Origin of the sequence: Alcanivorax sp. S6407 (assembly GCF_023016115.1) — a bacterium.
Taxonomy (GTDB): Bacteria; Pseudomonadota; Gammaproteobacteria; order Pseudomonadales; family Alcanivoracaceae; genus Alcanivorax.
The window spans coordinates 1-115,343 of record NZ_JALKBH010000007.1 but is presented as its reverse complement, the minus strand read 5'-3'; the positions used below and the strand labels follow the sequence as shown (position 1 = coordinate 115,343).

Here is a 115,343-nt window from a genome sequence, read left to right as displayed (position 1 = left end):
GCATTATGGTTTTCGGCCTGCGGACCACTGTGCCATGATAGCCAAAACAGAAATCAGGCAATCTTCCTTTAATGACGCGTCTTCTTTATTTGCCGCTGTGCGGCCTCCTACTCCTGCAGGGATGCAGCACCCGGCCTGCCGACCCCGCGCCCGACAGCCCGGCTGCCGCCCCGGCAGAGACAGCACCGCTGGCACCTCCTCAATACGATAGTGCCTCACTGGCAGACTTGCTGGTGGCAGAGGTCTCTGCGCAGCGCCAGGCCTACGGCGTCACTCTCGGCTACTACACCGCCGTGGGTAAAGATACCGGCGACCCTCAGGTCCTCAGCCAGGCCGCTCGACTGGCCCACTACCTGGAAGATCACCACCAGGCCCTGTTGCTGAGCCAGCAATGGCTGGAACAGGACCCCGACAACGAAGAAGCCCTGCAACTGGCCATCCTTTCCGAAATCCGTCTGGGCAACACCGAAGCCAGCACCCGCTATCTGGACACCCTGCTGGGCACCCATGGCGAACAGGCCCTGGGCCGGCTGGTGGTCCAGGCTCGCGGACTGGATGAGGAAGGCAACCTGCAACTGGTAAAATCCCTGGCCCAACTCACCGACCAATACCCTGAACAGGCCCCTCTGTGGTATGCCCGCGCCCTGTGGCAGGAGCGGGAAGGCAATCTGGAGGCAGCACTGGCGGCCGACGAGCAGGCCCTCAAGCGCATGCCTCGCCATGAAGACGCCCTGCTCCTCAAGGCTCAGCTACTCTACAAGATGGGCGAAAAGGACAAGGCACTGCGACACCTGAAGAAACAGGTGCGCAAATACCCGGACGCGCGCCGTACCCGACTGGCCTATGTGCGCATGCTGCTGGCCAGCGGCGAAGTGAAGCAGGCCGAAAAACAGCTCACCATCATGGCCGAGCGCAACCCGGATGACCTGGACCTGAAATTCTCCCTGGCCCTGCTGGCCCTGGAAGCCGGCGCCACGGACACCGCCCGTGAGCAACTGCAACAGTTGCTCGCCATCAACTACCGCCCGGATGACGTCCACCTTTACCTTGCCCAGGGCGAAGAGCAGCAAAATAATCTGAACGCAGCCATTGACCACTACCTCAAGGTCGGTGGCCCCCAATCCATTCGCGCCCGGGTACAGGCCGCGCGGCTGATGATGCGCGAGGGGCAGACAGAGCAGGCCCACGCCCTGCTTGCCAACCTGAAACTGCAGCATCCGGAAATGGCCACCAGCCTCACCCTCAGCGAGGCAGAAATGCTCAACAGCCTTGGCCACAGTGATCAGGCCCTGGCCCTGCTCAGCCGCTCTCTGGAGAGTGAGCCCGACAATACCGAACTGCGCTACAGCCGCGCCATGCTGTCCGAAAGAGCCGGCGACCTGGCGCAGCTGGAAACCGATCTGCGCCACATTCTGTCGCTCAACCCGGACGATTCCCAGGCCCTCAACGCCCTCGGCTACACCCTGGCCGACCGCACCACCCGGCTGGATGAGGCCTATGACTACGTCTCCCGGGCGATCGCCCTTAATCCGGAGGACCCGGCCATCCTCGACTCCATGGGCTGGGTACTTTATCGACAGGGCAAGCTCAAGGAAGCACGTAACTACCTGCGCCGCGCCTATGAAAAGTTCCCCGATCCAGAGGTCGCGGCCCATTACGGTGAAGTCCTCTGGGTACTGGGCGCCCAGAACCAGGCCCGGGAAATCTGGCGCGACGCCCTCAACAGCAACCCGGACGCACCCCACGTGCGCGAAACCATGGAAAGACTGGGAGCCCGTCTGTGAAAGCCCTTGTTCCCCTGATCGCCCTCACCCTGATCCTGGGTGGCTGTCAGAGCCGGCCCACCAGCACCGACAGCTACACCCATCCCGGCCAGATCCAGTACTGGCAAATGGACGGAAAACTGGGATATCGCACCGTCAATGATGGCGGCAGCGCCACCTTCGAATGGCAACAGCAGCCCACCCGCGGCGACATCCGCTTTTCCGGTCCACTGGGATTCGGCAGTGCCGAACTGCGTTGGGACACCGGCCGCGCCGAGCTGATCACCGCCAAGCAGCAATACCAGGCCCGCAGCCCCGGCGAGCTGGCCTGGCACCTGACCGGCTTCTGGCTGCCCATTTCGGCCCTGCAGTACTGGGCCCGCGGCCTGCCCTGGCCCGGCGCCCCCGGAGAAGCCAGCTATGACGACAATGAGCAGCTACTCACCCTGGAACAACTGGGCTGGCAACTGGAGTTCGACCGCTATGAACCCGTGGCCGGCGTAAACCTGCCTCACCGGGTCAAAGCCCGGCAGAATGGCAACCGCTTCACCCTGCTGATCAAGCAATGGGCTCCCGGCAAACCATGACACTGATCCTGCCAGCCCCGGCCAAGCTCAACCTGTTCCTGCACATCACCGGGCGTCGGGATGACGGCTACCACTGCCTGCAGACCCTGTTTGCCCTGCTGGATCACGGCGACACCCTGACCTTCGAGCCAGCAGAAACCCTGCAACTGCACTGCGACAACCCGGACGTACCCTGCGACGACAGCAACCTGATCCTGCGCGCAGCCACCATTCTGCAGCAACACACAGGCAGCCAGCAGGGCGCCCGCATCTCGCTGACCAAGCGGCTCCCCATGGGCGGAGGCGTGGGCGGCGGGTCGTCCGATGCAGCCACCGCACTACTGGGACTGAACCAGCTATGGGGCCTTGAACTATCGCTGGACACCCTGGCCAGACTGGGCCTGAGCCTGGGGGCTGACGTGCCGGTGTTTGTACACGGAAAATCCGCCTGGGCAGAGGGTGTCGGCGAGCAAATCACCCCCGTTTCACTACCGAATGCACACTTTTTAGTCATTCATCCCGAAATTCATGTATCAACTGCTCGAATTTTCGGCGACCGGGAATTGACAAGGGATACCCCCATCAGTAAATTACCGGCCTCGCTTGAGGCGGTGCTGACCCGCGACTTTCACAACGACTGTGAAGCGGTAGCAAAACGGCATTTTCCGGAGATCGGAAAAACGCTGGACTGGCTCAGGCAGCATACGGGTAACGCCCGTATGACCGGTACAGGCGCTTGTTGCTTTGCAAGACTGACCGGATCGCAACAGGGGCAGCAGTTGCTGCAACAGTTGCCACAACACTGGACAGGTTTCGTCGCTCGAAGCAGAAACACTTCCCCTCTTCATGAGGCACTGGCAAGGTTTCGAGAGACACAGAATTCAGGCGAATCTGCACAAACCGGAAACACACACCGGTAAAAAGTGCAGACCTGAAAAAGAGTGTTGGGGTATAGCCAAGTTGGTAAGGCAGCGGGTTTTGATCCCGTTATTCCCAGGTTCGAGTCCTGGTACCCCAGCCATATTTCTTCACCGGCCCCACCCCTTCCCCGGGGCCGGCATAATACACGACAGGTCATCACGAAGAGAGGCGCCAGTGTCCAAGCTCGTCGTTTTCACCGGTAATGCTACCCCCGAACTGGCCCGCGCGATGGTCAACCACCTGAATCTGCCCATCGGCAACGCTGATGTCGCGACTTTCAGCGATGGCGAAGTGGCCGTTGAGATTCAGGAAAATGTCCGTGGCAAGGATGTGTTCATCGTCCAGTCCACCTGCAACCCCACCAATAACAACATCATGGAACTGCTGGTCATGGCCGACGCCCTGCGTCGCTCCTCCGCTGGCCGTATCACTGCCGTGATGCCGTACTTCGGCTATGCCCGCCAGGATCGCCGCGTGCGCTCCGCCCGGGTGCCGATTACCGCCAAGGTGGTGGCCGACATGATCACCACCGTAGGCATTGACCGCGTGGTAACCGTGGACCTGCACGCAGACCAGATCCAGGGCTTCTTCGACATTCCCGTGGACAACGTCTACGCCACCCCGCTGATCGTAGCGGACATCGAACGCCAGAAGCATGACGACCTGATGGTGGTTTCCCCGGACGTGGGCGGTGTGGTTCGTGCCCGGGCCCTGGCCAAGCAGCTCAATGATGCCGACCTGGCGATCATCGACAAGCGTCGCCCCAAAGCCAACGTTTCCCAGGTGATGCATATCATCGGCGAAGTGAAAGGCCGCACCTGCATCCTGGTGGACGACATGGTCGATACCGCCGGCACCCTGTGCAAGGCCGCCGACGCCCTGAAAGAGCACGGTGCAGCCAAGGTGTTTGCCTACATCACCCACCCGGTGCTGTCTGGCCCCGCCATTGACAATATCGCTGGCAGCTCGCTGGATCAGCTGGTAGTCACCGACACCATCCCGCTGTCCGAAGCCGGCCGCGCCTGCGACAAGATCCGCGTATTGAGCCTGGCCCCGATGCTGGCCGAGACCATCCGCCGGGTGAACAACGAAGAGTCCCTGAGCGCCATGTTCGACCGGCTGGAGCTGGTTTAACAGGCCGCAGCACGCTTCACGCAACAACACGGAGCAGGTTTCCTTGATCTGCTACCCTGGAGGCCGCGCACCAGACCTGGGCGCGGCCTCTTGCGTTTCAAACCTGACCCCACTTGTCGCGTTGTTGCGTGGTGCGTGTTGCGTGTTGCCGCCCGAAGGGCCATAATCGCGCCCCCGCGGAATCCTCCACGGGATTATTTAACCTCTCTGGCCGACCTGGTCGCGGGAAGCTTGAGAGCATACTGGAGACATATCATGTCCAATGAATTCCTGCTGAATGCAGAAAGCCGCAGCGATACAGGGAAAGGTGCGAGCCGCCGCCTGCGTCGTCTGCAAGATCGTGTACCTGGCATCGTTTATGGTGGCGAAGCCGAGCCGCAGATGATCAGTGTTGAGCTGCGTGAACTGAAGAAGGCCCTGGAAAACGAAGCCTTCTACAGCCACATCCTGACCCTCAAGATCGACGGCAAGGAAGTACAGGCGGTTCTGCGTGACCTGCAGCGTAACCCGGCCAAGGGCTTCCCCACCCACGCTGACTTCCTGCGTGTGGACAAGACCCACAAGATCACTATGAACGTACCGCTGCACTTCATCAACGAAGCCGCCTCCGTGGGCGTGAAGCAGCAGGGTGGCGAGATCCAGCACAACATTTCCGAAGTGGAAGTGAGCTGTCTGCCCCAGGATCTGCCTGAGTTCATCGAAGTGGACATGACCGCTGTTGAACTGAACGCCATCGTTCACCTGTCTGACCTGAAACTGCCGAAAGGCGTGGAACTGACTCAGCTGGCGCTGGGCGACGACCACGACCAGCCGGTTGCTGCGATTCACGCGCCGAAAGTTCGTGCTTCCGAGTCTGACGACGAAGCCGGCGAAGAAACCGCCAGCGAAGAATAAGACGCACTGTGGCGGAACCTGTTCGACTGATCGTGGGCCTGGGCAACCCGGGCCGCGAATACGAAGACACCCGCCACAACGCCGGCGTCTGGTATGTGGATGCCCTGGCCCGTCGCCAGGGCATCTTCCTTACCGAAGACAAGAAATATTTCGGCCTCACCGGCACCTTCACCTTTGAAGGCGAAACCATCCGCCTGCTGGTACCGACCACCTTCATGAACCGCAGTGGTCAGGCCACCGCCGCCCTGGCGAACTTCTTCAAGATTCCCGTTTCGCAGATTCTCGTCGCCCATGACGAACTGGACCTGCCCCCCGGCACCGCCCGCTTCAAGCTCGGTGGAGGGCACGGCGGCCACAATGGTCTGCGCGATATCATCAGCAAGCATGGCAACAGTCGCGATTTTTACCGCCTTCGCCTCGGCATCGGCCACCCAGGCTCCGCCGCCCTGGTCACCCCGCACGTGCTCAACAAGCCCTCAAAAGCGGATCGTGACCTGATCGACCGCGCCATCGACGAAGCGGTCTACTACACCCCGGATCTGCTGCGTGGCGATCTCAACACCGCCATGAACAAGCTGAACGGGTTTAAAGCGTAAGAGCCGCAGCACGCAACACGCTTCACGCAACAACACGAAGCCTGGCCTCTGCCAGTTTCGAATGCTTGCGTTCCGCGCTGCTGCTCAATCCGGCATCTCTAAAGCGCGTTTCTGGAATCCTTACCTCGCTTAGGCTCGGATCGCTTGCAGGCAAGCTCCTACAGCGGCTTCGTAGCTTGTAGCTGATCATCAACGATCCCCCGCATAGCGCGCCATCACCCACTGCCCGGCCGGACGCTCGCGGAGCTTCTGTAGCTGTACCTGCAGTGCTGGCGGGTGGCTGTTTTCATCGATGATGTCCCACGGGGTGCCTGCCGGGCTGAGCAGCGGCGCCAGCAGGCTTGCCGCGGCCACATCGGCCAGTGTCAGCTGATCGCCTACCAGATAATCGCCCTTACCCTTGGCAAGTATCTGCTCAAGCAATTGCAGCCCCTCTTCCAGCCGCTGCTCGGAACGCATCACCGCTTTCGGCTCGATACGGTAGAGGCGGCGTACGCCTTCCCGGGTCAGCGGCGTGAGCACAGACTGCACCACACCCGGCAGGCCATAGGGGTTAAGCATGGCCTGCATGACTTCCGGGCGATCGATAATCTGCCCGTACAGCCAACGACGTACATCCACGCCCAGCCGGTCGAACTGCTGCTCCAACTCGATCACCCGGGCACGCTGATCCGGCGCCGCCGGCAGCAGCGAGCGCTGCGGGTAATACTTTTCCAGGTAGTAGGCAATCTTGGTGGAGTCCCCCACCGTGCGGCGGTCATCCCGAAGTATCGGCAAGGTATCAATACGAGCCATCAAACGAGTACGCAGGCGGTGCGGGCCCGGCAACAGGTTCCTTATCTGGTAATCCAGCCCCTTGTGATCCAGCTGCCAGCGGGTTTTCTCGCAATAATGCGAGATCGGAAACTGGTAAAGAATGCGATCAGTCATGGTGTTGTCATACCTGCCGGGATTTTCTGGCAGTCTAGCCCAGCCCAGGCTCCACGCATCGGCAACAGCGCCTGGCCACTGCGTCCCGCCAGCAACCGCCCTTTCCGCCCTGTGGTGGTCGCTTTTTCAGCCCGCCTTGAGTAGCATTGCGCCCTCGAATTATGGAGGTCTGTCATGGGTTTCAAATGCGGTATCGTCGGTCTGCCCAATGTGGGTAAATCCACCCTGTTCAACGCGCTCACCAAGGCGGGGATTGATGCCGAGAACTTCCCGTTCTGCACCATTGAACCCAACACTGGCGTGGTGCCAGTGCCGGACCCCCGCCTGAACAAGCTGGAAGCCATCGTTAACCCGGAACGGGTACTCCCGGCCACCATGGAATTCGTGGATATTGCCGGCCTGGTCGCCGGTGCCTCCAAGGGCGAGGGCCTGGGCAACAAGTTCCTGGCCAACATCCGCGAAACCGATGCTATTGCCCATGTGGTGCGCTGCTTCGATGACGAAAACGTGATCCACGTGGCCGGCAAGGTCTCCCCGCTGGACGATATCGCGGTGATCAACACCGAGCTGGCGCTGGCCGATCTGGATACCGTAGAAAAAGCCCACCTGCGCGCCACCAAGGCCGCCAAGGGTCAGGACAAGGATGCCAAGGGCCTGCTGCCGGTGCTGGACAAGCTGCTGCCCGCCCTCAACGAAGGCGAACCGGCCCGCTCCGTAGAACTGAGCGATGATGAGCGCAAGGCGGTCAAGAGCCTCAACCTGCTCACCCTCAAGCCCACCATGTACATTGCCAACGTGGACGAGGGCGGCTTCGAGGACAACGCCCTGCTGGACGCGGTCCGCGATCTGGCCGAAAAGGAAAACTCCTCCGTGGTGCCGATCTGCGCCAAGATCGAATCCGAAATTGCCGAACTGGACGATGAAGAGAAAGCCGACTTCCTGGCCGATCTGGGCATGGAAGAGCCGGGCCTGAACCGGGTGATCCGTGCCGGCTTTGGCCTGCTCGGCCTGCAGACCTACTTCACCGCCGGCAAGAAGGAAGTCCGTGCCTGGACCGTAAAGGTGGGTGCCACCGCCCCCCAGGCGGCCGGCGTGATCCATACGGATTTTGAAAAGGGCTTCATCCGCGCCGAAGTCACTGCCTACGACGACTACATCGAACACAATGGCGAGTCCGGCGCCAAGGATGCCGGCAAATGGCGTCTGGAAGGCAAGGAATACATCGTCAAGGACGGCGACGTGGTGCATTTCCGCTTTAATGTTTAAGCGCCGCTTCACGCAACACGCCTCATGCAACACGCAAAAAAAGGCCGCACCCTACCGGGTGCGGCCTTTTTGTTTTCGCTATTAATTATTCATTATTAACTATTAACTGGTTCTTCAGTCCGTGCCACCCGCATTCACCGGTTCAAAGTCTTCATCCTTCAACTCCGGCAACTTTTCATCGCAGCCCTGAATCCCCTGCTTCTTCAGGTTGGTGCAGACCCGATCCAGCTTGTTGTCCACCGCATGCATATGGTCCAGCAAAAGGTGGATGGCTTCAGCCACCGGGTCGGGCATGTCGTTACTCACCCCGTAGGCCTCAAAACCGATCTTGTCAGCCATTTCCTGACGGGCCTTCTCCTTCTCGGTCACCGGCTTGTTGATCACCCGGCCCGGGATGCCCACCACCGTGGCCCCTTCCGGCACCTCCTTGGTGACCACCGAGTTGGAGCCGATCTTGGCGTTCTTGCGCACGATAAACGGGCCCAGCACCTTGGCGCCGGCGCCCACCACCACACCATCTTCCAGCGTGGGGTGACGCTTGCCCTTGTTCCAGCTGGTACCGCCCAGCGTGACACCGTGATACAGGGTCACGTCATCACCGATCTCGGCCGTTTCCCCAATCACCACCCCCATGCCGTGGTCGATAAAGAAACGGCGGCCAATCTGCGCCCCGGGGTGAATCTCGATACCGGTCAACCAGCGGGAAAAGGTGGAGATGAAGCGCGCCAGCTGCTTGAAGTTTCGCCGCCACAGACCATGGGCCAGCCGGTGGAACAACACCGCATGCAGGCCCGGATAGTTGAGCAGCACTTCCAGGGTATTACGGGCCGCCGGATCCCGGTGGAATACCGACGCGACGTCCTCGCGAACTCGATCAAACATAGCTACCTCTTCACGGACCGAAGCCCATATGGATGCAGACACTTCGCCCAGGTCAGGGCTTGTCGTCACCCTTCATCTTTCTTTCCAGCGCCACCAGCACACCACGCAAAATGCTCATTTCCATTTTGTCCGGTCGGGCACGCATAAACAAACGGCGCATGCGGGTCATCACCTGGCCTGGCTGCTCCGGATTCAGAAAGCCACTCTGTTCCATGACCGTTTCCAGATGATCCAGGAAACCGGACACCGCTTCATTGGTGGCCAGCGGTTCATCCCAGAACATTTCCGGCAGCGGCATGGCCTCACGACGGGAACGGGATTCCTGCAGGTCAAACTCCTCACCGAGAAGCGCCATACGCAGCTCATAGCTGATCAGCTGCACCGCGGAGGCCACATTCAGCACCCCGTACTCCGGGTTGGTAGGCACACTGACATGCAGGTTACAGCGACGCAGCTCGTCATTGGTAAGCCCCCGGTCTTCACGGCCGAACAGCACCGCGATGCGGGTTTCCTCCGGTTCGTGGGACAGCTGGGCCGCCAGCTGGCGGGGCGTCAGGCAGGGCCAGGGAATACGGCGCTGACGGGCACTGGTGCCAATCACCAGAGTGGCGCCTTCCAGCGCCTCATCCACGCTCTGGCATACCTGGGCGGCCTCCAGCACATCCCCGGCACCCGATGCCCGGGCTGTCGCTTCCACGCTGGGGTAAGACTGCGGCTGCACCAGACGCAGGTCCGACAACCCCATGGTCTTCATGGCCCGGGCGGCAGCCCCGATATTGCCGGGATGGGTGGTTTCCACCATCACGATACGCACATTTTCCAGCATCAGCGTTCCTGTACAGAGGTCTGGTCGTAAAAGATGGCAATGTTATCATGAGCGCTGCCCAGAACGCCCGAGCTCTGCTACAATCCGCGCCCCGGTCAGGGTCTCACCCTGTCTACCGGCGTTCTTTGACAGCCCTAATGACTTTTTTGAGGACAGACGCATGCATGCGCCGCAAGTGAATATCGCCCTGCGAGCCGCCCGTTCCGCGGGTAACCTGATTCGACGCGCTGCGGAAAGCAGTGATCCGGTGTCTGTCACCAAGAAGGGCATGAACGACTTCGTCACCGAAGTGGATCGTGCGGCTGAAAAGCGCATCATCGAAACCATCCTCAAAGCCTACCCGGACCACGGCATCCTCGCCGAAGAATCCGGCATCATCGAAGGCAAGGGTGAAGGCGCTGACTACCTTTGGGTCATCGATCCGCTGGATGGCACCACCAACTTCATCCATGGCTTCCCGCAGTTCTGTGTTTCCATCGCCCTCAAGTACAAGGGCAAGGTGGAGCATGCGGTCATCTATGATCCGAATCGCGATGAAGAATTCACTGCCAGCCGCGGCCGCGGCGCCGCCCTCAATGGCCGTCGCATCCGCTGCACCAACCGCCCCGGTCTGGAAGGCTGCCTGATCGGCACCGGCTTCCCGTTCCGCAAGGATCAGGCCCCGTTCATGGACGCCTATCTGGGCATGTTCGCCGACATCGCTGCCAGCACTGCCGGTCTGCGCCGTCCCGGCTCCGCCGCCCTGGACCTGGCCTGGCTGGCCGCCGGCCGCCTCGACGGCTTCTTCGAATTCGGCCTGGCCGAATGGGACATGGCCGCTGGCGCCCTGCTGATCACCGAAGCCGGTGGTCTGGTCGGCGATCTGAGCGGTGGCCACAAATTCCTGGAAAGCGGCGGCGTCGTCGCCGGCAGCCCGAAAGTCTTCAAGGGCCTGCTGCAAAAGATCAAACCGCACCTCACCGACGGTCTGCGACGGTAGGATCCGCTTCAAGCAACACGCAGCACGCAACAACGCGGCTCATGCCCGGTGCCAACCGACACCCCCTGAGCCGCGTCCCCATCGCCTCGCCTCGCATCGCATCGCATCGCCCGCAAAGTGTGACGCTGAATCGCGGCTCCCCTCCTTCTTTTTCCACTCCGACTCCAGCCCGCGTTGTTGCGTGCTGCGTGATGCGTGTCGCGTTAAATCCTTAGACCCCAAACCGATTTTTGCAATTCGGCATGGACATCTGAGCCTCCTTTGCTAGCGTGAAAGACAGACGCTTTCGCAAGGAGACCCGGAATGACCGCAGTGAAGCTTTCTGAGCAGGCCCTTTTTCGTGAGCAATGCTACATCGGTGGGCAGTGGTGTGATGCCGATGATGGCAGCACCATTGAGGTAGATAATCCCGCCACCGAAACCGTGCTGGGCAAGGTCCCTCGCATGGGGGAGGCAGAAACCAACAAGGCCATCGCCGCTGCCGATGCGGCTTTTCCCGCCTGGCGGGACAAGACCGCCGCCGAACGCGCCAACCTGCTGGAAGCCTGGCATGACTTGATGATGCAGCATCAGGACGACCTGGGCCGGCTGATGACCCTGGAACAGGGCAAGCCACTGGCCGAAGCCAGGGGTGAAATCGCCTACGCCGCCTCCTTCCTGAAATGGTTTGCCGAAGAAGCCCGGCGCGCCTACGGCGACACCATTCCCGGCGCCAAGCCCGGCCAGCACATCGTAGTGATCAAGCAACCGATTGGTGTCACTGCCGCCATTACTCCCTGGAACTTCCCCTCTTCCATGATTACCCGCAAGGCCGGCGCGGCCCTTGCCGCCGGCTGCACCATGGTAGTCAAACCCGCCAGTGCGACCCCCTACTCTGCTCTGGCACTTGCCGAACTGGCAGAGCGGGCAGGCATTCCCGCTGGCGTATTCAATGTGATTACCGGCAGCGCCGGCGCCATTTCCACCGCCCTGACGGACTCCACCATTGTCCGCAAGCTCAGCTTTACCGGCTCCACCGAGGTGGGCAGCAAGCTGATGGCACAGTGTGCCAAGCACATTCAGAAGGTCTCACTGGAACTGGGCGGCAATGCCCCCTTCATCGTGTTTGACGATGCCGATCTGGACAAGGCCGTGGAAGGCGCCATGGCCAGCAAGTTTCGCAACACCGGCCAGACCTGCGTGTGCGTGAACCGTTTCCTGGTACAGGACAGCGTGCACGACGCGTTCGTAGAAAAACTCAAGAACGCCATCGAAGCCATGAAGATTGGTGACGGTCTTGAGGATGGCGTTACCCAGGCCGCCCTGATCAACCGTGGCGCCGCCGACAAGGTCATGGAGCACATTGAAGATGCGCTGGGCAAAGGCGCCAAAGTGGTCACCGGCGGTCAACGCCATGAAAAGGGTGGCAGCTTCGTGCAGCCCACCCTGATCACCGGTGTTACCCAGGATGCCCAGCTTTGCCTGGAAGAAACCTTCGGACCACTGGCTGCGGTGATCACCTTCAAGGATGAGGACGAAGCCGTTCGCATCGCCAACGATACGCCGTACGGGCTGGCCGCCTACTTCTACAGTAACAACATTCATCGCTGCTGGCGTGTCGCCGAGGCACTGGAAAGCGGCATGGTCGGCGTTAACGAAGGCATCATCTCCAACGCCGCCGCGCCGTTCGGTGGGGTCAAGGAATCCGGCCTCGGCCGGGAAGGTTCCCACCAGGGCATGGATGAGTACCTGGAAGAAAAATACCTCTGCATGGGGAATTAAAGCTACAAGCCGCAAGCTACAACGCGAAGAATGGTCAGTTAACACTGAAAGGCATTAGACCCGCGCTTTCCCCCATGAATCGCTGGCTCAGGACTAAGCAGATTGCTCATACCTGTCCCGTGTTGCCGCTTGTAGCTTGAGGCTTGTAGCTTCAGAAGGAGTTGCGGATGACCGAAACGCTGAAGATTGCACTACTCCCCGGAGACGGCATCGGCCCGGAAGTCATGACCGTTGCCGCGGAGATTCTTGCGGAACTGGTATCACGGTTTCAGTTACCGGTGGAGCTGCAATCCTTCCCCTGGCCTTCCCATGACTGGCATCAGCAACACGGCGAGATGATGCCAGCCGATGGCGTGGACCTGTTGCGTGGCTTTGACGCCATCCTGCTCGGCGCCCTGGGCGATCCCGGTCCCATAGATGATCCGCAGCGCTATGTGCTGTCCGACAGCATCTCGCTCGCCCCGCTTCTGGCCCTGCGCAAGGAACTCAACCTGTGGGCCTGCGAGCGTCCCGCGCGCTGGTTACCCGGTGCACCACAGTATCTTGCCGACTCCCGTGCCAATGACGTGGACATGCTGGTAATTCGCGAAAACAGCGAAGGGGAATACAGCAACCAGGGGGGCCGACTACGCGCTGGCACTCCCAGCGAAGTGGCCACCCAGGTGGAAGTGTTCACCGCCGGCGCCACCGAGCGGCTGATTCGCCATGCCTTTGAACGGGCCCGTCAGCGCGCCGCCCAGCGGCATAGCCCGCGTCAGTTCAAGGGCGACAAACACGCCCAGGTCTGTCTGATCACCAAGCGCAATGCGCAGCCCTTCTGGGGCGACCTGTACACCGAAACCTTTGCGCGCATTGCCCGGGAATATCCCGATGTGGATACCCACCACGAGCTGGTGGATGCCGCCTGCATGAAGTTCGTGCAGTGCCCCTGGCGCTTCGATGTGGTGGTCGCCAGCAACCTGCATGGCGACATTCTTACCGACCTTGCTGCAGTACTGTGTGGTGGCCCCGGGCTGGCTCCCTCGGCCAATCTGAATCCCGCCGACGAACGCATCCCGGCCCTGTTCGAGCCGGTGCATGGCAGCGCCCCGGACATTGCCGGCCGTAACATGGCCGACCCCAGAGCCACCCTGATGAGTCTTGCCATGTTGCTCGATCATCTGGCCCCGAAACACCCGGCCATCGGCAATGCGGCACAACATCTGCATGACCTGATTGCAGAAGATATGAAACACGCTTTCTCGGGAACAAGAGAAACCGGGCAACGACTGAGTCAACGACTGGCGGCGGGATAAACCCGACGCCAAAGCGCGACAGAAAGGAGGCGCCATGAGTCATCTGTCCCCCCTGCTGGTACAGTCCAGCGGCATTTGTGCGGAGCGCGGCGAAGGAAGCTGGCTCTACGACAAGGACGGCAACCGCTGGCTGGACTTCACGTCCGGCATTGGCGTCACGGCCACCGGCCACTGCCACCCGAAGGTGGTGGCGGCTGCCCAGGAACAGGTCGCCAAACTGGTCCATGCCCAGTACGCCACCGTCACTCACCCCAACATGCTGGCCCTTACTGATCGTCTCTATGCGCACCTGCCCCAGGGACTGGATGCCGTTGCCTTTTCCAACTCTGGCAGTGAATCCGTGGAAGCCGCCGTGCGCCTGGCACGCCAGGCCACCGGCCGCACCAACCTGATTGCCTTCCGGGGCGGCTTTCATGGCCGCACTTTGGCGGCCGCCTCACTGACCACCTCCACCAGCAAGGTCCGCACCGGCTGGCAGCCACTCATGGCCGGGGTCAGCATTGCCCCCTTCCCCCATGCCTATCGCTATAACCAGGACATGGATGAATGCGTCGCCGCCTGCCTGCATGAGCTCGATCATATCTTTGCCACCGAGTGCAATCCGGCGGACACCGCCGCCATGATCATCGAGCCGGTACAGGGTGAATATGGCTACTACCCGGCCACCGAAGCCTTCATGAAAGGATTGCGGGAACGTTGTGACAAGCACGGCATCCTGCTGATCGCCGATGAGATCCAGGCTGGCTATGGACGCACCGGCAAGTTCTGGAGCCATGAACACTATGGCGTAAAACCGGACATGATCATTACCGCCAAGGGGCTGGCCAGCGGCTACCCGCTGTCGGCCATTGCCGCCAGCAAGGAGCTGATGAACCACGGTTATCCCGGTTCTCAGGGCGGCACCTACGGCGCCAATGCAGTGGCCTGCGCAGCGGCACTGGCAACCCTGGATGTCATCGAGGAAGAACAACTGGTGGCCCGTGCCGAAAAACTCGGCGGTGAACTGCGCAGCCACCTGGAAGGCCTGCAGAAGGAATACGACGGCATTGACGAAATCCGCGGTGCCGGCCTGATGCTCGGCGTGGAAATGGTCAGCGCGCCGCACAAGCCCGACGGCGATCGCGCCGCGCGCATTCTCAAACACTGCGAGCAGAATGGCATGCTGATGCTGCGCTGCGGAAGCCAGGGACAAGTGGTGCGATGGCTACCGCCACTGACCGTCACCGAAGCGGAAATCGAAAAAGCCGTAGGCCTGTTCGAAGCCGCACTGAAAGAAACCTGAAAAGCAGCAACAAGCTCCAGGCTGCAAGCTACAACGCGACTCAGTATCTTGCAGTTGAAAGCGGTTTCCGCCGCACCCACAGCACAATCGCGGGCGCAGAGTCTGAAAAGGATCAGGCCTATCGCGCGTTGAAGCTTGTAGCTTGCCGCTTGTAGCTAAAGAAGGAGTTTTAATGACACAACCCACCATCACCGTCCTGCTCGCCGAAGACGAACCCAGCCTGCCCGGGCTGGATTCCCTTGCCGGTCAGGCCGAGGTGCGTGAGGCACGTACCCGTGCCGAGCTGGAAGCGGCGCTGCCGGTCAGCGAGGTTCTGGTGGTAACGGATTTTCGTACCGAGATGTTGGCAGAGGTCTGGCCGGAGAACTGTCCGGTGCGCTGGGTACACGCTACCAGTGCCGGTGTGGATGCCCTGATGATTGATCCGATTCGCCACAGCGACATCGTGGTCACCAATGCCCGCGGCATCTTTGATCGCGGCATTGCCGAATACGTGCTCGGCGCCCTGCTGATGTTTGCCAAGGACACCCTCACCAACCTTTCCCTGATGAAGGAACACCGCTGGCAGCACCGGGAGACCGCGCTGCTGCGAGGCACCCGTGCCGTAGTGGTCGGTGCCGGGTCCATTGGCCGTGAAGTCGCCACCCTGCTCGGCGCCCTGGGCGTCAGCGTGGTGGGTACCGCTCGCAATGCACGGGACGATGCCGCCTTTGACAAAGTGCATGCCCAGCAGGATCTCCCCGCTCTGCTGGCTGATGCGGACCACGTGATTATTACCGCCCCACTGACCCCGGATACGGAAGGCCTGTTCGATGCCGACCAGTTCCTGCGCATGAAACCCGGCGCGGTACTGGTCAATGTGGGGCGGGGCCCCATCGTCGACACTGCGGCACTGCTGGCTGCCTTACAGAGTGGTCGGCTGGGCGGCGCTGCCCTGGATGTGTTTGAAGAAGAACCCCTGCGTGCCGATCATCCGCTGTGGGATGAACCCAACGTGATGATCTCTGCCCATATGGCCGGCGACTTCATCGGCTGGCGGGCAGCACTGGGTCAACAATTTGTCGATAACTTTCAACGCTGGCAAACGGGCGAAGCCCTCAACAATCCCGTCAGCAAGGAACATGGCTATGTAAGTAATGCCTGAAGCCAGACGCAGGCTGCCTGCGCATGGCCCACGGCATGAGCGTCAAACCAGGAGGTACGCCGATGAGCAAGGAACTACTGACCATGAGTGCCCAGGCACTCAAAGCCGCTTACCAGACCGGCGCATTATCGCCGGTGGAAGTCTGCTCCAGCCTGCTGGACCATATTGAGCAGCACGATGATGCACTCAATGCCTGGTGTCTGATTGATCGGGAAACCACCCTCAACTGGGCCAGGGAATCCGAGCAACGCTATCAGGACGGCACCTCAGAAGGATTGCTGGATGGCGTGCCGGTGGCGGTCAAGGATGTGTTCCTCACGCCCATGTGGCCCACGGTGAAGGGTTCAAAAACCATCGACCCGGAATCCACCCTGAACAAGCGATCCCCTGCCGTGGCCGCCCTGGAACGGCACGGCTATGTTCCGCTTGGCAAGACCACCACCCCCGAGTTCGGCTGGAAAGGGATAACTGATAGCCCCCTGTGCGGCCCCACCAACAACCCCTGGGATCCGAGCAAAACCGCCGGTGGCAGCAGTGGCGGCAGTTCAGCCGCCGTCGCAGCAGGCATGGCACCGCTGGCGCTGGGTACCGATGCCGGAGGCTCTATCCGTATCCCTGCCGGCTTCTGTGGCATCGTCGGCCACAAGCCCACCTTCAGCGAGGTGCCCCACTGGCCGGCCAGTCCGTTTGGCACCCTCGCCCATGCGGGCCCGATGACGCGCACCGTGGCCGATGCAGCGCTGATGATGAACGTGATGACCGAGGCAGATCCACGTGACAGCCTTGCCGCCCCACGCCGTCACATTGATTACGTGCGCGAACTGCACCAGCCCATGAAAGGGCTGAAGATCGCCATGAGCCCCAACCTGGGTTATGTGGACGTGGACGGGGAAATCGACAAGGCCTTCAAGGAAGCCGCCAAAGTCTTCGAGGCATTGGGCGCCATTGTCACCGAAGCCGACCCGGGCTTCAGCAATCCATTGGCCGCTTTCAGCCATCTGTTCTACAGCGGTGCAGCCAATGCCATGCGCGACCTGGGCGACCGTCAACGCAGTCTGATGGACCCGGCCCTGGTGGAAGTCGCCAGCAAGGCAGAAAAGTTGAGTATGCTGGATTATCTCGGTGCCATGAACGAGCGCATGGCAGTGAGTGAACGCATGGCGGTGTTCCATACCAAATACGATCTGCTGATCACTCCTACCTTGCCCATCGAAGCCTTCGACACCAACCGTGAAGTGCCGGTGGACTGGCCCAGCACCCGCTGGCCCACATGGACGCCATTTACCTACCCCTTCAACATGACAGGCCAGCCAGCGCTGTCCGTGCCCATGGGGCTGAACAGCAACGGTCTGCCCATGGGGCTGCAGATTGTCGGTGCCCGCTTCGATGACGCCCGGGTACTCGCCGCCGGCCACGCCTTCGAACAGGCACAACCGTTCGTGCACCTGCCGCCGATGCTGCAGGAATAACCCCTCTCTGTAGGAGCGTCGCTGGCGGCGCGATTCCGGCGATGGTTATCGCGCCACAAGCAACGCTCTTGCGGATAAGGTTTTTCAGGAAAGGAGAACATGATGGGCAATATCAATCTGGACACGGATTTCTACGAAAGCGAAGACCCGATCTGGAACCCGGCGTTGCTCACCATTCCGGTGCCCGGCATTCGCCGCATGGTCAATCTGGCAGCGGACATGGACGACGTGATTCACCTGTCTATCGGCCAGCCAGACTTCAAGCCTCCCAGCCATGTCATCCAGGCCGGGGTAGACGCACTGAACGCAGGCCAGACCGGCTACACCATGGACGCCGGGCTGCCGGAATTGCTGGAAGCGCTGGCAGACTATTACAGCAAACGCTATGGCCGGCCGCTGTCACCGGAAAACCTGATGATTACCACCGGTGCCACCGAGGCCATCTACCTGGCTCTGACGGCCACCTCAGCTCCTGGACGCGAGTTTATCGTCCCCGACCCTTCTTTCATGTTGTATGGGCCGCTGATTCGCATGAACGGCGGCACCGTCAAACACATCGCCACCCGGGCGGAAAATGATCATCAGCTGGACCCGCAGGAAGTGATTGATGCCATGGGGCCCAACACCTTTGCCGTGGTGCTCAACTCACCCAGCAATCCCACCGGCACCATCTATCCGCGGGAAACCATTGAAGCCATCGTGGAAGAAGCGGCGTATCGCGGCATACACGTGATCAGCGACGAGGTGTATGACCACCTGATCTATGACGGCCGGGAGTATCCCAGTGTACTGTCCTGCTGCTCGGATCTGGATCATGTGATGGTGATCAGCAGTTTTTCCAAAACCTTTTCCATGGCGGGCATGCGCGTGGGCTGGCTGATCGGCAGCCAGGGCGCCATCAAGAAACTGCGCCGCTACCATATGTTCACCACCACCGTGGCCAATACACCCTGCCAGTGGGCGGGGGTAGCCGCCCTGCGCGGCAGCAACCAGTTTATCGACAGCATGGTGGAGGAATACCAGCAACGCCGGGACCGACTGGTGGAACTGGTAGAACAGACCCCGCACCTGACTGGCTACCGCCCGGAAGGCGCCTTCTATTTGTTCCCGTCACTGCCGGAAGGCGTAGACGGCGCCAACGTAGCCCTGAAAATGCTCCGCGAAACCGGCGTCTGCACCATCTCCGGCGACACCTTCGGCGAAGCCGGCAAAAGCGCCTTACGCATCAGCTATTCCACCTCCCTGGATCAGATAGAGGAGGCCTTCGAACGCATCATCCCATGGATGAAGAAACAAAACTTTTCGTGAAGCTGCAAGCCTCAAGCTACAAGCTAGAACACGGACAAGTGAATCACGAGTTTCTAGCGCCTTGCCCGCGCACAACTTCAACAATCAATCGCGGGCACGGTCTTTTCCCTCCAAAAGGGCTTTCTCGCGTTGTAGCTTGCAGCTTGCCCCTCCATCGCCTGCAGGCAGGCTCCTACGGCAACACCAAAACAAAAAAAGCCGCGAAAGAGTCGCGGCTTTTTTTGTTTTCGCTGTTAACTATTCACTGTTAACTGTTAACTGCTCTTAAGGCATTTCATCAATTTCTTCCGGCTCCGGAATGATGAAGTCTTCCTTGCTCACGTTCATCATGAACAGGATGTTGCTGACCACATAGATAGAAGAGTAAGTACCTACCGCGATACCCACCAGCAACGCCTCCGAGAAAGCGCGCATGACTTCACCGCCAAAGAAGTACAACGCCACCAATACCAGCAAGGTGGTCAAGGAAGTATTGATGGTCCGGCTGAAAGTAGCATTCACTGCACTGTTGATGATCTGGGTCGGATCATTCTGACGGGAGTTCCGGAAGTCTTCCCGGATCCGGTCGGCAACTACAATGGAATCGTTCAGTGAGTAACCGATCAATGCCAGCACCGCCGCCAGCACCGTCAGGTCGAACGGCCACTGCACCAGCGAAAAGATACCCAGCACGATGATCACATCGTGAAACAAGGCCACCACGGTAGCGACACCAAACTTGTTGGAGAACCGGAACCAGACGTAGATCATCATCAGGCCCAGCGCCAGCAACATGGCCGTACCGGATTCATCGCGCAGTTCATCCCCCACCTGGGGGCCCACATACTCGACCTTGAGCAGCTCCAGTTCCGGGTTATGTCCCTGCAGGGCAGCAAACACATTGTGACCGACTTCATCGGCATCCACACCGTCTTCCGGCGCCACGCGGATATTCACTTCCTTGGGAGAACCGTAGTGCTGCACCACCGCATCACCGTAACCGGCCGCCGCCAGATCACTGCGGGTCTGTGACAGTTCAACATCCGTCGGGCTTTTTACCACCACGGTGGTACCACCAGTGAAATCCAGCCCGAGATTCAGACCACGGGTCACCAGCAACACTACCGAGGCGATAACCAGTATCAGGGAGACGACGCCCAGCGGTTTGCGGGCGCCCATAAAATTGATGTTCATGGTTGCTTTACTCATCGCATCACCGCCTTAAATACTCAGTTTCGCCGGTGCACGGGCGCCACGCCCGTAAACCATTTCCGCCATGGAACGGGTGCCCACAATGGAGGTAAACATGGAGGTCAAAATGCCAATAAACAGGGTGACGGCGAAGCCTTGTACAGAGCCGGTACCGGCAGCGAACAGAATCACCGCCACAATCAGGGTAGTGATGTTGGCATCGAGAATGGTGGTGAAGGCTCGCGCATAGCCTTCTTCAATGGCCTGACGCGGATTGAGACCGCGACGCAGGTCTTCCTTGATACGCTCGAAGATCAGCACGTTGGCATCCACCGCCATACCCACGGTCAGTACGATGCCGGCGATACCTGGCAGGGTCATGGTGGCACCGGGAATCAGGGACATGATGCCAACGATGATGATCAGATTACCCAGCAGCGCCACGTTGGCGATGATGCCGAACAACTTGTACCAGGCGATCATGAAGATCAACACCAGCGTCAGGCCCAACGCCATGGACTTGAGGCCGGCTTCAATGTTTTCAGCCCCCAGGCTCGGCCCCACGGTGCGTTCTTCCACGATACTTACCGGTGCCGCCAGAGAACCCGCGCGCAGCAACAGTGCCAGTTCGGACGCTTCTGCCGGATTATCCAGACCGGTGATCCGGAAACGGCTGCCCAGGGTGTCCTGAATGGTGGCCACGTTGATCACGAACTTGTCGGTGGAGCTGGTGATCTTGTCCACCAACTTGCCATCCTCGCCCTCGACCTTCTTCACGTCGGTCTTGGTTTCGATGAACAGCACGCCCATGGGGTTACCCACGTTCTTGCCGGTAATGCGCTGCATGCGGCGGGCACCATCGGAATCCAGGGTCACGTTCACTTCCGGGGAGCCAGACTGCTGATCAAACCCCATACGTGCATCAATCACCTGATCACCGGTGGCGATCTTGGATTTGTTCAGCGCAACGATACGACCTTCCTGCCCCTTGAACGGGAAGAACTCCAGACCAGGAGGCGCCATCCCGGTGCGCAGGCGCGCCTGCGATACGCTGTTGTCCACCAGACGGAATTCCAGGGTGGCGGTCCGACCCAGAATACGTCGAGCCTGGGAGGCATCCTGAATGCCCGGCAGCTGCACCACAATGCGATCCGCACCCTGACGCTGCACCACGGCCTCTGCCACACCCAGTTCGTTCACACGCTTGTTCAGGGCAGTACGGTTCTGGTCTACCGCATAGTCCTGCATTTCCTTGAGCGCACTGTCATTGAGGACCAGTACGGTTTCCGGGGCATCACCGGCAGGCTTCATGCTGAATTTATCCAGCGCCTGACGCAGCGGCGCACGAGCGGCATCGGCCGCCACCTGATCGGCAAAGGTCACCGTCAGGGTGGTGCCATTCACATCCACGCTGCGATAACGCACGCCGGCATCACGCAGGGTCAGCTTGGCGTTGCCAGCCCAGGCTTCCATGCGGCTGGTCACCACGGCATCCATATCCACCTGCAGCAGGAAGTGCACCCCGCCACGCAAGTCCAGGCCCAGGTTCATGGGGCTGGCGCCAATTGAGCGTAGCCAATCCGGCGTCGTTGCCGCCAGGTTAAGGGCAACCACATAGTTGTCACCCAGCTCTACGGCGGCCAGATCACGGGCACGCAACTGCGCCTCTGTGTCCCCCAATCGCACCAACAGGGAAGTGCCGACAGATTCGCCGGGGCCGTGACTGAGTCCGGCCTCATCCAGAGCCGCCAGCACTCTCTGACGGGCAACGTCAGAGACTTCGCCACCGGCATCAGCATGGCTGATCTGGATGGCGGGGGCGTCCGGGTACAGGTTGGGCAGGGCATAGAGACCGCAAACAACAAGTGCGGTCAAAAGCAGGAAAAATTTCCAGCGTGGATAGCGGGTCATAGCTCTTTCCGGTGTTTATTCCGGTTTTGTCCGGTGTAATGAAAAAGCCCCGTGCAGGACGGGGCTTGTCTTGTCTTAAATGGACTTGATGGTGCCTTTGGGCAGGGTGGCCTGGATGCTCTGCTTCTGCAGTTTGATTTCCAGGTTGGCGCTGATTTCCACAACCACAAACTCATCGGTTACCTTGGCGATCTTGCCGAGGATGCCACCGCTGGTGACCACCTCGTCGCCCTTGCTCAGGCTTTCCACCAGATTCTTGTGTTCCTTGGCGCGCTTCTGCTGCGGGCGAATCAGGAAGAAGTAGAACACTACCATCATCACCACCAGCATGATCAGCTCGACACCACCCGGGCCGGCGGGCGCGGCGGGCGCAGCAAAGGCCGGTGAAACCATGGCGGTCGCCAGCAGAGCCAGCAGGGAACGCATTGCGATTTTCATTGATTGCTCCAGTAAACAGTCATAACGCCGGGGTTTGCTCACCCCGAGCGGCATAGAAGTCGTCCACAAAGGCGGACAATGTACCCCCTTCAATGGCCCCCCGCAATCCAGCCATCAGACGCTGGTAATAGCGCAAGTTATGGATGGTGTTGAGTTGGGAGCCAAGCATTTCGTTGCAGCGATCCAGGTGATGCAGATAGCTGCGTGAGAAATGCTGGCAGGTATAGCAGTCACAACCGGCCTCAAGCGGAGACAGGTCATGGCGATGTTTGGCATTGCGGATCTTGATCACCCCTTCAGAGGTAAACAGATGGCCGTTGCGCGCATTGCGGGTAGGCATCACGCAGTCGAACATGTCCACGCCACGGCGTACCGCCTCAACAATATCCTCAGGCTTGCCCACCCCCATCAGGTAACGGGGGCGGTCCTGGGGCATGTGCGGGGTCAGATTGCCAAGTGTACGCAGCATTTCTTCCTGGGGTTCACCGACACTGAGGCCGCCCACCGCATAGCCATCGAAGCCGATGTCTACCAGTCCGGCCAGTGATTCACGACGCAGGTTGTCGTACATCCCGCCCTGGACGATGCCGAAACAGGCGGCGTCATTACCCTCATGGGCGTCTTTGGAACGCTTTGCCCATCGCAGGGATAGTTCCATGGAGTCACGAGCCTGCTGCTCGGTGGCCGGAAACGGCGTGCACTCATCAAAGATCATGCAGATATCACTGCCCAGGGAACGCTGCACCCACATGGCACGCTCCGGAGTCAGCTCTACCTTGTCGCCATTGATGGGGTTCTTGAACACCACCCCCTGCTCGGAGATCTTGCGCATCTCGCCCAGGCTAAACACCTGAAAGCCACCGGAATCGGTGAGAATCGGCTTGTCCCACTGCATGAAGCCATGCAGGGAACCGTGGGCCTCGATCACCTCGGTACCCGGCCGCAGCATCAGGTGGAAAGTATTACCCAGACAGATCTCCGCGCCGGTATCGGCCAGATCCTTGGGCAACATGCCCTTCACGGTGCCATAGGTCCCCACCGGCATGAACGCCGGGGTCTGAATCGTGCCCCGCGGGAAAGTAATCTGCCCCCGCCGCGCCGCGCCATCGGTGGTGTTGAGCTGAAAAGTCATTCGGGACATGGATTAGAGCTCGCTTGCACGCGGCACGCTTCACGCAGCACGCCAAAAAACTTGAACAAAAGGATCATTTGCCAGCACCACCCGCGTGTTGCGTGTTGCGTGTTGCGTGCTGCGTTCCCTCAATAAACATGGCATCGCCGTAACTGAAGAAACGGTACTCTGCCTCGATGGCCGCCTGGTAGGCAGCCATGACTCTTTCTTGCCCGGCAAAGGCGCTGATCAGCATCAGCAGCGTGGACTTGGGCAGGTGGAAATTGGTCAACAGACACTCCACCAGCCGGAACTGATAACCGGGATAGATGAAGATATCGGTTTCGCCCTGCCCGGCCTGCAGGCTGCCGGACTGGCTGGCCGCTTCCAGCGCGCGCAGGGCGGTGGTGCCCACCGCCACAATACGGCCACCACGGGCATGGGCCTGGGCCACCTGCTCCACCAGGCTGTCCGGAATCTGGTAACGCTCGCTGTGCATGTGGTGGTCTTCCACCTTGTCCACACGCACCGGCTGAAAGGTCCCTGCTCCTACATGGAGGGTGACGTAACCAATATCAACCCCGTGCTGTTCCAGCGCCGCCAGCATCTCGTCATCAAAGTGCAAGCCGGCGGTGGGCGCCGCCACCGCGCCTGGCTCGCGGGCATAGACCGTCTGGTAACGCTCCATGTCTCCGGCTTCATCCGGGCGGTCGATGTAAGGGGGCAGCGGCACATGGCCGATCTGCTCCAGCGCGCCCAACAGGGTGTCACATCCCTGAAACTGCAGAATAAACAGAGCATCCCGGCGGCCAGTGACCTGGGCACGCACACCCTGATCAAATTGCAGCCAGCTGCCCGGTTTGGGCGATTTGGAGGCACGCACGTGGGCCAGTGCCTCGCGGTCATCCACCACCCGCTCGATCAGCACCTCGACCTTGCCGCCGCTGTCCTTCTGGCCAAACAGGCGGGCCGGGATCACCCGGGTGTCGTTGAAGATCAGCAGATCCCCGGGGCGCACATGACCCAACAGATCCGGAAATTGCTGGTGTTGCAGGCTGTCACGGGTCAGCGCCAGCAGGCGCGCATCTCGGCGCTGGGCAGGAGGATGGCGGGCAATCAGCCCATCCGGGAGTTCAAAATCAAAGTCGTCGACGTTCACGTACTGTACCGGCACGGAAGTTCAAGGGAGGGCAAGGATACCCGGTATTGGAAAGGGAAAAAACACCCTTCAAGGCTTCTACGGAGTCCCCGTAGGAGCTCCTCTCGAGGAGCGAATCCGAGCCCTGGCGAGGAAATGCAACGACGCCAGGCTCCAGCTCGATCTGGAGAAACCCGACGGCCCTTTCTCGCTAACGCGTGATTCGTCCCTCAAGAGGAACTCCTACAGCGGCTTTGCGAGAAGGGCAGGGGAGGAATCAGCGCTTCTTTGCCTGTTTCGGCAACTGCACAGTAGCGGTGCCAGACAGGCGATCATGCAGGGTCTGGTGAGGCGCTATCAGCACCACCAGATAACCGGCGCCAAACAGCCCCCATGACAGACACGCGGCCAGAAAGCGGGCCAGGGTTTGCCACAACTTCACGGGGCCGCCACGGTAGTCACGCACCTGCAAACGCCAGGCTCGCATGCCCAGAGTCTGGCCGCCACGCATCCAGAACCAGGCATAGAACAACCAGGTTTCCACCATCAGGATCGGGAAAAGCAGCCCCTGCAGGTAAGACGGCGCCGCCCGGTCCACGCCATTGATGGATTCCATCGGCAACCCGAGGCTTGGGTATACCAATACAAAGATACCGGCAGTGACAAACCACAGCGCCAGCACCAGAAAGCCGTCATATACCAACGCCATCAGGCGCTTGAGCAAACCGGCCGGGGGAGCATAATCAGTCATGGATCACTCCGTCGGACATCCGACATAAAAAAGCCCGCATAAGCGGGCTTTTTTATTGTTTGGTACAGAGGCCGGACTCAAATAGAGCCCCAACCATCTGATTTTGAAAACAATAAAAAAGCATGAAAGGGTGTTGGCCACACTGTTGGCCCCACTGAAAATCGCCTAAAAATGGGACCCGAACCCTTCGCGGGCGGCAGTATAACGCAGGCTCACAAAGCAAGTCATTGAACATAGTCCTAGGGCCTCCAAAGACGTCCGCGCACATCCAAGGATACCGCCCTATTTGGTCAACATCCCGATCAGAAGCGCAGCCAGCCCAGCTCCCATCAGCATTGAACCAGGATCCACACCGCTTTCACCCGCCTTGGTTGCGTTGGCCCTGAGAGGCGCAATAACCGGCACGCCATTAACATTGAGTTGCTTGACCGCGTTATTGAGCCTTTGTGTCAGCTCAGCCCCATCAATCTCCAAAGCCTGTGCAGCAAGATAGAGCTGATCCACTGAAAATGACGACTTGCCACTTTCAAGACGGCTGTAACTCGCCTGAGAGACGCCCATCTTTCTGGCCATCTCACCTTGCTCAATCCCCTTCATCTTCCTGAGGTTAGCCAATACAACGCCCAGGACAGCTGAAAATGTCGTTTGATCAGAAGGCATAACGACCTCAATCAAAAGATTGCACCCGTAACAATTTAGGTTTAACGTATACAGGAATCGAAATTAACTGCTGTATTCAGGATTAAATTATGACTCAAATACCAATCTTTGGCGACCTCTTGCTCCGGCAAAAAGGGCCAGTCCTTCACCTTGGCGTTCAGCTACAGAACGGCATTGCCCATATCCAACCGGGCGGAGCAATCCGCATCACCTCCAAGGAGGACTTTTCGATGGGCCAGCCCTATCGCATCATTCGAAAAGAGAATGTAGAGCGTGAAGGGCTGATGGACAGAGTTCTTGAACTGATAGAACAGAACAGCTCCTATCGGCTCCTCACCAACAACTGCGAGCACATTGCCAATTACATCCTGCATGGCAGTAAAACTAGCCATCAGCTCCAGGCATGGGCTTTTGGTGCCGGAGCCGGAGCACTCTTTACCAGAAATCAAAACCCTTGGATCAAGCTACTGGGTGTGGCGGTCACAGGTACTGCCGCTGTGTGCCTCTATAACGCATCAAGAGACTACGCGGCATAAACAGAGCCCTCCGAATGAGGGCTCCATATCTCCATCCACTCTCGTGAAGCAGTTCAGCCTACCTGAACCAGCAATCCTACAGCCCCCTCATAAACCTTAATTTCAAGCCTGAGGGTGTAACGCCATTAACGGGTATCCAAGGTCTCTTCTTGATTCTTATCACTTATCACAAACCAAGCATGGCTAGAAAGGTGTCAAGAATGACTTAACCCATGGCACACGGATGAGGTTAAGACTTTTTTACCAAGGCTTTAACGGTATGATCTGGATTACTTACACCAAACCCCACACATGGATAGTGGATGCTACAGGGCATTAACGGACAGCTATGGAAAAAGCGTCGCCTAACAGTATTTAGCACCTTTCCGGCGCATTTTCTTCCGAGGCTATCCCCCCGCCTGTCCGTCTAAACAACAAACATAATAGCAGGAAACTTCATGTCCCACTGGCTACGCCCCTTTTCCAGGCCTCCCTTGCACTGGCAAGCCAACGCCGAGACTCAAACCGGCCCAAATAAAGCCGGCAACGAAGACAGCGTCAGCATCGGCCCGGGAGTCGCCATACTTTGCGATGGTGTCGGTGGCCATGGCAATGGCGATATTGCTTCTCGATTGGCCTGTGATTTCCTGCTCGAAGCACTCTCGGGAAACCAGGATACTGCTCTTGAGGCACATCCCCTGAAACAACACCTGCGCCGCTGTCATCAGCACCTGCTGAATTACATGGAAGAGCACCCGCGCACCAACAGCATGGCCACCACCGTGGTGCTGGCCCTTCAGCAAGGCAATCACTGCTGGCTGGCTTGGGTGGGCGATAGCCGAGCCTACCTGCTACGCAAAGGCAAACTGGCCCAGCTCAGTCACGACCATAGCTTCGTCAACGAAAAAGTCGCCCAAGGAGTCCTCAGCCAGGAAGATGCAGAACAGCACCCCATGGCGCACCTGATTACCTCTTCCCTAGGCGGAACGCCCAATAGCCCGCGTCATATTGGTATCCAGCAAATACCCCTGCGCCGCAAGGATCGTCTTATACTGTGCAGCGACGGGGTATACGCTTATATGTCACCAGAACAATTCCAGCAGGCTGCAGCAAAGTCTGCACAAGCACTGGTGCAACAGGCCATCGACAACAACACCGCAGACAACGCCTCTGCCATCTGCATCAATTTTGAATAACGGGGATTCACATGCTGTATCTGGGTATCGACCTTGGCACCACCTTCTCGCTGGCTGCCTACATCAACGCCGCAAATCAAGTCGCCCTGGTACCCGACCGTTTTGACACCAACAGCTTCCGCACCCCTTCCGTGGTGCACATTGGCAGCCACGGCGGTTATGTCGGCGATGCCGTAGAAGCACTGTTACAGGAAGACCCCGCCACCCCCCATGTCCGCTTCGTCAAACTGGCCATGGGGGAAAACCAGCACTTCCCCGACCATCAGCAACGCGCCTGGCGGCCCGAAGCCATTTCCGCACTGGTACTGAAAAAGCTACTCGATGACACCCGCAGCTTTCTGCCAGACGATATCGGCGGAGCCGTGGTTACCGTGCCCGCCAACTTCAGTGACAAACAACGCCAGGCCACCAAACAAGCCGCCCTGCTAGCTGGCATCCCGCGGGTTACCCTGATTGAAGAGCCCATCGCCGCTGCCACCTTCTATGGCGTCAACGACATCAGCGGCGACCAGACCCTGTTCGTATTCGATCTCGGCGGCGGCACCTTCGATGCCACCCTGCTGCAGGCCGATGACAACGGCCTGTTCGTCCTCGGCACCGATGGCCAACATGACCTTGGCGGCAAAACCGTCGACGAAGCCATCATGCAACAGATCGCCGACGAGTATGAGCGCCTGCACGATGCCGACCCACGCGAAGACCCCACCGCCCTGGTACAAATGCGCCAGTTCGCCACCGAAGCCAAACTGGAACTATGCCGCCCCGGCGTCACACAGGTGCGTAAAACCCTGCTACTCAATCGTCGCAGCGTCGACTTCCTGCTCACCCTGCCCCAATTTAACCGCCTGGTAGACAAGCTCGTCGATCAGGCCCTGGCCGTCTGCGAACGTTGCCTGCAAGGTGCCAGTATGGGCTGGGAACTGGTTGACCATATCCTTCTCACCGGTGGCTCCAGCCTGCTGCCACTGGTACGGGAAAAACTGGCCGAGCGCACCGGCCGCCCCAAAGATGGCCTGCTCCTCAAACAGCCCCACCAGGCTGTCGCCTACGGTGCCGCCCTGATCGCCAACCAGCTTTTCGCCAACGATAGCCAGCAGAAAAAGCTCCAGCGCGCCACCGCCTGGCAACTTGGCATTCGCGTAGCCGGGCGCGATGGCCAGCCTGTAGTACAAGTCATGATCGACAAAAACCAGCCCGTGCCGGCCAGCAAAACCGTCACCTTCCACACTAACCGCGAAGGCCAGCCGCGCATGGTCATCGAAGTGGTGCAACAAAAAGGCCCCAACGACAACGAAAAAAGCCTCGGCTACTTCCTCTTCGCCCTCCCCGACAACGCCCCCGTCCGCTATGCGGTAGAAATCACCCTCGCCTACGACATGGAAGGCCTGGTCACCGCCACCGCCCGCAACCCGCAAACCGGCCAGCAGCTAAAACAGGTCATGGATGAAAACGGTGCCGCACTGGATGACGAACTGGTGAGGCAGAAAGAGTGGATTGATCATACGCCAGTGAATAGCTGAGACGAATGATCAGGCAAAAAAGCCCAGGATTGACACGAACGACATCTGGCGTACAATTTGAGGACATGAATGGGTTTCAGAAAGGCAAAATCACAAGCCATCGCCTGCCTGGGCAGCGGAGCCATAATCCATGAGCAACGCGGTGATATTGATATCAAGAACCTGCTTGCTACCGGCGAAATCAGCCCGGCAGACGTCGCCGCCATCATCGGCAGAGCAAGAGGATCAGAGTACACCTGCTCCCCGCATCACCAGGTGCCAGAGGTCGATGTGCACATCATAACCTGCCGCCACGCCAGGCAAGACTGGTACATCAAGTGGTACTTCCTGGAACCCGATTGCATCTTTATCAGCGTGCATCACTGAGGTGACACCATGAAAATTTTCAAGGTTGGCGATACCCAAAAAGCCATTTGCAGCCATTGCCAATCACTGCAAACCGCCACGTATCAGCTTCGTGATGTGCCCTTCAGCGATGGCAGCGGCATCGTCAAGAATGTACTGGTTGGCGTCTGCAACCAATGCGATCAGGTTGCCCTGCTGCCCCATCAATCCACCCCGGCAGTACGCCGCGAGCTAGATACAGCACGCAAACCGGTAGAAAGCCGGATTCCTGCACACATGCTGGATATTCTGAGTTTGGCAAGCTACGAGCTGGGTGGGTCAACCGACTTCATCCCGACACTGATGAAATACTACATACACCGCCTGGCAGCAGATCAAAACGCCGCAGGAAAAATCACATCCCTGTTGGGCAGTGATCTTGCCAAAGGCAAGGCAGACAAGCGCCTGTCACTCAAAGGCCGTAAAATCAGTGAAGAAGTCGAGTTGCTAAAAGTCAGAGCGCATATCAGCAACACCACCGACCTGATCAAAGGCGTTATTCTCAAAATCAACGACGACATACTGGTCAAGAAGCGAGCCCAACCCACCAACGCACTGAAAAGTTTCGTGGCATCCATCGGCTGATAATGCCGACGCACAGGAATGAGCCGTTGGGGTCATATGAGCCGTTGGGGTCTGAGCCGTTGGGGTCAGATCTTTCCCTGTGACATTTAGGTCAGAGGGACGAATCCGATATAGGCACGGGGAAAGACCTGACCCTAAAGCCCCCGTGTGACCCTAAAGCCCCCGTGCCGTCAACACCTGCGGCGATTGAACCTGTGTTAAGATTTTAAGATGTTGATTACGCACCACTTAATTTCCAACGACTTAAATTTTAACTACGCCACACACCGGGATCGTTGACCCATGAACCGACAGCAACAAAAGGGCCTGACAAGGCTGATCCAAATAACACGACTTTTATGGCTGGCGATGGCCGTGGCTCTGCTGAGCAGCTGTGGCAGCCTGCACTGTGATCTTCCGGGTGGCTGCTGGGGCAAGAATGACGATATCCATGAGCCCTTGTATCTGAAAGCAGGTGAGCAGCGGCAAGTGATCCGCCAGGGCGCTTCTTTTATTCCAACCGGCTCCATAATTTGGGGAGTCATGGCAGACAAACCCGGCGTAGTCGAGGTGATCTATCCGGATGATCGGCATGTGGAGCTGAAGGCCCTACAGCCGGGAACGGTCCAGCTGTATATTATTAATCGCCTCACCTATAGGGGCGTTCAGTATGTCGAAGATCTGAGGCCCGGCGAGCGCGAATACCTGCAACGTCAGTCCCCCATTCAAGTGGTGGTGCGTTGATGAAAACGTGGTCTTTAGCAGGATTAGTCATTGTGGGTATCGTGTTTGCAGTCAGTGCCTGTGTACAGCCGGCGGGTGGGGCTTGCCAATACCTGACCGTGGAAAGTCTGACACAAGTGCGCGCGGTCAACGAAGAGGCCGTCACCGTGTTTGCGCCTGAGCTGAACCAAGAACTGCAGCTGGCACCGTCCCGCTTGCAGGCCATCAGCATGGGAGACGAAGTGTCGGTCAGAATACAGCAGCTACAGCGTGGCAGCTGCACACCGCTGGTGTATGAAGTAATGAACGGAGAATCATAATGGGTGCCCGTCCATAAACGGTATGCCTGAGCCGTTGGGGGCAGATCGTTCCCTGTAACATTCAGTGTCAGAGGCACGTATCGGATATGGGCACGGGGAAAGACCTGACCCTCAACCCTTACTCTTCATCGTCCGCATCGCCATCTTCCACTTTCTGGTCCGCCTGCTCTTCACCCGGGCGAAATCGTAGAATACCCCGCCCATCACGAAAGCATATTTCCACCTCATTCAACCGCTCCAGAAGATTCTCAAACAAATTGCCTGCCAAATTCGGCCACAGCTTGCCAATTGCCCAAAAGCAAACCATCAATGCAGACGCTACGACAATCACGCCAAAAAAAATCCTGAATAAAATGACTCAGCATTGTCTCTAATAAATCAGGCCACTTACTATCCATGTTTCATCCTGAATGAATTACTCTTGTTTATTTCTTGGGGCAAGTCATTCACCGAGCCCTCTCAGCGGTCCTGGACCAATCGGAAGCCGATTGTGAGGGTGCGATCCGATGCGGAATTCCTGCCACGGTTGCCCGAAACCAGGTAGCCCCGTAAATTGCTCCAGGAGCCGCCACGCACCACACGCCTCCCACAATCTCCCCCGCTCGTCCACGCACTACCATTACTCGGTGCGCCACTATAGCTATCGTGCCAACAGTCCTGCACCCACTCCCACACATTACCGTGCATATCGTACAAGCCAAATCGGTTTGGTGAATAACTCTTTACAGGCGAGGGCCCCTTATATCTGTTACCACACGGTCCTCCATCGCCACGGCCATAGCGTGCCTTGACACAACCAATGCTATCCCCCCAACTGTAGTCACTGGTGGAGCCCGCCCGCGCCGCATATTCCCATTCCGCTTCACTCGGCAAACGGAATGTTTTCCCGGTCTTCTGGTTCAGCCAACCGATATATTTCTGAACATCATTCCAGCTCACATTGAGCACCGGGAGGTTGCCTTTGCCCCAGCCTGCATCCCCACCACTGGAGCACACCCCCGCATCAATACACGGCTGGTACTGATTCCACGTCACCTCATGTTCCTGCATGAAAAACGATGACACGCTCACGCTGTGGACAGGAGTATGATTAGAGTGCGCCAATCCCATACGGAAAGTACCAGAGGGAATCTTCACCATAGCCGCAGTAATTGAGGCCGCAATTGAGGCCGCGGCCATGCTTGCTCTGGCTAAATCAGCAGCCTCTCTCAGTCCTTTTTCCGCTTCAACATAACGGCTCAACGCAGAATTCCACTGCCGTCCTGCCAGCGCCTTATCCCCAGCCACCAGCGCCTGACTCGCTTTTGCCGTTGTCGCAGCGTCGGGATCATGTTCTTTCACTTTTTCGTAGCTTGCCTTGGCCGCCTGCGCTTTCTTCTGCGCCGCCCGCGCCTGGTTAATACTGGCGATTACTTTACTCTCAGCACTACGCGCACTGTCATACCCCGCCTTGGCCTCAGCAAAGCCCTTCCCTGCCGCCACCCACTGCTTGGCCTTCAGCGCCGCCTGTGCAGCCACAAGTTGTTCACCTGATTTATTGGCCGTAGCGTTGGCATCCAGCGGATACCCTTTACGTTGCTTCTCATAACTGGCTTTGGCACTGAGAGCATTTTTCTCGGCCTGAGCCAGATTGGCTACGGAATTGGTTAGCTCTTTATAGGTAGTAATCTGCCCTTGCAGCCCTTCCATTGCCCCTGTTACTGCCACCAACTCAGCTGCCGCCTTCAACGCATCACGGTGCTGTTGCTCTTCCTTTTTCAGAGCTTCGATTTCTGTCACCTGGGTGAGCTTTTTGCTATCGGCGAGTTTCTGCCAGGCGGCTTGTGCCTGCTTGAGTGACTGGTTCACCTTGGCCATATCATCGTTGGCGGCAATCAACGCGGTGTAACCGGCTTTCAGTTCAGTGAGTTTGGGCTCGGCATCGCGCAACAGGCCATCCGCTTCATTGGCGCGGGCTTGCTGGTACTGGGCTTCTACCTTTTCAGATACCGGCCATACCTTGCTGCCTTGTTTGCCTTGCCACTGTTTACGTAAGGCTCCGACTTTTGGTGATAGATCGGAGACGTTTTCACCAGCATAGAAGTCATCGACCAATGCCTGGTAGCCATCACGGGCCTGCTCCAGCACAGCAACAGCCTGAGCACTCTGCTTCTCATCACGCAGGTGCAAATCGGCCTGGCTTTCCAGCCCTTCCAGCTCGCCATAGCGGGTGGAATCCACCAGATAGCGTTTAGCCAGATCCATCCAGGCTTGCAGGCGCTGTTCTTCCTTGCTGTTTTTATCGCGCTCGGCGTCGCTGATGTCGCGGTCCAAATCACGCACCGCATTATCAAAGCGGCGTTTGAGGGTTTTGATTTCGCCTTGCAGTTTGGCGGCATCCGCTTTTTGCTGGGCGATCAGCTCTTTGTCCAAAGGCTTCAGGGCATCCAGCCAGCCTTGCTGGGCGGCGACGCCGATGCCTCCTACCAGCAGTAATACCATGGCAGCAATAGCCAGTTTGTTGGGGCCGGTAGAAAGGTGCGGATTGGCCGCTTTGGGGGCTTTGGGTATTTTCGGGGCCTTGCCCGTCTTGCCACTGAGCAACGCCGCCTTCATTTCCCCGGCATTGGCAAAGCGCTGCTCCGGGTTTACCGCCAGCGCCTTGTCGATGGTGTTGTTCAGCCCTTTGCCGATCTCCTTGCGCAAGGTAATGGCGGATTCAAAGCGCCCTGCAGGGATTTGCCCGGTAAGCATTTCGTAGAGCATCACGCCCACGGCATAGATATCGGCGCGGGCATCCAATTCGCGCCCCTGAAGTTGTTCCGGGGCCATGTAGTAGGCGGTGCCCATGGCGGCACCAGTCTGGGTACGCTGGCTGGCGCTCTGCACGCGGGCGATGCCGAAATCCATGAGTTTTACCCGGCCTTTTTCATCCAGCCAGATGTTTTCCGGCTTGATGTCACGGTGCACGGTGAATTCGTGGGCGTAGCTGAGGGCATCGCAAAGTTCGCTGGCGATGCGTTTGACCTCGTCTACCGGGGTGGGCTGGTTAACGGCGTTNAGATCCTGCCCTTCCAGCAGCTCCATGGTGAGGAAGAATAGATCCCCTTCGCTCTGCACGTCGAACACGTTGACGATATTGGGATGGCTGAGTTGCTGGCTGATTTTGGCTTCCGAGAGGAAGCGTTCGCGGGCGCTGTCGTTTTTCAGCAGGCTTGGCAGCAGCAGCTTTAGCGCGATTTCCCGGTCGGTGTTTTTGTCATGGGCGCGGTACACCGCCCCCATGCCGCCCTGGCCGATGAGTTCCTTGATTTCGTAGCGGTTGGCGAGGATCTGGCCGGGTTGCAGTTCCACCTGAGCGGCATCTTGCGGGGCCATACCGGGGAGGTCGGCGAGTTTGGTTTGGGAAAGGGGGGCTCTGGCGCTCTGCGGCTGATTGGGCTGCTGGCTAGGCTCTTGTGGGAGGCTGCTTGCAGGCGAAGGGGCTTGAGGATCAGCAGAATCACCTCCGGCTGCCAGTACCGCTTCAATCTCATCCAGCTTTTTGGCCATGGTGGCGAATTTGACTTTCAGGGCATCCGTCGGCGCGCTGGCCTGTTTCTCGGCAATACTCTGTTTTTTGGCGGCAATGGCTTGCGCGATTTCAGCTTCACTGGCGTTATCGGCCAGCCCCAATGCATTGAGCGCGGTCTGCTTTTCCAAGGTCCCTTCCCTTTTTGGTTCTACTGCAATAGGTTCTAATTCATTTATTCATGTACTGCCTCAGAACACTGAGAACAGGCGGCTTGCGGGTCTTCCAGCATCCTTTCACCGGGTTTCTGTAAGCCATTATGCCAAGTGTGGCGGGAATAACTGCCGTTGTGAACACGGCATACCCCATATGGGGTAGCGTTCAGGGGAAAGGTCTTCCACAACCGATTACCATACCTCTGCCGCTATTCACGGTGATATCTTCCTCGTCAATCCAGCACATCATTGCCATCCTGCAGGAGCCAACCTGCCGGCGATTACCGCCTTTCCGAAGGCTGGATCGCTTGCAGGTAAACTCCTACGAAAGTCAGGAACGCGCTCTAAAACCATAAACCAGTCCTGCCGTGGTCTTGGCTGGCTACTACTGCGCCATGGCCTTTTGCAGCTCCTGATCCGCTTTGTAGGCACGGAATTGCTCGTACAGCACGCTGTCGTCCTGGGCATCCAGGGTGGCACGGCTGGCATTTTTCATTTTGCTGTAGAAATCGCGGGTGCGGGCCTCGTCCATTTCCACCAGTACGCACAGTTGCTCAACACCGGACACCTCATAGACGCCCATTTCAGTGGCCTTGGTGCCGGTGAGGGTTTTCTGCACCAGTTGCTGCCCGGTCTGAGTGAAGTTGGTGCCGACATTGAGGCCATCGGTGGTTTTGGTTTTGCTCTGGAAGCTTTTGCCCAGGAAGGCAACTTTACGCTCCAGTTGCGCGGCCAGTTGTTCGTTGGCCAGGGTGATGGCTTCGCTGCGGTCTACATTGAGCACGCCGCTGTATTGCACGCAGGCGCTATCGGCGAGGCCCTTTTCTGAACTGGGCGATACTGCCCACTCTGGCAGGTTACCCAAGGCTCCGCTGGGGTTACCCGCTGGGTTGGAGGAGCAAGCGGCCAGCAGGGTGACGTTAAGTGCCAGTATCAAGGTGCGCATTTTCATGGTTCTTCCCTTCCCTTTAAAAAACGGTTTGTCAGTGGTTATGGGTTGAGACGGCCATGGCGGCGGTTTGCCTCAACACTTTGCCTAAATGGCACCAATCCGTGCTCTTGGCCGGAATGAGTGGCCCCAGCTCTTCGGGATATTGCTGGCTAAGCGTGATAAAACTTTCGCGCAGGGGGGCCAGCTGAGCGTCAGAACATTCGCCAGTTTCCAGGGCTCTGGCCTGCCCGGCCAACCGGGTAAACGCGAGCTGTGTAGCATCCCCCAGCTCGGCCATGGTTTGCTGCGGGTTGTCATAGGTGGCAATAAAAGCATGCCAGGCATCGACGGGCACGGCGCGGGAGGCCAATGTCGGTGCCGGGATCTGCTCGGCCTCCATGGCCAAGCCTGTGGCAGGCTGCGAGTCTCTTTGTGCTTGCTGTGTTTGCACCAACACCACGAGTACCAGACTGGCAACCAGACCGAGCCCTCCCCACAAGGGGGCGCGGTGTTTCTTGCCTGTGCTGCCAGCTGAAGTCGACTCACCAGCAGCATGGTTCGCTTCGCGCATACCGCGCCATATATGACGTAACCGACCACTGCTGGCCAAAGCGGCCTGTACGGCGTTGTGCTGTGCGGGTTCAAGGGTGCCATCGACAAAGGCCGCAAGGATTGCGTCATCGCTTGTGAAATCGGAGAACAATGGCTGCTCACTCAATGGTGTAGCAGCAGGATGAATCATGGCCTGCAATATGGCGCGTTCCGTCTTATTCGCCATACGCCACCTCCCCATCGGTATTCTCCAGGCCAATACCCTGCAGGCTGGCGCGCAAGCGGGCACGGATATCCTGTAAGCGTCGCTGCACGGTGGCAGGAGAAAGCTCCACCAGCTCTGCAACTTTACGGCTGGAGAGACCATCTTCATAACTTAGCGATAACAGCAATTTGTCTTCCTCGCTCAGATCCAGGGAGACCTCGATGTTTTCCAGCATGGTGGTCAGTTCGGCCTCACTATCCTCAGACGGACGCAGTTGGGCTTCTGCTTCATTGGCGGACAATAATTGACCAAGCAATTCCTGTGCATGGAGGTGTTGCGCCTGGTGCAAGGTGTCATCCAGGGTTTCACCCTGATCGTCCGGCAGTTGCTCCAGGCCCAGCTCGGTAGTGCAGCATTCGGAGAAACCGGGCTCGCCACAGCGGGGGATTCTTTGCTTGATGGTGCGGATAGCCTCAACCAGCAGGCCGTCTTGAAAATCGGCGGCGAGGCGGGTTTGAATCACTTCCGTCCACTGCCGCTCCAGGCACAGCATCTGCCAGACACGCACCCATCCCTGCCCCAGCTCTTGTAGCCATCTTGGGGGGCGCGGGCGACCAAAGCGCCTACGGGCGAAGTCTTCCATGGCGCGCCCTGCCACCGCATAGGCAAAGGTAGCCGGTGAACTTTTACCACCAAATGATGCCAGCCGCTGCCAGTCGTTCTCGCCAAGCGCTTCCAGCATGGCGGTGGTGGCTTCCTCGGCGAGCACCGGTTGAACAAAACGCTTGGCGGCCATGCGATCCAGCCCGCTCATAAAAGCAGGATCAAAAATCACTGACGGCCAATCCACCCCCGTTGATGACATGACACGTACGCCCTGTACAAAAATTCCGAACTGTTTGAATTTATTGATTATTCCGTCTAGTTTTTACCCCAGACACCCACTAATGACCAGCCCTTTACGGGTAAACGCGGCAAATCCCGGCGTTGTCCGTCAAAAAGCCATATCACTCTGGATAACCGGTAACACCTTATGAATGCAGCCTGCTTTCTTCGCCCTGCCGCCGCCATGCTGTTGATGACATTAACCGGCGTCTCTCTGGCGGACAGCTTTGCTGACGAATTTGCACGTTTCAGCGCCCAAAGCGCCCGCAGCTTTGAACATTTCAGCGAAACAGGGGAGCGAGAGTTTGCCCGTGACTTCATTCAGGACTGGCAGCAGTTCAATGAGGCGCTGGAAAACCCGCTGCCGCGACAGCCTAAACCCTCGCTGCAACCTGGCGTATCACACCAGCAAGCCACCCATGCCGGAGCCCAGCTGAATCACAACGACAACAGCAATCGCCGTAGCAGCCCGCCGAGCGTCTCAGGAGGGTTTTACGGCCACCGCTTAATCACTCTGCCGCTGCAACGTTTGCCGACACTGACAGGCACCACCGCCGAAGCATTGCAGCAGTTTCGCCAGCAGGCGTTAGCCAGTGACGATTTTAATGAGCTGATCCCGTTGTTCGGCTTTATGCGCCAGCGTATACAGGCCGACAGCTACGCAGCATTGAAACTGGCCGAGGAACTCTGCCAAGGCTATTTTCTGGATGCCAACAGCAGACTGGCGTGCAGCTGGATACTCGCGCAAACACAGCAACTGGATGTCCGGCTAGGGGAGCGTCAGGGGCGACTGTTGCTGCTCGCCAACAGCAAACAGGAGTGGTATGAACAGCCTTTCTTCAAGGTGCGCAATGACAAACTCTATGTGGTCAATGCCGACACCTATCGCCGCACCCAGGGAGCCACCCACCTGCAAACCCAACCGCATCTTGATGCCACCCAGCCCACCCATGCCAGCTTGAGCCGCAGCTTCTTGCCCGCGCTGGAAAACCTTCAACGCATCAGTAAAGGCAGCCTGGAAGTAGAACTCGACGAAGACTTCACTGCTTACCTGATTCAGCAACCGCTACTGACGGTGGACGATTACCTGAACGATCCACTGCCCCCTTACCTGGGCAAGCAACTGGCCAAACACTACGGCGATGCCCAACCCGATGAATTCCCCGCCCTGTTGGCCGAGATTCAGGGCTGGCCCTACCAGATCGACCAGCAGCAATTCGGCATGGAAAAACCCATGACACTGAGCGAATCGCTGTATTTCCCATTTAATGATTGCGAAGACCGGGTGTACGCGCTCGCCGCCCTCAGCCACCATTTTCTACATACTGAAATTGCCGCCCTACGCTTCCCGACTCACCTCAGCGCAGCGGTTAAAAAAGCGGGCAAATGGGTAGAGGCCGACCCCACCTACATGGGGGCCACCCTCGGCATGCGCCAACCGGCATACCGGGACATGGAAGCCGAGTGGTTTTATCCAGTGACAGCCGTTGCTGAAGTAGCGCCTTGAAGCCGCGCAGAGGAGAGGCTTGAGAGTCAGGTCTTTCCCCGAGCCCCTCGTACTATCTTGCTCACTTTTGAGTAGTGCACGCCAAAGAAATCACCAATCTCTTTCATGCCGTATCCTCCACTGGCATGGGCTGCCCTGATAGCCTCATTCCGGTTTCGGCGATAATGCAGAATACTCTTCCAATGGCCGGGCAACCTGGCGACGCTGAAGGGCAGGCACCTCTGAAAGTTGATCCTGCTCATCCAACCTTGCAACCATCTGTTCTACAAAAACATCGCTGCCGAGGTATACCTGATTCTTGAGCGATTCACATGGAGCGCAGGCTGATTTGCGCCTTCACAGACAAACTGTTCAAACCGTTTGACCACCACGCCTCGCATTTCCCCAAACGTGGCCAGAATCCAGTCTACGCTCACACCCTCCGGCAATACCCGTTTTCCGATGGTTCCTCGATAACTACTCCACGGCCACTCATGCGCGACATGCACCATTCTTGCCCTGACAGGATTGAGCACGATATACATGACCAACTCCAGAAGATACGCCTGCTTTTCCACCAAAATGGCTTTATAGCGGCCTTGAAACACATGGCGGCAACGACCATGGCGGCGGTTGAAATATTGCGAGTAGCAGCCATTCAGCTGGCGCATACTCTGCCCAATATTCCCCTCTGACGTTTCCACAAGAAGATGGTAATGATTACCCATCAGGCAATACGCATGGCACTGCCAACGATATACCACACAAATACGGGATAATTACTCAAGAAAGGAAAGTCTGTCGCCATCGTCTTCATAGATCAGATCCCGGCGATTTCCGCGAGCCGTAATATGATAAAGCACCCCAGCAAACTCCAGGCGCAATGGTCTGGCCATCTTGTTCTCCAACACCCTTGTCTGGAGAACAATCCAAAATGCCTTGAAGAAAGAACGTCAGCCAACTCTGCACATTTCGTAATACGTTGACGCTTTAGGCGCGGGGAAAGACCTGCCCCTCAAGCCCATTACTCAAGCCCAGTAACTAGCGGTCTTTGGCTAACCGAAAGCCAGTCGAGCTTAAGCGGAGAGAAACGAGACCGCCACCACGAGATGCTAAACGCATATAGATCCAACTGTAATTCCATGCGCCACCACGATGAATGCGTCCGCCACAGCTCCCGACAACCCACGCCTTACCATCACTTGGCGCTCCATCGTAACTGTCATTCCAACAATCCTGCACCCATTCCGACACATTGCCGTGCATATCGTATAACCCAAAGCCATTTGGCGAATAGGATTTAACAGGCATTGTTTTATGATAATTGCAGTCAGTAAAATTCGCATGGGAGCAGTCCGTGCTGTCGCCCCAACTAAATTTTCCCGTACTCCCCGCGCGCGCCGCATATTCCCATTCCGCCTCACTTGGTAAGCGAAAATCCTGCCCCGATTTCTTGTTCAGCCAACCAATATATTTCTGAATATCGTTCCAACTTACATTGATCGCCGGGCGGTTCCCTTTGCCCCAACCATTGTCTCCACCATCCCCGCGGTTATCCGGGCACACTCCCGCATCTATACACGGCTGATACTGGTTCCACGTTACCTCATGCTCCTGCATATAAAACGACGATATGCTTACACTGTGAATCGGCGCTTCCATGCCTGAATCTGAACCCATTATGAAACTACCGCCAGGAATCTTGATCATCGAGTCAGTTATTGATCTCGCAGCTTCTTCCGTCGCCCGCGCCTGATGAATACTCGCAATCACTTTACTTTCAGTACTAAGCGCACTGTCATACCCCGCCTTGGCATCGGCAAAGCCTTTACCCGCCGCCACCCACTGCTTGTTCTTCAATGCCGCCTGCGCGGCAGTGAGCTGTTCATCGGCCTTATTCGCCGAGGCATTGTCATCCAGCGAGTAGCCTTTACGCTGCTTCTCATAACTGGCCTTGGCGCTGAGGGCGTTTTTTTCTGCTTGGGCCAGGTTGGCCACAGAGCGGGTCAGCTCCTTATAGGTAGTAATCTGCCCTTGCAGCCCTTCCATTGCCCCTGTTACTGCCACCAACTCAGCTGCCGCCTTCAACGCATCACGGTGCTGTTGCTCTTCCTTTTTCAGAGCTTCGATTTCTGTCACCTGGGTGAGCTTTTTGCTATCGGCGAGTTTNGTGAGTTTGGGCTCGGCATCGCGCAACAGGCCATCCGCTTCATTGGCGCGGGCTTGCTGGTACTGGGCTTCTACCTTTTCAGATACCGGCCATACCTTGCTGCCTTGTTTGCCTTGCCACTGTTTACGTAAGGCTCCGACTTTTGGTGATAGATCGGAGACGTTTTCCCCGGCATAGAAGTCATCGATCAATGCCTGGTAGCCATCACGGGCCTGCTCCAGCACAGCAACAGCCTGAGCACTCTGCTTCTCATCACGCAGGTGCAAATCGGCCTGGCTTTCCAGCCCTTCCAGCTCGCCATAGCGGGCGGAATCCACCAGATAGCGTTTAGCCAGATCCATCCAGGCTTGCAGGCGCTGTTCTTCCTTGCTGTTTTTATCGCGCTCGGCGTCGCTGATGTCGCGATCCAAATCACGCACCGCATTATCAAAGCGGCGCTTGAGGGTTTTGATTTCGCCTTGCAGTTTGGCGGCATCCGCTTTTTGCTGGGCGATCAGCTCTTTATCCAAAGGCTTCAGGGCATCCAGCCAGCCTTGCTGGGCGGCGACGCCGATGCCCACCACCAGCAGTAATACCATGGCAGCAATAGCCAGTTTGTTGGGGCCGGTAGAAAGGTGCGGATTGGCCACTTTGGGGGCTTTGGGTATTTTCGGGGCCTTGCCCGATTGAATCGCTGCATTAAATGCATTGATATCAGGAAAACGATTTTCGGGCCGTGCATTCATGGCTTGCATGATGGCGGCAGCCATGCCTTTGGGGATGTCTTTTCTTAAGGCATTCACCGGCTCAATGACACCGGCAGGCACGTCTTCGGTGAGCATTTCATAGGCCAGTACGCCGAGGGCATATTGATCGGCACGGCCATCAATATCCTTCACGCCTTTGAGCTGCTCCGGGGCCATGTAATAGGCGGTGCCCATGGCGGCGCCGGTTTGGGTGCGCTGGCTGGAGGATTGCAGCTGGGCGATGCCGAAATCCATCAGTTTGACTTGTTGATCTTCAGTAACCCAGATGTTCTCGGGTTTGATATCCCGGTGCACGGTGTGCTGGTGAGCGTAGGCCAGGCCTTCGGTGATGCCGGCGATGTATTCTTTTACGTCTTCTACATCAAAGGGGCGGCCTGCGGTTTTCTGGTTGTCCATGATTTGGCGCAGGTCTTGCCCTTCCAGCAGCTCCATGGTGAGGAAGAATAGATCCCCTTCGCTCTGCACATCGAACACGTTGACGATGTTGGGGTGGCTGAGTTTTGAGCTGATGCGGGCTTCGTTGAGGAAGCGTTCCAGGGCGCGTTCGTTTTTGGTGAGGCTGGGGAGTAGCAGCTTGATGGCGATGTCTTCATCGCGGTTTTTGTCGAAGGCGCGGTAGACCGCCCCCATACCACCCTGACCGATGAGTTCCTTGATTTCGTAACGGTTGGCAAGGATATGGCCCGACTGTAATTCCACCTGGACAGCATCTTGCGGAGCCATGCCGGGGAGGTCGGCGAGCTTGGTTTGGGAAAGGGGGGCTTTAGCACTTTGCTGCTGGCTGGGCTGCTGTGGGAAAGGGGTTTTATCCTGGCTCGGAGAATCGCCAACAGGCTGGTTCCCTCGGGTTAGGGTGCCCCCGGTTGTCACCACCGCTTCAATCTCATCCAGCTTTTTGGCCATGGTGGCGAACTTGGTTTTCAGGGCTTCGGTGGGAGCGCTGGCCTGTTTTTCAGCAATGCTCTGTTTTTTGGCGGCGATGGCCTGAACGATGTCGGTTTCACTGGCGTTATCGGCCAGCCCCAGGGCCTGCAGTGCGGTTTGTTTGTCCAAGGTTCCCTTCCCAATGTGTGCGTTTACATCATGAGCTGTTGTTGTTGCGTTGCGGCTACTGGTGGAGATGGGCTGACGCCCATTTCCACCCTACATCTTGTTGCTCTGTGGGAACGAGCCAAGTCGCGCGACCTGCATACAACAGGCCTTCCGTCTGATCACTGGCAGGCAGGCTCCCACAGGGTGGGCTATGCCGTCATCGCTCTCAGCAGCCCCTGAACATCAGCGCGCAGGCGTTCCAGCTGCCGCTGGGTGCCTTGCCATTGCTGTAGCTCCTGGTCGATCTGCTGGGTGGCCTGCTGTTGCTTCTGCTTCTCTTCACTGGCCTTGTCGCGCTGGCTGTCCTGGTGTTTTTGCAGGGTATGTTGCAGGCCTTTTTGAAATTCGCGCTTTTGGGTTTCGAGCAGGTCGAACAGCTGCTGGGCGATAAAGCGCTGCACATCGCTCACCACTCGGCGCGATTCGTTTTTGAGGCTGTCGCGGACGCGGTCCAGTTCTTTTTCCAGCTTTTCGGCATCTTCTTTGGGCCACTGGATAAAGGTATAGATAAAACCGCCAATCAGAATAATGGGCGCAAACAGCATGACGCTCTGGCGAAGATCAATGCCCCACCCGGCTTTGGCGACGCCACCGATCACCATGGTGGCCATAGAAAGCCCCATGATCAGTTTGCGGCTTTCACCCAGGCGGGTCATGACGGTGCGCTTGGGCATTTCACCGCGATAGTTGAGGGTGACTTCCAGGCGCTGATCCAGTGCAGTATTGAGGGTTTGGGCATTGGCGAGCTGGAACTGCGGCAAGCCGGGGATAGCCAGGGCTTCGAGCTGCTGATTGAGGCTGGTGCGCAGCGATTGCAGCTGTTTATCCAGTTGCTGGTGAAAACCACTAACGGCGGTTCTGGCTTCGGTGAGCAGGATGCTGCGCAGGTTTTGTAGGGTCTGTTCATCCAGGCGCAATTTGATGACGGAGTGCGATAGCTCGGTGCTCAGGTTTTCAAATTGCAGTTGCTCGATGGCTTGATTAACGGCGGTGACCATTGGCGATTGCTGCAAGGCAAGTTGCTGGGTCTGGCTGTCGAGTTCCTTACGCAGGGTGATGATGCCATCGTCCAGGCTTTGGCGGATCTTATCCAGCGCAGCACGATCCAGGGTTTCACTGTCCGCGTTATTCGCCGCATTGGCAAAGCGGGCCTTGCGTTGTTCCAGTACCCCCGCTTCCTGCTGGTAGCGTTCAAAGATGGCATCCAGCTTGGCAGCCAGTTTGCGGGCCTGGAACCGTTCCAGCAGCGCTTTACGGTCCGGGCTGGCCGGATCGGTAAACATTCCCGGTAGCCTGGCCTGCACGTGGGTAGTGATGAGGGTCGGGGCCAGGGTTTGTGGCGGGGTTTTGTGTTGTTCCCACCAGCCTACGTCGGGCAGGCCTGCCTCTTCGTGGAGTTCATCCACGGTGAGCAGCGGCATAAAGCACTGCATGTTGCTGAGTAGCGCGTCCACGGCGTCGTGGTCTTCACGGCTGAAGGTGTAACGCAGCGGTGCGGCCACCAGGGCGACGCTGGTTTCGGCAATAATGGCATTGAGCAATGCCGGGGAGTCGAGCAGGCTGGCGGTGGTATCGGGAATCAGCAGGCGCAGGTCTTTGAGGCCGCGGGAACTGGGGGCCTGCAAGGCAAAAGGGTTGGCCACGGAGGCGCGGGTGGCACCCAGCTCGATTTGCAGGGCCTGCACAAAGGCCTCCTGCTGGTCGAACTGCTGTTTGTGCTTTTTGCGCAGGCCGAAGGCGTAGCCCTCGCTAAAGGTCACCTCCATAAAGCCGGGCAATTGTTTGCTGGTCACGCTGAAGCCCTTGAACGCATCGCCATAGAGCCAGCTGAACACCCGCTCGATGCTATCCGGGGTGAGGCCCAGCAACGCCACGGTAAGCTGTGGCTGCTGCATGTTATTGATCAGCCCCCCGATGGCGTCGGACAGCGGCGTTTCCGCCTGCCCCCGCTCCAATTGCTCGCAAATGTTCTGGGCATTCTGCGCCAGTAACTGGAGTTGCTGGTTTTTCATGTTATTGCCCCCGTTCTGGCGTGCCGCCGAATGTGTGCTCTCTGCCGTCATTGTTAAGCCCTTGTTTTAGGTCTTTATGCCCTGCCCTGGCGGGCGTCTCCGCAATATTCACTCTGACGGCCATTTCCCCGATTTGCATCAGCCGATTATGGCAAACCTGAGGCACAGAGGTAAGGTAATGAATCTATTGATGTATACCCCAATGCTGTTCACTTAGCTCCGGGTTTCTGTGGGAGGCTGCTTGCAGGCGAATGGGGCCTCTGTGGTGAGGCAGCGTTTGATCCGGGGGTTGGAATCGCGCCGCCAGCGAACGCTCCTACGAAAAAAGGGGAAGGGCCCGCAATCTCCTCATGTTCACAAAAAGTGAACATGAGCGCACCCCATGCGCGTCATATCCAGAAAGCCCTTCAATGACGCCGCCAGGCTATACCCTAATGATGCCAATGCCATTGATGCGCTTTATAAAGTCTTGAGGGACGGCACGTTCGCCACCCCTGATGAACTGAGACGTGTTGCCCCCTCTCTGGACAACTTCAAACACAAGGATAAAGGCTGGGTACTGGACATCGGCGGCAACAACCTTCGGTTGATCGCCTTTATCGAGTTTCGCGACAATCGCTTGTATGTGAGGCATATCGTTCCCCATGCTGAATATGACAAGCTGTGCAAACGCTACGCAAAGGAGGCCTCAAAATGACTAGCCTGACAGCGGTAAAAGCCAAGGCAGCGGCACTCTTCGAGGAAGCACCCTTTCTTGCTCATATCGACAACCAGCAAGACTACCAGCACGCCTTGGCGCTGATGGATCAGCTCATCGAAGACTACGATGCCAGCCAACCGCTGATCGACATTCTCTCTGTCGCCATCGAACACTGGGAAGATCGGGCCGAGGCCTTCAGTGAGTTCAATACCCGCATTGCCTCACTACCCGATGGCGTCGCTGTGTTGCGGACCTTGATGGATCAGCACCAACTGAAAGCTGGTGACCTGCGCGAAGAAATTGGCGGGAAAAGCCTCGTCTCGATGATACTCAACCACAAACGCAAACTTACGCTGGAGCACATCAACGCCCTAGCCAAGCGTTTTCAGGTATCGCCGGCATTGTTTCTGGCGAAATAACCAGGCACCTACCGCCTGGCCAGATAGGCACGGGGAAAGACCTGACCCTCAAGCCCAGGACATCGCCTTCAGCCGCTTGCGGGGGAGCAGAAATGATCACATCTTCGGCATCAGCATCCCCTACCTTCTGATCAGCCTGCTCCTCGCCTGGCCGGAACCGTAGAATGCCACGCCCATCGCGAAAGCAGATTTCCACCTCGTTCAATCGACCCAACAGATTCTCAAACAGAGTGCCCACCAGGTTAGGCCACAACTTGCTGACTATCCAAAAGCAAAAAATCAATGAAGACGCAACGGCAATCACACCAAGAAAGTCCTGGATAAAACGACTCAGCATCGTTTCAAATAAATCAGGCCACCGACTATCCATATTTCACCCTGAGTGAACTATTCTTATTTATCGTTTGGGCACGGGGAAAGACTCTCAAGCCCCGCTACGCTGAGGGAACCTCAGCGGTCCTGAGCCAAGCGGAAGCCCATTCGATAGCTCCCGTTCAAGCCGGCGTAATAAGCGTCACGGACAGCCGAACGCACGTCAGCTGGTTTGCCATCATAGCGACCGCTACGCGCCACACGCAGCCCGCAATCGCCCCCGCTCGTCCACGCACTGCCATCACTCGGCGCGCCGTTATAACTATCATGCCAACAGTCTTGCACCCACTCCTCCACATTGCCATGCATATCGTACAAGCCAAAGCGGTTTGGTGAAAAACTCTTGACCAATGCAAAACCCACACCATTGTTACTACACTCTCGGTCTCTACTGCGGCCATAACTCGCCTGAGAACAACTAATACTATTGCCCCAGCTATACTTGCCAGTAGAGCCCGCCCGCGCCGCATATTCCCATTCCGCCTCACTCGGCAAACGGAAACGCTGACCCGTCTCCTTGTTCAACCATCTGATATAAGTCTGTGCTTCGATCCAGGCCACATTGATTACCGGGCGGTTGCCCTTACCATGTCCAGAATCGTTCTCACTGGCGCACACTCCCGCATCAATACACGGCTGGTACTGGTTCCACGTGACCTCATGCTCCTGCATATAAAACGACGACACCCTCACGCTGTGTACCGGCTTTTCTTCGTCGTCTCCATCATTCGAGCCCATGCGGAAACTGCCGCCGGGGATGCCCTTAAATTTCATGCTGACGCCGGAGAAGTTGACCGTTTTACCCGCGCGGAAAGCTTTTTCCACAGTAGCGGCCTTCGCTTTCGCTGCTGCTGCTGCCTCCTCCTTCTCTTTCACCAACGCCACCAGCTCAGGCGTCTGTTTCGCTGCCTGCCAGCTTGCCGTAGCGCTCTGGTACAGCAGTAAGCTGGCCGCCAATTCACCACCTCGGCTTTGTTGCTGGGCGGCGCTGTATTGCTGTTGCGCTTGTTCTGCCTTGGGCGCAGCGCCGGTAAAACCGTATTTCTTGCTATACGCTTGCCAATCCGCTTTGGCGTTGTTGGCGCTTGCCGCGGCGGCAATCACCGGAGCGGCTTGTTGGAGTAAAGCCTGATAACCGCGAATCGCACTGCGGGTGCTTTGCACGGTGTCGCACGGCCGCCCGGCTGCTTTGGCGTCGCCCATGGCCGTTTCGGTGGCGGTGACCTCAGCGGCCAGGTTGCCGCCGATGCCGTAGCCTTGCCATTGCTGGCGCACTTTATTTAGCTCGGCGGTTTGGGTTTCATAGCCTTCCAGGGCATCGAAGCAGCCGAGCAGGCCTTCGTAGCCTGCTTTTACCTCGCTGAGGGTGGTTACGGCTTTGTTCGCGGTGGCGTCTTCGCGTAAATAGCCTTCGCCTACCGCCAGTTCACCGAGCAGATCTGTGAGTGTGCTGGAGCGGGTGATGTAGTCTTCGGCGTTGTCTTGCCAGGTTTGCAGGGTGGTGTAGCGCTTGCTGCCTTCGCGTTTGGCCTCGCTCACGTCTCTGTCCAGATCGCGCAGGCTATCGTCGAGCCTGCGTTGCAGGCTTTTGATCTGCCCGAGCAGTTTGGTGCCATCGGCTTTTTGCTGGGCGATGAGGTCTTTATCCAACGGCTTCAAGGCATCCAGCCAGCCTTGCTGGGCGGCCACGCCTATGCCCCCCACCAGCAGCAACACCATGGCGGCAATGGCCAGTTTATTGGGGCCGGTGGAAAGGTGCGGGTTGCTGGGGGCTTTGGGCATTTTCGGGGCCTTACCGGCCTTGCCACTGAGCAGTGCTGCCTTCATTTCCCCGGCATTGGCAAAGCGCTGGTCCGGGTTGACGGCCAGCGCCTTGTCGATGGTGTTGTTGAGGCCCTTGCCGATTTCCTTGCGCAGGGTAATGGCGGATTCAAAGCGCCCGGCAGGGATTTGCCCGGTGAGCATTTCGTAGAGCATCACGCCCACGGCATAGATGTCGGCGCGGGCGTCGAGTTCGCGGCCTTGTAGCTGCTCGGGGGCCATGTAGTAGGCGGTGCCCATGGCGGCCCCGGTTTGGGTGCGCTGGCTGGCGCTCTGCACACGGGCAATGCCGAAGTCCATGAGTTTTACCCGGCCTTTTTCATCCAGCCAGATGTTTTCCGGCTTGATGTCACGGTGCACGGTGAATTCGTGGGCGTAGCTGAGGGCATCGCAAAGTTCGCTGGCGATGCGTTTGACCTCGTCTACCGGGGTGGGCTGGTTAACGGCGTTGAGGTTTTCCAGCCACTGGCGCAGATCCTGCCCTTCCAGCAGCTCCATGGTGAGGAAGAATAGATCCCCTTCGCTCTGCACGTCGAACACGTTGACGATATTGGGATGGCTGAGTTGCTGGCTGATTTTGGCTTCCGAGAGGAAGCGTTCGCGGGCGCTGTCGTTTTTCAGCAGGCTGGGTAGCAGCAGCTTTAGGGCGATTTCCCGGTCGGTGTTTTTGTCATGGGCGCGGTACACCGCCCCCATGCCGCCCTGGCCGATCAGTTCCTTGATTTCGTAACGGTTGGCGAGGATCTGGCCGGGTTGCAGTTCTACCTGGGCGGCATCTTGCGGGGCCATGCCGGGGAGGTCGGCGAGTTTGGTTTGGGAAAGGGGGGCTCTGGCGCTCGGTTGTTGGTTGGGCTGGCTGGGCTGCTGCTGACCTAGCCGCTGGCTAGGTTCTTGTGGGAGGCTGCTTGCAGGCGAAGAAGTTTTATCCTGGCCAGCAGAATCCCCACCGGCTGCCAGCGCGGCTTCTATTTCAGCCAGCTTTTTGGCCACGGTGGCGAATTTGGCTTTTAAGGCCTCGGTGGGGGCGCTGGCCTGCTTTTCGGCAATACTCTGCTTTTTGGCCGCAATGGCCTGGCTGATTTCAGCTTCACTGGCGTTGTCGGTCAATCCCAAGGCGTTTAGTGCAGTTTGCTTGTCCAAGGTTCCCTTCCCAATGTGTGCGTTTATATCTTGTGCTGCTGTTGTAGTGTTGTTGTGCTGTTGCTGCTATTGGTGGAGATGGGCTGACGCCCATTTCCACCCTACGGTTTTGTTGCCCCGCTAGCCGGGGCGCTGGCGTGACCTGCAATACGACAGGCCTTCGGCCTGATCGCTGGCAGGCTGGCTCCCACTGGGTATGCGCAAGCCAGCATAAAATTTTCTGCAGCGAAGACATTTCTTGTTGTGACGGCCATTTGCCTAGGTTGCCGCAGGGGATTATGGCAAATAGTGAGCGGATGGGGAAAACGCGACTGCCTGACGGATTGCTGGGGCTCGCTCTACCCCATTTGGGGGTAGCCACGGGGGAATGAACGCGGTATTACACAATATCGCCCTGAGATACCGCTGGAGAGGCACCCGACAACCTCCTGTTGATGCCGGTATATACTGACTGGCAATGGGCCGCACTGTTTACTCGATAGTTTATTCGGTGGTTTATTCGAGAATGACCACTTTCTGCTGAGGCAGTTTTTAGGTGGGTCCGTCTGAAGCGATATCCGGTTACTGAGAATGCCGGCATTAATCATGGGGAATGATCATGGGAATCAAGGAACACGACACTTCGCGCTCTGATCTGGAACAGGCCCTGGCGGCAGCCCGCGCCGATGCGGAAAAGGCCCGCCAAGCGGCTGAAGAGGCGGATGCGGACAAACTTCGCGCCCAGCAGGAAGCCTCTACGGCACAGCAGCAGGCGCAGAACAGTCAGGAAGCGCTGGATATTGCCCAGCAGCAGGCCCAGGCGGCGACGGCAGCGATGGGTCAGGCAAGCCAGTCGGCGGATGATTCCCGTTATTCTTCACAGCAAGCGGCGACCTCTTCTCAGGATTCCACGCAATTTGCCAGCGCAGCCAGCCAGGCGGCGGCGGATGCCGCCAGAGCGGCATCCCGCGCTGAGGATGAGCGCCAGGATGCGGCGCGCTCTTCTGCCCAGGCCGATGATGCCATGGGCGATGCGATGACGTCCTCCCAGCAGGCCACGGCCAGCGCAGCCAACGCTACGGACGCTGCGGGTGATAGCCAGAGCAGCGCCAGCCAGGCTTCTGGCGCGGCAATGCAGGCCGACCAGCAGGCGGGCCAGGCGACGGCTTCTGCTGGTGAAGCGCAGCAACAGGCAGGCGATGCGCAGACCTCTGCGAATGTGGCGGATCAGCAGGCTGGGCAAGCCAGCACATCTGCGGGAGAGGCTGCAAACCAGGCTGGCCAGGCAACGACGTCTGCCGGTGAGGCCAGCCAGCAGGCCGGGCAAGCGAGCTCCTCTGCCAGTGAGGCGCAGACACAGGCTGGCAGTGCGACTAGTTCAGCACAAACGGCAGAGAGCGAGGCCAGCCTTGCCGAGCAAGCCGCCGATGAAGCCCAGGAGGCGCGCACTGCGGCAGCGCAGGCACAGACCGAATCTGAGCAATCCCGTGATGCAACACAGCAAGCCCAGAATGAGGCAGAACGAGCCCTGAGCGAGGCGGAAAAAGCCAGCGATCAGGCCGAGAAAGAAATGGCCGAAGCGGAACAGGCTTCGCAAAAAGCGGAGGAGGAAGCTCAGCAGGCAGCCTCCGCATCCAATAGAGCAGAACAGGAGGCGCAACAGGCGCAGGCGGCTTCCGGTCAGGCTGAAACGGAGGCGCAGCAAGCGGCTTCAGCGGCTAATGCCGCTCAAAGTGAGGCCCAGCAGGCCGCCAGCGCAGCCAGCAGCGCGGCGTCGGCTTCCAGCACCGCCGATTCAGCAGCGAGCAGCGCGCAATCCGCCTCTAACTCGGCCCACTCAGCATCCAGTAGCGCCGAATCAGCGGCTGGGGTTGCTCAAACCGCGTCAACTTCAGCAGAACAAGCATCCACCCAGGCGCAGAGCGCGTCTGCAGATGCCAGCAATGCGGCCAGTACAGCAGAACAGGCCAGAAGCCAGGCGCTAGCACAGCTGGCAGATATCCAGCAGGCCCGGGATGAGGCACAACAGGCGCTGGCAGACGCCCAGCAGATGCTGGCGCAGATCCAGCAGGCCCAGCAAAGTGCGGCAAGCGAGCTGCAGCAGTTGCTTGCCAGTGCACAGCAGGCCGCCAGCAGCGCGGAGTCACTGGCTGAGGGTATCCGTAATCTGAATGTCAGTTCTGTGGATGTGCATGGTCGCACCTGCGAACTGGAGCGTGAGAGCCAAAGCCTGAAAGCGGATATTGTGTCGTACCATGGCGACTCCCAGAACGGGCTGGATCAGATTATCCGCTTCCATGATGAAGCATCGCGGACGCTTGGGCAGATAATGAGCTGTGAATCGGAGGCGCAGTCTGGAAAATCTGGGGTAAAGGCCTGCGAGTCTGAGGCTGATTCTCTGGTGGCACGAATCCGCAGCATGCTCGATAACGTATAAGCGGTATTCGATGAAGTCATCAATTGCGATTCTGTTTGCAGCTACTTTGGTGGCTGCCTGCTCTTCTGCTCCAGCGCCTGTGGCTCCTCCCCAACCTGCTGATATGCCCAGCCAATGCCAAACCGTGCTGGACCAGCAGCAGGAAGAAGACGATGTGTACCTGGCGCTGGCCCGTGCCGATTCCCAGAAGCAAGCCCTGACCATTGCGCTTGGCGATATTGCCAACCAACTGGAAATGGCGATTCGCTCGGAAGCCAGTGTGGTGAGCAGCAAACAGGACGGGGTATCAAAACAGACTTTCAACCATCACATTACCAGCATCAGTGACTTTGTCTTCGATGATTACCAACTCGTTTGCCAGGATCATGTGCGCCATGAGGTGTTGGTGCGCTATGACAACCGCCCGCTGACAGAGCGCTTGCGCAGCACCCTTGCGCGTGAATACTGGCAGCGCGGCTGGGACATTGATCAGGATACCTCACTGGCAAAGACGCCCGTGTTACAAGCGATTAGCGCCCTGCCCGGCCCCAACCCGGTGACGCTAACGCCACGAGTGTATCGCGATAGTCGCGGTTGGCGACTGGCGCTGGGACCGCAGGTGATCCGGCTTCGCAAAGAAGAGTGGCGAGAGCTGTTTAGCCTACCGCCCTCTACCGCCGGCGATTCATCGCTGACTATTGTGGATGAACAAGGGCGAAACCTGGCCCATGCCCTCTACCACGAGCAGGAATTCCGGTTTCGTTTAACGGGATTTCCTCAGTCTGCCCGCTTTTTCAGTCTGTTTTATATCAGTGCCGATGCGGAAGTAACGGCGGTGCGCCTTAACCGGCCTCTCACCTCAAAGGAGACGACCATTATCCCGGCATTGGGTATTTTCAGCATCGAACTACCCAGCGGCTATGAGCGCATCGTGGACGATTATGTGGTGGTGGTATCTCGCAATACTCTCGCGCCCCCTGCGTCACCCTGGTTGTTTAATGGCTGGGAAACGCTTTTCCAGGAGCACCCTGCTTTTGGGCTACGCCTGATTGTGCGATGAGAGAAGATAAGCCATCGGGTGACACCCCGTTTCGTGACACCCATCACAAAGGCTAATGTGATCAATCCCCCGAAACCAAGACCGCGAGATACTGCCGACAAATTCCTACCACACGCTCTACCAGTTCGTTCAGATTATCTTCAACCGCCAAGCGGCCCACCCCTCGATCACCGTCAAAAGCGGCAGGATCCAATTCATTGATCGTCACCCAGCTCAACCACCACTGATTACTGTTATGGCCTGGAACAACCCCAAAGCGGTCACCAGAAACAACATTGTCCTGGTGCTCACCGTCAACAAAGTGGCCCAAACCAACCCAGAACATGTCCGCAGCATCCAGCCCAATCACCAGATGCACATTCCTCAAGGCAGGCTCGGAGATGCCCTGAACTCTGAACAAAAGAGTCCCTTTGGCCGTTTTGCCTCTAGCCCAGGCCTCATAGACACCCCAGTCCAGCCTGTCCTTTCTCGCGACATTCTCCACCGGCTCAAGGGACAACTCAGACTTCAGCCCCTCTTGAACGGCGTTTACAAGGCCCTCTAGCAATTTAGCATGTAGAAAGTGGACAGAACGAGTCAGCCTCGCCAGAACTGCAGTGTCCTCCGGGTTTTGTTGTATGTGCTCCATAAGCCCGGTTTGATCAAGCTCTTCCATGGCATCCCTCCGAGAGTGCATCCCGGTCACCTCCATTACAATTTCAAGATATTGTTCCAGGCTGACTCGGACTCTAGAGTTCACCTCCGAAACCTCTGAGATCAGCTCAACCAGCCAGCCCAGTATGTCTGAGCGATAACTGATGCAGTGATAGTCAGGCGCACGGTGATCGCCTTGCAGGCCCTCTGGAGCCGCACAGGACACATCCGACGGCTCAGAGCCATCAATGGTGAGGTAATACAAACCTCCAGATTCTGGGCAGATCAGCTCATCCAGGACCAGCTGATACCGCGAAAGCTGGGCTTCCTGGTCAGCCGCATACAGCTTGTTTTCGATAACAATGGCATGCCCTGGATACTCAATAATCAGATCAACCCGGCCATATCCAGGAAAATACCTCTCCCTCCACACGCTAACTGACGGGTTAGCGCAGGCATCCGGGATAGGCCCACCCAATCTTTTCAGGAAGCGCGTTAAGGGCTCTATACCCAGACCATGATCACCCTTCGGATCCAGCAACCACCCAATCATTGGTGTATGCAGCCGCACCTCATCGTGCGCAGAGAACAGAAGTGACAGCAGATTTGATGACTTACGACACTCTATCGCCCGCAATCGCTCACATAATTCCGATTTCCAAAACCAATGCCCCTCATTCTCATGCCTCATTAACATTAGACTCCCCCGCTTATCCCGCAAGCATGCAACGCCTATTTATGACCAACCCAAGGCCCCTCTTTAACAGCTGGATCAGGATCCTCAGCCAGTGGCTTTGCCCACATCGCACCTTTCCATCTTTCTGAACTAGCGTCGAAGGGGTTATGCGGGTCCAGCCTTGGCCTCTTTCTGTTGTAGATGAAAAAGACCGTCTTCTCCTTTATCAGCCGCACATACAAAGCGTCGGCTTCTGAAGTGCTCAATCGGTACTGCTCTCTGAAAATCAACGCATCTCCATCAACAGGCGCACCCTCCCAGAATATCCACCAGTCATATTTGTAAAACCGTTGTACTGGATGAACCATCGAGGCATGCATCCACCAAGCGCCCCGCTCCATCTCGTGATAGCGCTCAATGTCAGAAAACTTCACCACCCTTAGAGGTAGATCATCATCGTAAACAGACATATTTCAATTCCTTAGCACTAAAGCGACGATCTTCAGCCATAAGGCCGACATTTTCTGTCGCAAAAGCGGGAAATTGAGCGCGATAGAGTAAAGTCACGTCAGGCCAGTCGACGGGCAAACAGGATCGAAAGGTTGTCCGGCACACCGACTTCAATCACTGCTTTCCGCCACCGCTCCACCTGATCCATAGCGGGCCGGCCCACCTGGTACAGCTCACGGATCCCCTTGTCGCCGATGGCATCATGCAAGCCATCGCTGCAGAGGAGCAGGCCAGAGCCTTTAGTCAGTGCTGATTCCTGAAAATGCAGGGCAAAACCATACTCTTCCGTATCGGCAGTCAAGCAATGCGCCAACCCTTGGTACATATCGGAATACTCGACACCCTCCTCGGGAATAATCTCTCCACTGGAAATCAGCGCATTCAGAATGGTGTGATCCTCACTGATTTGGCGACAGTCACCTTCAGCGTTGAAAACATAAGCACGGCTATCGCCCACATTGACGATCTCACAGTGGTTCTGCGCAACCCTGGCCGCGACAAGAGTGGTAGACGAACCATGACTCTCACCGCCGGCATATTTATCCGCCAGCTGGGCCTGGATTTCACGAATTTGCCTACCGGTGAGCCTGTCACGGCTATCAAGCCGTGACAGGGCCTCTACGACAAAGCGACTAGCCCTCGCAGGGCGGATACTGGCCGCAACACCATCTGCGACTGCGAGCGATACGGACCCGCCCTCTATGTGGGCAGCAACACGAGCGTTACGAGCCTGTAGAATCGTTTGCCCATTCCACATGGCGTCCTGCTGCAGATGAGAGGGCCCCCCGCTGTGCTGGGTATAAGCTACCTCTAACATGAATGCTCCATCACCGTAGACTCAACAAGTACCGGGCATAACGCCGCTGCATCAATGCAGCGACGCCATAAAGCCAATCGGCTGTGATGGTTGTTTTTTGTATCGCTGGCAGTCACGCAACATATCCACCACTGCGGCAACGTCAGGGGGATTTCTAAGCACTCGAATGCGACGGTAGATAGCAGCAAAGTCACCAGGGGTTAGCATTTCCATGCCATTAAGCATTGTCAGCAGAACACTCTCGTTCGGTAGCTTGATGCCATAGGCACCAGCCAGGTCCTTTAGCAGGAGACGGACGCCGTCCTGATCAAGAAAGTCAAAGCGAACCACGAAATCAAAGCGCCGCATGGCCGCCTCATCCACTCTATCCAACAGGTTAGTGGTGGCCACAAAAATGCCATTGAATTGCTCAAGAGAAGCCAGGAACTGATTAACCTGTGAAACCTCCCAGTTCTTCTCAGCGCCCTGGCGGTTCCCGATGAAGCTGTCAGCTTCATCAATCAGCAACACTGCACCCTCTCGTTCTGCCAACCCAAAAGCACGGGCGATCCGCTTTTCTGTTCCCCCGACGTACATATCCAGTAAATCTGACGCCTGCCGCACAATCAGCGGACGCTGGATATGCTCAGCAAGCTGCCGACCCCAAGCCGTCTTGCCTGTCCCTGGAGCCCCGTGCAGGCAAAATCGAACAGAAGCATCAGGGTTGATCTGCTCCAGCAGGCCCGCGACATCCTCAGACGCCTGCAAACACTCCTCTCTCCATGGCAACCCCTTAAACTGCTCAACCTTCAACCGCTCAGTCACACCCATAGCCTCGAAACGAGCATTTAGGTTATGCGTCACCAGACTCTCCGTATTCTGCTTCTCCTCAGCCACCAGCCGAGCAAAGCGCAGGCTGCTATGCAGAATCGCCGGAGACAATGACTCCAGCTTGATGGCCTCAGCCAGAAATCGCTCGGAAACCAGCTCTTCGGCCATCGCCTCCCGCACAAGACGCTCACGCTGGGAAGGCCCAGGATTATCAAGATGGAGTACATGTGTGAAGCGACGGAGAAAGGCCGGGTCCATGTCCACACGGTTAGAGATCCAAATCGTAGGGCGGGGATTAGTCTCCAGCAGGCGAGTCATGCTGGATTTTTCCGTCTGTCGGCGAGAAAACATCATGAAAGAGAACGGATTATCACAAAGACAATCTTCTGCCTCATCAAACACCACCAAGGTGCGGGGGTCATGGGCAATCGCCCTCTGGCAACCGTTATAACGCCCCATTCGTCCCTTCACAGTCAGGGCATCGCCGTCCCGGTCTTCTTCTGGCACAAACGCCATGCTCATCCCGAGCGAATGGCCAATCACTTTGGCTAGCTCGCTTTTCCCGGTACCAGGAGGCCCATAAAAGAGCACATTGACGCCTTTCAAGCCCTCCTGCACCGAACGCATCAGCAGGCGGGAGATCATCTCTACTTCGCTCTTGATCTCAACATAGTCCTGAAGCCCAAGGCTGGGTTTATCTGCCTTTCTGTAGAACAGGCTAACAAGGTGCTCATCTGAGGCGTCTGGCACATGCAGGTTTTCCTGCAACTCATCCTCAATATCCAGCATGCCTGCGAGGTCCACACCTCGATACCCAGATGCCAAACTCACCGTTAACAGCTGGGTCGCCCGTAGTACGCTGCCAGGCCGCAATGCGGCTTGAGCCTCATTTTCAGGGACATCGACCACCTTAGCCAAGATGCTGACGAACTTACGCCAGGACAAATCTTTGACCAAGCAACAAGCAGTGTTGAGGATTTCGCTAGCACTTTTATAGCAGACAAAGACAAGCAAGCGGCGTTCCGCCTCCGTTAAAGATAAGCGCTCACCCAGCTTCTCGACGTTTCGATAAAGATCATCACTTGAGAGGAGATCCTCAATTCGATCCTGACTAATGATCGCGCCTAACGCCTGCGGCGGACGACGCAAACGACCTTCACGGGAAGGGAGAAAACCAAGTACATCCAGAATGTCGTCATCGTCGAAACGCTTATTCGTACGGCACCATCCGGCCTTCCACGCCGAAGAAAAAGCCATAATCCGCGCCGTCCAGTGACGAATCAGTACACTGTTATCCACATTGCCAGCTACAGTGGCAGCAACGTCATCCAACTTGAAATGCATCCCCGTTCTCCTGACTCTCCGATTGCCAACATCGGTATTATTAGCCAAGAGGGCGTCATTTTTTGTCGCACTCAATCAAGGGCAGCGGGGAGAGAGTTGGCGAGCAGCATAGCCTCTCCCCGCCCGAAGAGGGTAGATAATAGCTTGGAGGTGCTAGCGGTATCTCGTTGCCGCTAGCTGAAGTTCCTGGCGGATCTCAGCCCTTAACTTTAATGGCTGGATGACCTCCACATTGGCGCCAAACCCCAATATCCACCACTTCAATTCTTCCGTGTTATTAACGTTCACACGAAGCTCTGTTGTGTCAGGAGCAACTTCAATCAGCGTTTGCGAATCATTAATGGGCGTTTCATACAGATGATCAGCGGCACGACCATAGAGACGGATAACAAGATCGACGCTATCGCCGTAGGGAAGATTCATGTTCCCTTCTTTCAGATAGCTCTCCAGGTCGAAATCTGAAGCCCTCTCCACCTCCTCATCAAGTACATTCACTTTGCGCAACCTATGCAAAGCCAGGTGCCTGAAGTCTTTGTAATTCCAGAACCGGACCACCAGATAGCGGACAGCCCCTCTGTCCACCAGAGCAAATGGGTGAACTCGATGCGACTCTCCCTTGTCCTTGTACCAAATATCCATTTGCCGATTCCGGTACAACGCATCATAGACCTGATCCGCAATACCTCTGGACACAACAGCTGGCTCCAAATGAAACCCTCGGGGGACATACGCCACCTTGTCTGACCAATAACGCTTACCCAAGGGTCTGTGACGCTCAAACCACCGCCTAGCCTCACTAAAGACAGGATCAAGCTTTGCCAAAACATCTTTAGCCATCAGAGGAGTCAGGTACCGGGACACCAAATCCCAAGTAGCAGCCATCTGCGCGTCCATACCGGGAATGGACAGACTTTGCTTTTGAGCGATAGACCAACCGTAAGGAGTGGCAGAGTCATCACATTGAACTAAAGCGCCAAAAGCCTGAGACTCGGACAACTCCTTGAGGTAGCGCTCAATGGAACGACGCGAGACATCATGCCCTTCGCTGCTCAGCCGCTGCTGAATCTCGTTGCTGGTGACCTTTTGTGGATGTCTAGGCAAAGCTTGAAGTAGAGCAATCACACGGTAGGTTTTATTACTAATTGTAGCGCTAACGGTCATTACCGATCCTTTCTACATCTCGTTCCCGTGACAATAACCTTCATTAATTGTTAAATCTTGCCAAGCTTAAGCAGCTGGCTTTCGACAACTTCATAGGCATCGCCAATACTTTTGGGTCTTTTCCCCATAACTGCGCGTTTTTTTAGTTCATCCACCTCGACTTCAATTAAAAAGACAGTGACTGGACCATCCTTTCTCGCCTTACCACGCTTATTTTCATGAAAAATTTCGAAGCCACCAGATCTATATTTTAGCGTAACATCAGAAAAGGCATCATAATGGCCATCAATCTCATCACTCCAATAGCTGAACTGAGCGCCTTCAACATAAATACGAATATAAACCTTGTCCTTGATGGCTTTCTTTTCATCTCCGATTAAAGACAACCACTTACCCATGACAATTGATATCCGCGCCCGGACATCACCAAACCAGACATCAATGGTATACCCATTTTTCAAAGAACAAGAGAAGCCACTGTTTCTGTTTAGGTGTTGATACAAATCATCAGTAGCCAACAACTGCCACCAGGTATGGGAATAGGCATCCTCTGCAGCTTCACCAACAAGAACCTTTTCCGCTCTTTTTCCCAGGTGCAGATCTAATTGCATGGTCGATTTAGAACGATCCATTTCCGGCGGCCAAATCTCCCAAAGCAGCGCCCTACTCTTAGTATCTTTTATGGCCAAATCGACAGACCCAACATGATCCCTCAGGATTTCGCGATATTGCTTTACTGCCTGCGCGATATCGCGATACTTTTCACCCACAAGAGAATCCAGAAAATCATAATGACTTGAAACTGCCCGTATTAATGCATCCGTATCAACGACAATAAAATTTGGATCGTCTAAAGCAATATCCTTCCCTGAGAAATCAATTAAAAAGCAATAAACATCCTTGCCATTCCCGTCCTTACTGGCGCTGACCGCCTCGTAATATTTATTTAAGTCATTTTGAACCACGCCTTTTAGCTTGAATTCAATAACTATCCTTGCATCCCGCTCTCCATCACGGCTTACATCACAAGCAAAATCAATCCTTCTCTTTTTATCGATGCATAACTCCGTCAAGGACTCCACACCCTCGAATATTGGAGAAACACTGAGTTTTTTAGATGCAGCATCTCTCCTCAACCCCCTCACCTTGCGAAAAAGAGAATCACTATCAGTAACGCGGCATACCTCATCAATAAAGTGAAGGACAAAGTTTGTCGCCATATCATGCTGTCGAGGATCAAATAGCCAGGCAAAAAAAGCCGCATGCCTGATTTCATAACTTGCAGCGCCCGTAGCTCTAAAAAAATTGAACCCTCGATCTCTATTTAATATTTTCGCTTTCTTAACTTTCTCTAACGCTATATCAATCTGACCTTTAAGCTCATCAACACCAGCAACCACAAACACCCCCAAATCAAGCCCCAATAAGAAAATCAAAGTCAGACACTCGTCTGACACCACTCACATCAACCTTGGCATTTCTTTTATTCCAGGGAAGATTCTCAACCTGAAGAATGTCATGCTCAATGGACTTCGATATATTGACCTCCCTCTCATTGATCATCACGTAAACATTTTTCGCCAAGTAGAAATCCACCCTCTTCCCTGAATCAACCTCTTCAACAATCAGCAGGTCTTTGTTATGCCAAATATAATTACCGCTCCTTAGCCACCGAGACTCGAGAGTACGTGAATACTCACCGACATACACAGGAACACCGTCAACCGTCACCAGATATACGCACTCTCCGACCTTCTTAATATCTTCGTGACACAGCTCCAGCTCCATGGTCACCTCATCGTCCCTCCCCTCAAACCTCACCTTGAGCGGCGCTTTGCTTTTCACAAAGCGGCCCACTTTCACAAACTCGTATTTTGAGTTCTCAAGGGTAATCGTCTCCATAGCTCCCTCCCTCCTTAGATATCCCCAGTGGCAGATGCATCTGTTGCCCCATAGCAAGCCTAATTAGCGACAACAACTGTCGCACATCTGCAAATTCAGAAGCACCATACAATCTCCACTGCTTTGGCCATTGCATAATCATTATCACATTTGACATTATTCAAAGAGGCCGCGTAGCCCAAAACCACTAAAATTTGCAACCTACTGATTACTCTATACTTTTCGTTATTTATAACTAGGGAGAGGGGGGGGAGACATGCGAGCATTACTAACACCAGCGTTCCTATTGCTGGCCGCCTGTGGTGGCGATGATGGCGACACCATAGTTCAAGGATCCAAGGACGATCAGGCGCGCAGTTTGATTGAAGACCTTTCGGTGGAGGTCCAGTCAAACAGCCAAGACATAATTCAGATTCAAGCTGACAGCAGCGCCAACGCAGCAAACATTGACAGCCTGGAAAGCGACATTTCAGCTCTTAGCGCAGACATTGCCGATAATTCCGACGCAATTAGTCTACTAAATCAATCATCTGCCATTCAAATTTATGATTCATCAGACCAAGCCATCGGGCGGCTTGTTCAAATATTTACAGATACCTTGAGCCTTTTTAATTCAAGTCACGAAGGGATGGGATTAACATCTACCGGCTATCTATTCAAAGTGGACTTTTATGGATCTCTTTCCTGGCAGAGTATTGGAACCTACTTTGAGAGCCCTGACTGCACTGGAACCCATCTTGTTTTTGACCCAGCAATTAATTCGGCCGCATTAAACTTAGGCACCATTTTTTATGATAGCTACCAGCCTGACAAGCAACTGCTATACATACCTCGACGGCAAAGCATTCGACAGAACGTACAGATTTACTCCTACAAAAACCCGAGCACAGGCGCCTGTATTAGCTCAACAGCCCAACAAGACGTGGTTGAAGCATACATTAACGACCCGGATATCACCGGAGTGACAACACTAGGGACAGGCCCGTACTACATTAAGTAGCCATACTCATTCCACTGATCAAGGGCCGCTACCTGTCAATGAGAAAAGCCCAAGTAGAAACAACCCGCGAACTACCTACTTGGGCCACTCTCAAGCCCCCTACACTTCTAATCCAATGCCAGCCCTGGCTCCCACCACCACCTGCTTTATTAGTGATTTACACTGCTGAGACAATTTTCAAGTCCAACAAAGAATTTAAATGCTCGGACATCAGCCTGGGTATACGCCCCCCAGAGATAAGAACACCAGCCTCCATATTCTTCTCCATCGCGTAGCCTGTGAGATTAGCGCTCGTGATGAAGCAAGAGGCATTGTCAGCGACAGCGACTTTGGCATGCACCCGACCATCCACAAAATCGCCAGACTTATCGCACCAAGCATAAAGACTCGCACCCGGCACTAAGGCTCGCATTTTGCCTATTACATCTATGTTGATACTGCCGCCATGTTCTTGCGAGGATTCCAGTAACATCATTATTCTCACCCCACGATCATTGGCGGAGTTCAGTGCGGTGACGACGCTTGAGACGTCATAGGCCACAAAGCTGGTAATGAAAAGGCTCTGTTCAGATGAATTGATGACCTGAAGAAGTGCCTGCTCTGTTCGACGTGCCGACACAAAGGGCGTCGTCGGGCCGGTCCACACGAGTTCAGTGGATTGCTCTGAAGCGGCTTTGTTATAGACATAACTAGCAGCAATGAGCATTGACGCCAGCTCACCTGAAGCAATCTCGGTGTTTTGCCAGGCAGCAGCAAGCTTGTCGACCACAGTTCTAGCTAAGGGGGTTCCAAGTACGCTCGACAATGCCGCTGTAGCTTTACTGGCCTCTGCTTGTCGAACACGGCCGGCAACGGCCCGCACCTTTTCGGGCGAGACTAGAGCGACCAAGGCTGCTATGGCATCCAGAAGCTCTTCCATCTCAGAAGCCCTTGAAAAAATCAGCGTCAGAGCGCTCAAGCGTGGAGATCAGAAGTGATCTATCCAAGTAGCGATTACCCCTCTCACAAGAGGTCTCAGCCACCAAACTGCACGCATGGCAGGCAGCGACATGCAGCGAACGGTCCCTCTCTGGGTCATGCTCAGAACAAAGTGGATCGGAAGAACAGACCTTTGCTCGATTTAATGCTTGCTCCAGCAATCGGCCAAGGTTTTCTGGCTTACCAAGATCGACCAACCCACCCAGCGTTCCGTCTGAATCGGCAGCTGCTGTATAGATCAGAATACCTGCCTGTGAACTATCGCTGGAGGTGTCAGCATAGATGCGCTCACGAATGCTCGCAGCATTGTATCCACACTCCAATGCGAGCTCACGAATCAATAGGTGAGATAGCGTGTGCAACATCGCATAGCGAATGCCAGGGTAGCCCTCACTCGGGTCTAGATGACGCGAATTTCGCCACCCCCGATGACCACCACGGAGCATCTTGTCGACTTTCTTTACGGCATCCAAAGACTCCCATTTGGTGAGGGCATCCTCATCAAACTGAATAAAAATACCTTCGCCGTGAACCTGGTTTGCCGGGACCCAATCGGGCATTGCTCGTGACAGGCTGGCCATCTGCGGGCGCTCATCGGGGTCTCCTGACTCTTCAGGTGCCTCGACCCGTGTAAATCCCAGCAGCGCATTTACCTCACGCAAGCGCTCAAGAAGCAGAACTCGGCTGATATAGCCTACGAGATTTGGCGGAATTCCTGCCTTTTTGCTCATGAAGTGAGGATAGTCAGAGGGAGGGTTCTCCTCCGTCAACACATCCCACTCAGGCCCCTTGATGTCGGCTTCACCTACGACATCCTCTCCGTCGCCCTTACGGTGCGCCTCAATAGCCGCCCAGATTGCGGCCGCAGCATATTTGTCGATTCCCGGCAGCGCCCCGGTCTTCTTCAGCGTTTTAACCGTTACGGACACCTCCGCTTCGGAATCAAGGTCTTCAAAAAACTCCCAACCATCCTGGACCAGCTGACCAAGAGGATCCTTGGTCTGAGGTATCGCGAGCGCAGAAAGCGTGATGGGGAACCAGCTATTTGTGGCACCCAACAGAACGGCACGCGCCTCTTCACCACACTCGTTATCGAAGTGATCAAGATGTGGATGCCGCCCACGACATCCAGGTAGATTCTCTTTTCCCGCCTTGCCAAAGGCGTGAGCCATACTGCGAGATAGCCCACAGGTATCACACTTGACCCACAAATTTTCTGTCTGAAGCGACGCGCCGCTCTCGAAGAAGCGCAGTGAGCCCTTGCACGTGCTATTGCCACCATGAACAAAGTAGTGCCAAGGGAAATCATCAAGATGCCCGTCACGACAGGCCAGCAAAAAACGGGCGGGGACAGCATCTGCGTCCTTAGCTTTCTGGTCACCTTGAGAACCACGACAGCCTTTATGAACGAAGCGGGTTCGCTCCGGCCTGAAGCGGTTCTCCTTGATATCGAACAAACCTGCATCAAAAGGCGACAACAGACCGCACTTCACGCAGCGCATCCAGCGTGGAAATGGTCGGACGGGAACACCAATACTGGCCTCCGCAGACCAGACATCGACAAGGTCGCTCTTCTGAAACGGCGGCATTCTCAGGTTCTCCACCTGTGAACCAAGCACCTTGCGAACGGCAGCTAGCAGCCGCGCCTCTTGAATCGGCTGGCAGCGGTCTTTTTCCCACTTATCAATGCCCAGTGTCACTACGGACAGACTTGGCAGGTCAATCAATGCTCCTGGGCCATAAGTCCAAAGCAATTGGCTGGGACGCACTTCACCGACAGGCGTTTTATCGTTGATGATCATACTCAGTCCTCATCCGGCTCTACAGGACGAGGCTTCCAGTCGTGGCCGTCCGCAATATGGCTCGTGTTCATGATCAGGCGCACTCCGGGCTCAACCTCTCGCATCGACATTGGTACTGTCCAATTATCCCAAGCCTGGAGTCCAGGCGATTTAATCAATGCAACCGTCTTATCCTTCTCAGGACCTCGTTTCTCATAGGCCAGGATACGACCACCTCTGCTTGCTTCTTTTGCCCATTCGTCGGCACGCTCTTTTAGCTCGGTTTCGGCCAACTGCTTTCGCGCGTTATCTTCGGCTACGTTGCCTGCACGAGCGGACAACACCTTAATGGCATCGACAATCTCAGCCTGATTAGACATGCTGAGCTGGCCAGCACCTTCGTTCGGACTAAATACGTCGTTTTCCAGACGCATGAGGCTCAACAGGGAACCTGTCAGTCCTCGATCCATCGCACGGGGGGAAAATGGCGTTACTGATTGCGCCTCAACGTGCTTATAGAACGTGGCATGGTAGTGCTCAAAGGTCTCGTAATGTGAGAGATCACGCGGCCGCGCCCAAGTCAGCACCGTACAAACCAAACCAGGGAATGAACGCCCAACACGACTTGTAGCCTGAATATATTCAGCCGTCCCCTTGGGCTGCCCGTTTACAGCCATCACACCAAGTCGGTTAACATCGACCCCAACTGAAAGCATGTTTGTGGCCAGCACCACATCAATGGCTCGTGTGTCCCCATCCTGCCAGCGGGTCACATACTTCCCGGAAGCAGAATCGAACTCGGATTTAAACTTTACTTCCAAGTTATCGAGGTATTTTGGAATATCCTGACTTGATACCCGAGAGGTCAGCTCACAAATGTTGCTGATACTGCGCTGAGCCAATGCGGGCCGCTCCACCATGCTCATCTGAACGCGATAGGAACGTGTCTGCACGTCATCCTCCGCCAAACGCTTCATCCCGCCCAGTTCACGAAGGGAATTGAAGTAGCCAACCATCGTCATGTACGGGTCAGCAGGCTCGCCAAAACGGTCGAAGAGTTCTTGAGCTGCTGTCAGGAATGCGGTGTAAACGCGGATCAACATCGCCGGGCGAGAACTACCAGGCGAGCATACACCGAGGTAACGCCGCCCTGGCCTCTCCTTGATCGGCCGTTGTACTGAAAAGAAGTTGTCTTCCACATCCAGGCCATGCGGCGGAAACACAGAAACACGACGCATGAAGACGTTGTTAACTTGTTCCTTGGCTTTGCGCACCGTTGCCGTCGAGGCGATGATCTTAGGTTTAACCGTCTTGCCATCAAGCGACCAGCCACACAGTTCATCCACAGCACTTTCATACAAGCCCACCATGGTACCGAGGGGGCCACTGATCAGATGGAACTCGTCCTGAATGATCAAGTCAGGCGGACGAATCGGGCCGATACTCTTCACTTTGGAGGAAGGGAACCCCTTCCCGGCTTGGTGATTGCCATTGCAATCAGCACCTTGCCAAAGCAGGCCATGTCGCTCACATTCCTGGCCCACTCGACCAAAGAGTGTACGCACCTGACCACGCCAAGCCATCATGGCAAACTTATCCACCGTGGCAATCATCATGGTGGGCGGGCGATGGTATATCTCCTCGTCCACGACCAGCACAGGAATCCCTGGGTGAGACTGCTTGCTGGACTTGCCTTTCGAAAAGTCGCAGCGGCCTTTCTTATCGCCGCAGTAGACGAAGGTACGGCCCGCCACCCTGTCGACCTCTACATCGCGGCCGGGTGCCACTTCAGAGCCGCACCATGGACAACTAGTTAGCTGCGCCGGTGAGGCAGCACCTGCGTTGTATTTTCCAGGGTTACGCACATCCTCAATCGCACGGTGGCTATCTTCAGTCGTGCCAGGGGTAACCTTGTTTCCAACCCAGAGACCAATAGTGAAAGGCTCTTCACCTAGCGACTTATCGCCCTTTTCAAGGGCCTCACGTCTTAGTACTTCCATCGCACAGATCAGTGCCGTGGCACGCTGAAACTGCTGGAGTGTCAGCAGACGCAGGGTATAACGCATAATCACAGCCAAACCGCGTGAGCTGTCGTAGCCACCGACATTACCCTGCATACGCCGGATAGCCATCGTGAAGGCCGCCACCCCCAAATAAGCCTCGGTCTTACCGCCACCCGTCGGAAACCACAAGAGGTCGGCATAAGCCTCAACAGCCTGAACTCGATCGGGGTGACTCGGATCTGCCAGTGACGGAATTGAAAGCAACAGAAACGCCAACTGGAACGGGCGCCAACTGCGGTTCTTCAACACGTCAAATTTATCAAGAGTGACATCCTCGCCCCGGCGCATAGCTAGCGCGTATTGGCTGCGCACACGTTGTGTAGCCATCGCACGATTGGCAAAGCGAAAGGCATCCAGGGCCTTCTCATTACTCTTCAGCGTGTTAATGCCCTGCTGTAGGCGCTCAAGGATTTCTTCGCAGCGATCCATTGCAAGCTGCGATTGATCGTCGTAACCGGTCACCTCCGAGCCGACACGGTCGCGCTGCTCACCAATCCAAGCGGAGTAATCTGTGGTTAGCATACTCAAGGCATCTACCAGCGGCTCAATCTCTAGAGTCGCGAGCCTCTGCATATCTAGCAATCCACTGCTGACCATTTCCCGCATTGCCTTGCGGTCGGAGTCATCAAGGCCTGGCGTCTCTGTGACCTGCACTTCGTAATGAGGCATCACCGTGGTACGAACTTCGGTGGCCAGCGTCACATCGTCTGCAGTTTCAGCGTGGACCGCAACGCCATGCCCAACAGCAAACTCGACTCGATCGCGGTAGACCATCTCCAGCGCCTCGCGCTCGGGGTCTGCCCCGTCTGCATCAAGTACCGGCCTGCGTCGAAAGATCGCTCGTTTGGCTGCATTCTCATCCGAACGAGCGATCAATTCAGGCTGGAAAACCCATGCAGTGTCTCGGTTTGCATCAGGCTCCTCCTGTGCGTTAACGAGGAATAAGGTAACCAGCCGGTCACCATTAACATTCTTTGCCCGAATGGAGCCCTGCACGCGCACTTCTGGAAATTCGTTGTCGGGTGCTTGATGTGTAATTGCACCTTCGGTAAGCGCCAACTTAATCTTGCCGCCACAAGGAATACGCTGCCAAACCTTGGCCTTCTGACCGTTAGGCTTAAGCAGCTCATGCTCATTATTGGGTACGCGCTCGTAGCGCCCCCAGCGCGCTTCGACCTCAATCAGGTCGACATCGCCATCCACGCAAAAGGTCATGCCGAGGCTGCTGGGCACCAATGACTGGTTGCTCGCTGCATCTATCTCGTCGGCGGCATCCGATTCTGCCTCCACACGCCCGGTAGCCGTTCCAAATTCCGCACCAGGCTCGTGATGACCTGGAACCTTCTCATCAATGGGCTCTTCTGCATCCTCATTTGCCAGCGGCCCTTCCAGCCCTTCAATGCCACCTTGGGCCGCCTGCCGCGGGGCCAGTTTGCCAACTAGGTAGCGGTCCCGTACCCCCATATCAACAATACGCTCTTGGGGACCACCGGCAGGACCGAGAAGGTCATCCATAGTGGCCAACTGCAGTAGCTCACGAATATAAGCCTGATCCTCAATGATGGGCACATCGGCAATGGTCTTGTGCAATGCCTTGGGGAGTGCCTCCAGAAAATCCGTCCACTGAATACGACCAACGCTAGCTGAGGAAGGAGGCGTGAGTGACGTAAGACCGATAGAAACCGGCGCATTGACCATTAACATTCGGTCGAAGTAGATCGTAGTTCTCTCTAGGTCAGAGCGAAGGCGAAGAACCCTCCCGACTCGCATTATTTGAGCAGAAGCATTCAGAATCAAAATCCAATCATCATCGACAATGGATTGATAAAGCGAGCGATTTCCTTCCAGCTGAAGCGTATACATTGCATAAAAGTGCTCGGAAGAACTCCCATGATCTACAGCAATCCATGCGTTAGGGGTTTTATTCTTCTTCAATACCGTCATCACTCCACCGATAAATTTTCTTCCGCTGCAGAGCTCGCATTATCAACATGCAAATAACCTTTGCTCGACAAATAATCCGACACTCCATCCAGTACAGCCTTAATGAATACTTTGATTTCGTCGAAAATCGCAACAAGTTCATCTACTGAAGTGTCTTGCCCGCAATCCTCAAATGAAATTCCCCCATGTGCCAATTCATTTCTCTTTGTCTTGACATTTAGGAGCCTGGCACCATCTCGAGATGCAGTTTTGTCATGATTGACAAGCTCAAATCCATATTCTTTGGCTGTGTCTTTGATCAGGCGACCATCCAGATTGCCGGAAAAAAGGTCTTTTTTGTCAAAGCCAAGCCATATCAGCGCGCTAGATATTGGCACCCCAACATCAAGCAGTTCAGATGGTGTAGATGACGATACCGCTTTCCGCAATCCTTTAATGGCAATACGTCTAAGATCTTCTTTGAGCTCATCAAACCCAACCTGCTCGCCCGCAATGTGCAGATGTATGGCATCAATCGCATTTGTCATTGTTGCCTCCACCAGGTTGTATAACATCAAGTAAGCGGAAGCTCGTAGTGTTTTCTCAAGATCTCGACCAACAACATAGATGCTTAAATCTTCTTCCACCGTTGGACTACTACACAACCTTGAATCCCGGTTATCTCTCATGAATTGGAGCATTTCAAAGAAACGCTCAATCTCACGACAGCGAGAGTTGTATGTTTCCTCTGCACCAATCATCACAGGTATCAAAGTCGTCATACAGCTGGCTCAACTCCGTTAGCCCATTCAACATCTCGCCCAAGCAAGCTATCCCTGACAAAATGAATTCGATTAATGACCCTAGGGCGAGAGTTACTGGCATCGGATCGAGTCAAGTAGCGGAACATATCGCTATCTAGCCATTCCATGTTAGCAGGTTCAATATGCGGATTTTCATTGAGTGCAAGCGCAACGCCAACGGCGATTGCCTCAAACCTAATGCGAGGGACAGATGAATTATTTGCGTTCTTCCGGAAATGATACGGAAAATTCTGACGGACGAATGCAAGCATCTCCATAAACCCGCTTTCATAAGCAGGCCTGTCAAAGCCATTTTCATTCTTGTCATCAAGATAGTTATCTAGAAACTCATCTACTCGGCGGTCAAAATTCTCATATTGATCACGGTAGGCGAAAAATCGGAGAACAAGCTCTGAGTACTCACGACGTTTGACACGAGCACCACTGATGGGGCACAGCTCTTTAAACTCACCATTGTCGGATAAAGAACGAACAAACACCAAGAAGTCACCATCTCGAGACCCCATTCGCTTTTCCATATCTTCAAGCTTCGACCCACCGCTATTTAGCCGATCAAAAAGTTGACGCCTTGCCTCTTCGTCAACCTCTATCAGCTCTATCATGCGCAAGGTCTTTCTCCCAAACCGAAGCTGTCTTGGCAAAGGCAGATCCTTGAAGCAAAAACCATTTAATTTGTCTAATATTTCCAGCCGGTCAAGTTTAAGCTCATTACCCATGAATCTAACCAGGGTTCTTATTCTCTGAGAGCCATCGACAATTTCGAGTCGACCAGCATCTTCCCCAGAGGTTATGTCTGCCACGTAAAGATAAGGAATTGGAAGATTGAGCAAAATCGACTCAATGAACCGAGATTGTTGGGCATCGCTCCACACCAATTCACGCTGGTAATCGGGAACAAAAATTTCCGCCTTATCACCCTCAATCTTATCTACAAATTTCTTGACAATGACTTCAACAGGGTACTCTCTGATATCAAAGTCTGTTTCCTTTTGACGAAGAGAAATCTGCTCTTCGGCCTGCTCTTTCTGCTCAGCAGAAAAATCATCAATGAGCGTCATTTGTTCATTATTGTTCATTTTAGACCTTCATGTATGCGCAATTGTACTGATCAGGGCTGCCAGAAACCTACTTATAATCAATTTACTGAAGGGAGACAAAACCAAAGAAAAAACAAATCTCATCCCAACCAACCATTAGTAGAGAGGCCTTTCAGGCCCATTTAACCAAACAATCCACCCTGCACGCCTGCATTTTGGGATATATTCTTTCTGACTGATTTGACATCCCTTTTCGATTCAGCATTTTTGCACGCAGCCTCATGCCTTGCTTTGTTTAGCATCGCCAACCGATACAACAACCCCTCTCTTGCCTTTTCACTTATCGTGAATCGTGTATTTTTCCCCTCCGGCAAGTACGCCACGCCATGAAAACCGTGAGAAAGATCAATGTCATCAAACCCATATGCGCGCAAAACTTCATTATTTAATTCAGCCTGCAATTTTCTGAGGCTCTTTATTTCAGCGGTAACGACAGCAGGGTTATGGAAATCGTTGTAAAATTTTGTCATACCCTTGTCGTTTTCGACCATGTAAGCAGAGCGCTCATGAAAATATCGTTCACCCAGGCCTCCAAGTGCTTCATTATCTCCATCCAACACCCCATCAGGAAAAGGAAATGTTTCAAACACATCGCCGTGCGTGTAGCGCAAATCTTGCTTCATTCGAGAGCCATATTCCCATGCCCAAACCGCATGAATATCGGATGACAAACAGGCAAACAATGAGAAGCTATCGCTAGCCACGACACAGAGCGAATGGGCATAAACGTATGAGTTTGGAACCAGGGTAAAACAGGGGTACTTTGTTGCACCCGTTGCGAACACAATGACTCGCTCTAAAGGTATTTGGCTTTTATCCCAACCTTTCGGATGCTTCATGAAAGAATCGCCTCGACCTAAAGCATGGAACAAAGCAGGTCTTTTTTCTGCGTACTGCCACCAGCGCTGAGGCAAGGGGCTTCGAAGTGCGTATTCATTACTGTCGTCTTTGAGCCTCTGGCGCACCGGTTTCACGTATTTTTTAACGTGCTCATATGCAGATTGTAGATTTTCTGCGCCCACCTCATCCCAATCGAAAAAGTTGATAACCTTTCTACCTGGTTGATGGACTGGCGACTGATTAACTTCTTTCCCAATAAGGTAATCAAAAATAACATTACACGACCCATCGCCTTTCAATCTCCAGTCAGCGCATGTATCTTCGTCGACTAAAAAACCATCACCCAGAATAATAACACCCTGAAAAACAAGACCTTTACTTCCGGCCAACTTCACGGGGCGCCAATTCTCCCTCTGAGTCAGTGATGAGCTTATTTGAGGAACAGCCTGTGAGGATAGATATTTGGTGCCCTGCCAATTTTCTTTTGCAATGTACACACTACTCGTAACCACATTTGCCGAACCAGGCCAGACAAGATTAGGTCTGGCCCTAAAAACTGTCGATCCAGCCTCAAGCACTGAATCAAGGCCGACTTCACGTGTATTACCTTCCGATATGGTATTGACTGCAATCAATCCGAAATAACCATTTGGTGATAACAATTGATTTGATCTGATAAAAAAGTACGCAACCAAATCGGCTGAACCACGCCTACCCTGAGCGATACACTCAACCAAATAATCTCGATAGCGCCCCCCCATAACCCCCGTTATCTTTTGCCCGCCCAAAAAGGGAGGATTGCCCACTATTGCATCAAATCCCCCTCGACCACTAATGAAAACCTCGGGAAACTCCAAGGGCCAATGCATTGGGCTTCTTGGCTCTCTGTCCGTTGGCAGATCAGACATCAAAGCTTCATTACTGAGCTTCTGCAAAGCAGTAAATACACCTTTTTCCCCAGCAAACAATTGGCCCGCCTTATCTGACAATGATATTGCGATTCTTTCGGCAACATTTTCCCTACCGCCAGACGTTATCACCTCACCCAAAAATGCATTAGCAATTAATTCTGACGCTGTAAGTTTTTCACGTGCTCCCATATCCAGCGCAGCCATCGCCTCTACATCATGAATGTCACGGATAGGCATTGCTCTGAGCTGTTTGCGAAGTTGAATTACTTCTTTAACTGCCTGTTTAATATTTTGACCAAATAAACGCTGCTGGCCTTTACCGGACGGACTCATTGAGAGCTCTGTTAACTGATCCAGTCGGTGGATGCCCAACAGGCTGTCGCCGGCACGCAAGTTGTGATCAAGAAAAGCGAAGGGCCGCCCCTTTGCCAACGTCACTAACCAGATTGATAGTTTGGCTAGCTCAACAGCCAGTGGATTCACGTCGACACCATAGAGGCACCGCTCCGCAATAAGTTGGCGTGCTATCACCGCGCGCGCTTCGCTGTCGCGGGGTAGCAATTCACCGACAGCTCCTGATTCCAGAACCTCTCCATCCACACTTACGGTTTTTCCAGCCACCTCTACCTGTGCCCAAGACTCGACTAGCCGATCAGACAACCAGCGGCAAACTTGCACCAGAAAAGCACCGGACCCCATAGCCGGGTCGCAGATTTTTAGGTCAAGAAGCTCTTTGGGTGACCTCAGCCTCCAATGATCACGCGGCACACCCTCAGCAGGACCAACATAGGCCACCGGAGTGAGAGTCTCAGCCACGATCTGCTCAGTCATAGATTTCGGGGTGTAGTGCGTGCCGGTTTCCCGCCGGTCGGAACCAGCGGTAACAATAAAAGCGCCAGCTGGATATACAAGCGGATAGCCCCAAGGGTCAGTCCGCAGCAAATGGGCATAGGGCTTGACGCGGTCACGTAGCTCGGTGTCGCCCTGGCAAGCTGTCAGCAGCCGATCAGCCAGAGCGTCATCGACGGGTTTGGCTAGATCATTGCGCACCCGGCTAGCAGAGCTGCCGGAACGTTCTTCCAGCAACTCGGCTAATCGGGCAGCGCCATCCAAGTGAGCCGAATCCAGTTCGGCCAGTTTTATCCATGGTGACTTGGCGCTCTTAGTAGCATCCAGTTCCAGCGTGACTTCATCAGTACGCTTGACGGTCCGCTCTAGCAGCCCCTCGTACACGTAGCCGATTTGTTCGACATCTAACGCACGGTAAGACAGCGTGCGGCCCTGGAATTGTTGAATCGCTTCCAGCAACAGCAGCACGGTACGGTTGTCGATAGGCAGCGGTGTGGCTGCATCAGTACGCCAGTTCGCCCCCTTGGCCCGACCTTCGAGGAATGGGAATCTATCCGGATTGAACAGTGATCCGCCCAACGCTGGGAGACGCATGTTTTCGTGTTCAATTCCACCGTACACGGCGCGGAAGATTGCCAGCAGCCGAGACCAGGCATCCCAACGACGCTCAAGAACCTCATCGGATTCTTTACGCAACTGCAGACGCAAGGTTGAGAGTGCGTAGTAGGCTTCATAGCGTTCGTCGCCCATCAACAGCAGGCCACGCTCTTCGGCGGAGAGCAGGAACACCAAGCGCATCATCACCGTCAACGCGGCCTCATACAGCTCGGGTTCTTTAACGTCGTGCAAGAGCTCTCTGTTGCGATCCTGATCAGCTTTGTCGAGGGATTGAATCAACACCTCGACGGCACGGCGCACCTGCTCGCCAAGGGCGTCGGTGACTTCGTCCTGGAATTTCAGGGAGCGATCCAACAATGCGGGCAGCTGTTCGGATTCGTCGACAAAGAAACGACGAATACCGAGCAGGTGCACGAAGGCCTGTAGGGTAATGGGCTCCTGACTCCAAATGCGAGCATACCAACTAGCAAAGGTGCTGACGGCCCCCACGGGCGCATCCACCAGCATCCAGCGCTCCCCGTTGGTCACGAGTCCGAGGCGGCACCCAAGCAAACGGCACATTTGCACCATACGTTCAGCGGGGGAGGCGGCCCAGCCGTCTTGTTTCAGAGTGACATCAAGATCAATATCTTGCGAATAGGTTTGGATCAGCAGCAGTGGCTTGTTAGAACTCTGCTCATCAATAACCGCCAGGTCCGGCGATAGCGTCAAGCCTTGCTCAGGCAAGCTAGCCTCAAGGTTAGCGGTGCACCAATCGGCACGTTTGAGGACATCGCCTTTTCCGTCATCATCAAGCTCGAGAACGCGCGACAGCACTTCGTCGATCCATGCTGCATGCAAGTCGGGGAACTGCGCGTCCTCCAACTCCAGCGCTTCGCGCCACTCCTCATAAGCCTGGCGCAAGCGCTTCCGTTTTACGCCATCAAGCTCCTCTAGTCCTTGTGGAAATGCCTCCTTCAGAACAGGCACAGCAAGAAATGGGCCAGAGATCTCAATTAGTGACAGCCACTCATCATGCAAACTGAGCTTACTCATGCGGCATCTCCATTCACTGCAGACTCTGGTAGCAGGAAGATCACAGCAACCGGGAAAGTCCGGTCGCTCAGTTTCGCATATCGGATATCAATGGCCTCGGCCTCCTGCTGGCGTTCGTCTGGTATGCGGTCAAGACGAGCCTCCAGTGCGGCGGTATCACGCCTGAGCTGTGTTCGCTCATCCTCGGTAAAAAGAGTGAACTGTTCTGGCTGAACATCTTTATCCAATTCAGCACGGATGGCCTTTTCCAGCTCATCAAGCACGGCTTCAATGTCAGCCACTTCCTGCTGCTTACGCGATTGCAGGGTATTTGCCAGGTACTTGAGCCGATCTTTCGACCGAGCATCGACAGACTGCAAAATCGAACTCTCTGCGCGATCGAAACGCATGCGTATGGCGTCGAATAGCGAGTCTGAAGCTGTTATTGGTTTGGCTTGATCCAACCATTGCTGGATTTTGGTGACCCCGTCTTCACGCCGGAACGTTTTATCCCCCAGATAGCCACCTGCTGCCGTCAGCTCTTCGTGGAGGCGGTGATGGTTACCACCAGTGACAACCAGCCGCGAGATGACGACCACGGCCGGACCATCAATTAGTTCGTCAGGCACAGAGCGCACAGTGACTCGATGCAGCTTTTTCACATCCTCCTGTGCCCACACTTCGGCGCGCAGTAAGCGCAGGCACATTTTTACCAACCGATGATTGAGGTGAACCAACACCACATCGTCACGCCCGGTAGCGACAGCGTGATCGAATGTGATGGGCCTGACCTGCAATGTGTGAGGGTGACGCAGCCCCTCAAGGCATCTAGCCCATGAGCCAGATAGTGCAGGCATCTTAAATACCGTTCCCGACGGAGCTCCCGCCAAGTCTAAGGGCTCTAGCGGTGGGCGACCCGCTAAATTTAGGCCAACCTTAACCGCCATGAGGATGTGCTCAGGCGTGAGATGAAAATCCTGCTGAGTGGCGAGGAGTCGTTCATGCAGCTTGGCAACCCGATCTTTAAGTTCCCTCTCGGCTCGCACGAAACGTCTTGCCTTTGCAATTTTTGCCTCAGCAATACGTGTATCAAGGTCTTTCAGGGAGCCTTCGATGAGCCCTGACATCTGTGGCGCGATGACCGGATTGACGCTACCCATATCTTCTCGCATGGATTCAAGCTTTCGCAGCGCTCTGATGATATCGTCGCCGTGACCGCCAATCGATTCCTTTCCCTGTTCACCGCCATCGACAGGATGCCATATCAACACTTCCTTCTGGCGCTGCCCGTGTCGATCAATACGACCGTTGCGCTGTTCCATCACGTTGGGGTTGTAAGGGATCTCCAAATGAATGAGACAGTTACAGTGGTTCTGCAAATCGATACCTTCGGATGCGGCATCGGTGGCCAGCAGAATGCGTACCGCCGAATCTTTGGGCGAGGCCTGGAAGGCAGCTTTGACTTTCTCTCGCTCGTCCTGCGCCATGCCGCCGTGAAGGATGGCCAGACGATCGCCCCCGAAATCGTGACTAGCCAGGATCTGGTGCATCCACTGGTGAGTGGTGCGATATTCGGTAAACAAGATCACCCGACGATCATTCCACTCCCCGTCAGTCTTGAGGTTAGCAGTGAGCCAGTCGAGGACTGCTTTGGCTTTAGCATCCACCTGGTTCTTGGCCGTTTGCGCCCACGATCTCAGTTCGTTCAGCATCTGCTGCTGGTCTGCTGTCAGCGGTTGCGCACGGCGTGAAGCCTCTTCGACAGCCTCGGATTGGGCGTTTTCGACTTCTTGGTCGTTGGCGTAGTCTTCATCGGCTCGCAGGATGGCCTTGCGTAAGATGCGCTCCGCCATTGCGTCCTTGTCTTTGCGCTGATGGCCATTGGCCAAACTCGCAATATGCTTCTCGAGGGTGGATGCGAAGGCGGCGGGAGAGGAAAAGAGCCGTTTCTTGAGGAGCCGGTTGACGAACGACGTTCCGAAAGCATTACCTGCTTTTTCTGCGCTCCGTTCCCGGCTTACGCAGTAGTCATTCAGTTTTTGGTGAATTTCGCGCTCTTGTGCGGAGTACGAGGCGAGCAATGCTTGTAGCCTGCGCTGCGGATAGAGCGGCTTGCCTTCCGCATCGACCAGGTCGCTCTTGAGGCGACGTATCATCACCTGACTCAACTGCTTCTCATCGGGCAGAATGTTTCTGGCGAAACGCTGGTCGTCCAGCAGCTCCAGCAGAGAGGTGAAGGATTCCGTGTAGCCATTATGTGGCGTAGCAGTTAGAAACAATCGATGCTGAAAATGTGGACTAATGGAGCGAATGAAGCGCGTCCGCTGACTCTCTAGCGCGTAGTGCGCACCGGCTGCGGGAGCGATGTTGTGTGCTTCATCGACGACAAGCATGTCGAATTTGCGGGGATAGCTGGTACGAGCAGGTAGAATATCGCGCATCGCACGAAGCCCTTCACCACTCTTGATCCAATCCATAGACGCGATCAAGCGCGGATGTGAGGTCCACGGATTTGCGTGGATACCGCGCTCTCGACGCAGCTGTTTGATATACGCGCTATCAACGATGCGGAACTCAAGACCGAACTTCTCCAGCATCTCCATCCGCCACTTCTCTTGCAGAGATGCGGGACAGACAATCAAAACGGTACGAGCTCGATGCCGAAGGAGCATCTCTTGAATGACCAGCCCCGCCTCAATGGTCTTTCCTAGACCAACATCATCAGCGATAAGCAGGTTAACGCGAGCCATATCAATCGCACGCACTAAGGGGTCAAGCTGAAAGTCTTCAATGCTTACACCGCTCCTGAATGGAGCCTGCAAAAACCCCTTATCGGCATTGGTAGCAGCCCCCCACCGCACAGCGTCAAGGAATGCCTCCAGCGTATCTGAGTCGTCCTGGCCCGTGATGGACGGCAGGCCTGCACGCTCAATAACCTGCACGCCAGGCTCAATATCCCAGATAACCTCAAGGGACTCTCCTAGCCCATCCTCATCTATCGAGCTTAAAGAGACAAGAAATCGCCCATTACCTGAAGCCCCTTTATCAGATACAGTTTTCTTGTTGACCGTGTAGCCCCCTGCCGAGTCCCTAACCTCATGGGCTTCTGCAAGTGATGACGCAGAGACATCTGAAACTATCCACTGCCTTCTTCTGACTTCAACGAGCTGTCCAGGCTCAGGGATAACAGGGCCCACTACAACCTCTCCGTCCTTAGTCTGCATCGATATCCTTTCTTTTCTCTTTATTGGCTAGTTATTAGGCCAAGCCGACTTCCACCAAATGACCTTTGATGCTTCGTGCAATAGCTCGCCCCAAGTCAACAGGCACAGCATTCCCAATCAGTCTTCCCAAGACCTTGAAACTCACCTTCTCCCCCTTAGGGATGAACTCATAGTTACGAGGAAAGCTTTGTATGATGGCAGCTTCACGTAATGTTATTGCTCGATCTTGTTCAGGGTGTCCAAACCTTCCATTTCCAAAGCCATAGCACTGCGTGGTCATCGTAGGAGCAGGCTTATCCCACTCCATTCGTCCATAGACGCCAGGATAGGTTCGGCCACTTTCTGATTTATGGCATTCGGCAACCAGTTCGCTAGGCCAATCTCTCCAAGTTCCTCCCGGTTTCGAAGCCTTGATCCGGAGCAAATTCTTCTCGGACAGCGTAGCTGCAACATGCAGCTTATCTCTAGGAGCCGCCTCCCCCGCTGAAAGGGGCCTCAACTTCTTAATTGCTTGGCTTACGGTTTTTGGTTTTTTGTGGGTTGCGTCAATCATCTTGATGGAGCCATGCTTTGAAGCTAGCAAGACCATCCTCCTCCGTGTTTGAGGAACGCCATAATGAGTGCTATCTACAACGTCATACCAAACGTTGTAATTGGAACGCTTCAACTCATCTACGAAATCATGGAAAACTTGATGTTTCACAACGGTGGGAACATTTTCCATGGTAATAACATCAGGATGGGTCTCTTTCACCAGTCGCGCAAAGTGGTACAACAATCCCCAGCGGCCATTTTTTCCATCCGACTCATAGCGCTGTGCATAGGTCGAAAACGGCTGGCATGGTGCGCAGCCAGCGAGGATCTTTAGTTTCGCACCACCAAAAAGGTCCATTAGTTCGGAGGACGCTAACTTGCTAACGTCTCGCTCTAAAAACTTTGCTTGGTTATTAGCCTCATAGGGGTACTGACATGCCGGATCCAGATCTATTCCAGCTGTAACGTGAAGCCCTTCTTGAACGAATCCATGCGTCAACCCTCCTGCACCACAAAACAGGTCAATACAAGCCAAGTTCGCCATACCAAGCCACATCCCAAAAGTAAAACCACTAGTCATTGAAGTTATATTCGGATAGGCAATGAGAGAAGGCCTGAAATGAATATAACGGAAGCACATCCCCCCTCATCTGCATACCCGCTAGCACATCTAGAGGGGGCTGAATACGCTGCTTAGAATTCTAGGTTCCTGCAGCATCAATTACCAACTGATCAAAAAACAACCGCCCCACAAGAAAACCAATAACTGCTTGATTTTTAATGAAATAATTTTTCTCCGCAGCCATAGGACATTCAAAATATTTTCAAACACATATCACCTCCATGAAGCCAGGAAGGAATGGCCTTCCTGAACCCTATCTCATGGAGGTTTCATGATCATTCAATGTCCGTCCTGTCGCTCCATCCGAGTCGTCGCCTTGCAGATTGGTCGCAAAGTAGGCGGCTCTGTCGGCACGGTTGCTGGTGCCGCCAGCGGCGTTGCCATGGCGACTAGCGGAGCTCGCGTAGGGGCTACCGTCGGCATGGCGTTTGGGCCTGCTGGATCTGCGATTGGCGGCATCGCCGGTGCTGTGCTTGGTGGCCTGGCCGGTGGAGTCGCCGGCGGTGAAGCAGGAGCTGCATTGGGCTCCCGGCTCGACGATACCTATCTCGACAACCTGGAATGCCTGGATTGCAAGCACAGCTTTCGCCTGGATTCCGAGTAACCCCTTCTCTTATCCCTTATCTACTCATTTTTGAAGCCCGCCTTGTGCGGGCTTCTTTATGCCGCTTTGGAGGCCTGAATGGATATTCCCACTTTCGTAAAGAACGAGCAGGGCTTGTACCACGTACAGGGCTACGTGAAGCCGGAGGAGATTGTCAGCACTGCTGCCACCATCCTGCTGGATGAGCTCACCGACCTGGAAGCGCTGACCGCGCCTACTGATGTCGCCCAGTTCCTGCAGCTGGCTCTGGCCCAGGAGAAGAACGAGGTCTTCTCCGCCATCTTCCTTAACAACAAACATAAGGTGCTCCGTTTCGAGACCTTGTTCAACGGCACCATTGATAGCTCTGCGGTTTACCCCCGTGTGGTGGTGCAGCGTGCGCTGGATTGCAATGCCGCAGCCATCATCTTCGCCCACAACCATCCCTCGGGTTGTAGCGAGCCCTCTAATGCGGACCGGCAGATCACCAAACGCCTCACCGATGCCCTCGCACTGATCGATGTGCGGGTGCTGGACCACTTTGTGGTGTCCCGTTCTGGCTACGTCAGCCTGGCCGAGCGCGGCTGGCTCTAACCCTGCCCTATTGGGCATACCGTCTTATTACAGGAGATTGACCATGGCACATCTTGTCGAAAACATGGCCTATGTGGGCCGTACACCCTGGCACGGGCTGGGTAACCAGCTGGCCACCCAACAACCACTGGAAGTCTGGATGCGCGAAGCCGGCATGGATTGGGAGATCCGTGAGACCCCGGTTCGCTTTATCAGTAGCGAGGCTGGCGCTCTCGGGCAGATATCATCTTTCCCGGATCAGAAGGTACTGTTCCGCTCTGACAATCAGGAGCCCCTGTCGGTAGTGAGCAACCGCTTCAAGGTGGTTCAGCCCCGAGAGGTGCTGGAGTTCTACCGGGATCTCACCGAGCAGTCCGGCTTTGAGCTGGAGACCGCTGGCGTCCTGAAAGGTGGCCGCAAGCTGTGGGCGCTGGCACGTACCGGGCAGACCGGCTCCTTGGCAGGCAATGACCAGACCAACGGCTACGTGCTACTGGCCACGGCCTGTGACGGCACCTTGGCCACTACGGCGCAGTTCACCAGTATCCGGGTGGTGTGCAATAACACCCTCGCCGTCGCGCTGAATGGCAACACCCATGCGGTGAAGGTACGTCATAGCACCACCTTCGATCCGCAAGCGGTGAAGCAGCAGCTAGGGATTTCGGTCTCTGCCTGGGATGACTTCATGTATCGCCTGAAAGCCTTGAGCGAACGGCGCATCACCCGCAAGACCGCCGAGAAGGTCATGCAGACCATCTTCACGGATACCAGCTATCAGCCACCCGGCATGCCGGTGAAGGCCAACGAACAGGCCATGAAGAAAGCCATGGCCTTGTACGACGGTGCCGGTCGCGGGTCGGAGCTGGCGTCCGCCAAGAATACGGCCTACGGCCTACTCAATGCGGTCACCGAGTTCGTGGACCATGAACGCCGCGCTCGCAGCACGGACAACCGGCTGGACTCAGCCTGGTTCGGTAAGGGCGCCCAGATCAAGCAGCGTGCTCTGGAGCAAACCTCCCTGCTAGTCGCCTGATCCAGCCTGACCGCTTACCTCTCCCCTCTCTCTTCTTCCTTTTAAAAGACAACTGGAGAACCCCATGAATCTGAAATGGCTCTACCGCCTGTTGGCGGTATGGGACTGTCGCCCTATGCCTGCTGAATTGTCAGCGGTGTGGGGCGCGTTCCTGCATGAAGGCCTGATGTGCCATCCCGGTCCGGGTCGGGCTCGCCGCATCCTGGAGACCTGGGACAGTGGCTGTATCGAGCTGATCATCGCCACCTGTGAGTACCTGGACCCACTCTGGCAGACCGTCTCTCACATCTGGTTCGAACCCCGTGGTCGCCCTGGCATCTTCGAGTACGAAGTGGTCAGCGAGTTGGGCGAGTGGCTCGGTGAACAATTACTGACTCACGGCCACCTGCCCAGCAATAAAGAGGCGGAGCGTTACATCGAGGCGCTGGTGAATGACTTCTTCGAGATTGGCGAGGAAGGCCCTTCCTCTTCAGGTCGAGCCGCATGATGTCATTTAGGCACCACTCACATTCACCTTTCATTCCTTACCCCTAGCCCCGGCCTCTGTGCCGGGGCTTTTCTTTGTCTGGAGCATTCTCATGGCACAACCGAAAAGCACCGCACCCGGCCAGCGCCCTGCCCTGCGCCTGGTGTCGACCAAACGCATGAACCGCGAAGACTGGCTGAAGATCCGCAAGCAAGGCATCGGTGCCAGTGATGCCGCTGCAGCGGTAGGTATCAGCCCGTACCAGTCCCCACTGGAACTGTGGATGATCAAGACCGGGCGGGATGGTCTGTTACCCGCCCCTGATCCCGATGACATTCAGTCCCCCCTGTACTGGGGCACGCTGCTGGAGCCGAAGGTAGCCGAGGCTTACGCCAAGATCACCGGCAACAAGGTACGGCGCGTGAATGCCGTGCTGCAGCACCCGGATGACGACAAGCCCTGGATGCTCGCGAACCTGGATTACGCCGTCGTCGGTAATGACGATGTTCAGATACTCGAATGTAAGACCACAGGACAGTACGGGGCCAAGCTGTGGACGGACGGGGTTCCCGAGTACATCCAGTGTCAGGTGCAGCATCAGCTGGCGGTTACCGGCAAGCAGGCTGCCGATGTGGCCGTGCTGATCTGCGGGCAAGAGTTGCAGATCCATCGGATCGCGCGGGATGAGGCACTGATTGCTCACCTGTACGAGCTGGAGCGGGAATTCTGGCAGTTGGTGGAAGCGGACACCCCACCGGACCCGGATGGCTCCGACTCTGCCGGGAACGCCCTGCAAGCCCTCTACCCCCAGGATAAAGGGGAAACCGTGGATCTCACGGATAACCCGGCCATGGAAGGCGACTTCAATGAGCTGCTGGATCTGCGGGACACCCTGGGCCGGTTGAACGAGCGAGAGTCCACCCTCAAGCAACGCATCCAGCAGACCATGGGGCTGGCCAGCAAGGCCACCTTCACCGAGGGCTCCGTGACCTGGAAGCGCAGCAAGGACTCCACCAGCCTGGACAGCAAAGCTCTGCTGCAAGATCAGCCTGATCTGCTCAAGCACTACCCCAAGCACAGGGCGGGCAGTCGCCGGTTCCTGGTGCGCCCCAACCCCTAACCCAACTCAAAGCGGCATAACAGCCGGGCTTGGCCCGGCTGCGTGTCTATGTCTGCACTCAGGAGAATCCCATGATTAAAGGACTCGCGATTACCCCACCCGTGATCGGCCGCATCAGTATTGGCCGTGTAGTGGAGAAGAACGGCAAGCGTCTGCCGGAGAAAGACGACCAATTCACCATCACCACCCAGATCCAGACCAAGGAGGGCTGGCTGCCTCACCCGCTTGATGAAGGCTTGCGTAAGGAAACCCAGGGCAGCAAGCTGCGCAGCATTCCCATTACCCTGCCCTTCAATGACCCGGATCTGAACCTACGGGCCGAATACACCTTCTTCGAACGCAAGAGCGGCAGGCCCCTGTGTGCGGGCAATGGGGAGACATGCCGACGGCATACAGAGAATGGACTGGAATCACTGCCCTGCCCCTCACCGGATCTGTGCGACTACGGCAGCCATGGGCTGTGTAAGCCCTATGGTCGGCTGTACGTCCAGATCGGTGACGATGATGAGCTGGGCTGCTTTGTGTTCCGAACTACTGGCTACAACAGCATCCGCACCCTCGCCGCTCGCCTGCGTTACTTCCATGCCATCAGTGGCGGCAACCTAGCGACCCTGCCCCTGGAACTCAAGTTACGGGGCAAGAGCACCACCCAGAGCCACCGGGCACCAATCTACTACGTGGATTTGACCCTGAGAGCGGATCAAGACATGAAGGAGGCTGTCACCCATGCCAAGGAAGAAGCGAAGGGGCGTGAGACTCTGGGAATCAGCCAGGCAGAGCTGGATAAGGTCGCTCAGGCGGGCCTGATGAATGCGCAGTTCGAGTATGCGGAAGATGAGGGTCTGCAGGTGGTGGAGGAGTTTTCAGGCGAGGGCTCAGCTCAAACCAGAGACTCCCGCAACCAACCCACTTCCGCACTCAGCAATAAGCTGGCAGGAAAACAGTCTGCGGGTTAATCCACAACTCTCTGAAGCATCGAACGGCCTGATCCACATAGGTGGATTGGGCTTCCTAATGAGTGGCCCGCACGCAGCTCCAGACCAGCAAACACAGACGCCACAGACTTAATCCTGCCCATCCTCGAGGGAAGATGTGATGTTTTAAGGGCATAGCATCACACGAAATGCCTTAAATGCGATGTTATTTGGGTATAGGCTGCTTGCAATCACTACCCAAGAGGAAATCGGCGTGGCGAAGAACATCGATGTAGACAAAACCATCATCAAGAAGCTCAGAGTTAATCAGAAACATACTCAGCTATCACTGGCCCTGGAAATTGGAGTCTCTCGTAGAGCTATCTCGTGTATAGAAAATACGGGCAGCACCAGCAAGCAAACAGCAGAGAAACTAGCCAAGGCTTTCGGCGTATCCTTCAATTATCTCACTGGTAACGACGAGTCCGACTTTCTCCCTTCTCCGTTTTATTGCGAACTCATTGAATCCGGAAGCCCTTCGCAACAAGCACGGAGTCAGCTATTCAATAGTGAGACTGAACTACTGGCATTTCTTGATCAGCAGATTAATCAAGAGCGCCCATTTCGTATCGGGGGAAGAATCCCCGGCGAATACTCGGATTTCCCGACTAAGTCGCTACCGACATACTCCATTGAGGGTGTGAACTGCACGCTGAGAATCCCCTTAAGAGAAGAAGAACCAGACCCAGAGGAAAATGACGGCAGAATACTGACTTTCACTTTTCGAGAACTGCGACTTCAGACAGATGTCGGTCTTACCTGGCAGCCTCTGCAAAAATGGATATCAATTTACATAAACCAAAACCTAAGCCGGACTCTCAATAAATACTACCCGGAATATATCTTCCTGGGGGAACACAGGGGCAATAGAGCTCAATTCCTTGTCGTTCTCAGTGATGAGACCCAACAAGTAGAAACGGAAACGCTGCTGTTGGAGGGGCTTTGGCCTGTACGCCAGTTTGCCACGTGGTTTAGCCATCACTTACCTCCCTTAGCGGCAAGAAAGATTCCTTCTGATAACAGGGTTTCATTCAGACTATCCCCTGGAGATCACTCTTTACCAGAAAGAAGGATAGACATCTTAAGGGTTGATCCAGTTACAGAGACTAAAGCTCCATTTCCTGAGGTATGGCAAGAATCTGTAATAACCGCATTATCGTGGAGCAAGTCGATTAACAAAGCAGGAATACCGGACAATTCAGCTATGCCAACTCTCGAAGAATTCTCACATTTAATTCGAGATTAAATCGATTCTAAACAAAAGAATCAGCGGCATTTGTATCCAAACCTTACAGCAAGAGAATAACTATGGAAGTCAATTTCATCGGCCCTTTGGGCAAAGTAACTGGGTCGTGCACATGGATGCGAGATCAAAAAAAGGGGTGGAGTTTCTTAATCGATTGCGGAATGCAGCAGGGGGAGGTCACCGCTGATGAATGGAATCATCAGACATGGCCATTTGAGCCTTCTGAGATTAAATTCATTGTTCTCACTCATGCCCATATGGATCATAGCGGCCTTATACCTTCGCTCTACGATTCGGGTTTTAATGGAAAGGTATACTGCACCGAAGAAACCGCAGCTATAGCAGATACTCAATACAGAAACTCGATACACTTGAATCCCGACCTATTCAACCAGAAAAATATCGACGGCATTAAATGGTGTCATTTCAAAAAAGAGCCAATCCTGGGAAGCTACCATCCTGTTGATAATGACCTTTTTATCCAGTTCCTGAGAACCGGCCACATCCTTGGCGCAGTGTCTGTTGGCATTTTCTGGGGCCCACCAAGGTCACCAGAGCAACGAAGCATCGTTTTTTCAGGAGATATTGGCCCTCAGAGCGAAGAGCATGAAGCATTACCAACCATTCGCCACTTTATGAATCCTGGAAAGCATAATTATGCGGTTATGGAATCTACCTATGGTTCCACCAACCGTACCTCCACGGAAAAAGATCCCGGCACTCGAAGAGCCCACCTGAAGTCGCTTGTTGACAGAACCATGAGCAATCAGGGAACGCTAATCATCCCAGCATTTGCGTTAGGCCGAAGCCAGGACATCCTTTTCGATCTGCATGCCATCGCCGCTGAAGAACCTGACCAATATGAACGCATTGATTTTTACTATGACTTTCCACTTGGTAAGGAAATCATAGATAGAACGGCCCCTTTCTGGTCAAAAACGGAAAGCAACCTGAAGAAAACCAGACCGCTGTGGCTAGGAAAGCAGATCTTTAAGCTTCTTGGACTGACCAACAACGATCCAGAGCACCTGCAGCAGGCGATCAAGGCAATGTTATCCATTAGCCTTCATCAAGATGATCCAGATTGGGCTGGATTGGAAGGTGGAAATAAAATAGCAGAAAACTGGAAGCCTATTGTGGCCAACAACCCTCCATCACCAGATGAAGTAGCATCATCCAACCGCCCAACTGTCATCATCACAGGGTCAGGAAATGGCGACGCTGGAAAAGCCTCATCTTGGCTTTCCAATCTTTTAACAAAAGACACCACGACCGTGGCAGTAACAGGGTACTGTGGCTCGAAGACCGTCTGCGGAAAGCTGCTCTCTATCAAGAGCTTGTCAATCCCCAACAGGAGAATGAGCGAAAACATCATCGAGTGGTCAAATATCGATCGCAGCGTTGCCGTGGCTGACATTCGAGCAAGTATTGAGGAAATTAAAGGTTACTCTGCTCATGGGGACCAAGAAGACCTTTTGAACTGGGCGCTGCGCAATGCAATAGATGGCTACTTACCAGCCGGGGATACTTTTTTTCTTCAACATGGTGATAACCATAACAGGAATTCACTAAGAACGGCGCTTTACAAGAAAGCCCAGGAGCTTGGCTTTAATATCGATGTACAGCTGCCAGAGGCAACCACAGGCTGGATATCACTTGAATCTAGCGAGAGCGCCCACAGGGATGCCGATTTCGAGCTCATCATGGAAATGCTACATCAGCGTCCGGAGTTAAAAGGCATGATTAGGGAGAAAGAGGAGAGCCAAAGCTAACACGTAACCCCCTTAGTCGAGAGATCACGACTTTTTAACGCTTAGGCAAACCGCACATAACCCGGCTTCCGATAGGAAGCCGGGCTTTACTACACATGATCCGACCCTGCCGGACCGACTCAACCTATCTATTTATCCAGCAATGTTCCAGAAGAATCAAACGCCGCAATTCCTGAACGCAGGGAATCTCTACTATCATCAAAGGCAGATGAAAAGAGCCCACCCACAAAAATTTCATTACCCCGCGAAGCAAGACTATTAACCACACCTCCAGTACCTGGCTGCCAACCGGTCAATGACCCCGTGGAAGAAAATGCGGCCAACCCCCTGCGAGCTTGGCCATTTGCAGAGTTAAACCAACCAGACAGATACAGCTGCTCATCACTTACAAGTAAAGTGGCGACATTCCCATCTAACCCAGCATCCCACACCGTAACATCGCCACCAGGAGTAAATGACGCCACCCCCTTTCGGGCTGCTGTACCATTATCTCCGCTTGCATAGTCGAAGCTACCTGCGACGTACACATTCCCCTCAAAGACGTCAATATCAACTACACCTCCATCAACGGTTGGCTTCCAAGGCAACAATTCGCCGGAGAGAGAAAATTCGGCTAGATCAGTCCTAGAAGAAGCCCCCTCTTCGTCAAATGCCTCATCAAAGTTCCCGCCAACATACAGACTGGACACATCCAGTTTAAGTGAGCGTGTGTATCCAATTACCCCTGAAGAGAAAGGCATTAGCCCCCCGCTCACGTCAAAAGCAGCCAAATTCGAGCGATTTTCAATCACGCCATTGTCACCAGCGTACTGAAACAGCCCAGCGACATAAACAACACCTCCACCTATTTCGATATCATAAACCTGATGACTGGAGTTGCAGTTCGTGCCACTTGCACCCGAACAAACGAATGGATCCCAACTCATAAGATCGCCATTCTTATTAAAGGCGGCCAAGTCACCTCGTGCCGTACTAGCAATTCCATCTCCCGCTGCGAAAAACCTACCACCTGCATAAATGATTTCATTGCTAATAGCTAACGTATTTACAGGACCATCCGTTCCTGGATTCCAGCTCGTTAAAAACCCCTCACTGTCGAAAGCAGCCAGATTACGCCGCAATGGCCCGCCCGCAACGCTGAAAGCACCTCCAACAAATGCCGACCCTCCATCAGTCCTCATTACATAAGCACCACTTCCTACTCTAAAACCTTGACCTGTAGGATCACCGGGGACCAACGGAAAGCCAACATCATTTGAATAGAATGATAACGTCTCTTCGTCATATGGGCCTTTGGCACTGGTAAACACAGTATCCCCATGAATAAATAACGATTGCACGCTCCCCGAAACCGAAGGGGCCCATGCAGTTAACGTACCGACAGAGTTTGTTGAAAAGGCCGCGACTTTAGACCTGGTTTTTGTACTAGGAGCTGTCGCGCCGACATAACCGCTCCTTGCCAAGCCAAAATTACCACCAACATACAGAGTGTCGTCCTTAAGCCCCATCGTAGAAATTGCGCCATTTATATATGGGTTCCATTCAGTGTTGGATATTCCTGTATCCCCATCAAGCGCAAATAAATAGCCAGGCCCGGCTATACATCGAAAGCCACTACCACTGCGCCCACCACCGACATATACAGTTCCGTCAGCAGAAGCCAACAGAGAGGCAACACACTCAAGATCACCCGCATCAGTCGTCAACACCTGTTTTGTGGATAAGCTTAGTCTGACAAGGCCACCGTAAGGGCTTGCTCCCCAAACGCCTGCAACAGATGAGAAATACCCGCCCACATAAAGGCTATCAGAGGCTTGTTCGAGTGCCAGAACAGGCCCGTCAAACAATGGATTCCATGACAGAAGAAGGCCGTCTTCATCAAAAGCGGCAAAACGCCCCCTAGCAATTGTTGCACTTCCATTTCCAGCAGCCAGGAAGTCCCCACCTGCCACAATCATCCCTTGAACTTTACTCAACGCGTATACAGGACCATCCGCACCGGGATTCCATGAGCTTAACTGACCACTAGCATCGATATGCGCCAATCTGAGCCGGCTCATTCCAGCAACTTTTGTGAAGTCCCCTCCAAAGTACCAGCCACCCTTTCCATCACTTACCGCTGCATATACCGTTCCGGAGACCTCCGGCATTGCCAACACATGGGGCCTATCCTGCACATCATTAACAGCAAAAGCTGCTGCCGAACCGGTATTCATCCCAGCAGCATAAAACTGACCGCCTACGTACCTGACTCCATCCGAATCAAGCACTTGATCATTGACCTTATTTATCGGCCCACCTACTCCCCAGGTCCTTTGTCGAAACTGAGTCCAGTCTCCAACGTGACCATTTCTTTCTAGCGCAAAGTAGACCGGCTCATTAACTTCCAGACCATTAATAATGACAGGAGAGGCAACAGAAAGTCTTAGCTCGACTCCATAACTCGAATATTGACTAATATCTGCCGCAGGGTCGCCTGAGACATATAGGTTATAACTCTCACCGATGCTTTCATCCCAGCTAACCTCCACCGAGGTCATGGATACAGGATCAATATGCAAGTCACCTTGATGCATTTTTTTAAGCCATGGAGTGTTCGGTAACAGACTAGAAACTTCTTGAGTATGAGTGCTCTCTTCGCCATCAATATTTGTGGTAATGACGAAGTAGTAACGTTGACCGCCATCCAGCTCGTTTAGTACAACCGGGTTAGACACCGACAACACCGCCCCACCACCGGTAAGGCTTAAATAGTTATCAGGGGTAACACCTGGCTCCACTGCATAATAAACATTGTAGCTATCAGCGTTTGGCACCGCGTCCCAATCGAGAACGAGATCCCCGCCAATTGAGCTTGTCTGAATTCCATCGGGTGCCGCCAATTCCTCAACAAACTCAGCTATTACAGACAAATCATCAGTGATCGCTAAATCTGTACGGTTAGCCGTGATCACTCCATCACTCCACTGCACGAAGCGATAACCAGCATCAGGGACAGCGGCCACCACCACACCGTCACTGCCGTGAATTACAGTTTGATTTGCATTACCTGTGATTTCCCCGCCCTGCCCTGCTTGGTATTCCAGGGTATACTGCGCCACTTCAAATGAAGCATTAACAGCAATATCCCCTTCGACTGCCAGATCAATACGTGGGTTCGAAACACTCCCATCACTCCACTGCGTAAACTGGTAACCGATATCTGGTACAGCCTCAACTGGCGAGCCGTCGACTCCATGGAATACCACTTGGCCAACCACCCCAGATATAGAACCGTTACTGTCTGAAGTATAAGTTAGGGTGTATTGGTAAGGAGAAAAGCCTGCCACAACATCAAGATCAGATTGAATATTACTATCTACACGGCTGACAGATGTGTTTCCGTCACTCCAGGTAGTAAAGTAGTAGCCACTATTCGGCACGGCCGTTACTGAGTCACCACTGCCGCCAACGAGCACCTCCTGGGTCGTAGTACCGACCAATGAGCCACCGGACTGAGCGCTATATTGAAGAATGAAAGATTGCTCATCTTGACCACCTGCTCCATGACAAACATAAGTCGTAGACTGGATCTCTACCGCATCAAGAACATTATCAGCGTCGGTATCAAGCCCAGTATTTACTGCGACTCCACCTGCTGCGCAGTTAGCCCCTGCCGGTTCATTGGTATAGGAGACAAGTGAGTTCAGTCCATCTTGACCATCTGCCCCATCCTGACCGTTGGTGCCGTCTTGACCATCAGAGCCATTCAGACCATCTACCCCGTCTTCACCGTTACAAAGAAAGGCTGATTGTTCCACCTCCCCTGATTCAAGAAGACCGTTTGCATTCAGGTCGACCCCGCTCTGGATCAGCTTGCCCCCTTCGGCACAGTTTGCTCCAGGCGCCTCTGTAGAGATGTTGATAAGGGACTGCAGTCCATCCATGCCGTCCTGGCCGTCTGCGCCGTCAGAACCATTACAAACATAGAAACTGGAAGTCACTTCAGTCAGATCCAGGAGGCCATTCCCATCGGCATCTAGCCCGGTATCAATGCGATACCCACCCGATACACACTGGATGCCGGAAGGAATCTGGGTGGACGCCAGAAGCGCATTGAGTCCATCGCCCCCATCCTGACCAGCCTCGCCATTACACAAATAGCTGGTTTGAGTCTCCTCACCCGCATCAAGCTGCCCATTACGGTTAGCATCAACTCCAGAATGGACACGGATGCCACCCGCAGGGCATATAGCTCCAGGGCTTTGTAGCTCAGTTCGGATTAGAGCCGACAGACCATCGGCCCCGTCTTGGCCGTCCTGTCCATCAGTACCATCGGCACCATCTGAACCATTACAGACGAAGGAAGTTTGTTGAATTTCTGCAGCATCAAGTGACCCGCTCTCATTGATATCAATCCCCGCATCAATTCGAACACCACCACTAGGGCATTCCGCACCTGAGCTAATGGCTGTTGTCTGGACAAGAGCCAGGAGCCCGTCAGATCCGTCCTGCCCATCGGCCCCATCCTGACCGTTAGTACCGTCTTGACCATCGGCACCATCTTCGCCATTACACACATAGGAGACTGTCTGGAATTCAGCGGGATCAAGCACCCCATTCAAATTGGCATCAATACCAGAATCGATTCTCGAGCCGCCGGATGGGCAATTCAGCCCTGCAGGCTCCTGGGTGGTTTTGACAAGAACAGGCTTGGCATCCTGCCCGTTACTCCCTCTTACCCCGTCCTTCCCGTCACTGCCCCCACAGGCAGCAAGGGATAACACAAGCAACAGACCAAACATCCATCGAAGGCTGGAAAAAGCCATCAGCGTCTCCTATATGATTCTTATTAGGTCAGCGACGCATCAGAGAGGTGGATACACAAGCAAGGATAAGCGGCTCGCAGGCGCGCGAGCCCCAGAACCAACTAAAATGAAGTTTGCCTTTCCTTGGCATGCCCAGTCCCCCGACACGGGCTATCACATAATGCAAGCAAGAGACGAACTTAGTTCATATTTGGTAAATTATCAATGTTGCATATGCGACAAAGGACACAATGCTCCTCAAATAGGGGTGTACTCAGGAAAATACGGGGAATTCCCTGCCACTCTGCTAGAACCATAACAATCCGCACCCCCACCAAAGTCCTTTGTTCGGATTTTTGCCATGTAGCTCAACCGCTTGAACAATGACAAAAAATCACCAGGGAAATCGACGCTGTAGGCATCCAAGTGGAATTCAGCGTTTCGCGGATGCTCAACCAAGCCAACTCCTTGCACTTCGGTAATCCCCAACGCTGTTGACCAAGCCCGGGTTAAGCGATGATGAAGGGACGCGGCACGTGGCCGCCCAGGAGCGTAAAAAGCATGGTCATCAAGGCATTCCCGTAGTTCATAGTTACCGACTGAGTTGTATGCATCCCGATTAAGGAAGATTGCGACGTGGAAGTGACAGTTCTCTGAACCACTCTTTTCCCTCGCCCACAGACAGGTAATGTCGCTTTGGATAGGCCTCCCTGATTGTCTTGATCGAGCATTCAGATCCGCCTCAACCTGCCGCTTTAGGGACTTCATAAACCGGCTGATCAAACCATTAGCTGGCATGGCGTATCCGTAGGGAAGGCGGAGAACAAACAGCACCACAAAGCTACGCCTGTGTCTCTCTATGGCGCTCCTCATAACATTCAAATTGACTTCAAGGTAGCGCTCTCCATACGGAGCTTGCTTCCCTAGAGGAAGACCTCTCCACTCATCTCCATGGACGAACTTCAGGTTTGGATAGTCTTGATGACGTGACATTAAGCATTTCCTATTTTGGTTTCACCATAGGAAATGCTTGGCTGTAAATTTATACTCGTGAGTTAAAGTGATATTGATTGGATTTAATATCGCCTATCAAAAACCCATTAACGATATCAAATATCTATTACCGGTAAAGACACGAGCCTTCACCCCTCTCGAAAGCCTGACGCAACAATGAAATTGGAGCTGCAAGCACGGAATCCGACACCGTCCAAATAAATAGGCAGCGCTGCGAGTAAAGAGGAGAAAAACACGACTTTCCGCATCAAAAAAACTGCGATTCCCGCTTCGTGTCGCAGGAATCGCAGGTAAAATTGATCAGTGATGCCCGTTTTGCACTCCCCAGGGCAGAGGGAGCAGCGGGCAAAGATCCAGACATTGCGCGTTGCTCATGTCCACGTAGGAGCGAATGACTCCTTCGCGCAGCAGAACATCCAAAGCTCGGAAGAAGCGCCCTCCGGTTCGTTGAGCATTGGGACAGCGTTTGTGAAGGTAAGTCCTCCGGATGAATCGCAGACCATCATCACGCATCCGGTTTATGAGCTTATCCAGCTCTACAGCATCTCTGACCTCTTCCGGTGGAGGAACGAACAGCTGCAGGAAATCGTGCGAGCACTCCGCACAGATGTCCGCTGCAACATTGAGCGTTTCCACAGAAATAACGTCACCATCCCCCTCAAAGTAGTGAAGCAGTGCAGCCACCCGGGCGACATTTTCACCCAGCTTGGACGCATGATCGGAAGCTTTCTCGAATTCACCTCCTGAGCGGATTGCGATTTCAATACGGTCAGCCAACTTGTACCACTCCGCAGCAGCCTCCTCCGCAAACCGAATTTCCTCACGTTCAACATCGCCGACAACTCGCGCCATGCGCGCCTTACTGAGGATTTCTCGTATCCGTCGATCAAACGCTTCCAGGTGCTCCCAGGAATTGGCCTGGTACATGGATAACCGGTCCCCTTGAGTGGATACAGGGTTGAAAACCAGATATCGAGCCCAGTGCCCCGAACCACGAACCTTTTCCCCCTTTTTGTCAGTATGAGGCTTAAAGATTTCTGGCTGGAGCATAATCGACACGGTAAGCCGGGCATCACTGATATTCAGCGCGGGCTTGCCAACGCGCGCGACAGAAACCTTGTCTCCACTCCAGAGGGAGTTCAAATGCGGTACCGCATCAAATGACTTGCCATCTACGATGATGGCACCTTCGCTTGAAACCAAGGTGCCAACCCCTGTTTCATTCAATGCATTCAACATTGCCATGGGGGAGATGTCTTCGTAGACCAACTTCGCTCGCTGGGGCTTCGCTGGCTCAGCAGCCAACAACTCAAGCAGCTCCTCTCGGATGCTGGTCAATTCATGGTCACCTCCACCAGATTTACACAGTTGCTTTTCGAGTTGTTTCTTCCGGCTCTTCCACTCCATCATTTTGAGGCGGTAATCCGCCAAGTTACGACCGTGCTCTGCTTCAATGTTGTCATCGAGCGCCTTGATTTCCTTCATAAATCTCCGCTCGACTGCCGATTTGCGCTCACCAGAAAGCGCAATCCCCACCAAAGAAAGGCTAATTGGCACTTTTGCACCATATGGCATGACCACATCAGCCAAGGACTGGGCGGCTGACGACAGCGCCGCCAGCCCTCCCATCAAACACAGTCGGTAGGGTGCCAGGAAATTTTGGTGGGCCTGCCGCACAGCTTCTCCCAAGAGAGGCTTGGATTGGCAGAATGCTGCAGGATTGATTTTGCCCGTCATCGGATATGCCATGATCAAGCCCCCCATGCCGCAGAAGTTGACCGGGACTCAACCCATTCGATGACTTCATGTCGATACCAGCCCACGGATCTGGGGCCGAGATTCACTTTCTTCGGCCAATCAGGGTCGTGATAAGGCGAACAGGGATCCATTTTGGCATAGATGGTGGACTTCGAGAGGCCAGTTATCCGCTGCACCTCCGGCAAGCGGATAACCTGATACTGAAGCGTGGAGAGACTGCTTAGCGCACCATTGCGAGCCACATGAGTGTTGCTTTTTTGAACAGAACGGCCCATTTCGGACTCCTTCGTAGTTAACAGGAGAACGAAATGTAGAAAAGATCAGATCGGTTATCGGAAATAAGAAATATCAGGCCCGGTATTCGCGGACAAGATCATGCAACCACATGTTTTTATTGGTTTTATTAAGTTTAAATAAACAAATCCTCCTCGTCCTGATCGCTCAGCAACACATCTGCCACAGCGGTGTGATAGTCCGTTTTGATCTGATGACGCTCAAGGAAGACATTCAAAACCTTTTTCCACTCTTGCTTCTTTTCTTTCTTGGCCGTTTTGTCGCGGACAAACACAAACTGCTTCCATGCCTCAATCAGGATCGGCAATGAGGTCTTCTTCAAAATATCTACATCCTTACTCCTTACCACCAAATCCCGGGCTTTTCCGACAGGTTTCCTTTTCGGGCTTCGACTCTGGGCGACCAATCTCACAAGATTCTCGGAATAAGAAGGATACGCTGTCGGCAATGCATGCATAAGTTGGCGGCAATAATCTTTATCCGCTTTCCCGCTTTCAAGCGGTTTCTCCCATGTACAAACTGCAATTGCTACATAATCAATAAGCTTTTCCGCGTTCGACAGCTCAGCCTCCTCGACTTTTGCCAGATCGCATATCCACTCAACAGCAATGCTTCGGCATCTCTCAAAACCTTCCACTTTATCAAGATCATCTACCCCCTTTTCATTACTCTCCTCCTTTCCCTCACCTCTATTCTCACGGATTAACTCTACCTCCCCGGAAAGTACTTTAATAATCAGATCACTGTCAGTTGTTAAAAACTGTATATCGCTTGATTTAATTGAGATGTTAATAGGTCGAGGAACAAAACAATTCCTGGCTCCATCTTCTATTTCCTCCATCTGCCCATTAAAGCTACAAAGAACATACTCATTCCTAGCCCTTGGACGAAGGAAAACACCGCCTCCTTCAGGATCTGGCAAAACCTCATGACTATGCCATGAAGCCAATTCTTTTTTGGGGGGCCAAGATCTATTTTCGACCAGAAAATGAAAAGGTATATAAAACATTCTCCTATTAACCAAAATCCACTGCAGCCAGCAAAGATCGAATCGAGGATCAAACCTACTCAAAAATCCAACACTGTAAATCATCACACTGGACAACATAGCTTTAAAAATTCGCCCAGAGTAAGAATTCAACCCCTTTAGAACTGGATCATTTAGATTACAGCCAAACATCAACCCTGAAACATCTCTCCGGGGAAGTTCTTTCTTGTAAATATATTCAAAATCACACCCCGTACCAGCCTCACTACCATTATCAACATACACACCCCCCTCTTTTATTTTTTTATAATCTAGCGGCGACATATTTGTTCCATAAAATTTTTCTTTTATTCCAGGAACATAGTTTCTTGTTATTGTTTTGTACTCAACCAAAGCATCGTTATCATCAAAACCGATTCCAGACTTAAAAAACTGACAACCCGCTTCCCCAAACCTAATGATTTCCCTTATCGTTTCGGGGTCCAGCTTAAAAGCCTTAATCCCGCGCTGCCTAACGGGTTCAAATAGATGATACTGATCCTCAACGGTAATCTTTTGCCCGACATATTCCTTAATGACAGAGTAGGGGGCGGCGACCTTTACATAAGCCCCCACATATCCATTGAAAGCCAGATCAAGAACCTTGCCCTCAATCTCATCGCCACCCTTAACAACTTCATCAAAGCCAACAAACAAACGCCCCATAAACCCCTCTACCTAACCTATTTCTTCGCTCTGATGTTTGCCGGAAGTTATTGCTGACCACCCCCGGAACCTACACCCGATGATTTTCCTTTTTCAAACCGTCCAAGTAATCCGCCCACTGCTGCATCATCAGGGTACGACCTTCCAGATGAGATGTTCTATTGTAGGCCCTTCCATTAGCATCCCTGACAGAGTGCGCCAACTGATGCTCAATCCAATCCACTCGAACATCCAGTACTTCATCAAGCAATGTTCGGGCGATAGCCCGCCAACCGTGCTGGGTCATCTTGCCTTTATACCCGAGCGTCTTAAGGAGCTTGTTCAGGGTGTTATCGCTGATCGGCTCACCTGGCTTGGTGCCTTCGAAGACATAGCCCGAATTACCTGTGAGAGGTTGAATTTCCTTGAGGATGGCGACGGCCTGTCGACACAGAGGAACCACATGGGGCTCCCGCATCTTCATCTTCTCTGCCGGAATGCTCCAGAGAGCCTTCTTCAAGTCAATTTCTGACCATTCAGCATGGCGCAATTCGCCAGGCCGGACGAACACCAGCGGAGCCAACCGGGCTGCGGCCTTAGTAGTGGCTGCCGCCTGACAGCCATCAATGGCACGAAGCATCTTGCCCACCTCATCCGGCTCCAGGATCGCCAGACGGTGCTTTTCTTTTTTGACGGCGATTTGCCCCTGCAGGGGCAAGGCGGGGTTGTTGTCCGCACGGCCAGTGGCCATGGCGAAATTGAAGATCTCGGAGGCCATGCCCCTGAGCCGGTTAGCGGTATAGCCACTGGTCTTTTGGGTGTGCTGGAGAACGCCCCACAACTCTGCAGTGGTGATTTCCGATATTGGCCGACTGCCCAGATATGGCATAAGACCGTTATCCAGCCAGATGCGCCGCTTCTTCTCCGTTGTCGGCGTCCACTTCTCGCTCTGGACCTTGTTCTGCGCCCACTCTTCCGCCACCCCGGCAAAGGTATTGCGCAGGGCAGTTTCTGTGGCCAACTTTTCGGATTTACGCTGCTGAGCGGGGTCAACTCCGGAGGCGAGCAGCTCTCGGGCTTGCTGCCGCTTATCGCGGGCGACCTTGAGACTTGTGCTGGGATAGGTGCCTAGAGAGAGCCGCTTCTGCTTACCATTGAAGCGATACTTGAAGCGCCACCATTTGCCTCCAGTGGGAGAAACCTCCAGGAACATCCCCTCACCATCGGAGATGCTGTAGAGCTTGTCTTGGGGCTTTGCTGCGCGGATTTTGACGTCGCTGAGTTTGTTGGTTTCCATGGCTTTCGCCGTCTTTGGGCTTGGATGTTGGCCCCAAAGTTGGCCCCAGGAGGGGCCAGATGTCAACAAACTCTATCGGACGGTAGCGGAAGAGAACCTCAGATAACCTACTGTTTTTATAGCTTATCGAGGAACTCCTCGGATGCTACCGCACTGCCATTTGGTACCAGAGGCCGGACTTGAACCGGCACGCCCGTGAAGGCAACGGATTTTGAATCCGTCGTGTCTACCAATTCCACCACTCTGGCAGTGGGGCGCGAGTATACCAGCCCGCGCGGTCTTTTCCAGCTATTCTTCCGTGTCAGCTGCAACCAGCACCGCAGTGACATTATCCTTGCTGCCACGATCCAGTGCCGCCTTGAGGACACCGGATTCCGACACTCGATGGCGCATCAGCGCGGCCAGATCCGTCACGGCCAGCACCGAATGGATACCGTCGCTGGTCAGCAGAAAGCGCTCTCTCGCCTGCGGCTCGAAACGAATCTGGTCCAGCTTCAGCTTTTCACCAATACCCACCGCCTGATAAATCACGTTGGCGCGAGGGTGGCTCATGGCTTGTTGCTCGTCGAGCTGACCGGCATCCACCAGTGCCTGCACCGGGGTGTGATCCCGGGTCAGCATGGCCAGCGCTTCACCATCATAGCGATACAGGCGCGAATCCCCCGCCCACATCACCGCCGCCTCACCACGATACACCAGCAACACCACCACCGTGGCTCCCATGGGCTTGCTGCGCATGTTGATAGCGGCATGATGACGGATCGCATGGTTGGCCGTTTGCAGCGCGGTTTCCACTGCCACCAGCCGGTGTGTGATACCGCCACCAAGGGACAGGGTTTCCAGGCTTTCGCGCACCATATTGGCAGCCAGATCGCCGGCTTCATGGCCTCCCATGCCATCAATGACCGCCCACAGGCCTTCACCATCCCGACAGACCAACGCATCCTCGTTGGCTGCCCGGCGTCCCTTGTGAGTGCGTCCCTGCCCCCGCCAGATCATCCTATCGCACCCTCTGCAGCAGCCAGATGCCCAGGATCAGGCACAATGAAGGAGGCAAGGCCGCAGCCATCATCGGGTCAGCATGGAACACCAGCGACAACTGGCCGAAGAATTGTTGACCGTAGTGGAAGATCAGCCCCGCCACGATACCTGCGGTCAGCCGCAGCCCCATGGTGACCTCCCGCAACGGCCCGAAGACAAACGAGATAGCGATCAACACCATGCCGATGGTCGCCAGCGGCATCAGCAAGCGCTGCCAGAAACTGAGCATGTAATCTGCCGTTTCCAGCCCCTGCTGCTTGAGATAGCGGGTGTATTCCAGCAGCTTGGCCATGGCCAGGTTGTCGGGCTTGACCACCACAATACTTAGCAACTGGGGAGTCAGTCCGGTGATCCACTTGCCGCTGTCCTGCTGATAGGTTTCGGTATGGTCTTCCAGCAACCGGGTACCACTTACCCCTTCAAGAGACCAATAGTCGCCCTGGTAAATAGCCCGCTCGACAAATTGCGTTTCCACCAGCTTGTGCTCATCGGTAAACCGGTAACGGGTCAGACCGTAAAGTACCCCGTTGGGCTGAACCGCATTGAAGTACAGGAACTCGTCGCCCTGGCGGTGCCAATGCCCATATTTGGAGCGCACCACCTCGCCCCCCCCTTCTGCCAGGGAGCGATTACTCTGGGCTACCTGTTCGGTATAGGGGGCCAGGTACTCGCCGAGAGGAACAGACAGCACGATCAGCATCAATACCGGCCGCAGCACCAACCAGCTGACCCGCAATGTCGATACCCCGGCGGCACGAATGACCGACAGCTCTCCGCTATTGGCCAGCAACCCCAGACCGATCAGGGTCCCCAGCAAAATGGCCATGGGCAGGTATTCGTGGATCCGCCGCGGAGAGGTGGTGAGGATATATTGCAGAGCCTGCAGCGCCTGATAATCCCCGCGCAGGAATTCGAGCTCATAAATAAAACCGAACAGGCAGTCGAGCCCGACAATGATGGCCAGGATGGCCAGGGTCGGAATCAGCACCGCGCGCCAGAAATATCGCTTGAGCAGCCTCATGCCACTGTCCTCCGGCGGAAAATTCGCCCGCCGAAGTACAGCAGGAACACCACCACCGCCACCAGCAGGTGAATCCAGGCCATATTGAGATACCAGGGCAGAGCCCCTTCATGGTCTTCAATGGCACTGCGGCACACCAGCAACATGCCCACATACAACATATAGCCCAGCACTGCTGGAATCAGGCGGTAAAAACGTCCCTGGCGAGGGTTGACCCTGGACAACGGAATCGCCGCCAGCGCCATCAACGGGACCGTCAGAATCAACGAGATACGCCATTGTAGCTCTGCCATGGCATCCCGATTGGTGTCACGGACGTCGATCAGTTCCTCGGTGGACATGCCGCGCGCCTTGGGCGGACGGCTGTCAGTCTTTTCCGAGCCGATACGCACACGGGCTTCCTTGAAACCGATTTCCCGATAACCTCTCTCACCCGGGCGCCCCTGGTACTGGAAGCCTTCTGTGAGCAACAGATAGCTGACGCCATCATCCACGATCAGCTTGCCATTTCTTGCCCAGACAGTGAGCAGCCGGCTGGCCTCGTCCTGCCCCTCAAACTTGGCATCCGCCACAAAGACATTTTCCAGCACCCCCTTTTCGCGATTGAGGTGTTCTGCGTAGGTGGCACGCTGGCTATTGCGATACCCTTTCACATGAAATCGCCCAGGGGTCAGCAACTCCAGCACGGAACGGTCTTTCTGTTCCTCGAAAATGCGCGCGACTTCCGCATCACCACGGGGGGTCACGAACAACGCAAAGGCAGCCACCAGCGCCGTGGCCATCAGCACCGGAACGATCAAAGACCTGACGATCCGGCCGCTGCCCTGACCTCCGGCCTGCAACACCACCATCTCGTTGTCCATGTACATGCGGCCCAGCACCAGCAGCACACCGATGTAGAGGCTGAGCGGCACGATCATTTGCAGGAATTCCGGCATCCGGAAGGCCATCACCAGAAACAGGGCATCCGCTGCGATTTCCCCGGCGGCCGCCTCGGCCAGATATTTGATGAAACGACCACTGACCAGCACCATCACCAGAATAAAGGTGACCATGATGGTGGTCATGAACAGCTGTCGATTGATGTAACGATGAAGAATCAAGGGGTGGCCCACTCGTCCCTGTCTGCTAATAAGGCATCAACACCGGTAATGGCAGGCATGGCCTGCGGCATCGACACCCTCCGCCTCAAAAAGCCGCAAACGGCTGAAGTGCCGCACCGGCATCCGCGGAGAATTGCGCCTAGTGTAACTGACAGGCAGTCAAAGGTGATAATGGTTCCCGGCCCGGATTGCGTTTCCTGCGTCGAGGCCCCACTATTTCCCGTTGTTGGCAGTCGCATCAAATATTGGAGACCACATGGATTTCGCAGCAACTCACCGGCCCCTGGACAAGATTAAAGCCGATGCCCTGATCGTCACCATGGGCAAGAAAAGCGATCTACCCGCCGCCCTCCCGGAAGAAACCGGCACCCAGCTGACCGCGCTGATCAAGGCTGGCGACTTCAATGGCAGCAGCGGCCAGATGGTCTGGCTACACAACCCTGCCGGCATCAATGCCGACCGCATCCTGCTGGTGGGCAGCGGTGACAGCCAGCCCAGTGACCAGCAATGGCAGACCCTGCTGCGCAATGCCGTCAAAACCATTCTCAATGCGCCGGTGAAACATGCCGTATGGCTGCTGGAAGAGAGCCAGCCCCAGTCCCTGGAGTGGCAGGTACGCGAAGGCGCACGCCTGGTTGAAGAAGGTGGCTACCGCTTCGATCAGTACCGCAGCAAACCGGCCCCGGCCGGCAAGCTGAGCAAGTGGACCTTCTGGCATGCAGAAAAAGACGCGTCTCTGACCAAGGCTCACAAGACAGGTAAAGGCGTGGCCGAAGGCGTCAACCTGGCCCGGGACCTGGGCAACCTGCCCCCCAACGACTGCTACCCGGAATATCTCAGTGGCGTGGCCCGTGATCTGGCCAAGGCCTATGACAAGCTCACCGTGAAAGTGGTCAGTCAGGCCCAGGCCGAGAAAATGGGCATGGGCGCCTTTATCGCCGTGGCCAAGGGCTCCGAGCGCCAGGGGCAGATCATTGTCATGGAATACAAAGGCGCCAAGCCCACTAAACAGGGCCCCGTGGCGCTGGTCGGCAAAGGCATCACCTTCGACACCGGCGGCATCTCCCTGAAGCCCGGTGCCGGTATGGACGAAATGAAGTACGACATGGGCGGCGCCGCCAGCGTGTTCGGCACAGTGAAAACCGTCTGCGAACTGGACCTGCCGATTCATCTGGTGGCCGTGGTAGCTGCCGCCGAAAACATGCCCGATGGACGCGCCTCGCGCCCCGGCGATATCGTCAAGACCCTGTCCGGCCAGACCGTGGAAATTCTCAACACCGACGCCGAAGGCCGTCTGGTGCTGTGTGATGCACTCACTTATGTGCAGCAGAAACACAAGCCGCATACGGTGATCGATATCGCCACCCTCACCGGAGCCTGTGTGGTCGCCCTGGGCGCCCATGCCCAGGCGGTCTACGCCAACGATGACGATCTCAGCCAGGCCCTGCTGAACGCCGGCCAGTCTACCGGTGACCGCGGCTGGCCCATGCCGCTGTGGGATGAATACCAGAGCCAACTGGACAGCCCCTTTGCCGACATGCAGAACATCGGCGGCCCGAAAGCCGGTTCTATCACCGCCGCCTGCTTCCTGTCCCGGTTTGCCAAGGACGTGAAATGGGCCCATCTGGACATCGCTGGCACCGCCTGGATCAGTGGCGGCATGAGCAAAGGTGCCACCGGCCGCCCCGTCCCCATGCTGACCCGCTATTTGATGGATAACGCCTGAGGCCAGATGCCAGAGGCCTGACGCTCCCCCTGCGTCAGGCGTCCGGCGTCAAGCGTCCAGCTTTCAATATGACCGAAGTAACCTTCTACCTCAGCAACAAGGCCGGTGACGGTGTCCGTCAGGCGCTTGCCTGGCGCATTGCCGACAAGGCCCTGAAACAGGGCCGGCTGGTGTATGTGCATTGCCAGAATGAGGCCCATGCACGCCAGCTGGACCAGCAATTCTGGCACTCTCCCAAGACAGGATTCCTGCCCCATGCCATCCATGATGAAGGGCATGCCCCCGTCATTCTGGGCCATGGCCCAGATCCCGGTGAACATCATGATGTGCTGATCAACCTGACCGACCAGGTGCCGGATTTCGCCTCCCGCTTCCAGAGGGTGGCGGAAATGATCAGCGGGGAGGAGAATGAGAGACAGACCGGGCGGCAACGCTTTCGGTTTTACCGTGAGCGCGGCTTTCCGGTCACCACTCACGAACTGGGCTGATTTCATTTCGCCCTTTCAGGACCACAGGCATGAACGACGATCGCGAATCACGCAAGCAGGCATTGCTGAAGGAACTGGGTGACATCCAGTCCCTGCTTGATGATATGGAGTCGTCCGCCCCGCCATCGCGACCCGCATCCATGGACAGCGAGCAGATCCGCAAGCTGGCCAGCGAGCGGGCCAACCCGTTTCTGGATCGACCTGCCCCCACGGCACCTGCACAACCGGCGCCGTCGCGAACGCCATCTGCTCTGAACAACGCCGATATCGACCAGATCGTCGACAGTCTGGTGCAAGAAGCCCTGCCCAAGCTGGAAAAAGCCCTGCGCCTGCGCCTGCGTGACGCCCTGCGCCGCAAAAACCAGCCATAACCCCGGCAACACCATGCCTTCAGGGCGCGACGTCGCCGCCCGGCTTCGTTATAATTCGCCCTCATTTTTTGCAGGCAACCCCTTCAGGCAACAGGCGCTGATCATGGACAAGACTTACCAACCCGATCGCATTGAGCAATCCTGGTACGAAACCTGGGAAAAGGCGGGACACTTCAAACCCTCCGGCCAGGGCGATTCCTTCTGCATCATGATCCCGCCGCCCAATGTGACCGGCAGCCTGCACATGGGGCATGCCTTCCAGGACACCATCATGGACACCCTGGTGCGCTATCGCCGCATGCAGGGCCGCAACACCCTGTGGCAGGTGGGCACCGATCACGCCGGTATCGCTACCCAGATGGTAGTAGAGCGCAAGCTGGCCGGAGAAGGCACCAACCGCCACGAGCTTGGCCGCGAGAAGTTCCTCGACAAGGTCTGGGAATGGAAAGGCGAGTCAGGCGGCACCATCACCCGTCAGCTGCGTCGCATGGGCGCCAGCGTGGACTGGACCCGGGAACGTTTCACCATGGACGAGGGCTTGTCCAATGCGGTGCGCGAAGTGTTCGTGCGCCTGCACAAGGAAGGCCTGATCTACCGCGGCAAGCGCCTGGTCAACTGGGACCCGAAACTGCACACCGCCATTTCCGATCTGGAAGTGGAAAACGTGGAAGAGCAGGGCCACATGTGGCACTTCCGCTATCCGCTGTCTGATGGCTCCGGCCACCTGGTGGTCGCCACCACCCGCCCGGAAACCATGCTCGGTGATACTGCCGTGGCCGTGCACCCGGAAGATCCGCGCTACAAGGATATGATCGGCAAGACCATTCGCCTGCCGCTGGCCGACCGCGACATTCCCATCATTGCCGACGATTACGTGGACCCGGACTTCGGTTCCGGCTGCGTGAAGATCACCCCGGCCCACGACTTCAACGACTACGAAGTGGGCAAACGCCACGACCTGCCGATGATCAATATCCTGACCATCGATGCAGCACTGAACGACGAAGTACCGGAGGCCTATCGCGGCCTGGACCGGGTCGACGCGCGCAAGAAGGTGGTCGACGATCTGGACGCCCTTGGCCTGCTGGAAAAAGTGGCCGATCACACCTTGCAGGTACCCCGTGGTGACCGCTCTGGCGTCATTATCGAGCCCTACCTGACCGACCAGTGGTTCGTGGCCGTGGAAGAGCTGGCCAAGCCGGCCATCGCTGCGGTGGAAAACGGCGACATCCAGTTCGTACCGAAAAACTACGAAAACATGTATTTCGCCTGGATGCGTGACCTGCAGGACTGGTGTATTTCCCGCCAGCTGTGGTGGGGTCACCGCATCCCGGCCTGGTACGATGCCGACGGCAATGTCTATGTGGGCCGCACGGAAGAAGAAGTCCGTGCCGACAACAATCTGGGCGACATTCCCCTGAGCCAGGACGACGACGTACTGGACACCTGGTTCAGCTCGGCCCTGTGGACCTTCTCCACCCTGGGCTGGCCCGATGATGAGGAAATGCTGCGCACCTTCCACCCCACCGATGTGCTGGTCACCGGCTTCGATATCATTTTCTTCTGGGTCGCCCGGATGATCATGATGACGCTGAAGTTCACCGGCGAAGTGCCGTTCAAGAAGGTGTATGTGCACGGCCTGGTGCGTGACAACGACGGCCAGAAGATGTCCAAGTCCAAGGGCAACGTGCTCGACCCGCTGGACATGATCGACGGCATCAAGCTGGACGAGCTGGTGGAGAAGCGCACCAAGGGGCTGATGCAGCCGCAGAAAGAAAAGCAGATCACCAAGCGCACCCACAAGGACTTCCCCGACGGCATCAATGCCTACGGTACCGATGCCCTGCGTTTCACCTTCCTGTCGTTGGCCTCCACCGGCCGCGACATCAAGTGGGATATGGGCCGCATCGAGGGCTACCGGAACTTCTGCAACAAGATCTGGAACGCCGCCCGCTACGTGATGATGAACACCGAAGCTCAGGACTGTGGCCTTGAGGGCGAAGTGGAACTGTCCATCGCAGACCGCTGGATCACTTCGGCCCTTCAGCGTGCCGAACAGGAAGTGAGCGAAGCGCTCGACAGCTTCCGCTTCGACGTGGCCAGCCACGCGGCTTACGAGTTCATCTGGAATGAATACTGCGACTGGTATCTGGAACTGTCCAAGCCAGTGCTTTACAGCGACGACTATTCCGAAGCCCAGAAGCGCGGCACCCGTCGCACCCTGGTACGGGTGCTGGAAGCCATCCTGCGGATGGCGCACCCCTTCATGCCTTTCATCAGTGAAGAGATCTGGCAGAAGATCGCACCACTGGCTGGCAAGGATGGCGACACCATCATGCTGCAGCCCTTCCCGGCCCCGCAGAAGGAGCTGATCGACAACGATGCCGAAACCGGCATCGCCTGGATCAAGAGCGTGATCACCGCGGTGCGCAACATCCGCGGCGAGATGGGCATCCCGCTGGGCAAGGCCCTGCCGCTCTACCTCCACAATGGCAAGGACAGCGACAAGGCTCTGCTCGACGCCAACCGCACCTTCCTGAGCAAACTGGCCAAACTGGAATCCATCACCTGGCTGACTCCGGAAGATTCCGCCCCGGCTTCCGCCACCGCGCTGGTCGGTGACATGGAGATTCTTGTGCCCATGGCTGGTCTGATCGACAAGGAAGCGGAGATCGAGCGCCTCGGCAAGGAAATCGACAAACTGCGCAAGGAAGTGGGTCGCGCCGAAGGCAAGCTGAAGAACCCGAACTTTGCCGACAAGGCACCGCAGGCGGTGGTCGACAAGGAAAAGGCCAAGCTTGACGACTACCGCTCCCAGCTGGCCAAGCTGGAAGAGCAGCTGGAAAAGATCAAGTATCTGTAATCACCACAGGGACTACTGCGTCATGGATGACCCGCGCCGCGCCCGCATACTCGTTGCCGCCCAGGAGGTCTTCGCCCGCGAAGGCTTCCGTACCGCAGAGGTGAAAACCATTGCGGAACAGGCGGCCGTGGGCAAGGCCACTATCTACAAGTTCTTTGCCTCCAAGGAAGCACTGCTGCTCACCATCGTTGAAGAAAATCTCAACGATATCCGCGACATCATGCTGTCCTCGCTAATGAGCGTGGAACCGCCCCTGCAACGACTGGAAGACCTGTGCCGCCGGGTGGCCCGCTATTTGGAACAGAACCAGGCATTCAGTCGGGTATTGATTCAGGAAGCCGGGGACTTCATGGGCGATATCCAGCGCCAGTATCTGGCCTTGATCGAACAGAACCTGCCGGTGGCCGATGCCTTCTTCAACGAACTACGCAAGGATGGCTATTTCGTTGCCCTGCCCACCCGCGATACCATCCTGATGATGGTCAATCTGGTCATCGGTACCACTTACACCTGGGCCCTGACCAGCTCAGGCAGTCTGGAAGAACAAGCCGCCGATTACATGAAGGTACTGATCCGCGGCCTCAGATAGGACGAGATCATGCGTATTGTTTTTGCCTTTGCTGCGCTCTTGCTGGCAGCTCCCCCCCTGTTCGCCGATACCCTGGAAACGATACTGGATGCACCGCATCGCAGCGCGGCAGAAAAAAGCCGCGACCCTTACCGTCACCCGGATGCCACCTTGCAGTTCTTCGAGGTACAGCCGGATATGACAGTGGTGGAGGTCTGGCCTGGGGCAGGGGGCTGGTACACCAGCATTCTGGCACCTTACCTGTATGACAACGGAAAGCTCTACGCGGCCCAGTTTCCGGAAGACAGCGACATTCCCTTCTATCGCCGCGCCCTGACCCGCTTCAAGGAAAAGCTCGCCCAGCACCCTGATGTCTACGACCACGTCCGCATTACTGCCCTTTACCCACCGAGCCACACCATCATTGCGCCAGCCGGCACCGTTGATCGCGTTCTGACCTTCCGTAATGTGCATAACTGGGCCAAGGCGGGTAAAGCCGAAGCGGTTTTCGCCAGCTTCTTTGCCGCTCTCAAACCTGGCGGCATTCTGGGAGTGGTAGAACACCGGGCACCGGAAGTGCGGCCACTGTCACGTCAGATCGAAACCGGGTATATGAGCGAAGGTTATGTGATCGAACAGGCGGAAAAGGCGGGCTTCAGACTGGTTGAGCGATCCGAGATCAATGCCAATCCAAAGGATCAGGCCAATCACCCCGCCGGCGTATGGAGTTTGCCTCCCACATTACGGCTGGGTGACCAGGACCGGGAGCGCTATGAAGCGATCGGCGAAAGCGACCGCATGACACTCAAGTTTATCAAGCCGGAGTAATCCGGATTCAGGAGGCGACGTGACGCTCGAGCATACCGGGCGTCACCTTGCCCAGCACCAGTGATTCGGCGATGCCGATAGCCACGCGCTGGCACTGCTCCAGACGCTCCTGGGAAAAACCGCCGTCATCAAAGATGTACAGGGAATAATTTTCCAGCATCCACAGCATGGTGCGGAATACCAGCGGATCATAGTCTCGCCCTGTGAAGCGGCTGATCTGTGCTGTCAGCACCTCCGCGGCAATGCCCTGGGCGCGCATGCGGTGAGGCGCCAGCGCAGACGAGGACGAACGCGCCTCTTCCATCATCAACTTGATGATCGGCCCCATGCTGACATGGTATTCGAAGTACACCTTGGTGGTGTTACGGATAATGTCGTTGGCGGAACCGGCCTGTTTCACTTCCTTGTGAAAGTGAATCAGCATGTTGTCCACAAAGATGCGATAAATACTTTCCAGTACGTCCATCTTGTTGCGGAAGTACTTGTAGAAGGTACGGCGGGACACATCAGAGGCATCCAGCAGATGCTGAACGGTGGTTCGCTGCAGCCCCCGCTGCGCAAATACCTGCATTGAATGAATCAAGATTTCCGCCCGAGCCTGGGAGCGCTGCGCCCCTTCCTCACGGGCATGCACTTCTAGCACCTGATTCACTACCTGGCGAATCGCATCTATATCACTGGCACGATTTTGCACCTGACACCCACCCCTGAAAATGTATACTTCGCGCTAGCTTAACCAACGGGTTATATCGAGTAAACACTGAGTTTATCCTTGCACATGACCGTTTTGTTCAAGGATTGCCCGATATGACGCCGCCGCCACACCTTCTCATGCAAGTGGTAGGCCACGGTGTTCACACAGGGTTCAACCAGCGCCGTCAAACCACCGATACGCCAGTCCCCTGTCATCATCCAGACCACAGTGAACGCCACTGAAAAATGTACCGCTGCAAAGCTCATTGTCTTGGCCATTGTGCCCGCCCTCCATTTGTTGATAACGATTCTCACTCACAATCCAGCAATCAGTAAATACTATTAATCAATGCCAGCCATAGCCCTTCGCGATAGCCAAGACTGTTACCGTCCTTGCACATTCCTCACTTGTTAATCGTTGTAAAGTCATGGATCAGATCGCCGAAACCGCACACCAACCCTTGTAGGGTGACGATATTCCACTTTGATCACCCAAGGAGACCCGTGATGAAAAACTACATAGCCCTTGCCGCCGCAACGGCCCTGCTCAGCGCCTGTGGCGGTAGTTCAGACAGCGACGCAGTTGCTCCCGCACAGACCGGTGACGTTAGTTTCTCCATGACCGATGCCCCTGCTGATGACCTGCAGAAGGTTCAGCTGACGGTCCATGCTGTCTCGTTCAAGCCAGCAGAAGGCAAAGCGCAATATCATGAGCTTGACGAACCATTGGTGATCGACAACCTGCTTGACCTGCAGGGCACTGCCTCCACCGTGATTCTGCCCAGAACCACGGTGCCTGCCGGCCGCTACAACTGGGTGCGTCTGCATGTGCTGGGCGGCGCCGATAACACCTATGTAGTCGATGACCTGGGTGGGGAATACGACCTCTATGTACCCGGACAGCAGAACGGCTCCGAGAAAGTCCGCCATGTTCAACTGGTCAGCGGGTTCGTGGTGCCGGTCAATGGTGAGGTGAACTTCACGCTGGATGTGGATCTGCGCCGGGCCATCACCAAGCCCGAGAATAACAAGGGCTATTACCTGCTCCGCCCCGCCATCCGCATGGTGGACAACAGTGAAGTAGGCGCCATCAGTGGTACGGTTGCCGATAGTCTGATCAATGACGCCAGCTGCACCACGGATCTGGAGAGTGACAGCCTGGAAGGCAACGCGGTGTACCTCTACAACAACTTCGATGCCGACACTGGCGACATCTTTCTGGACGAACTGGGACAGCCGGCCGACACCAGCAACCCCCTGACCACTGCCAATGTGGTCTATAACGGTGAAACGGATAGCTACCAGTATGAGATCGGCTTTGTACCGGCTGGTGATTACACCGTTGCCTTCACCTGTCAGGCCCTTGATGACGATCCGGAAACAGATCAGACATTGGTGTTCCCAGCTGAGAGAAACATTTCTGTGACTGCGGAAAAGACCGCCAGTGCGGATCTGCCGGAAATCATTTCTGAGCCAGTAGAGGACAGCGTAGCCAGTGAGTAAATGCTACTGGTTGATCCTGCACGGCAAACAGGCAAGCCATGAAGCGTTACGCCAGGCCATCATGGCCCGGCGTGACAGTGGTCTGGATATTCAGGTTCGCGTGACCTGGGAAGCTGGCGATGCAGAACGCCTGGTCAGAGAGGGTCTCGCTGCCGGTGCCCGGGACTTCATTGCCGCAGGTGGCGACGGGTCGGTTAGAGACATCGTCAACGCCATGATGGCCAGCGACAGGGACGACCTGTCACTGGCCATCCTCCCCCTGGGAACCGCCAACGATTTGGCCACTGCCGCTGGCATTCCTGATGACATGGACGCGGCGCTGGCATTGCTCGACAACGCGCCAGCTCCGTGCGATGCGATCAGTATCAATGACCAGTATTTTCTGAATATGGCCACCGGCGGTTTCGGTACCGAGGTGACCACCCAAACCTCGGAAGAGCTGAAAAAGCTGCTCGGTGGCGCCGCCTACTTTCTCACCGGGCTGAGCAAGTTCACCGAAATCCAGGCAGCCCAGGGCCACTTCAAGGGCGATGACTTCGATTGGCAAGGGGAATTTCTGGCCGTCGGGCTGGGCAATGGCCGTCAGGCCGGAGGGGGACAGCAGCTCTGCCCCGATGCCCTGATTAATGATGGTCTGCTTGATGTAGCTATTCTGCCCGCCGACATGGATCTGCTTGCCGGCGTTCGCGAACTGTTTGACAGCGAAGCCAGACAGGACCCGGATCAACCGGGGCTGTTCATTCGCAGTCGGGTCAGGGAGCTGCTTGTCGAAACCCCCTCCCCCATGCACTTTAATCTGGATGGCGAGCCGATTGAGGACACCCGATTTGCCATCAAGGTTATTCATGAGGGCCTGTCCCTCTACCTACCTGAAGGCAGTCCGTTACTGGGCTGACCCCAGCATCCATACCGCCGTGCCCCTGCGCGGTGACAGAGGATACGGCTGGGCCCCGTTATGGTTTCCACTTTTTCCCCGGGCTGGTCGGAAGCGACCGCCGTAGGAGCCAGCCTGCTGGCGATCTTTTGCCTTTCGCAGGCACGGTTAGCACTGGCGCAAGAAGAAGGCGCGTCGCAGGAGCTCATGCCTGCATGGCGATGGACGGGATAGCTGAAGCGTCCTTTGCCGCTGCTGTGGGAGCGTGCCTGCACGCGATGAGTTTGGTTTTTTTATGGGAGGGATCGCCTGCAGGCAGGCTCCTACGGGTTGGGGTGTTGTTTGGCTTTGGGCTTTGGGCTTTGGGGTTTGGGGTTTGGGCGTCTGGCGTGATGCGTGATGCGTCTGGCGTGTCATGACCTACTTAGGTAACAAGCATGCTTGTTATCCCTTCGGGACGCCTGCGGCGCCTCACCCTGGCACCTTCGGTGCATCGGGTGTCACATGGCAGCGCAAGCGCTGCGAGGTAGGGAAAGTAATTCCTCGTGATCCTAAACCAAACAAAAAACCCCCGTCACTTTCGTGGCGGGGGTCTTTTGTTTGGTTTAAGAGCCTGACGATGACCTACTCTCACATGGGGAAGCCCCACACTACCATCGGCGATGTGTCGTTTCACTTCTGAGTTCGGCATGGGATCAGGTGGTTCCAACACTCTATTGTCGTCAGGCAAACTGGTTTAGCTATCCACAAGGGCATCGCTAAATTAGGTTGCCTTACCGGTCGACTACTCGACTGACCGGCAAAGCCAAATTGGGAACGAGAAGTTTGCTATTCACTGTTAGCAAGCTGACTTCTGACACACTGTCTTTACGCTGTCCTGACTCGATGGAGTCGCGGGACTGCTTTGGTGTTATATAGTCAAGCCTCACGGGCAATTAGTACTGGTTAGCTTCACGCCTTACAACGCTTCCACACCCAGCCTATCAACGTTGTGGTCTTCAACGGCCCTTCAGGGGAATCAAGTTCCCAGGGAGATCTCATCTTGAGGGAGGCTTCCCGCTTAGATGCTTTCAGCGGTTATCCCGTCCGAACTTAGCTACCCGGCAATGCCACTGGCGTGACAACCGGAACACCAGAGGTTCGTCCACTCCGGTCCTCTCGTACTAGGAGCAGCTCCTCTCAAATCTCCAACGCCCACGGCAGATAGGGACCGAACTGTCTCACGACGTTCTAAACCCAGCTCGCGTACCTCTTTAAATGGCGAACAGCCATACCCTTGGGACCGGCTTCAGCCCCAGGATGAGATGAGCCGACATCGAGGTGCCAAACACCGCCGTCGATATGAACTCTTGGGCGGTATCAGCCTGTTATCCCCGGAGTACCTTTTATCCGTTGAGCGATGGCCCTTCCATACAGAACCACCGGATCACTAAGACCTGCTTTCGCACCTGCTCGACTTGTAGGTCTCGCAGTCAAGCACCCTTCTACCTTTACGCTCGTTGCACGATGTCCGACCGTGCTGAGGGTACCTTTGTGCTCCTCCGTTACTCTTTGGGAGGAGACCGCCCCAGTCAAACTACCCACCACACAATGTCCCCGACCCGGATAACGGGCCTGGGTTAGAACCTCAAACATGCCAGGCTGGTATTTCAAGGACGACTCCACAATGACTGGCGTCACTGCTTCAAAGTCTCCCAGCTATCCTACACAAGCAGGCTCAAAGTCCACTGTGAAGCTGTAGTAAAGGTTCACGGGGTCTTTCCGTCTAGCCGCGGGTACACAGCATCTTCACTGCGATTTCGATTTCACTGAGTCTCGGGTGGAGACAGCGCCCCCATCATTACGCCATTCGTGCAGGTCGGAACTTACCCGACAAGGAATTTCGCTACCTTAGGACCGTTATAGTTACGGCCGCCGTTTACCGGGGCTTCGATCAAGAGCTTCGCCGAAGCTAACCCCATCAATTAACCTTCCGGCACCGGGCAGGCGTCACACCCTATACGTCCGCTTACGCGTTTGCAGAGTGCTGTGTTTTTAATAAACAGTTGCAGGGGCCTTTTCACTGCGACCGCCAATAGCTTAGGGAGTAAATCCCATCACCGTCAGCGGCGTACCTTCTCCCGAAGTTACGGTACAATTTTGCCTAGTTCCTTCACCCGAGTTCTCTCAAGCGCCTTAGAATACTCATCCCAACCACCTGTGTCGGTTTGGGGTACGGTTCCTTATAACCTGAAGCTTAGAAGATTTTCCTGGAAGCATGGCATCAACCACTTCCCGATCACAAAGGATCAGTGGTCTCGGTTCTCAGCCTTAAGGTGCCGGATTTGCCTAACACCTCAGCCTACAACCTTTCCCCGGGACAACCAACGCCCGGTAGGCATAGCCTTCTCCGTCTCTCCATCGCAGTTATAAGAAGTACAGGAATATTAACCTGTTTCCCATCAGCTACGCATTTCTGCCTCGCCTTAGGGGCCGACTCACCCTGCGCCGATTAGCGTTGCGCAGGAAACCTTGGTCTTTCGGCGTGGAGGTTTTTCACCCCCATTATCGTTACTCACGTCAGCATTCGCACTTGTGATACCTCCAGCATGCTTCTCAACACACCTTCACAGGCTTACACAACGCTCCCCTACCCAGTGACAAAGTCACTGCCGCAGCTTCGGTATCCAGTTTTAGCCCCGTTACATCTTCCGCGCAGGCCGACTCGACTAGTGAGCTATTACGCTTTCTTTAAAGGGTGGCTGCTTCTAAGCCAACCTCCTAGCTGTCTGAGCCTTCCCACATCGTTTCCCACTTAACTGGAATTTGGGGACCTTAGCTGGCGGTCTGGGTTGTTTCCCTCTCCACGACGGACGTTAGCACCCGCCGTGTGTCTCCCGGATAGTACTCACTGGTATTCGGAGTTTGCATCGGTTTGGTAAGTCGGGATGACCCCCTAGCCGAAACAGTGCTCTACCCCCAGTGGTATTCGTCCGAGGCGCTACCTAAATAGCTTTCGGGGAGAACCAGCTATCTCCGAGCTTGATTAGCCTTTCACTCCGATCCACAGGTCATCCGCTAACTTTTCAACGGTAGTCGGTTCGGTCCTCCAGTGCGTGTTACCGCACCTTCAACCTGCCCATGGATAGATCGCCCGGTTTCGGGTCTAATCCCAGCAACTAAACGCCCTATTAAGACTCGGTTTCCCTACGGCTCCCCTAAACGGTTAACCTCGCTACTGAAATTAAGTCGCTGACCCATTATACAAAAGGTACGCCGTCACCCTACAAGAGGGCTCCGACTGCTTGTACGTACACGGTTTCAGGTTCTATTTCACTCCCCTCTCCGGGGTTCTTTTCGCCTTTCCCTCACGGTACTGGTTCACTATCGGTCAGCCAGGAGTATTTAGCCTTGGAGGATGGTCCCCCCACATTCAGTCAAAGTTTCACGTGCTCCGACCTACTCGATTTCACTTGATCAGACTTTCGGATACGGGGCTATCACCCACTATGGCCGGCCTTCCCAGACCGTTCTCCTAATCATTCACAAGCTTAAGGGCTAATCCGCGTTCGCTCGCCGCTACTGACGGAATCTCAATTGATTTCTGTTCCTAAGGGTACTTAGATGTTTCAGTTCCCCTCGTTCGCTTCACATACCTATGTATTCAGTATGTGATACCTGCCTTATGACAGGTGGGTTTCCCCATTCGGAAATCTCCGGGTCAAACAGTTGTTTGCCACCTAACCGGAGCTTATCGCAGGCTACAACGTCCTTCATCGCCTCTGGCTGCCAAGGCATCCACCGTGTACGCTTAATCACTTGACTATATAACCCAAAACAGTCACTTCCGATTCGCCTTTCGACAAATCCTCCATCACCGCCCAGGTCATTCATCGTGATAACGATTCACCATAAAGACACAAGTGTCAGAAAGTCTCTAACGCTTGCATTCTCAATGAATACTTGGACTTCTCATTTCCCAAATTTTTAAAGAGCTTGTCGAACCATAAAGATTGCGACGTCTGACCCAAAAAGTCAGAAGCAAGCAAAGTAATGCTTGATTCTGACTTCTTTAACGCTTCTACCTAGTCAACATTGGTGGAGCCTAGCGGGATCGAACCGCTGACCTCCTGCGTGCAAGGCAGGCGCTCTCCCAGCTGAGCTAAGGCCCCATTTTTCATGCTGAAAATGGTAGGTCTGGGCAGATTTGAACTGCCGACCTCACCCTTATCAGGGGTGCGCTCTAACCAACTGAGCTACAGACCTATACAAAAAGCGTCTACACCCTTTAATTACCAGACAAGCAAACGTGTGGGCCCTGAACAGGACAGATATCTTTGTCGTTAAGGAGGTGATCCAGCCGCAGGTTCCCCTACGGCTACCTTGTTACGACTTCACCCCAGTCATGAACCACACCGTGGTAATCGTCCTCCCGAAGGTTAGACTAACTACTTCTG

The 115,343-nt window shown here is 55.5% G+C and carries 90 protein-coding genes, 4 tRNA genes and 3 rRNA genes; 45 read left to right on the top strand and 52 right to left on the bottom strand.

Going from position 1 to position 115,343, the window contains the following annotated elements; translation table 11 throughout:
* The first annotated feature begins 71 nt into the window (after window positions 1-71).
* The 7 genes from MWU49_RS14680 (at window position 72) to pth (ending at window position 5,874) form a co-directional block, all read left to right on the top strand.
* Window positions 72-1,784 carry a tetratricopeptide repeat protein gene (locus MWU49_RS14680; protein WP_246973773.1) on the top strand — a complete coding sequence of 571 codons (1,713 nt, stop codon included), beginning with the start codon at window positions 72-74 and terminating at the stop codon, window positions 1,782-1,784.
* Window positions 1,781-2,350, top strand: coding sequence for a lipoprotein insertase outer membrane protein LolB (lolB, locus tag MWU49_RS14675; protein WP_246973770.1), 570 nt, complete (start codon window positions 1,781-1,783; stop codon window positions 2,348-2,350). The genes MWU49_RS14680 and lolB overlap by 4 nt, the downstream gene beginning before the upstream one ends.
* The gene (gene ispE, locus MWU49_RS14670; protein ID WP_246973767.1) at window positions 2,347-3,249 is read left to right on the top strand and encodes a 4-(cytidine 5'-diphospho)-2-C-methyl-D-erythritol kinase; all 903 of its coding nucleotides are present in this window, start codon (window positions 2,347-2,349) and stop codon (window positions 3,247-3,249) included. Before lolB ends, ispE begins: the two co-directional genes overlap by 4 nt.
* A 25-nt stretch (window positions 3,250-3,274) precedes the next feature.
* A tRNA-Gln gene (locus tag MWU49_RS14665) sits at window positions 3,275-3,350 on the top strand.
* Window positions 3,351-3,424: 74 nt separating this feature from the next.
* Entirely contained in the window at window positions 3,425-4,384 is a 960-nt protein-coding gene (locus MWU49_RS14660) for a ribose-phosphate pyrophosphokinase (RefSeq protein ID WP_246973765.1), read from the top strand.
* Between the two features lie 255 nt (window positions 4,385-4,639).
* Window positions 4,640-5,278 (top strand): 50S ribosomal protein L25/general stress protein Ctc, encoded by a 639-nt coding sequence (locus tag MWU49_RS14655; protein ID WP_246973763.1) that lies wholly within the window; start codon window positions 4,640-4,642, stop codon window positions 5,276-5,278.
* Between the two features lie 8 nt (window positions 5,279-5,286).
* Window positions 5,287-5,874, top strand: coding sequence for an aminoacyl-tRNA hydrolase (gene pth, locus MWU49_RS14650; protein WP_246973761.1), 588 nt, complete (start codon window positions 5,287-5,289; stop codon window positions 5,872-5,874).
* Window positions 5,875-6,063: 189 nt separating this feature from the next.
* On the opposite strand, the gene MWU49_RS14645 is transcribed toward pth, so the two are convergent.
* Window positions 6,064-6,804, bottom strand: a complete 741-nt coding sequence (locus tag MWU49_RS14645) for a glutathione S-transferase family protein (RefSeq protein ID WP_246973759.1) — start codon at window positions 6,802-6,804, stop codon at window positions 6,064-6,066.
* Between the two features lie 174 nt (window positions 6,805-6,978).
* Between MWU49_RS14645 and ychF the strand changes: the two genes are divergently transcribed.
* The gene (gene ychF, locus MWU49_RS14640; protein WP_246973757.1) at window positions 6,979-8,070 is read left to right on the top strand and encodes a redox-regulated ATPase YchF; all 1,092 of its coding nucleotides are present in this window, start codon (window positions 6,979-6,981) and stop codon (window positions 8,068-8,070) included.
* Window positions 8,071-8,184: 114 nt separating this feature from the next.
* On the opposite strand, the gene cysE is transcribed toward ychF, so the two are convergent.
* Both cysE and trmJ read right to left on the bottom strand, forming a co-directional pair.
* Window positions 8,185-8,982: a serine O-acetyltransferase gene (gene cysE, locus MWU49_RS14635; RefSeq protein WP_348646707.1), complete on the bottom strand. Its 798-nt coding sequence runs from the start codon at window positions 8,980-8,982 to the stop codon at window positions 8,185-8,187.
* Window positions 8,983-9,004: 22 nt separating this feature from the next.
* Window positions 9,005-9,778, bottom strand: a complete 774-nt coding sequence (trmJ, locus tag MWU49_RS14630; RefSeq protein WP_246973753.1) for a tRNA (cytosine(32)/uridine(32)-2'-O)-methyltransferase TrmJ — start codon at window positions 9,776-9,778, stop codon at window positions 9,005-9,007.
* Window positions 9,779-9,938: 160 nt separating this feature from the next.
* Here trmJ and MWU49_RS14625 point away from each other — a divergent pair, with 160 nt between their 5' ends.
* From MWU49_RS14625 to MWU49_RS14590, 8 genes are all read left to right on the top strand, one after another.
* Window positions 9,939-10,757 carry an inositol monophosphatase family protein gene (locus MWU49_RS14625; RefSeq protein ID WP_246973750.1) on the top strand — a complete coding sequence of 273 codons (819 nt, stop codon included), beginning with the start codon at window positions 9,939-9,941 and terminating at the stop codon, window positions 10,755-10,757.
* 303 nt (window positions 10,758-11,060) lie between these two features.
* Window positions 11,061-12,518, top strand: a complete 1,458-nt coding sequence (locus MWU49_RS14620) for an NAD-dependent succinate-semialdehyde dehydrogenase (protein ID WP_246973747.1) — start codon at window positions 11,061-11,063, stop codon at window positions 12,516-12,518.
* 167 nt (window positions 12,519-12,685) lie between these two features.
* Window positions 12,686-13,813, top strand: a complete 1,128-nt coding sequence (locus MWU49_RS14615) for an isocitrate/isopropylmalate family dehydrogenase (protein WP_246973743.1) — start codon at window positions 12,686-12,688, stop codon at window positions 13,811-13,813.
* Window positions 13,814-13,847: 34 nt separating this feature from the next.
* Window positions 13,848-15,095, top strand: coding sequence for an aspartate aminotransferase family protein (locus MWU49_RS14610; protein ID WP_246973740.1), 1,248 nt, complete (start codon window positions 13,848-13,850; stop codon window positions 15,093-15,095).
* A gap of 172 nt (window positions 15,096-15,267) precedes the next feature.
* Complete coding sequence (locus tag MWU49_RS14605) at window positions 15,268-16,239, top strand: D-2-hydroxyacid dehydrogenase (protein WP_246973737.1); 972 nt, start codon at window positions 15,268-15,270, stop codon at window positions 16,237-16,239.
* A 62-nt stretch (window positions 16,240-16,301) separates the two neighbouring features.
* Complete coding sequence (locus tag MWU49_RS14600; RefSeq protein ID WP_246973735.1) at window positions 16,302-17,708, top strand: amidase; 1,407 nt, start codon at window positions 16,302-16,304, stop codon at window positions 17,706-17,708.
* Between the two features lie 99 nt (window positions 17,709-17,807).
* Window positions 17,808-19,016 (top strand): pyridoxal phosphate-dependent aminotransferase, encoded by a 1,209-nt coding sequence (locus tag MWU49_RS14595; protein ID WP_246973734.1) that lies wholly within the window; start codon window positions 17,808-17,810, stop codon window positions 19,014-19,016.
* Window positions 18,989-19,267, top strand: coding sequence for a hypothetical protein (locus MWU49_RS14590; RefSeq protein WP_246973733.1), 279 nt, complete (start codon window positions 18,989-18,991; stop codon window positions 19,265-19,267). Before MWU49_RS14595 ends, MWU49_RS14590 begins: the two co-directional genes overlap by 28 nt.
* A gap of 13 nt (window positions 19,268-19,280) precedes the next feature.
* Here the strand turns inward: MWU49_RS14590 and secF are convergent, their stop codons facing one another.
* The 7 genes from secF to MWU49_RS14555 form a co-directional block, all read right to left on the bottom strand.
* A complete protein-coding gene (gene secF / locus MWU49_RS14585) occupies window positions 19,281-20,189 on the bottom strand; it encodes a protein translocase subunit SecF (RefSeq protein ID WP_246973732.1) in 909 nt (302 codons plus the stop codon).
* Between the two features lie 27 nt (window positions 20,190-20,216).
* A complete protein-coding gene (secD, locus tag MWU49_RS14580) occupies window positions 20,217-22,097 on the bottom strand; it encodes a protein translocase subunit SecD (RefSeq protein ID WP_246973731.1) in 1,881 nt (626 codons plus the stop codon).
* Window positions 22,098-22,172: 75 nt separating this feature from the next.
* Window positions 22,173-22,535, bottom strand: coding sequence for a preprotein translocase subunit YajC (gene yajC / locus MWU49_RS14575; RefSeq protein ID WP_246973730.1), 363 nt, complete (start codon window positions 22,533-22,535; stop codon window positions 22,173-22,175).
* Window positions 22,536-22,554: 19 nt separating this feature from the next.
* Window positions 22,555-23,667, bottom strand: a complete 1,113-nt coding sequence (gene tgt, locus MWU49_RS14570; RefSeq protein WP_246973968.1) for a tRNA guanosine(34) transglycosylase Tgt — start codon at window positions 23,665-23,667, stop codon at window positions 22,555-22,557.
* 73 nt (window positions 23,668-23,740) lie between these two features.
* On the bottom strand, window positions 23,741-24,805 hold the full coding sequence (gene queA / locus MWU49_RS14565; RefSeq protein WP_246973967.1) for a tRNA preQ1(34) S-adenosylmethionine ribosyltransferase-isomerase QueA: 1,065 nt from the start codon (window positions 24,803-24,805) through the stop codon (window positions 23,741-23,743).
* Between the two features lie 256 nt (window positions 24,806-25,061).
* The gene (locus MWU49_RS14560) at window positions 25,062-25,535 is read right to left on the bottom strand and encodes an RDD family protein (RefSeq protein WP_246973728.1); all 474 of its coding nucleotides are present in this window, start codon (window positions 25,533-25,535) and stop codon (window positions 25,062-25,064) included.
* 282 nt (window positions 25,536-25,817) lie between these two features.
* Window positions 25,818-26,195, bottom strand: a complete 378-nt coding sequence (locus tag MWU49_RS14555; protein WP_246973726.1) for a helix-turn-helix transcriptional regulator — start codon at window positions 26,193-26,195, stop codon at window positions 25,818-25,820.
* A gap of 89 nt (window positions 26,196-26,284) precedes the next feature.
* Between MWU49_RS14555 and MWU49_RS14550 the strand changes: the two genes are divergently transcribed.
* The 7 genes from MWU49_RS14550 (at window position 26,285) to MWU49_RS14520 (ending at window position 31,417) form a co-directional block, all read left to right on the top strand.
* Entirely contained in the window at window positions 26,285-26,731 is a 447-nt protein-coding gene (locus tag MWU49_RS14550) for a hypothetical protein (RefSeq protein WP_246973723.1), read from the top strand.
* A 437-nt stretch (window positions 26,732-27,168) separates the two neighbouring features.
* On the top strand, window positions 27,169-27,906 hold the full coding sequence (locus MWU49_RS14545; RefSeq protein ID WP_246973720.1) for a protein phosphatase 2C domain-containing protein: 738 nt from the start codon (window positions 27,169-27,171) through the stop codon (window positions 27,904-27,906).
* Between the two features lie 11 nt (window positions 27,907-27,917).
* Window positions 27,918-29,426, top strand: a complete 1,509-nt coding sequence (locus tag MWU49_RS14540; RefSeq protein ID WP_246973717.1) for an Hsp70 family protein — start codon at window positions 27,918-27,920, stop codon at window positions 29,424-29,426.
* A 69-nt stretch (window positions 29,427-29,495) separates the two neighbouring features.
* Complete coding sequence (locus tag MWU49_RS14535; RefSeq protein ID WP_246973713.1) at window positions 29,496-29,792, top strand: hypothetical protein; 297 nt, start codon at window positions 29,496-29,498, stop codon at window positions 29,790-29,792.
* Window positions 29,793-29,801: 9 nt separating this feature from the next.
* A complete protein-coding gene (locus MWU49_RS14530; protein WP_246973711.1) occupies window positions 29,802-30,395 on the top strand; it encodes a hypothetical protein in 594 nt (197 codons plus the stop codon).
* A gap of 282 nt (window positions 30,396-30,677) precedes the next feature.
* Entirely contained in the window at window positions 30,678-31,118 is a 441-nt protein-coding gene (locus MWU49_RS14525; RefSeq protein ID WP_246973709.1) for a hypothetical protein, read from the top strand.
* Window positions 31,119-31,150: 32 nt separating this feature from the next.
* Window positions 31,151-31,417: a hypothetical protein gene (locus MWU49_RS14520; protein ID WP_246973708.1), complete on the top strand. Its 267-nt coding sequence runs from the start codon at window positions 31,151-31,153 to the stop codon at window positions 31,415-31,417.
* Window positions 31,418-31,535: 118 nt separating this feature from the next.
* Here MWU49_RS14520 and MWU49_RS14515 read toward each other — a convergent pair whose 3' ends face one another.
* The 6 genes from MWU49_RS14515 to MWU49_RS14490 form a co-directional block, all read right to left on the bottom strand.
* Window positions 31,536-31,673, bottom strand: coding sequence for a hypothetical protein (locus MWU49_RS14515; RefSeq protein ID WP_246973707.1), 138 nt, complete (start codon window positions 31,671-31,673; stop codon window positions 31,536-31,538).
* The gene (locus MWU49_RS14510; RefSeq protein ID WP_246973706.1) at window positions 31,666-31,815 is read right to left on the bottom strand and encodes a hypothetical protein; all 150 of its coding nucleotides are present in this window, start codon (window positions 31,813-31,815) and stop codon (window positions 31,666-31,668) included. The genes MWU49_RS14515 and MWU49_RS14510 overlap by 8 nt, the downstream gene beginning before the upstream one ends.
* Window positions 31,816-31,876: 61 nt before the next feature.
* Window positions 31,877-35,098, bottom strand: coding sequence for a bifunctional serine/threonine-protein kinase/formylglycine-generating enzyme family protein (locus MWU49_RS14505; protein WP_246973705.1), 3,222 nt, complete (start codon window positions 35,096-35,098; stop codon window positions 31,877-31,879).
* Window positions 35,099-35,507: 409 nt separating this feature from the next.
* Window positions 35,508-36,074 carry a hypothetical protein gene (locus MWU49_RS14500; protein ID WP_246973703.1) on the bottom strand — a complete coding sequence of 189 codons (567 nt, stop codon included), beginning with the start codon at window positions 36,072-36,074 and terminating at the stop codon, window positions 35,508-35,510.
* Between the two features lie 31 nt (window positions 36,075-36,105).
* Window positions 36,106-36,831, bottom strand: coding sequence for a hypothetical protein (locus MWU49_RS14495; protein WP_246973701.1), 726 nt, complete (start codon window positions 36,829-36,831; stop codon window positions 36,106-36,108).
* Window positions 36,821-37,675, bottom strand: coding sequence for a sigma-70 family RNA polymerase sigma factor (locus MWU49_RS14490; protein ID WP_246973699.1), 855 nt, complete (start codon window positions 37,673-37,675; stop codon window positions 36,821-36,823). The genes MWU49_RS14495 and MWU49_RS14490 overlap by 11 nt, the downstream gene beginning before the upstream one ends.
* Window positions 37,676-37,843: 168 nt before the next feature.
* Between MWU49_RS14490 and MWU49_RS14485 the strand changes: the two genes are divergently transcribed.
* Complete coding sequence (locus tag MWU49_RS14485) at window positions 37,844-39,202, top strand: hypothetical protein (protein ID WP_246973698.1); 1,359 nt, start codon at window positions 37,844-37,846, stop codon at window positions 39,200-39,202.
* Between the two features lie 263 nt (window positions 39,203-39,465).
* Here MWU49_RS14485 and MWU49_RS14480 read toward each other — a convergent pair whose 3' ends face one another.
* From MWU49_RS14480 to MWU49_RS14470, 3 genes are all read right to left on the bottom strand, one after another.
* A complete protein-coding gene (locus MWU49_RS14480) occupies window positions 39,466-39,945 on the bottom strand; it encodes a transposase (RefSeq protein ID WP_348646706.1) in 480 nt (159 codons plus the stop codon).
* Between the two features lie 277 nt (window positions 39,946-40,222).
* The gene (locus MWU49_RS14475; protein WP_246973696.1) at window positions 40,223-43,150 is read right to left on the bottom strand and encodes a bifunctional serine/threonine-protein kinase/formylglycine-generating enzyme family protein; all 2,928 of its coding nucleotides are present in this window, start codon (window positions 43,148-43,150) and stop codon (window positions 40,223-40,225) included.
* A gap of 188 nt (window positions 43,151-43,338) precedes the next feature.
* Entirely contained in the window at window positions 43,339-45,201 is a 1,863-nt protein-coding gene (locus MWU49_RS14470) for a hypothetical protein (protein ID WP_246973695.1), read from the bottom strand.
* A gap of 382 nt (window positions 45,202-45,583) precedes the next feature.
* Here MWU49_RS14470 and MWU49_RS14465 point away from each other — a divergent pair, with 382 nt between their 5' ends.
* The gene (locus MWU49_RS14465; RefSeq protein ID WP_246973694.1) at window positions 45,584-45,898 is read left to right on the top strand and encodes a type II toxin-antitoxin system HigB family toxin; all 315 of its coding nucleotides are present in this window, start codon (window positions 45,584-45,586) and stop codon (window positions 45,896-45,898) included.
* Window positions 45,895-46,320 (top strand): transcriptional regulator, encoded by a 426-nt coding sequence (locus tag MWU49_RS14460; protein WP_246973693.1) that lies wholly within the window; start codon window positions 45,895-45,897, stop codon window positions 46,318-46,320. The genes MWU49_RS14465 and MWU49_RS14460 overlap by 4 nt, the downstream gene beginning before the upstream one ends.
* A gap of 450 nt (window positions 46,321-46,770) precedes the next feature.
* Here MWU49_RS14460 and MWU49_RS14455 read toward each other — a convergent pair whose 3' ends face one another.
* The gene (locus tag MWU49_RS14455; protein WP_246973692.1) at window positions 46,771-49,653 is read right to left on the bottom strand and encodes a bifunctional serine/threonine-protein kinase/formylglycine-generating enzyme family protein; all 2,883 of its coding nucleotides are present in this window, start codon (window positions 49,651-49,653) and stop codon (window positions 46,771-46,773) included.
* A 598-nt stretch (window positions 49,654-50,251) separates the two neighbouring features.
* Here MWU49_RS14455 and MWU49_RS14450 point away from each other — a divergent pair.
* Window positions 50,252-52,069, top strand: coding sequence for a hypothetical protein (locus tag MWU49_RS14450; RefSeq protein ID WP_246973691.1), 1,818 nt, complete (start codon window positions 50,252-50,254; stop codon window positions 52,067-52,069).
* 103 nt (window positions 52,070-52,172) lie between these two features.
* A complete protein-coding gene (locus tag MWU49_RS14445; RefSeq protein ID WP_246973689.1) occupies window positions 52,173-53,108 on the top strand; it encodes a hypothetical protein in 936 nt (311 codons plus the stop codon).
* 61 nt (window positions 53,109-53,169) lie between these two features.
* Here the strand turns inward: MWU49_RS14445 and MWU49_RS14440 are convergent, their stop codons facing one another.
* From MWU49_RS14440 to MWU49_RS14410, 7 genes are all read right to left on the bottom strand, one after another.
* Complete coding sequence (locus MWU49_RS14440; RefSeq protein ID WP_281502336.1) at window positions 53,170-54,432, bottom strand: PD-(D/E)XK nuclease family protein; 1,263 nt, start codon at window positions 54,430-54,432, stop codon at window positions 53,170-53,172.
* 41 nt (window positions 54,433-54,473) lie between these two features.
* On the bottom strand, window positions 54,474-54,887 hold the full coding sequence (locus MWU49_RS14435) for a hypothetical protein (protein ID WP_246973684.1): 414 nt from the start codon (window positions 54,885-54,887) through the stop codon (window positions 54,474-54,476).
* A gap of 98 nt (window positions 54,888-54,985) precedes the next feature.
* Window positions 54,986-55,744 carry a protein phosphatase 2C domain-containing protein gene (locus MWU49_RS14430; protein ID WP_246973682.1) on the bottom strand — a complete coding sequence of 253 codons (759 nt, stop codon included), beginning with the start codon at window positions 55,742-55,744 and terminating at the stop codon, window positions 54,986-54,988.
* Window positions 55,745-55,795: 51 nt separating this feature from the next.
* Window positions 55,796-57,898, bottom strand: coding sequence for an AAA family ATPase (locus MWU49_RS14425; protein WP_246973679.1), 2,103 nt, complete (start codon window positions 57,896-57,898; stop codon window positions 55,796-55,798).
* A 153-nt stretch (window positions 57,899-58,051) separates the two neighbouring features.
* The gene (locus MWU49_RS14420) at window positions 58,052-59,059 is read right to left on the bottom strand and encodes a WYL domain-containing transcriptional regulator (RefSeq protein ID WP_246973676.1); all 1,008 of its coding nucleotides are present in this window, start codon (window positions 59,057-59,059) and stop codon (window positions 58,052-58,054) included.
* 50 nt (window positions 59,060-59,109) lie between these two features.
* A complete protein-coding gene (locus MWU49_RS14415; protein WP_246973674.1) occupies window positions 59,110-60,519 on the bottom strand; it encodes a PD-(D/E)XK nuclease family protein in 1,410 nt (469 codons plus the stop codon).
* Complete coding sequence (locus tag MWU49_RS14410; RefSeq protein ID WP_246973672.1) at window positions 60,473-60,961, bottom strand: hypothetical protein; 489 nt, start codon at window positions 60,959-60,961, stop codon at window positions 60,473-60,475. Before MWU49_RS14410 ends, MWU49_RS14415 begins: the two co-directional genes overlap by 47 nt.
* A 256-nt stretch (window positions 60,962-61,217) precedes the next feature.
* Here MWU49_RS14410 and MWU49_RS14405 point away from each other — a divergent pair, with 256 nt between their 5' ends.
* Window positions 61,218-61,961, top strand: a complete 744-nt coding sequence (locus MWU49_RS14405) for a hypothetical protein (protein WP_246973670.1) — start codon at window positions 61,218-61,220, stop codon at window positions 61,959-61,961.
* 157 nt (window positions 61,962-62,118) lie between these two features.
* Here the strand turns inward: MWU49_RS14405 and drmC are convergent, their stop codons facing one another.
* From drmC to MWU49_RS14365, 8 genes are all read right to left on the bottom strand, one after another.
* Entirely contained in the window at window positions 62,119-62,880 is a 762-nt protein-coding gene (drmC, locus tag MWU49_RS14400) for a DISARM system phospholipase D-like protein DrmC (protein ID WP_246973668.1), read from the bottom strand.
* 1 nt (window position 62,881) lies between these two features.
* Entirely contained in the window at window positions 62,882-64,741 is a 1,860-nt protein-coding gene (locus MWU49_RS14395; protein WP_246973665.1) for a DUF1998 domain-containing protein, read from the bottom strand.
* Between the two features lie 2 nt (window positions 64,742-64,743).
* Window positions 64,744-68,727, bottom strand: a complete 3,984-nt coding sequence (gene drmA / locus MWU49_RS14390) for a DISARM system helicase DrmA (protein WP_246973663.1) — start codon at window positions 68,725-68,727, stop codon at window positions 64,744-64,746.
* Window positions 68,727-69,488, bottom strand: a complete 762-nt coding sequence (locus MWU49_RS14385) for an MAE_28990/MAE_18760 family HEPN-like nuclease (RefSeq protein ID WP_246973661.1) — start codon at window positions 69,486-69,488, stop codon at window positions 68,727-68,729. The genes drmA and MWU49_RS14385 overlap by 1 nt, the downstream gene beginning before the upstream one ends.
* Window positions 69,485-70,606 carry a DUF262 domain-containing protein gene (locus MWU49_RS14380; protein WP_246973660.1) on the bottom strand — a complete coding sequence of 374 codons (1,122 nt, stop codon included), beginning with the start codon at window positions 70,604-70,606 and terminating at the stop codon, window positions 69,485-69,487. The genes MWU49_RS14385 and MWU49_RS14380 overlap by 4 nt, the downstream gene beginning before the upstream one ends.
* Window positions 70,607-70,749: 143 nt before the next feature.
* On the bottom strand, window positions 70,750-74,880 hold the full coding sequence (locus tag MWU49_RS14375; protein WP_246973659.1) for a BREX-1 system adenine-specific DNA-methyltransferase PglX: 4,131 nt from the start codon (window positions 74,878-74,880) through the stop codon (window positions 70,750-70,752).
* Entirely contained in the window at window positions 74,877-78,083 is a 3,207-nt protein-coding gene (gene drmD, locus MWU49_RS14370) for a DISARM system SNF2-like helicase DrmD (protein ID WP_246973658.1), read from the bottom strand. The genes MWU49_RS14375 and drmD overlap by 4 nt, the downstream gene beginning before the upstream one ends.
* A gap of 34 nt (window positions 78,084-78,117) precedes the next feature.
* Entirely contained in the window at window positions 78,118-79,257 is a 1,140-nt protein-coding gene (locus MWU49_RS14365; RefSeq protein WP_246973657.1) for a DNA cytosine methyltransferase, read from the bottom strand.
* 253 nt (window positions 79,258-79,510) lie between these two features.
* On the opposite strand from MWU49_RS14365, the gene MWU49_RS14360 reads away from it, so the two are divergent.
* The 8 genes from MWU49_RS14360 to MWU49_RS14325 all read left to right on the top strand — a co-directional run bounded on the left by MWU49_RS14360 (window position 79,511) and on the right by MWU49_RS14325 (window position 87,006).
* Window positions 79,511-79,843, top strand: coding sequence for a hypothetical protein (locus MWU49_RS14360; protein ID WP_246973656.1), 333 nt, complete (start codon window positions 79,511-79,513; stop codon window positions 79,841-79,843).
* A 78-nt stretch (window positions 79,844-79,921) separates the two neighbouring features.
* Window positions 79,922-80,416: a DNA repair protein RadC gene (gene radC, locus MWU49_RS14355; RefSeq protein WP_246973655.1), complete on the top strand. Its 495-nt coding sequence runs from the start codon at window positions 79,922-79,924 to the stop codon at window positions 80,414-80,416.
* Between the two features lie 43 nt (window positions 80,417-80,459).
* A complete protein-coding gene (locus tag MWU49_RS14350; protein ID WP_246973652.1) occupies window positions 80,460-81,428 on the top strand; it encodes a DUF932 domain-containing protein in 969 nt (322 codons plus the stop codon).
* A 64-nt stretch (window positions 81,429-81,492) separates the two neighbouring features.
* Entirely contained in the window at window positions 81,493-81,915 is a 423-nt protein-coding gene (locus MWU49_RS14345; RefSeq protein ID WP_246973650.1) for a hypothetical protein, read from the top strand.
* A 91-nt stretch (window positions 81,916-82,006) separates the two neighbouring features.
* Window positions 82,007-83,014 carry a lambda-exonuclease family protein gene (locus MWU49_RS14340; RefSeq protein ID WP_246973648.1) on the top strand — a complete coding sequence of 336 codons (1,008 nt, stop codon included), beginning with the start codon at window positions 82,007-82,009 and terminating at the stop codon, window positions 83,012-83,014.
* A 71-nt stretch (window positions 83,015-83,085) separates the two neighbouring features.
* Window positions 83,086-83,970 (top strand): hydrolase or metal-binding protein, encoded by an 885-nt coding sequence (locus MWU49_RS14335; protein WP_246973646.1) that lies wholly within the window; start codon window positions 83,086-83,088, stop codon window positions 83,968-83,970.
* Between the two features lie 232 nt (window positions 83,971-84,202).
* Complete coding sequence (locus tag MWU49_RS14330; RefSeq protein ID WP_246973644.1) at window positions 84,203-85,234, top strand: helix-turn-helix transcriptional regulator; 1,032 nt, start codon at window positions 84,203-84,205, stop codon at window positions 85,232-85,234.
* Window positions 85,235-85,296: 62 nt separating this feature from the next.
* A complete protein-coding gene (locus tag MWU49_RS14325; RefSeq protein WP_246973643.1) occupies window positions 85,297-87,006 on the top strand; it encodes an MBL fold metallo-hydrolase in 1,710 nt (569 codons plus the stop codon).
* A 128-nt stretch (window positions 87,007-87,134) separates the two neighbouring features.
* On the opposite strand, the gene MWU49_RS14320 is transcribed toward MWU49_RS14325, so the two are convergent.
* From MWU49_RS14320 to lptF, 10 genes are all read right to left on the bottom strand, one after another.
* Window positions 87,135-91,814, bottom strand: a complete 4,680-nt coding sequence (locus MWU49_RS14320) for a hypothetical protein (protein ID WP_246973642.1) — start codon at window positions 91,812-91,814, stop codon at window positions 87,135-87,137.
* Window positions 91,815-92,051: 237 nt separating this feature from the next.
* Window positions 92,052-92,786 (bottom strand): inovirus Gp2 family protein, encoded by a 735-nt coding sequence (locus tag MWU49_RS14315; RefSeq protein WP_246973641.1) that lies wholly within the window; start codon window positions 92,784-92,786, stop codon window positions 92,052-92,054.
* 321 nt (window positions 92,787-93,107) lie between these two features.
* Window positions 93,108-94,556: a YfjI family protein gene (locus tag MWU49_RS14310; RefSeq protein WP_246973640.1), complete on the bottom strand. Its 1,449-nt coding sequence runs from the start codon at window positions 94,554-94,556 to the stop codon at window positions 93,108-93,110.
* 2 nt (window positions 94,557-94,558) lie between these two features.
* Window positions 94,559-94,840, bottom strand: coding sequence for an AlpA family phage regulatory protein (locus tag MWU49_RS14305; RefSeq protein ID WP_246973638.1), 282 nt, complete (start codon window positions 94,838-94,840; stop codon window positions 94,559-94,561).
* A 134-nt stretch (window positions 94,841-94,974) separates the two neighbouring features.
* Window positions 94,975-96,552, bottom strand: coding sequence for a hypothetical protein (locus tag MWU49_RS14300; protein ID WP_246973636.1), 1,578 nt, complete (start codon window positions 96,550-96,552; stop codon window positions 94,975-94,977).
* Between the two features lie 70 nt (window positions 96,553-96,622).
* Window positions 96,623-97,828 carry an integrase arm-type DNA-binding domain-containing protein gene (locus tag MWU49_RS14295; protein ID WP_246973635.1) on the bottom strand — a complete coding sequence of 402 codons (1,206 nt, stop codon included), beginning with the start codon at window positions 97,826-97,828 and terminating at the stop codon, window positions 96,623-96,625.
* A 161-nt stretch (window positions 97,829-97,989) separates the two neighbouring features.
* Window positions 97,990-98,076: transfer RNA gene (locus tag MWU49_RS14290), tRNA-Leu, on the bottom strand.
* 40 nt (window positions 98,077-98,116) lie between these two features.
* Complete coding sequence (locus MWU49_RS14285) at window positions 98,117-98,827, bottom strand: PP2C family serine/threonine-protein phosphatase (RefSeq protein ID WP_246973634.1); 711 nt, start codon at window positions 98,825-98,827, stop codon at window positions 98,117-98,119.
* Between the two features lies 1 nt (window position 98,828).
* A complete protein-coding gene (gene lptG / locus MWU49_RS14280) occupies window positions 98,829-99,890 on the bottom strand; it encodes an LPS export ABC transporter permease LptG (protein WP_246973633.1) in 1,062 nt (353 codons plus the stop codon).
* A complete protein-coding gene (gene lptF, locus MWU49_RS14275) occupies window positions 99,887-100,993 on the bottom strand; it encodes an LPS export ABC transporter permease LptF (RefSeq protein WP_246973632.1) in 1,107 nt (368 codons plus the stop codon). Before lptF ends, lptG begins: the two co-directional genes overlap by 4 nt.
* Before the next feature lie 256 nt (window positions 100,994-101,249).
* Here lptF and MWU49_RS14270 point away from each other — a divergent pair, with 256 nt between their 5' ends.
* The 6 genes from MWU49_RS14270 to MWU49_RS14245 all read left to right on the top strand — a co-directional run bounded on the left by MWU49_RS14270 (window position 101,250) and on the right by MWU49_RS14245 (window position 107,837).
* Window positions 101,250-102,719: a leucyl aminopeptidase gene (locus tag MWU49_RS14270; RefSeq protein WP_246973631.1), complete on the top strand. Its 1,470-nt coding sequence runs from the start codon at window positions 101,250-101,252 to the stop codon at window positions 102,717-102,719.
* A 68-nt stretch (window positions 102,720-102,787) separates the two neighbouring features.
* A complete protein-coding gene (locus MWU49_RS14265; protein ID WP_246973630.1) occupies window positions 102,788-103,207 on the top strand; it encodes a DNA polymerase III subunit chi in 420 nt (139 codons plus the stop codon).
* A 29-nt stretch (window positions 103,208-103,236) separates the two neighbouring features.
* Window positions 103,237-103,578 (top strand): hypothetical protein, encoded by a 342-nt coding sequence (locus MWU49_RS14260; RefSeq protein ID WP_246973629.1) that lies wholly within the window; start codon window positions 103,237-103,239, stop codon window positions 103,576-103,578.
* Window positions 103,579-103,681: 103 nt separating this feature from the next.
* Window positions 103,682-106,441: a valine--tRNA ligase gene (locus MWU49_RS14255; RefSeq protein ID WP_246973628.1), complete on the top strand. Its 2,760-nt coding sequence runs from the start codon at window positions 103,682-103,684 to the stop codon at window positions 106,439-106,441.
* A gap of 22 nt (window positions 106,442-106,463) precedes the next feature.
* Window positions 106,464-107,030, top strand: coding sequence for a TetR/AcrR family transcriptional regulator (locus MWU49_RS14250; RefSeq protein WP_246973626.1), 567 nt, complete (start codon window positions 106,464-106,466; stop codon window positions 107,028-107,030).
* A 9-nt stretch (window positions 107,031-107,039) separates the two neighbouring features.
* A complete protein-coding gene (locus MWU49_RS14245) occupies window positions 107,040-107,837 on the top strand; it encodes a methyltransferase (RefSeq protein ID WP_246973625.1) in 798 nt (265 codons plus the stop codon).
* Window positions 107,838-107,844: 7 nt separating this feature from the next.
* Here MWU49_RS14245 and MWU49_RS14240 read toward each other — a convergent pair whose 3' ends face one another.
* The gene (locus tag MWU49_RS14240) at window positions 107,845-108,531 is read right to left on the bottom strand and encodes a TetR/AcrR family transcriptional regulator (RefSeq protein ID WP_246973623.1); all 687 of its coding nucleotides are present in this window, start codon (window positions 108,529-108,531) and stop codon (window positions 107,845-107,847) included.
* Between the two features lie 50 nt (window positions 108,532-108,581).
* Window positions 108,582-108,809 (bottom strand): DUF2061 domain-containing protein, encoded by a 228-nt coding sequence (locus MWU49_RS14235; protein ID WP_246973622.1) that lies wholly within the window; start codon window positions 108,807-108,809, stop codon window positions 108,582-108,584.
* A gap of 228 nt (window positions 108,810-109,037) precedes the next feature.
* Here MWU49_RS14235 and MWU49_RS14230 point away from each other — a divergent pair, with 228 nt between their 5' ends.
* Complete coding sequence (locus MWU49_RS14230; RefSeq protein ID WP_246973621.1) at window positions 109,038-110,033, top strand: DUF4382 domain-containing protein; 996 nt, start codon at window positions 109,038-109,040, stop codon at window positions 110,031-110,033.
* The gene (yegS, locus tag MWU49_RS14225; RefSeq protein ID WP_246973620.1) at window positions 110,026-110,928 is read left to right on the top strand and encodes a lipid kinase YegS; all 903 of its coding nucleotides are present in this window, start codon (window positions 110,026-110,028) and stop codon (window positions 110,926-110,928) included. The genes MWU49_RS14230 and yegS overlap by 8 nt, the downstream gene beginning before the upstream one ends.
* A 590-nt stretch (window positions 110,929-111,518) precedes the next feature.
* Here yegS and rrf read toward each other — a convergent pair.
* The 5 genes from rrf to MWU49_RS14200 form a co-directional block, all read right to left on the bottom strand.
* Window positions 111,519-111,634 (bottom strand): 5S ribosomal RNA (gene rrf, locus MWU49_RS14220).
* A 187-nt stretch (window positions 111,635-111,821) separates the two neighbouring features.
* Window positions 111,822-114,711: ribosomal RNA gene (locus MWU49_RS14215) — 23S ribosomal RNA — on the bottom strand.
* 271 nt (window positions 114,712-114,982) lie between these two features.
* Window positions 114,983-115,058 (bottom strand) — tRNA-Ala (locus tag MWU49_RS14210).
* A 17-nt stretch (window positions 115,059-115,075) separates the two neighbouring features.
* A tRNA-Ile gene (locus MWU49_RS14205) sits at window positions 115,076-115,152 on the bottom strand.
* A 78-nt stretch (window positions 115,153-115,230) separates the two neighbouring features.
* Window positions 115,231-115,343, bottom strand: a 16S ribosomal RNA gene (locus MWU49_RS14200); the annotation flags it as partial.

What these genes read in the sequence shown, in the direction of transcription:
- MWU49_RS14295 (WP_246973635.1), bottom strand. Translation starts at nt 97,828, where the DNA reads ATGGAAACCAACAAACTCAGCGACGTCAAAATCCGCGCAGCAAAGCCC.
- MWU49_RS14350 (WP_246973652.1), top strand. Translation starts at nt 80,460, where the DNA reads ATGGCACATCTTGTCGAAAACATGGCCTATGTGGGCCGTACACCCTGG.
- MWU49_RS14260 (WP_246973629.1), top strand. Translation starts at nt 103,237, where the DNA reads ATGAACGACGATCGCGAATCACGCAAGCAGGCATTGCTGAAGGAACTG.
- MWU49_RS14340 (WP_246973648.1), top strand. Translation starts at nt 82,007, where the DNA reads ATGGCACAACCGAAAAGCACCGCACCCGGCCAGCGCCCTGCCCTGCGC.
- MWU49_RS14405 (WP_246973670.1), top strand. Translation starts at nt 61,218, where the DNA reads ATGCGAGCATTACTAACACCAGCGTTCCTATTGCTGGCCGCCTGTGGT.
- MWU49_RS14525 (WP_246973709.1), top strand. Translation starts at nt 30,678, where the DNA reads ATGAACCGACAGCAACAAAAGGGCCTGACAAGGCTGATCCAAATAACA.
- drmA (WP_246973663.1), bottom strand. Translation starts at nt 68,727, where the DNA reads ATGACGGTATTGAAGAAGAATAAAACCCCTAACGCATGGATTGCTGTA.
- MWU49_RS14250 (WP_246973626.1), top strand. Translation starts at nt 106,464, where the DNA reads ATGGATGACCCGCGCCGCGCCCGCATACTCGTTGCCGCCCAGGAGGTC.
- MWU49_RS14410 (WP_246973672.1), bottom strand. Translation starts at nt 60,961, where the DNA reads ATGGAGACGATTACCCTTGAGAACTCAAAATACGAGTTTGTGAAAGTG.
- MWU49_RS14590 (WP_246973733.1), top strand. Translation starts at nt 18,989, where the DNA reads ATGGATGAAGAAACAAAACTTTTCGTGAAGCTGCAAGCCTCAAGCTAC.
- ispE (WP_246973767.1), top strand. Translation starts at nt 2,347, where the DNA reads ATGACACTGATCCTGCCAGCCCCGGCCAAGCTCAACCTGTTCCTGCAC.
- MWU49_RS14680 (WP_246973773.1), top strand. Translation starts at nt 72, where the DNA reads ATGACGCGTCTTCTTTATTTGCCGCTGTGCGGCCTCCTACTCCTGCAG.
- MWU49_RS14500 (WP_246973703.1), bottom strand. Translation starts at nt 36,074, where the DNA reads ATGAAAATGCGCACCTTGATACTGGCACTTAACGTCACCCTGCTGGCC.
- MWU49_RS14655 (WP_246973763.1), top strand. Translation starts at nt 4,640, where the DNA reads ATGTCCAATGAATTCCTGCTGAATGCAGAAAGCCGCAGCGATACAGGG.
- MWU49_RS14530 (WP_246973711.1), top strand. Translation starts at nt 29,802, where the DNA reads ATGAAAATTTTCAAGGTTGGCGATACCCAAAAAGCCATTTGCAGCCAT.
- MWU49_RS14365 (WP_246973657.1), bottom strand. Translation starts at nt 79,257, where the DNA reads ATGTGCTTCCGTTATATTCATTTCAGGCCTTCTCTCATTGCCTATCCG.
- MWU49_RS14325 (WP_246973643.1), top strand. Translation starts at nt 85,297, where the DNA reads ATGGAAGTCAATTTCATCGGCCCTTTGGGCAAAGTAACTGGGTCGTGC.
- MWU49_RS14315 (WP_246973641.1), bottom strand. Translation starts at nt 92,786, where the DNA reads ATGTCACGTCATCAAGACTATCCAAACCTGAAGTTCGTCCATGGAGAT.
- MWU49_RS14450 (WP_246973691.1), top strand. Translation starts at nt 50,252, where the DNA reads ATGGGAATCAAGGAACACGACACTTCGCGCTCTGATCTGGAACAGGCC.
- MWU49_RS14235 (WP_246973622.1), bottom strand. Translation starts at nt 108,809, where the DNA reads ATGGCCAAGACAATGAGCTTTGCAGCGGTACATTTTTCAGTGGCGTTC.
- MWU49_RS14535 (WP_246973713.1), top strand. Translation starts at nt 29,496, where the DNA reads ATGGGTTTCAGAAAGGCAAAATCACAAGCCATCGCCTGCCTGGGCAGC.
- tgt (WP_246973968.1), bottom strand. Translation starts at nt 23,667, where the DNA reads ATGACTTTTCAGCTCAACACCACCGATGGCGCGGCGCGGCGGGGGCAG.
- MWU49_RS14560 (WP_246973728.1), bottom strand. Translation starts at nt 25,535, where the DNA reads ATGACTGATTATGCTCCCCCGGCCGGTTTGCTCAAGCGCCTGATGGCG.
- MWU49_RS14440 (WP_281502336.1), bottom strand. Translation starts at nt 54,432, where the DNA reads ATGAGGCATGAGAATGAGGGGCATTGGTTTTGGAAATCGGAATTATGT.
- MWU49_RS14380 (WP_246973660.1), bottom strand. Translation starts at nt 70,606, where the DNA reads ATGAACAATAATGAACAAATGACGCTCATTGATGATTTTTCTGCTGAG.
- MWU49_RS14600 (WP_246973735.1), top strand. Translation starts at nt 16,302, where the DNA reads ATGAGCAAGGAACTACTGACCATGAGTGCCCAGGCACTCAAAGCCGCT.
- MWU49_RS14305 (WP_246973638.1), bottom strand. Translation starts at nt 94,840, where the DNA reads ATGGGCCGTTCTGTTCAAAAAAGCAACACTCATGTGGCTCGCAATGGT.
- MWU49_RS14555 (WP_246973726.1), bottom strand. Translation starts at nt 26,195, where the DNA reads ATGCCTTCTGATCAAACGACATTTTCAGCTGTCCTGGGCGTTGTATTG.
- MWU49_RS14265 (WP_246973630.1), top strand. Translation starts at nt 102,788, where the DNA reads ATGACCGAAGTAACCTTCTACCTCAGCAACAAGGCCGGTGACGGTGTC.
- drmD (WP_246973658.1), bottom strand. Translation starts at nt 78,083, where the DNA reads ATGCAGACTAAGGACGGAGAGGTTGTAGTGGGCCCTGTTATCCCTGAG.
- MWU49_RS14255 (WP_246973628.1), top strand. Translation starts at nt 103,682, where the DNA reads ATGGACAAGACTTACCAACCCGATCGCATTGAGCAATCCTGGTACGAA.
- MWU49_RS14270 (WP_246973631.1), top strand. Translation starts at nt 101,250, where the DNA reads ATGGATTTCGCAGCAACTCACCGGCCCCTGGACAAGATTAAAGCCGAT.
- MWU49_RS14420 (WP_246973676.1), bottom strand. Translation starts at nt 59,059, where the DNA reads ATGACCGTTAGCGCTACAATTAGTAATAAAACCTACCGTGTGATTGCT.
- MWU49_RS14490 (WP_246973699.1), bottom strand. Translation starts at nt 37,675, where the DNA reads ATGTCATCAACGGGGGTGGATTGGCCGTCAGTGATTTTTGATCCTGCT.
- MWU49_RS14300 (WP_246973636.1), bottom strand. Translation starts at nt 96,552, where the DNA reads ATGGGGCGTTTGTTTGTTGGCTTTGATGAAGTTGTTAAGGGTGGCGAT.
- MWU49_RS14595 (WP_246973734.1), top strand. Translation starts at nt 17,808, where the DNA reads ATGATGGGCAATATCAATCTGGACACGGATTTCTACGAAAGCGAAGAC.
- MWU49_RS14495 (WP_246973701.1), bottom strand. Translation starts at nt 36,831, where the DNA reads ATGGCGAATAAGACGGAACGCGCCATATTGCAGGCCATGATTCATCCT.
- lptG (WP_246973633.1), bottom strand. Translation starts at nt 99,890, where the DNA reads ATGAGGCTGCTCAAGCGATATTTCTGGCGCGCGGTGCTGATTCCGACC.
- MWU49_RS14445 (WP_246973689.1), top strand. Translation starts at nt 52,173, where the DNA reads ATGCCCAGCCAATGCCAAACCGTGCTGGACCAGCAGCAGGAAGAAGAC.
- MWU49_RS14335 (WP_246973646.1), top strand. Translation starts at nt 83,086, where the DNA reads ATGATTAAAGGACTCGCGATTACCCCACCCGTGATCGGCCGCATCAGT.
- radC (WP_246973655.1), top strand. Translation starts at nt 79,922, where the DNA reads ATGGATATTCCCACTTTCGTAAAGAACGAGCAGGGCTTGTACCACGTA.
- MWU49_RS14395 (WP_246973665.1), bottom strand. Translation starts at nt 64,741, where the DNA reads ATGATCATCAACGATAAAACGCCTGTCGGTGAAGTGCGTCCCAGCCAA.
- ychF (WP_246973757.1), top strand. Translation starts at nt 6,979, where the DNA reads ATGGGTTTCAAATGCGGTATCGTCGGTCTGCCCAATGTGGGTAAATCC.
- MWU49_RS14615 (WP_246973743.1), top strand. Translation starts at nt 12,686, where the DNA reads ATGACCGAAACGCTGAAGATTGCACTACTCCCCGGAGACGGCATCGGC.
- MWU49_RS14310 (WP_246973640.1), bottom strand. Translation starts at nt 94,556, where the DNA reads ATGGCATATCCGATGACGGGCAAAATCAATCCTGCAGCATTCTGCCAA.
- MWU49_RS14460 (WP_246973693.1), top strand. Translation starts at nt 45,895, where the DNA reads ATGACTAGCCTGACAGCGGTAAAAGCCAAGGCAGCGGCACTCTTCGAG.
- MWU49_RS14245 (WP_246973625.1), top strand. Translation starts at nt 107,040, where the DNA reads ATGCGTATTGTTTTTGCCTTTGCTGCGCTCTTGCTGGCAGCTCCCCCC.
- MWU49_RS14230 (WP_246973621.1), top strand. Translation starts at nt 109,038, where the DNA reads ATGAAAAACTACATAGCCCTTGCCGCCGCAACGGCCCTGCTCAGCGCC.
- MWU49_RS14605 (WP_246973737.1), top strand. Translation starts at nt 15,268, where the DNA reads ATGACACAACCCACCATCACCGTCCTGCTCGCCGAAGACGAACCCAGC.
- MWU49_RS14345 (WP_246973650.1), top strand. Translation starts at nt 81,493, where the DNA reads ATGAATCTGAAATGGCTCTACCGCCTGTTGGCGGTATGGGACTGTCGC.
- MWU49_RS14550 (WP_246973723.1), top strand. Translation starts at nt 26,285, where the DNA reads ATGACTCAAATACCAATCTTTGGCGACCTCTTGCTCCGGCAAAAAGGG.
- MWU49_RS14625 (WP_246973750.1), top strand. Translation starts at nt 9,939, where the DNA reads ATGCATGCGCCGCAAGTGAATATCGCCCTGCGAGCCGCCCGTTCCGCG.
- MWU49_RS14645 (WP_246973759.1), bottom strand. Translation starts at nt 6,804, where the DNA reads ATGACTGATCGCATTCTTTACCAGTTTCCGATCTCGCATTATTGCGAG.
- drmC (WP_246973668.1), bottom strand. Translation starts at nt 62,880, where the DNA reads ATGGAAGAGCTTCTGGATGCCATAGCAGCCTTGGTCGCTCTAGTCTCG.
- MWU49_RS14545 (WP_246973720.1), top strand. Translation starts at nt 27,169, where the DNA reads ATGTCCCACTGGCTACGCCCCTTTTCCAGGCCTCCCTTGCACTGGCAA.
- MWU49_RS14435 (WP_246973684.1), bottom strand. Translation starts at nt 54,887, where the DNA reads ATGTCTGTTTACGATGATGATCTACCTCTAAGGGTGGTGAAGTTTTCT.
- MWU49_RS14510 (WP_246973706.1), bottom strand. Translation starts at nt 31,815, where the DNA reads ATGGATAGTAAGTGGCCTGATTTATTAGAGACAATGCTGAGTCATTTT.
- MWU49_RS14385 (WP_246973661.1), bottom strand. Translation starts at nt 69,488, where the DNA reads ATGACGACTTTGATACCTGTGATGATTGGTGCAGAGGAAACATACAAC.
- MWU49_RS14285 (WP_246973634.1), bottom strand. Translation starts at nt 98,827, where the DNA reads ATGATCTGGCGGGGGCAGGGACGCACTCACAAGGGACGCCGGGCAGCC.
- MWU49_RS14610 (WP_246973740.1), top strand. Translation starts at nt 13,848, where the DNA reads ATGAGTCATCTGTCCCCCCTGCTGGTACAGTCCAGCGGCATTTGTGCG.
- secF (WP_246973732.1), bottom strand. Translation starts at nt 20,189, where the DNA reads ATGAACATCAATTTTATGGGCGCCCGCAAACCGCTGGGCGTCGTCTCC.
- trmJ (WP_246973753.1), bottom strand. Translation starts at nt 9,778, where the DNA reads ATGCTGGAAAATGTGCGTATCGTGATGGTGGAAACCACCCATCCCGGC.
- MWU49_RS14375 (WP_246973659.1), bottom strand. Translation starts at nt 74,880, where the DNA reads ATGAGTAAGCTCAGTTTGCATGATGAGTGGCTGTCACTAATTGAGATC.
- yajC (WP_246973730.1), bottom strand. Translation starts at nt 22,535, where the DNA reads ATGAAAATCGCAATGCGTTCCCTGCTGGCTCTGCTGGCGACCGCCATG.
- MWU49_RS14360 (WP_246973656.1), top strand. Translation starts at nt 79,511, where the DNA reads ATGATCATTCAATGTCCGTCCTGTCGCTCCATCCGAGTCGTCGCCTTG.
- MWU49_RS14320 (WP_246973642.1), bottom strand. Translation starts at nt 91,814, where the DNA reads ATGGCTTTTTCCAGCCTTCGATGGATGTTTGGTCTGTTGCTTGTGTTA.
- MWU49_RS14470 (WP_246973695.1), bottom strand. Translation starts at nt 45,201, where the DNA reads ATGAAAAACCAGCAACTCCAGTTACTGGCGCAGAATGCCCAGAACATT.
- MWU49_RS14430 (WP_246973682.1), bottom strand. Translation starts at nt 55,744, where the DNA reads ATGTTAGAGGTAGCTTATACCCAGCACAGCGGGGGGCCCTCTCATCTG.
- MWU49_RS14465 (WP_246973694.1), top strand. Translation starts at nt 45,584, where the DNA reads ATGCGCGTCATATCCAGAAAGCCCTTCAATGACGCCGCCAGGCTATAC.
- MWU49_RS14620 (WP_246973747.1), top strand. Translation starts at nt 11,061, where the DNA reads ATGACCGCAGTGAAGCTTTCTGAGCAGGCCCTTTTTCGTGAGCAATGC.
- MWU49_RS14485 (WP_246973698.1), top strand. Translation starts at nt 37,844, where the DNA reads ATGAATGCAGCCTGCTTTCTTCGCCCTGCCGCCGCCATGCTGTTGATG.
- MWU49_RS14540 (WP_246973717.1), top strand. Translation starts at nt 27,918, where the DNA reads ATGCTGTATCTGGGTATCGACCTTGGCACCACCTTCTCGCTGGCTGCC.
- MWU49_RS14425 (WP_246973679.1), bottom strand. Translation starts at nt 57,898, where the DNA reads ATGCATTTCAAGTTGGATGACGTTGCTGCCACTGTAGCTGGCAATGTG.
- secD (WP_246973731.1), bottom strand. Translation starts at nt 22,097, where the DNA reads ATGACCCGCTATCCACGCTGGAAATTTTTCCTGCTTTTGACCGCACTT.